This is a genomic window from Pseudomonas sp. LBUM1649, from assembly GCF_059716155.1.
In genome coordinates this window covers 5,826,223-5,937,765 of sequence record NZ_CP166807.1, presented here as the reverse complement: position 1 = coordinate 5,937,765, position 111,543 = coordinate 5,826,223, and the positions used below count along the sequence as shown (strand labels likewise).

The following is a 111,543-nucleotide window of genomic DNA, read 5'->3' as shown; positions in this document are numbered from 1 at the left end:
CTGCCGCGCCCGCCGGTTTGTGCCACTTGCACCCCCGGTACACGGCGCAGCAGATCAGTGACGCTGTTCGATTGCAGACGGTCGATGTCTTCACGGGTGAATACCGTGTTGGCAGCGCTGCTGTCGTTGCGCGCCTCGACCTGGCGGTTGGCGCTGATCAGCACGTCCGGCAGCTTCAGGGCCTGGTCGCGTTCGAAGGTGTCGGCCAGCAGTGGGCCGGCTGGCAGGAGGGTCAGCGTCAGGGCGAGGGGGGAGAGTTTCATCGGCAGTCCGTTGGTGCGTTGGAGCGAACAAAATTTGAAGATCACAAAAAACCAATGTGGGAGCGAGCCTTTGTGGTGAGGGGATTTAGCGAAACGTCGCACCGCCCCGTTGGGTCGCGCAGCGGCCCCAAAACCTGCAACAGCGGAGTATCGATACACCGCTTGCACTGGCTTTGCGACTGCTTCGCAGCCGAACGGGGATAAATCCCCTCACCACAAAGGCTCGCTCCCACAGGGGGTGGCGTTTAAATGTTGAGCAGTTGCAAACGCTCGCGGATCGAAGCCTCGATCCCGGCCTCATCCAACCCACACTCAGCCAGCATTTGCGCAGGCTTGGCATGTTCGACATAGATGTCCGGCAAGCCCAGATGCAAGATCGACTTGAGGATGTTCTCCCGAGCGAGAAACTCGCTGACCGCGCCGCCGGCACCGCCCATGATGGCGTTTTCTTCGACGGTCACCAGCAGGTCGTGGCTGGCGGCGACTTCTCGAACGAGCGCTTCATCCAGCGGTTTGACGAAGCGCATGTCGACCACGGTCGCGTCCAGCGTCTCGGCGACTTTCAGTGCCTCGGCCAGTTGCACGCCGAACACCAGCAGGGCGACCTTGCTGCCCTGGCGGCGAATGACGCCCTTGCCGATTTCGATAGGTTCGAGGTTTTTCTCGATGGTCGAGTTCGGGCCGCTGCCGCGCGGATAGCGCACTGCCGCCGGGCCGTTGTACAGATGGCCGGTGGTGAGCATCTTGCGCAATTCGTTTTCGTCGCTCGGGGTCATCACCAGCATGCCGGGGATGCAACGCAGGAACGACAGGTCGAAGCTGCCGGCATGGGTCGGACCGTCTTCGCCTACCAGACCGGCACGATCGATCGCGAACAGCACGTCGAGGTTTTGTACCGCGACGTCATGCACCAACTGGTCGTAACCGCGCTGCAGGAAGGTCGAGTAGATCGCCACCACCGGCTTCGCGCCTTCGCAGGCCATGCCGGCCGCCAGGGTCACGGCGTGTTGCTCAGCAATCGCCACGTCGAAGTAGCGCAGCGGGAAGCGCTCGCTGAAGGCCACCAGGTCCGAGCCTTCCTTCATCGCCGGGGTGATTCCGACCAGGCGCGGGTCGGCAGCCGCCATGTCGCACAGCCATTCGCCGAACACGCCGGAGTACTTCGGCCCGCTGGCTTTTTTCGGTGCAGCGGCCGGGGCGTCCAAGGGTTCGAGCTTGGTGATGGCGTGGTAACCGATCGGGTCGACTTCCGCCGGGGCGAAGCCTTTGCCTTTCTTGGTGACGACGTGCAGGAACTGCGGGCCTTTGAGATCGCGCATGTTGCGCAGGGTGGCGATCAGGGTTGGCAGGTCGTGGCCATCGATCGGGCCGATATAGTTCCAGCCCAGCTCTTCGAACAGCGTGCCGGGTACCAGCATGCCTTTTGCGTATTCTTCGGTGCGACGGGCGATTTCCCAGGCACCGGGCAGGCGCGACAGCACTTTTTTGCTGCCCTCGCGCATGCTCGCGTAGGTGCGGCTGGAAAGGATCTTCGCCAGGTAGTTCGACAAGCCGCCGACGTTGCGCGAGATCGACATGTCATTGTCGTTGAGGATCACCAGCATGTTGGCGTCCACTTCCGGGGCGTGGTTCAGCGCTTCGAACGCCATGCCGGCCGTTAGTGCGCCGTCGCCGATCACGGCAATCGCCTTGCGCTCGCTGTTCTGCAGGCGGGCGGCGATCGCCATGCCCAGGGCTGCGCTGATCGAGGTGCTGGAGTGGCCGACGCCAAAGGTGTCGTACTCGCTCTCGGAACGGCGCGGGAAGGCGGCAATGCCGTCCTTCTGGCGCAGGGTGTCCATGCGCTCGCGACGACCGGTGAGGATCTTGTGTGGATAAGCCTGGTGACCCACGTCCCACACCAGCCGGTCGTCCGGGGTGTCGAAAACGTAATGCAACGCGATGGTCAGCTCGATGACGCCCAGACCTGCACCGAAATGCCCACCGGTCTGACCGACCGTGTAGAGCAATTCCAGGCGCAACTCATCGGCCAGGGTTTCCAGCTCGGCTTCGCCTAACCGGCGCAGGCCGTCCGGCGTGTTCGCGCGGTCGAGCAGGGGCGTGGTCGGGCGCTTGCGGGGAATCTCATGAAACGTCGTGGGCATCAGGCGAATCGTTATAGGTATAAAAGATGCGGCAGTTTACCTGATGCATCGGCCCCTGCCCACGCGTTGGTCTTTTTTGGCGGATACGCCGTCAGCTGCGTCGATCGACGATGTAACGGGCCAGGTCGCGCAGTGGCTCGGCAGCCGCGTCAAACGGTCGCAGCGCATGCAGCGCCTGATCGCGCAGTTCCAGGGCGTAGGCCTTGGCGGCGTCGAGGCCGAGCAGTGCCGGGTAGGTTGGCTTGTCGCGGGCAATGTCGGCGCCTTGGCGTTTGCCGAGGGTTTCGGTATCGCTTTCGACGTCGAGAATGTCGTCCTGGACCTGGAATGCCAGGCCGATGGCCTGTGCATAAGTCTGCAGGGATTTGAGTTCGTCCTTCTCGGCGCGACCACTGGCCAGGGCGCCGAGCTTGACGCTGACTTCAATCAGCGCGCCGGTCTTGTGCCGGTGCATGTATTCGAGTGCCTGCTGATCGAGTTTCAGGCCGACCGAGCCAAGGTCGATGGCCTGGCCGCCGACCATACCCGCCGGACCTGCCGCCAATGCCAGCGCACTGACCATTTGCAGGCGGATCTCTGCGTCGGCATTGCTCAGGCGTGGGTCGAGCAGGGCGCTGAACGCCAGGCTCTGCAAGCCATCACCGGCGAGGATCGCGCAGGCTTCATCGAATTTCTTGTGCGTAGTCGGCTGGCCGCGACGCAGATCGTCGTCGTCCATGGCCGGCAAATCGTCGTGCACCAGCGAATAGGCGTGGATCAATTCAACCGCGCAGGCTGCGCCGTTGGCTTGCTCGGCCTTGCCGCCCAGCGCTTCGCACGCGGCGTAGGCCAGCAGCGGGCGCACCCGTTTGCCGCCGTTCATCACGCTGTAGCGCATGGCCTCGTACAAGCGCGCCAGCTCAGGGCCTGGCGCGATGAACAGGGTTTCCATGGCGGCGTCGACGCGGGCCTGGCTGGTCGCCGAATACGCTGCAATCATTCTGGTTGATCCGCGTCGAAGGGTTCCTCGGCCAACTCGCCGTCACGCTCGAGCAGCACCTGAACCTTTTGCTCGGCCTGGGCCAGCGCCGCCTGGCAATCGCGGGTCAGGCCGATGCCTTGCTCGAAAGCGGTCAGCGAGTCTTCCAGCGATAATTCGCCATTCTCCAGACGCTCTACCAGCGTTTGCAGGTCAGCGAGGGATTGTTCGAAATCCAGTGCAGCTTTTTTGCGGGCCATGGCGGCGATTTCCGGTTGACGTTAAACCGGCGCGACACTAGCAGATAGGGGGTTTATGGGCAAATGAGCGGGGCGTTTGAAACCTTGGATTCGGGGCTCAGGTTGGCACGTCATCGGGGTGCTGGATCCGGTACCGAGTGCTGCGCCCACCACCGGGCAGGCGCTGCAGGCATCCCTTGTCCAGCAGTTCAGCCAGATGGCGGGTCGCGGTCGCCTTGGATACTTTCGCCACAGTTTGATATTGCGCGGCGCTGATCCCGTCCTCGAATCCTCGCTCTCCGCCATCCAGCAAGCGATTCAGCACCTTGGTCTGCTCGGTCGACAGTTCGGATTGCCGGTGCGCCTGCCAAAAGCGGGCCTTGCCCAGCACCGACTCGATCCGCGTCATGGCTTGCTGCAAGCTGCGCAACAAGGTCTGTAGAAACCACTCCAGCCAATCGGTGATGTCCAGGGTGGCTTTCTGACTGTTTTCCAACACGCGGTAATAGCCAGAGCGATCTTCCAGGATGCTCGCCGACATGGCGTAGAAGCGAATCGCCTGAGCCTCGCCCTGAGCCAGGGCAAGGTCGGTGATGGTTCGAGTCAGACGGCCATTGCCGTCATCAAAAGGGTGAAGCGTGACGAACCAGAAGTGCGCGATCCCGGCCCGCAGTAACGGATCGAGTCCCGTCTGATTCCGGCTGCTTTCAAACCAGTCGAGGAACCTATCGACCTGGCGCTCAAGGCCATGGCGTGGTGGCGCTTCGAAGTGAACGGTCGGCCTGTCGAGTCGACCGGACACCACTTGCATCGGATCATCGCCGCGCAATGCGCCGACACGCATGCTCCGGGCGGCGAGGTCGGTGTTTGGTTCAGGAAACAACCATGCATGCCAATCCAGCAATCGTTCCAGTGTGAGTGGTTCGGCGAAATGCTGTGTGGCATCGAGCATCAACTGCGCCAGGCCTTCGCTGCGCTGGCTGACATGGTTGCCATCAAGCTGCTCCAGCCCCAGCCGTCTCGCCAGTGAAGAGCGCACCGAACCGACATTCAGCTGCTCACCTTCAATGGCGGACGAGGTGACGATGTTTTGCAGCAATGCATCCAGTTCGCTTTGCGCACTGAGCGAACGGCCCACGGAACTGGCCATGCCCATCAATCGACCTTGTGCCTGGACACACTGGCGCAGCAACGGCGCCAAGCGTTCGGCATTCCAGGTGAAATTCGGCCAATCGGGCTGCTGCCAGATCCAGAAAGGTGCCATGAACTCGCTACTCTTTGAAGGTGTAAGCCGATTAGAAAGACTATTCGGCTCATATAGTGAGCCGAATATGATCTTTATTCGGCTCACCGTCCAGCCACCCGTGTGATTCCCACCGCATTTTCAGACGGATCTGATTGTTACGCGCGGACTGAGCGTCTAACCTTCGCGCCATCTACGACCCGACAGTCATGGGGCTTTCAGACGAAACGCAGTATCCGCATCTGTAACGCGCCGAGGATCAGGCGCAAGGTTTCGTCATGCATGGCAGGAGGCGTCACATGCGCTCATTTCTTTTGCTGCTGATCGGGTGGGCCTGTGCACCCGCCCTGGCCGCGCCGAGTGCCGAACTGTCGGATCCGGTGGGCGGCTGGCGCTTCAACGGTTTGTTGGACCGTACGGAAAATCCGCAAGTCGCCTATCCCACGCCACCCATCGACCGCGGTGTGCAGCGCAATCGCACGATGATCCAAGGCCAGCTCAAGACTATCGGCACGCAACGTGGGCCCCACACTTTGGCGGTCAGCGGGGCGCTTATGAAAGCAAGGTCGATGAGCACGCGTTCCCGGTGGTCGAGAAACAACAAGGTAACAACCGCCAATGGCAGCGTCAGGTCAGCTCCAGTTTCGGTCCGTATGCGGCCCAAACTGCTGGACAAGGCCCTTGACTTTCTTCCAGACATTAAAAAGCCGGCTTGTGGCCGGCTTCTCGGGGACTGGATTGGTTCATTTTTGGTAAACCGCGCCAGCCTTCAAAACGTACACCCGGATCTTGCGTCCGGCTGTGGGACTCGGCGAGAAAGTCATCTGCCTTGTCGGTGCGATCAGGGCCGCTTGGCGGGTCGATGCGCAAATATGGGGCGCAGCATACTGATTTTTTTGCAGAATTCCCAGCTTGGTGTGCGAGTTGGCATGTCCGGGGGCTACAGGAACGGCAGCGGTGGCCGTCGTTTGTTCAGCGTCGACCACCAGAACACCCAGCCCAGTACCCTGATGTTCTGCTCTTCGATTTGTGCGGGTCTGAAGATTTCATCCGGGTAATCCGCGCGGTTATGGCTGCGCAATCGCAGGGAATTGCCGGGCATTCGGTGCAGGTATTTGATGCGCAGCATGCCGTCATGTTCGATCGCGTAGATCTCGCCATCGATAATCTGGGTCAGCCCGCGATCGATCGCCAGGGTGGAGCCGTCATCGATTTTCTCCGCCATGCTGTTGCCGATCATGGCGGCGCCGATGGCGTCGGTGTGATTGATTTCCAGGGAGTCGAGGTGGCTGCGGGGCAGGCGCAGGCATTGTTCGCGGTCTTCGATGACGTGGGTTTTGTTGGAGCCTGGGGCCTTGATCACTTCCTTGTAGAAGGGCAATTCGATGTCGGTGGGCTCAACCACCGTGTATACACCACGGATCGCCTGGGCATCGAAGGTGTAGCCGGTGTCGTCGACCAGGCGCAGGTGCCTGGCGTCTTTCGAGCCTTCGCCAGTTTTCAGCCAGTCGCTGTTGACCGAGAGTTTTCTGGCGACTTCTTCCATGCAATGGGCGGGGACACCGCGGGTGTACCAGTTGTGTACATTTTGCGGAGCCGTATCCAGGAATTCGGCAAATCCTGTTGTCGTGATGTTCGCTGCTTCAAGGAGCGCTTTAAACCGTGGGCCGCTAGTGTTCTTTTTCATGAGCGGGAGTCTACTGGCGCCGCTCAGGGGTTTGAATAAACGGCCCGTTCAAATTTCGAGGGAAATTTACGACTGGATGTGAGACGCGTTGGGTAAAAAATAAACAGGAAAACCCGGAAATACCGCGCGTTAAACGAATTGTTTAAAGCGGCTTTACAGGCGCCCAAAAAAAACCCCGGATCAACCGGGGTTCTTCTCGAAGCTTACGGCTCAAAGCCGGCAGCTGCTCTTAGCCTTTATAGGCAGCAACCGATTTCATGATCGCATCACGGGCGGCGTCTGCGCCGTCCCAGCCTTCGATCTTCACCCATTTGCCTTTTTCGAGATCTTTGTAGTTCGCGAAGAAGTGCTCGATCTGCTGGATCAGCAGCGCTGGCAGGTCGGTGTATTCCTTCACGTCGACGTACAGCTGGGACAGCTTGTCGTGTGGAACCGCGATCACTTTGGCATCGCCGCCGCCATCGTCGGTCATGTTCAGGATGCCGACCGGACGAGCGCGGATCACCGAACCTGGAGCAACCGGATAAGGGGTAACGACCAACACGTCGAGGGGGTCACCGTCGTCTGCCAGGGTGTTCGGGATGTAACCGTAGTTGGCCGGGTAGAACATTGGGGTGGCCATGAAACGGTCAACGAACAGGCAATCGCTGTCTTTGTCGATTTCGTATTTGATCGGCGCGTGGTTGGCCGGAATCTCGATCGCGACGTAGATGTCGTTCGGCAGGTCTTTGCCAGCCGGAATCTTGCTGTAGCTCATTGGGCGTTGCCCCCGTTAGTTGACCAGAAACACTTGGCCGGATTGACCAAAAAGTGGCGGCGATTATAGGCATATTCCTACGTCGACGCCACGTACCAGAGGTCGTGTAGACCTTAGTCGTGTGCCTGATAGACCGGGTTTTCGGCCAGAAGTTGCCGCAGTCTCGCCAGTGGGTCCTGGCGATAGAACAGCTTCAGTTGCTCATAGACCTGTGGATAAGCCTCGTGCAGCAAATCCGGGGCACTGAAGAAGTATTCGCTGGTGACGGCGAAAAACTCGGCAGGGTTTTCTGCGGCATACGGATCAATGGCGGTCTCGGCGTCTGGATTGCAGTCCAGTTGGCGGTCGAGATCGTCGTAGGCTTCTTGCATGACCCTGGCCCAGTCGCTGACCCGCATGTCCGCGTGCAGCGGTGGCAGGCCGTTGGCGTCGCCGTTGAGCATGTCGAGCTTGTGTGCCAATTCGTGGATCACCAGGTTGTAGCCTTCCCAGCCGCCGCTGGCCATGACGCCGGGCCAGGCCAGGATGATCGGCCCTTGCTGCCAAGCTTCGCCGCTGTGCTCGCCATCCCATTCGTGTTCGACGCCACTGGCGTCACGATGGCGCTGGGGGCTGAGGAAATCGTCGGGGTAGAGAACGATTTCGTGAAAGCCCTGATACCAGTTCAGGTCACCCAGATGCAGTAACGGCAATTGCGCCTGGGCGGCGAGCAGCAGGCGTTGTTCCTGATGCAGCTCGACTCCGGGCAGGGCGGTCAGGTGTTTGTCTTGCAGAAACAGTACGCAGGCTTCGCGCAGCCACTGGTCTTCGGCGGCGCTGATGCCATCCAGAAAACTCAGGTGATGGCGCACCCGCAGCCACATCTCGTCGGCTATCGGGTACTTGGCCAAGGTGCGCCGACGTCGCCAGGCGCCAAGGGACCACATCGTTCAGCGCGATGCGGTTTTGGAGTTCGAACCGCCAAAACGGCTGCGCACAATGCCAATGATCATCGGCACCAGCGACAGCAGGATGATGCCGACCACCAGCAGCGACAGGTTCGATTTGATGAAGGGTACATTGCCGAAGAAGTAACCCAGGGTGACCAGGCCACCGACCCAGAGAATCGTGCCCAGCACGCTGAAGGCGAAGAAACGCGGGTACGGCATTTTCGCGACGCCGGCGACGAAGGGGGCAAAGGTGCGGATGATTGGCAGGAAACGCGCCAGGGTAACGGTTTTGCCGCCGTGTTTGTCATAGAAGTCGTGGGTTTGCTGCAGGTAGTCGCGCCGGAAGATCTTCGAGTTCGGGTTGCTGAACAATCGCTCGCCGGCCGTGCGTCCGATGATGTAGTTGGTGCTGTCACCGAGGATCGCCGCGAGCATCAGCAAACCGCCCAGCAACACCGGGTCCATGCCGCCACCGGCCGCGACGGCGCCAGCGATGAACAGCAGTGAATCGCCCGGCAGGAAGGGCATGACCACCAGGCCGGTTTCACAGAAGATCACCAGAAACAGAATGGCGTAGATCCATGGCCCATAGTTGGTGACCAGCAAATCGAGGTAGACATCGAGATGCAGGACGAGATCGAGCGGGTTGAAATCCATGGACGGCACCTGTGGTAACGGCCCGACACGGCAGGCCTGCGGATGACTTCGCGTAAGACTACAGACAGGAGGTAGTTTTTCTTACAAGCCGGAAAGAAGGGAATTATACGGGCTGGGAGGTGAAAAGCGCGTGGGGTTTGTAGCAGGGAATTTCGGAGTGTATTGAGCACAAGATCACAGCCTTCGGCCGAAAGCTGCGATCTTTTTTGACCTTACAACTCGTCGCTGATCGGCAACACGTAGTTCTTGAACTCGGTGTCTTCCTTGAATCCAATGGATTCGTAGGTTTTCTGCGCCACTTCGTTGTTGCTGCTGGTGGACACGCGCATGCGCACGGCGTTGGTTTCCTTGGCCATTTTCTTCGCAGTGCGGATCAGGTTGTCGGCCACCAGTTGGCGGCGGGCGTCTTCGGCGACGTAGATGTCGTTGAGAATCCACACGCGTTTAAGCGAAAGCGAAGAAAAGCTGGGGTAGAGCTGACAGAAACCCATCAATTTGTTGTTGCCGTCCTCGGACAGGGCCAGGTAGATCACCGATTCCTTTCGACGCAGGCGTTTCTCGAGGAACGCCCGGGACGAGTCCGGATACGCCAGGGAGCCATAAAACTCGCGATATTTGACGAACAACGGGGTGAGCAGGTCCAGGTGTTCGAGGGTCGCTTGAATAATCCGCATGGTAGGTCTCGTCTTCAAGTGGCTGTCTTCACGTGCTTTGGCGGCAAAGGGTACTCACTGGCAGCCGTTCGTCGATCCTGCCTGAAAAAGGTGAGAAAGTGCAATGCGGAAGCGGTTCAGGCTTGCGGTGAATCAAGTAGGAAATTTCCTTTTATGTCCGCTCCTGCGTCCGACTCCAGCGTTTGCACCTGCGCTTCGTCCTTCAGGTTGACTCCGGATAACTGTCGCCGGCATGCCTCGCGCATCAAATACAGCAAACGGTGTGCCGCCATGCCGTAAGTCAGGCCTTCGAGGCGCACATTCGAGATGCAGTTGCGATAGGCATCGGTCAGGCCGACCTTTGGATTGTAGGTGAAATATAATCCCAGGCTGTCTGGAGAGCTCAGGCCAGGGCGTTCGCCGATCAGGATCACGGTCATTTTTGCGCCCAGCAGTTCGCCGATCTCATCGGCTACCGCGACCCGGCCCTGTTCCACCAGCATCACAGGTGCCATTGACCATCCGTCGGCTGAACTCTGCTCTGCAAAGCGCGCCAGGAACGGCAGTGTATGGCGATGAACAGCCAATGCCGACAAACCATCAGCTACCACTATGGCCAGATCGACTTTGGCAGGATTGGCCGCGGCGTATTGGCGCAGTTTTTTTGCCGACTCCGCGCTCAATTTGCGCCCCAGATCGGGGCGCTGCAGGTAGCTGTTGCGATCAGGCGCGGCGCTATGCAGCAACAGGCTGTCACGTCCGCATTCGGCCAGTTGCTCGCTGAGGGAGGCGTGATCAAACGGCAGGTGCACCGCGTCTCGTGCCTGGGCGTGGGCAAACTGAAAGTCCAGCTGGGCGCGGGTGGGCAGGCTGGTGCCGGTGCGGCCCAGGGCAATTCGTGCGGGGGTCAGGCGTCGCAGTTCCAGCCACGGGTTGTGCGGATCAAAGGGTGGTTTTTCCATATCGACACTCATCCCAATTGCGCCAAGGCCTGGCGGAAGGCCGGCGGCAGGCTGTTACCGAAGAGGACCTTGCCGTCCGGCTGAGTGAAGATGCCCATTTTCGCCAGCCATTGCTCGAACTCCGGCGCAGGCTTGAGCCCCAGCGTCTGTCGGGCGTAAAGCGCATCGTGGAACGACGTGGTCTGGTAGTTGAGCATGATGTCGTCGGAACCGGGGATGCCCATGATGAAATTGATCCCGGCGACCCCGAGCAGGGTCAACAGGGTGTCCATGTCATCCTGGTCGGCCTCGGCATGGTTGGTGTAACAGATATCGCAGCCCATCGGTACACCCAGCAGCTTGCCGCAGAAGTGGTCTTCGAGGCCGGCGCGGATGATCTGTTTGCCGTTGTAGAGGTATTCGGGGCCGATGAATCCTACAACGGTGTTCACCAGGAACGGATTGAAATGGCGGGCCACGGCGTAGGCTCTGGTTTCGCAGGTCTGTTGGTCGACGCCGTGGTGGGCATTGGCCGAGAGCGCGCTGCCCTGGCCGGTTTCGAAATACATCAGGTTCTTGCCGAGCGTGCCGCGATTGAGGCTCAACCCGGCGTCGTAACCTTCCTTGAGCACATTCAGATTGATCCCGAAGCTGGCGTTGGCCGCCTCGGTGCCTGCAATCGACTGGAACACCAGGTCCAGTGGTACGCCGCGATTGACCGCTTCGATTGACGTGGTGACATGGGTCAACACACAGGCCTGGGTCGGAATTTCGTAGCGCTGGATGATCGCATCGAGCATTTCCAGCATGGCGCAGATCGAGGCGATGCTGTCGGTGGCCGGGTTGATGCCGATCATGGCATCGCCGTTACCATGCAGCAGGCCATCAAGAATGCTCGCGGCAATGCCGGCCGGTTCGTCAGTGGGGTGGTTGGGTTGCAGGCGTGTGGACAGGCGGCCGCGCAGACCGAGGGTGCCGCGAAACTGCGTGACGACGCGGATTTTCTGCGCCACCAGAACCAGGTCCTGTACGCGCATGATCTTCGAGACGGCAGCCACCATTTCCGGGGTCAGGCCGGGGGCGAGGGCACGCAGGACCTGTTCGTCGGCGGCGTCGCTAAGCAGCCAGTCGCGAAAACCGCCGACGGTGAGATGGCTGACCACCGAAAAAGCCTGTTTGTCGTGGGTGTCGATGATCAGGCGGGTGACTTCATCGGCCTCGTAGGGAATCAGTACTTCCTGCAGGAAGTGGCTCAGCGGGATGTCGGCCAACGCCATCTGCGCAGCGACGCGTTCGCCGTCATTGAGGGCGGCGACGCCGGCCAGATAGTCCCCGGAGCGAGCCGGGGTGGCCTTGGCCATCACTTCCCTGAGGTTCTCGAAGCGGTAGGTCTGGGCGCCGACGGAATGGGCATATATGGCCATGGGCGGTGTCCTCCTGGTTGAATTTTGAACCCTGGGGCGGGTTTTCGACCCCAAATAGGGCAGGCGCCAGGTTTGAGGCCCGGCGCCAGTGCAACTCAAGCTCCTTCGAGCATAGCGTCCGCCGGTGCTTCGGAGCGTTGCCGCGCGGTCAGTTGGAAATACAGGTAACCGGCGGCCATGAAGCCGAGGAAGACCAAGCCGATCAAGGTGTTGAACCACGCCATCGCGACCAGGCACACCACCGCCAGAAACAGCGCAATCCCCGGTACGACCGGATAGCCCGGTGCGCGGAAGGTGCGCTCGAGGTTCGGCTCGGTTTTACGCAGTTTGAACAGGCTCAGCATACTGATGATGTACATCACGATGGCACCAAATACCGACATGGTGATCATTGCCGCCGTCAGCGACATGCCTTGCAGGTTGATCAGGCCATCGCTGTAGATGGCCGCAATGCCGATCACACCTCCGGCCAGGATCGCCCGATGCGGTGTCTGGAAGCGCGACAGCTTGGCCAGGCTACGAGGCAGGTAACCGGCGCGGGCCAGGGCGAAGAACTGCCGCGAGTAGCCGAGAATGATCCCGTGGAAACTCGCTACCAGGCCGAACAGGCCGATCCAGACCAGCATGTGCATCCAGGTTGAGTTGCTGCCGACCACTGCTTTCATGGCCTGAGGCAGCGGGTCGTTGATGTTTGACAGCTGGCGCCAGTCGCCGACGCCACCGGCCATCACCATCACGCCGATGGCCAGGAACACCAGGGTCAGAATGCCGCTGACGTAGGCCCTGGGAATCGTGCGTTTCGGGTCCTTGGCTTCCTCGGCGGCCATGGCTGCGCCTTCGATGGCGAGAAAGAACCAGATTGCAAAGGGAATGGCCGCGAAAATGCCGGGAATCGAGCCCATCGTGAATTCGTTGGCGCCTGACCAGCCATTGAGCACGAAGTTACTGAAGCTGAAGCCTGGCGCGACCACGCCCATGAATACCAGCAGTTCAGCGACGGCCAGCACGGTCACCACCAATTCGAAGGTGGCGGCGATGCTGACGCCGAGAATATTGAGGGTCATGAACACGAAGTAGGCGCCAACCGCGGCGATTTTCGGGTCCAGTTCCGGGTATTGCACATTGAGATAGGCGCCGATGGCCATCGCGATGGCCGGCGGCGCGAAAACAAATTCGATCAGGGTGGCGATGCCGGCGATCAGCCCGCCTTTTTCACCGAAGGCCCGCCGACTATAGGCAAATGGACCGCCGGCATGGGGAATCGCCGTGGTCAATTCGGTGAAACTGAAGATGAAGCAGGTGTACATCGTTGCCACCATCAGTGCGGTGACGAGGAACCCCAAGGTCCCGGCCGTGCCCCAGCCGTAACTCCACCCGAAGTACTCGCCGGAGATCACCAGGCCAACGGCAATGCCCCATAGATGCAGGGTGCCAAGTGTGGGTTTGAGCTGTGTGGAAGAAGTCATAAGTCCTCGCTGTATTTTTTTGATCTGTTGGACTTTCGGGAGCTGCATTTGCGTGTACTGCGGGCACGCAAAGCCCGTGCCAGATCGGCCAGGGCAGTTGTGCGGTGTCATTAAGGACGCCTTCGCGAGCAGGCTCGCTCCTACAGGAGAGCGCGGTGCAAATGTGGGAGCTAGCCTGCTAGCGATAGCGGTAGAAAGGGCGACACAGACCTGTCTGCATCGCCCCGGTTTTTAGAAGAAGCCCAGCGGATTGATGTCGTAGCTCACCAGCAGGTTTTTGGTCTGCTGATAGTGGTCGAGCATCATCTTGTGGGTTTCACGGCCGACGCCGGACTTCTTATAGCCACCGAACGCGGCGTGCGCCGGGTACAGGTGGTAGCAGTTGGTCCAGACACGACCGGCCTTGATCGCGCGGCCCATGCGGTAGGCGCGGTTGATGTCGCGGGTCCAGAGGCCGGCGCCCAGGCCGAACTCGGTGTCGTTGGCGATGGCCAGGGCTTCGGCTTCGTCCTTGAAGGTGGTGATGCTCACCACCGGGCCGAAGATTTCTTCCTGGAACACGCGCATTTTGTTGGTGCCCTTGAGCAGGGTCGGCTGGATGTAATAACCCGTCGCCAGGCTGCCCTCGAGTTTTTCTATCTTGCCGCCGGTCAGCAGCTCGGCGCCTTCGCCCTTGGCGATTTCCAGGTACGAAAGGATTTTGTCGAATTGCTGCTCGGACGCCTGGGCGCCGACCATGGTGTCGGTGTCCAGCGGGTCGCCACGTTTGATTTGCAGGACCTTCTTCATCACCACTTGCATGAATTCGTCGTAGATCGACTCTTGCACCAGGGCACGGGAAGGGCAGGTGCAGACTTCGCCCTGGTTGAAGAACGCCAGCACCAGGCCTTCAGCGGCTTTTTCGATGAAGGACGGTTCGGCCTGCATGATGTCTTCGAAGAAGATGTTCGGCGACTTGCCACCCAGCTCCACGGTGGACGGAATGATGTTCTCGGCCGCGCATTTCATGATGTGCGAACCGACCGGAGTCGAGCCGGTGAAGGCGATCTTGGCGATGCGCTTGCTGGTGGCCAGGGCTTCGCCGGCTTCTTTGCCGTAGCCTTGTACGATGTTCAGCACACCGGGTGGCAGCAGGTCGCCGATCAGTTCGAGCAGTACGGTGATGCCCAGCGGGGTTTGCTCGGCCGGCTTGAGCACCACACAGTTACCGGCGGCCAGGGCCGGGGCGAGTTTCCACGCGGCCATCAGGATCGGGAAGTTCCACGGGATGATCTGCCCGACCACGCCCAGGGGTTCATGGATGTGATAGGCCACGGTGTTGCCGTCGATTTCGGCAGCGCTGCCTTCCTGGGCGCGGATGCAGCCGGCGAAGTAGCGGAAATGGTCGGCGGCCAGCGGGATGTCGGCGTTGAGGGTTTCGCGCACGGCTTTGCCGTTGTCCCAGGACTCGGTGATTGCCAGCAGTTCCAGGTTCTGTTCGATGCGGTCGGCGATTTTCAGCAGCACCAGCGAGCGCGCCTGGGCGGACGTGGCGCCCCAGGCGTCGGCGGCCGCGTGGGCAGCGTCCAGGGCTTTGTCGATGTCTTCAGCCGTGGAGCGCGGGAATTCGGCAATCGGTTGGCCATTTACTGGCGAGGTATTGGTGAAGTACTGACCTTTGACAGGCGCGACGAACTCGCCGCCGATGTAATTTCCATATTTGCTCTTGAACGAAACGATTGCGCCTTCAGTACCGGGGTGAGCGTAACGCATGATGGTTTCTCCTTGGGTTCTTGTGCTTATAAGGAAGACGCGCGTGTGCGCTTGCTTTAAGCGTAGAGCAAAGGTCGGGCCACTGCCTTGCAGGTCAGGTAAATCAAGGTCTTGCGCGGTTTTTGTCGGACGGGCGGGTGGCGTCTGTGACGCTTTCGGTACAGTCCCCGTGACACTTTGTACCGGTTCTGGCACAGCCTGTGACTGACCGGTCTTGCCAGCATTGCAATGCTGGCCAGGCTGGAGGATGCTCGGCATCACCGCATGCACGGGTCGCCGAGCCCCGGGGAGAATAATAAGAAATGCACGACAACCATTTAAGTCGCCATGCCCAGCAGGTAATGACCGTCACCCAGGGTAAAGCCCACCTGCACGGCCCGGGCAGCGACCCGTCCATCGCCCGTTCGTGGCTGCGCTGTCTAGAGGACTATCACCTCGACCCGGCCCTGAACATGGCGCCGACGGTGCTGGAACATGGCCGTGTCCTGGAAAGCCGCGAACGGTTGCAGCAGGTGCTGCACATCGCCGGCAATGAAATGACCAGTCTTCATCAGCAGCTCTCCGGTGCCGGCCACGCCGTGCTGTTGACCGATGCTCGCGGCGTGATCCTCAATTGCGTGACGGCACCGGCCGAACGCAAGATTTTCGAGCGTGCCGGCCTCTGGCTGGGTGCCGACTGGAGTGAGGCCTGTGAAGGCACCAACGGCATCGGCACCTGCCTGGTGGAGCGCCAGTCGCTGACCATTCATCAGGACGAACATTTCCGTGGCCGACACACCGGTCTGACCTGCTCGGCCAGCCCGGTATTCGATCCGCACGGTGAGCTGCTGGCGGTACTCGACGTGTCCTCTGCCCGGCACGAGGTATCGCGCCAAAGTCAGTTTCACACCATGGCCTTGGTCAATCTGTCGGCGAAGCTGATCGAGAGCTGCTATTTCCTGCGTTGTTTCGATAATCAATGGCTGCTGCGTTTTCATCTGCAGGCCGAGTCCGTCGGTTTGTTCAGCGAAGGGCTGCTGGCGTTCGACGGCGAAGGGCGGATCTGCGCGGTCAATCAGAGTGCGCTGAACCTGCTGGGGCATATCCGTGGCGGCTTGCTGGGCAAACCGGTGGAGGCGTTCTTTGACTGCTCGCTGGACGAACTGCTCGGCCGCGCGAGCGTCAATGCCAGCGCCAGCTGGCCACTGCGTACCCGGGACGGACGTAACCTGTTCGCCGTGTTACGCGGGCAATCGCGAAAAGTGCCGGTGCCGCTGGTGCCAGGGCCGGTGGTTCAAGAGCGCCCGCGCTTGTCGGACATCTGCCTGGGCGATCCGACGTTGCAGGCGAATTTCCGCAAGGCCCTGCGTGTGTACGAACGGGATGTGCCATTGCTGCTCAACGGCGAAACCGGTTCGGGCAAAGAAGCCTTCGCCAAGGCCGTGCACCATGCCAGCCAGCGCGCGGAAAAAGCCTTCGTCGCCCTCAACTGTGCGGCCATCCCCGAAAGCCTGATCGAGAGTGAGCTGTTCGGCTATCGCGGCGGCAGCTTCACCGGCGCGCGCAAGGAGGGCATGCGCGGCAAGCTGCAGCAGGCCGATGGCGGGACCTTGTTCCTCGACGAAATCGGCGATATGCCCCTGCCCTTGCAGACCCGTTTGCTGCGCGTGCTGGAAGATCGGCAAGTGGTGCCAATCGGTGGCGAGCCGCAGGCGATCAACGTGCGAATCATCAGTGCCACGCACCGCAATCTGCTGGGGCGGGTGCAGGACGGCAGTTTCCGCGAGGACCTGTATTACCGGCTCAATGGATTGGAAATCGCATTGCCGGCGTTGCGCGAGCGCGGTGACAAATCACAGTTGCTCGACTTCTTGCTGGCCGAAGAGGCGCGCGGGGAAACGGTGGTGATCGATGGAACGGCCCGGGAGGCTTTGTTGGCGTTTGCCTGGCCGGGCAACGTGCGGCAGATGCGCAATGTGTTGCGTACGTTAGTGGCGTTGTGTGACGGCGGTCGGATCGGGCTGGAGGATCTGCCAGCGATGATACGTCAGGCTCGACCGGCGGCATTGCCGGTCGAGGACATCTGCGAGCGTCCATTGGAGGATGCCGAGCGGCTGGCCTTGCTCAATGCACTGGAGCATACGCGCTGGCATATGACGCATACGGCTGAACAGCTTGGCGTCAGCCGCAACACCCTCTACAGGAAGCTGCGCAAGCACGGGATTTCCCGTTAGGGAACATGTGGTTGAGTAAAACTGAACGACGGTGGCTCAGCGAAAAAATGTATCCGGGAAATCATCGAACAGACCGTCATCCAGTTCCATGGCCTTCTCATATTGCCGTATTTCCTTGAGCCATGATTTCAGGGTTTTAGGATCCTTGAGCTCCTCACACAGAGCGATAAGCTCTTCGATGTCAATGTTCAGTATGTCGAGTTGGTGTTGATAGATGTCCGGCAGGTTCTGAATGGATAACTCATCGAACGGCTCGAGATTGAATTGCTGCCTGAAAGACATCTCCAGGTTGAGCACTTCCAGTTCCAACTCATGCAGTTGCTCGGTCAGGACCTGGTTGTAGTGCTTGAGTCGATCAGCGGAAAGTGTTTCAAGAGTGCCCGCATCAATGTGCTCGATTTCCAACTGCAGTTGCAGCAGGTCAAGCAAGTTCCGTTCGCTATAAGCTCGGTTGACGCGCTGCATCAGTGATGTCTTTCGTTTGCGCTCGTCCGGATCGGTTTCCCGGTCGGGGTGCAGGGCACTGGCCAGTTTGCGGTAAACCTCGCGCAAAGATTGGCTGACTTGAGCGGCATCCGCTTCCAGGCGTTGCTGGCGTACGTTTTTTTTACCCGGTTTTTGCTGCTGTGCGGTTTGTTCGGCTTGCTGCTGTTCGAGGATTTTTTGCGCAATGTCTTCAGGGGACTGCATATCGACATCGTCCAACTCAACACCGAATATGTCTTTTAGGCCGAGTTTGAGCAACTCGTCTCCTTCAAGCTCATCTGCGTCGAAGTCACCACCGCTACGCTTGTTGTAGAGCGCTTTCAAAGCGGCTTCCTGCTCCTCGTTACAGCCGCTATCGATCAACGAGTAAGCTTGGTCCAAGATCTCCTGAATCAGGGTCTGGCGATCGATTTTCGAAAGTTTGATCCGTTCGCTGAGATGATCCAGGACATGCACAAGCTCAATTTTGCATTGATGATATTGGTCGAGTTGGGGGGCGAACTCGAGATGCCAGCGTTCGAAGTACAGGGGGGTAGCGTTTTGCCATTCCTGAAGCACCAAGCGTTGTTTTTCGATCTTCTTGATAAGCCCGTTGAATTTTCGCTGTCCGGCGGAACGTTTTTTCGTGCCTGAGGCAGGTGCGATGTTGATCTGGGAAGTGTTGTTCTTCACGAACATGCTCCATGTGAACGTTCAAGGGACAAGTGGCATTATCAAGGCAAATCGAGCCTGCAACAGCGCATTCTGATGCCAGGTGATTCTGGATGTTGCGATCGCGCATGGGAAAGCATCATAGGTCAGCTTAAACACAAGGTGCGATTTCCCCCTCCCTACGCTAACCTTCGGCCATGTTTTACGAGGTCGACTATGCACATTCATATTCTGGGTATCTGCGGCACTTTCATGGGTTCGATGGCGGTTCTGGCCAAAGAGCTCGGCCATCACGTGACCGGCTCCGATGCCAACGTCTACCCGCCGATGAGCACTCAGCTCGAGGCGCAGGGCATCGAGTTGACCCAGGGCTACGACCCGGCGCAACTGGAGCCGGCCCCTGATCTGGTGGTCATTGGCAACGCCATGTCGCGAGGCAACCCGGCGGTCGAGTACGTGCTGAACAAAGGCCTGCCTTATGTCTCCGGCCCGCAATGGCTGGCCGACCACGTGCTGCAAGGCCGCTGGGTCCTGGCGGTCGCCGGTACGCATGGCAAGACCACCACCAGCAGCATGCTCGCCTGGGTGCTGGAGCACGCGGGCATGAGCCCGGGCTTCCTGATCGGCGGTGTACCGCAGAACTTCTCGGTGTCGGCGCGCCTGGGCGACACGCCGTTTTTCGTGATCGAGGCCGATGAGTACGACAGCGCGTTCTTCGACAAGCGCTCCAAGTTCGTTCACTACCGTCCGCGCACGGCAATCCTGAACAACCTCGAGTTCGACCACGCCGATATCTTCCCGGATCTGCCGGCAATCGAGCGGCAGTTCCACCATCTGGTACGGACCATCCCGAGCGAAGGTCTGGTGATTCATCCGACCACCGAACCGGCCTTGCTGCGCGTCATCGAGATGGGTTGCTGGACCCCGGTGCAAACCACCGGTGCGGGCGGACAGTGGCAGGTCAAGCTGCTCAGCGACGATGGCTCGAAGTTCGAAGTGATGTTCGAAGGCGTCGCTCAAGGCGTGGTCGAGTGGGATATGACCGGCCAGCATAACGTGGCCAACGCATTGGCCACCTTGGCCGCGGCGCGCCATGTTGGCGTGGTGCCGGCCATGGGCATCGCTGCATTGAGCGCCTTCAAAAGCGTGAAACGACGGATGGAAAAAGTCGCGGAGGTGCGTGGCATTACCATCTATGACGACTTCGCACACCATCCGACGGCCATTGCCACCACGCTCGACGGCCTGCGCAAACGTATCGGCGATGCGCCGTTGATTGCGATCATCGAACCGCGCTCCAACTCCATGAAGCTTGGCGCGCACCGTGACGGCTTGCCGGAGAGCGTCGTCGATGCCGATCAGGTGATCTGGTATGCACCGGCCAATCTCGGCTGGGATCTGGCAGGCACCGCTGCGCTCTGCACCGTACCGTCGATAGTCAGCGACTCGCTGGAAGGCATCATCGAGCGGGTCAAGAGCCAGGCCCAGCCGGGTACCCACGTGGTGATCATGAGCAACGGCGGCTTCGGCGGCCTGCACGGCAAGCTGGCCGAGGCGCTTAAATGAGTAACGGCCCGGATCGCATCACGCTGGCGATGACTGGCGCTTCCGGCGCCCAGTACGGTTTGCGCCTGCTCGATTGCCTGGTGCGCGAAGACCGCGAAGTGCACTTCCTGATTTCCAAGGCCGCGCAACTGGTGATGGCCACCGAAACCGACGTCACGCTGCCGGCCAAGCCACAGGCGATGCAAGCCTTCCTCACTGAGTACACCGGTGCCGCCGCCGGGCAGATTCGGGTCTACGGCAAGGAAGACTGGATGTCGCCGGTGGCCTCGGGCTCCGGCGCGCCGGCAGCGATGGTGGTGGTGCCGTGCTCTACCGGGACCCTGTCGGCCATCGCGACGGGTGCTTGTAACAACCTGATCGAACGTGCCGCCGATGTCACGCTCAAGGAGCGCCGCCAGCTGATTCTGGTGCCCCGTGAAGCGCCATACTCGAGCATTCACCTGGAGCACATGCTCAAGTTGTCGAACATGGGCGTGACGATTTTGCCGGCATCGCCGGGTTTCTATCATCAGCCACAAACCATCGACGACCTGATCGATTTCGTTGTGGCGCGGATCCTCAATCTGCTGAACATTCCTCAGGACATGCTGCCGCGTTGGGGCGAATACCATCAGACCTGCGATGAATAAGTTGTTGGTGGTCATGTTGGCGTTACAGCTGGCGGGGTGTGCCACGGCGCGGACGCTGGATGCGGCCAAGCCGGGAGCGCCAGTGGTGTACTCCGGGACGCGGCTGGATTTGTATGCGTTGAATGGCGGTTGTTGCGCAATGGACCGTTTCGGCGCCGAGGCACCGAGCTATCCGGGTGTTGATTTGCCGGCCAGTGCATTGCTCGACACGCTGCTGTTGCCGTTGTCGTTGCTGACGGTGATCGGCGTGAGTTTTCAGGCGACAGGTGGGTTGTAAAGACAAAGGATCGCAGCCTGCGGCAGCTCCTACATTGGGAAGGTGTACACCCTGTAGGAGCTGCTGCAGGCTGCGATCTTTTGATTTATTTGCCTAACTTGCGCAACTCATCCGACTCGACAATCCGCACGCCATCCTGCTCCTCCAGAGCGAGGCGCCACATCGCGCGGGCCAATTGGCAGGCTTCTATGCCTCGGTATTTGCCGGGAATCAATTTCGACAAGGGCCCGGCGAACTGCTCGCCCAGGCGTGGCTCGGTGCGTTCGCCCAGCAGCAACGACGGACGGCAGATGGTCAGCTGCGGCCAGTCCTGCGCGCGCAAGGCATGTTCCATCTCGCCTTTGACCCGGTTGTAGAAAATCGAGGATCTGCGATCGGCCCCCAGGGCGCTGATCACGATCAGGTGCCGTGCGCCCATCTCCCTGGCACGTTTGGCAAACGCCACCACCATGTCCAGGTCCACCGCGCGAAACGCCTGCTCCGAGCCGGCCTGTTTAATGGTGGTGCCCAGGCAGCAGTAGGCGATGTCGACCCGGCCGTTCAATTGCGGCAGAAACTCAGTAGGGTTACCCACCGGGTTTTCCAGGTGGGGATGCTCGGCCAATGGCCGGCGCGAGGGGGCCAATACTCGCGATATCGTTGGCTCGTTGAGCAAGCGATCAAGTAAGTGTTCACCGGTCAAACCGGTGGCTCCGGCAAGCAATACGTGCTGAGGCGTCAAGTACATAGTGTTTCTCCCTTGATACTGTTCAGCTTAGTTGTTCTTTGCATCCTTGCTGTCAATGGAGACACTTTGCAGGGCTTTTCGTGCCTGCTGCCTACGTAACAGTTGCCAGTGGGAGAGCACGGTTTTAGGCGCCCAGATCTGCGGTTCGGAGGCTTCGAAATTGTCCGCCAGCTCGCGCTCGGCGACGGTGGCCTTGGCCAGCTTGAAGGCTTGCTCCAGATCATCGGTCTGGTTCAGCGCCCGGGCGAACAGGGCATCGCCGAAGTAGGTGAAGTTGGCTTCTTCGGAACAGCCAAAAGACACGCGGTCAGCTCGCGAGGCGGTCATGATCAGGGTGCGGTCGTCCTTCAGGGCGGGGATGAAACCGCCGGAGTAGCAGGACGAAATCACGATGATCTTGTCGCGGTTTTTCAGTGGGGCAAGGACGACGGCAAGCTCGTCGGCCGGCAGATCGGCCAGTTCCATGCGCGGCTGGTCGAGCACCAGTTCGTGCTCGCTGGTGCCGTGGCTGGTCAGGTAGATGAAAATCAGGTCTTCCGGGCCACTGCGTTCGGCCAGCGTCAGGGCGGCTCGCCGCAGGTTTTCCCGGGTGGCCATCGGTCGGTCGCCGAGGTGGTCGCGATGGTTCACCAGGCGGATCTGGCCATAGGCGCCGAAGCGGCTGGTGAGCATGTTCGCAACATAGTCGGATTCGCGCAGGAACACGCTCTGCTTGCCGTCGCCGCCAAGGGTCAGGGTGTACAGCTCCACCGCCGGGGTCGAGGCTGGAACGTTGGTGAGCGCCTCTTCGAGCAAGCGTCCCTGGGCCAGCAAGCCAAGTTCGAGGGAGTCGGGCAGCAATTTGCCCTCGGCGTCGCGCACGCGCTGGCCGTTGATCCAGGTGCCACTGAGCACAGCGCCGTCGGTGAGCACCAGGGTGCCGCGCCCGGAGTAACTGTCGTTGTCGAACTGGCCAGTGTAGAAACTGCCGTCGGCCAAGTTCAAGCGGCCTTGGCCGGTGAAGCGCCAATCGCTGAAGTGGCCGATGTAATGGCTGCCGTCGGCGCCGATCAATTCGCCCTTGCCGTTGAGCGAGCCGTCCTTGAATTGACCCAGCCATACGTCGCCGTCGGCGTTTTCATAACGACCCTTGCCGTGCAATTGGTTGTTTTTGAACCCGCCGACATAGATGTCACCTTCGGCGCTATTGAAGGTTCCATTACCTTCCAGCTGACCGTCGACGAAGTGTCCGGTGAATTGATTGCCGCTGCCGTCGCTGCGTTGGCCTTCGCCGTGGGGCTTGCCGTGGGCGAACTGGCCCTGATAGGCACTGCCATCTTCGAGCTCCAGGCGGCCGAGCCCTGAGTATTGATCGGCCTTGAATTCGCCGCGGTAGATCATGCCGTGTTCTTTGAGGGTGCCTTCGCCGTCGCGTCGGCCAAGCTTGAAGCCGCCGTTGTAGCTGCCGCCGCTGGTGGTCAGGGTTCCCTGGCCATCGAACAGGCCTTGCTTGAACTGGCCCCGATAGACCTCGCCATTACTGCCATGCCACTCACCCTGGCCATGCCATTGGCCCTGGTCGAACTCGCCGGCGTACCAGCTGCCGTTCGGGTAGTCGATGCGGCCCTGGCCCTGCAGCAATCCGTTGACCAGGTCACCGCGATAGCGTCCACCGTCCGGCAGGCGGGCGTCCGCGGGCAATAGCGATTCGCCGTCGCTGCAAGCGGTGAGCATCAGGGTCAAGGCGAGGAGTGCAAGTGGGCGCATAGCGGGTTCCGGGCAATTAGGCGATCGAGTATGCCGCAGCTATGTGTCCATAAACAGCCGGTAGAAAAGCAGCAGGAGCGAAACAGCGTGTGCTGCTTCGCATCCGGGAGGGCTTACACGAAGCAGAGCGACAGGGATTCGGCGACGTACGCCGGTTTGTCCATGCCTTCGATTTCCAGTGTGGCGATGGCCTTGAGCAGCCATTGGCCGGGTTTTTTCTCGGTGACCTCGGACAGTTCGACCTTGAGGCGCACTTTCGAATTGACCTTGACCGGCTGAATGAAACGCACGCTGTCCAGGCCGTAATTGACCACCATCTTCAAGCCTTGCGGCATGACGAGGATGTCTTCCATCAATTTTGGAATCAACGACAGCGACAGGAAACCGTGGGCAATGGTGCTGCCGAAGGGCGTTTGCGCGGCTTTGACCGGATCTACGTGAATGAACTGATGGTCCCCTGTGGCTTCGGCGAACAGGTTGATGCGCTCCTGATCGATAGTGAGCCATTTGGAACGTCCGAGTTCCTTACCGACATAATCATTGAGCTCTGCAACTGGAACATAGGGCATTGAGACTCTCCTTGGGTTCATCGATTTTATAGTTTTAAGGTGGGGGGATTTGACCTCCCGGATTACCACTTTAGATCAACATGGCAAAACGCCGCAGTCAACTGAACATGCTTATGGCGAATGCCGATCCATTGCGCAAGCGTGCTTATAATGCGTGGGCCTATGCGGGTGACGGATTTGCGGGAGATCTTTGATGTTGTTACGTGGCCTGACCTGGCTGGTGCTGTTCCAATTGCTCGGCACCGCGATCAACCATTTGTTTTTACCCTTCCTGCCGGGGCCGATTATCGGTCTGCTGCTGTTGCTGATATTTCTGATCGGTCGTGGCCAGGTCGGCGAGCCGCTGAACCTTGCAGCCAGCAGCCTGCTGCGCTACCTGCCGTTGCTGCTGGTGCCACCGGCCGTGGGGGTGATGGTGTACGCCGCGGATATCGCTGCCGATTTCTGGGCCATTGTCGGCGCGCTGGTGTTGTCATTGTTGCTGTCGATGGCGTTCGCCGGAGTCCTCATGCAGCGCATGGCCAAGCGCCATATTCACCCTGAGGACGGCAAATGATCCTTGACTGGCACGGCGCCTGGACGTCGGTGATTCATCATCCATTGTTCGGCATCGGCATCACGCTCGGCGCCTATCAGCTGGTGCTGGCGGCGTTCGAGAAAACCCGCTGGATCTTTTTGCAGCCGGTGCTGGTCTCCATGTTGCTGGTGATCGGTGTGCTGGTGGGCTGCGGCCTGACCTACGCCGAGTACCGCAAGAGCACTGAGATCCTCAGCATTCTGCTCGGCCCCGCGACGGTCGCGCTGGCCGTGCCGCTTTACCTCAATCTGCGGCGGATTCGACAGTTGTTCTGGCCGATATTTACTACGCTGGTGATAGGCGGTGTGGTCGCCACGTGCATGGGGGTGCTGTTGGGCTGGTGGTTCGGGGCCGAACATATGATCCTGATGACCATGGCGCCGAAATCGGTGACATCGCCTATCGCCATGCTGGTGGCCGAGCAGATTGGCGGCGTCGCCGCGCTGGCGGCGGTGTTCGTGCTGATCACCGGGGTGATCGGGGCGATCTTCGGCCCGAGTCTGTTGACCCGGCTCGGTGTCCACAGCCCCGAGGCCCGCGGCATGGCACTGGGCATGACCGCCCACGCGGTAGGCACTGCGGTGGCGATGCAGGAAAGTGACGAATGTGGCGCCTTCGCGGCGCTGGCGATGAGTTTGATGGGCGTGGCCACGGCGGTATTCCTGCCGTTGGCGGTGTCGATGGTGGTGTAAGGAATATGTCTATGAGTCTGCCGCTTTTTCCGCTGAACACGGTGCTGTTTCCTGGTTGCATCCTCGACCTGCAGATATTCGAGGCACGTTACCTGGACATGATCGGTCGCTGCATGAAACAGGGCGGCGGCTTCGGCGTGGTGTGCATCCTTGAGGGGAGCGAAGTCGGTATCGCGCCCCAGGGCTTTGCCCTGGTCGGTTGTGAAGCGCGTATCACCGATTTTCAGCAGCAGGACAATGGCCTGCTGGGGATTCGGGTTGAGGGCGGGCGACGGTTCAGCGTGTTGACGACCGAAGTCCAGCGCGACCAGCTGATCCTTGCCGAGGTCGAATGGCTGGAGGACGAGCCCGAGCAACCGCTGCAGGACGAAGACGCCGATCTGGTGGCCTTGCTCAAGGCCCTGGCCGAGCACCCGATGGTCGAAGCGTTGAACATGGGCACCGAAGCGAACGGGCAGCAATCACTGGCCAACCAGTTGGCGTACCTGTTGCCCTTCGCTGAAGTGGACAAGATCGACCTGTTGCAACTTGATGATCCGCAGCAGCGGCTGGATGCGATTCAGGCGTTGCTCGATGAGTTGCAGGGTGAGTTGTTTGCCTGAAGTCCACTCAGGTCACTTGGCTTGCCAGCGATGACGGCCTTATAGCCGACCTGGCTTTGACGGATGTACTCGAATCAACTGTGGGAGCGGGCTTGCTCCGGGTGGCGTTCCGACGAAGGCGGCCTGACAGCCGACCTATTGTTTGTTGACTGAGTACATATCCATTCCTGCGGTAACGGCCACCTACGGTTTCGCCCTTACGGCGAGTCACTTGGAAGCACGGAACGCCGCCCGGCCCCAAGTAACCAAGGGCTCTTGCCCCTGACGTTCGGTGCTTCGCTCCGGTCCTGCTCCGTGGGCCCGCCGCGATGGGCCATCCTTGGCTCAGCGCGGCTAACCCGGCATCCATGCCGGGTTGCCCACTGCGCAGAACCTCCACTCGGCCTCTCGATATAGGTTGTCCGTTCCTTTCCTCTTCCATACTTCGGTGTCTGGAAGTCAGTTTTAATCAAGGGAAGGAGCATGCACCTGTGGGCTACGAATATGCCTCTCAAGCACGCGATGATTACCTCCTCACCTTCGAGCCCACAGGTGCGCTTGCGCCCTCTAACGAATACTCAGGGAAAGCCCGACACGGCTCTCTATATCGCTTTCGCTGGACGTAAGCATGCATGTTCCTGCATGTACTTTAGCGCCTGTGGAGGTTGTTGATGCAAACGCTCCTGTCTCAGAAATTCACTGCTTATGTCGGAATAGATTGGGCAGATACCAAGCATGACGTGTGTTTGCAGGTCGCGGGGGAAACCCGGCGGCACTTCTCTGTCATCGACCACACACCCCAATCGATTGATCGTTGGGCGAAATCGTTGTTTGAGCGCTACGGCGCTCCGATCGCGATTGCTCTTGAGCTCAACAAGGGCCCGTTGGTGGCGGCCCTGCAAAAGTACGAGTTCTTTTGCCTGTTTCCAATCAATCCGAGCACCTTGGCCAAACACCGTAAAACCTTTGTCCGCAGCGGTGCCAAGGATGATCCGACCGATGCTCAATGGGCGCTTGAGTTGTTGCTCACCTATCCCCAACGGTTTGCGCAGCTGATGCCGCAAAGCCCGGCCATGCGTATTTTGGCCAGCCTGACAGAACATCGACGTGCACTGGTTGATGAGCGAGTGAAGGTCAGCAACCGCTTGATCTGTACGCTCAAACAGTATTATCCATTGGCCCTGGAGCTGTTTAGCAGTCATGACACCGTGGTGTTCTGTGACTTTCTGATGCGCTGGCCCACGCTTGAGCACATCAAGCGTTCTCGCCAGAGTACTTTTCTCAAGTTCTTTAATGAGCACAACGCTCGTCACGCTCAACTCAATCAAACGCGCTGGGAAATCATCACCCAAGCGATGCCTTTGACACAGGACCCGGGGGTAATACGTCCTTCGCAGTTGTACGCAACAGCCTTGGCGTCGCAACTCAAAGGGCTCCTTTCCACCATCAAGGATTTTGATCGCGAGATCGAAGAAACGGCCAGCACCTTGGCCGATTACCCGATCTTTAAGGCACTCCCTGGCGCCGGCCAACATCTTGCGCCGCGCCTGATGGTGGCTTTTGGTGAACAGCGTGATCGATTTAGCGACGCCAATGCGATGCAGCGATATGCCGGAATCGCACCCGTTACCGAGCGTAGCGGAAAGAAGAAAGTCGTGTATTGGCGCTACCAATGCTCAACCTTCTTGCGTCAGACCTTTGTCGAATGGGCCGCTCACAGCATCACTCAATCAACGTGGGCCGAGGCTTATTATCGGCAGCAGCGGGCTAAAGGCTGCTCATACCAGGCGACCCTGAGAGCACTTGCTTTCAAGTGGATCAGAATCGTCTATCGCTGCTGGAAAAACGGCACCGTCTATGACGAAATGGCTTACTTGCAGGCTTTAACGCGGCGCGGATCAACGTTGGTAGAGGCGCCGATGGAGGTAGTCACAGGTTGACGGACAGGCTCAGGGCGTGAGGGGGCAAGAAAATCAAAAGCCAAAGCAACGGCAAAAGCGAGGCGGCCTGAAAGCCGACCTGATTACAGGTCTGTCCGCGATCCCATTGTAGGGGCGAGCCTGCTCGCGATGAACATCCAGACAACGCGTTCATCCAGACAGGGCGCGTTATCGTTGACGTCCATCGCGAGCAAACTCGCTCCCACAGGGGATTGGGGGTATCTACAAAAGTTAGGTCGGCTGTCAGGCCGCCTCGCTTTGGCTTTAGATCTGGGCGCCCCGTTAAACCACGATGGCCGAACGCAGGCATTGCGCAGTGGGTAAACCGGCAGGACGCCGGTTTAGCCGCGCTGGGCCATGGATGGCCCATCGCGGCGACCCACGGAGCAATGCCGGAGTGAGGGCATGCCGAGCCACAGCGAGGCACCGAGTGGTGGGGCAAGAGCCTTTTGCTTACTTTTCGGCGTTTGGAAAAGTGAGTCGCCGTAAGGGCGAAACCATAGGTGGCCGTTACCGCAGCAATGGATATGTACTCAGACAACAATCTCCCAGAGGCTTCGACGCGGCATGGATCAACTTTGGTAGAGGCGCCGATGGCGGTCGTCACAGGTTGACGGATAGGCTCAGGGCGTGAGGGGGCAAGAAAATCAAAAGCCAAAGCCAAAGCCAAAGCCAAAGCCAAAGCCAAAGCCAAAGCCAAAGCAAGAGCGAGGCGGCCGACCGGCCGGCCTGATCTCGGGTGAACACATGTCCCGTATTTGACTAATACGCATACCGCAACATCGTATGCGGCAAATGCCTTAATACGAAGAACCCGAACAATGCCACCAGCGACGGCAGCACCAGCCACCAGATTTTTGGCGGCATGGCGTTGAGCGAGGTCTGGCGCTGGCTGAGCCACAGGCTTGCCGCGCAGACGCACGATGCCAGCATCGCGCCCGCCAGCACGTCCGTCGGCCAGTGTGCACCTAGGTATACCCGGGACAGGGAAATCGCCAGCGCTGGCAGGCATGCCACCAACAGCCAGGTCAGGCGCATGCGCGGGGGTTGTCCGCGGCCGGCCAGTACGGCGAGGGTCAGGAACAGCGCAAACGACCCGGATGCGTGGCCACTGGGCATGCTGTAGCTGGTCAGCGGGTCGCTCAAGACCTCCGGGCGCACGCGGGCAAAGAAGTGTTTGGTCAGGGTGTTGCCCAGCGCGGTGCAGAGCAGGGTGGCGGTGGCGAAGATCAGTTGCCGCCATTGCCGTGTAATCAGCAGCAGTACCACCAGCAGGGCGCTGAAGATCAGCATGTTGCGGAATTCGCCAATGAGGGTGAAGACCACCGCCGCTTCATCGAGCATCGGGCTGCGGTGTTCCTGCACCAGGGTCATCAGCCCCTGGTCGAGGGCGTTCAGGTGCGGATAGCCGATAAACAGGCCTGCCAGAATCAGGAAGCTCATGCCGGCAATGAGCACCGTGGCCTTGCGATGGCGGCGCAGGCTGCTGGTTGCGCTCAGCCCGACCATGAGCGCAATGCTGCCGGCGACGATTCCGGCCTCAGGCCAGAAGCCTTCGGGCAGTGGCAAGCGAATCGCCGCGCCCGTGGCCCAGCCCGGTAGCAGGTACGCCACCGACCAACCCGCGCCGGCCAGCAGGCTGACCGCGAAGAATCGCGGGAATGGCATGTCGAACATCCCGGCGACCATCGGCAGCATGGGGCGCAAGGGCCCGATGAAGCGTCCTACCAGCAGGCTGGCGATACCATAGCGCTGGAAATACGCCTCGGCGCCGGCGATCCATTCCGGGTGATGACGCAAGCCTGGCAGGCGCCGGATGTTCTGATGGAAATGCCGGCCGAGGAAATACGAAACCACGTCGCCAAGCACTCCGGCGAGAAACCCCAGCAGCAGCGTTTCACTCAACGACAGTGCGCCGCTGCCGGCCAGTACCGCCACGGCGAACAGCAACACCGTGCCAGGCACGATCAGACCGGCAATCGCCAGGCATTCCACAAAGGCCACGATGAATACCGCTGCCGCCAGCCATTGCGGGTTGGCTGTTAACCAACCGGTCACGCTATCGAGCCATGGGCCCATAAAAACAACTCCATTGAATGTTCAAGTGCCCCTTGTGGGAGCGAGTCTGTGTGGCGAGGGGATTTATCCCCGTTCGGCTGCGAAGCAGTCGCAAAGCCAGTCAACTCGGTTTACCTGAAGGAGTTCTGGGGCCGCTTCGCGGCCCAACGGGGATAAATCCCCTCGCCACAGGCTCGCTCCCACAGGGATTTTCATTGTTCAGGACAGCACAAAATAATCGCGACCTTCGACCTGGCCCCGTCGCAGCGGGTTCCGCGTGCAATAGGCGGCATAGGCCGCGTCGACGAAGCGGTACATCAGGTGTTCGTCGCGCCCATGGGGAATACCCAGGCGCGCGGCCTGGATAACATGGGAGGGCGTCTGGCCGACGTCTTCCACCAGTAGCACCTCATGGTCGAAGCGCTTGGCGTCCCAGACCGGTACCTTCAAGCCCAGGGACTTGCACAGCAGAGTTTGCCCCGCGCAGAGCTTTTGCGACGGGCGAGGGCGGCCCTGGGCGTCGGGGTTGTTCAGCAGCATCTGCGCCAGACTCGAAGGCCCGCTCAGTTCGTCGACCCAAGGGTAGGCCGACTTGATCAGCACCGCGTTACCCGGACCATGGGCGCTGAAGTTCAGCGAGTCGCCGCCGCGGGCGTAATACATATAGATGTGCCCGCCGTCCAGAAACAAAGCCTTACGCTTTTCTGTATAGCCGAGGGAGGCGTGGCTGCCTTTTTCTGCGCAATAGTAGGCTTCTGTCTCGATGATCCGGGCGCTGAGCCACAGATCGCCGACACGATGACGGATGACTTTGCCCAGCAATTCCCGGGCAAGGATTTGCGCATCGCGGTCGAAAAACGCGTCTGGGAGGCCCTTGGGCAGGCTCGCGGAGGACGCACGAACAGTCAGGTTGTACATGAGGGGCAGCGTTTATCAAGGCTGAGTGAGTCGTGATGATAACAATTTGCAGCTTAATCCCGGCTGAACGTCGGCAAATTGCCCTCGATTTCGACCATCCGCCCGTCACCGCTGTTAGTCGGCGGACGCGACAGCTATAATCTGCCGCTTTACTCTTTACCAAGACCTTATCAAAGACCACTCTAGACCATGACTGAGTCCGTTCTTGACTACATGACCCGTTTGGGTCGCGCTGCCCGCGAGGCTTCCCGCGTCATCGGCCGTGCCAGCACCGCGCAGAAAAACCGCGCGTTGCAGGCGGCTGCCAATGCGCTGGATGCTGCCCGCGGCGAATTGACCGCTGCCAATGAGCTGGACCTGGCGGCTGGTCGCGCCAATGGTCTGGAGCCGGCCCTGCTCGAGCGTCTGGCGCTGACCCCGGCGCGTATCGACGGCATGATCGTTGGTCTGCGGCAGGTTGCGGCGCTGCCCGACCCGGTCGGCGCGATCCGCGACATGAGTTATCGTCCGTCGGGTATCCAGGTGGGCAAGATGCGCGTGCCGCTGGGCGTGATCGGGATCATCTACGAGTCGCGACCGAATGTGACCATCGATGCGGCCAGCCTGTGCCTGAAGTCCGGCAACGCTACCATCCTGCGCGGCGGCTCCGAAGCCATTCATTCCAATCGTGCCATCGCCGCCTGCATCCAGCGCGGCCTGGCCGAGGCCGATCTGCCGGCCGCCGTGGTGCAAGTGGTCGAAACCACCGATCGCGCTGCCGTCGGCGCACTGATCAGCATGCCTGAATACGTCGACGTCATCGTGCCCCGTGGTGGCCGTGGCCTGATCGAGCGGGTCAGTCGTGACGCCCGGGTGCCGGTGATCAAACATCTGGACGGTATCTGCCACGTTTACGTGAGCGAGCACGCCGACCTGGCGAAAGCCCAGCGCATCGCGTTCAACGCCAAGACCTACCGCTATGGCATCTGCGGTGCGATGGAAACGCTGCTGGTCGATCAAACCGTTGCGAAAGATTTCCTGGCGCCGATGGCTGCCCAGTTCCGCGAAAAAGGCGTCGAACTGCGCGGCTGCGAACGCACCCGGGCAATCATCGATGCCGTGCCGGCCACGCAAGAGGACTGGAGCACCGAGTATCTGGCGCCAATCCTGTCGATCCGCGTGGTCGACGGGCTCGACCAGGCCATCGAGCACATCAACCATTACGGCTCCCATCACACCGATTCGATTGTCAGCGAACACCAGGGCGACACCCGGCGTTTCGTGGCTGAAGTCGATTCTTCGTCGGTGATGATCAACACCCCGACCTGCTTCGCCGATGGCTTCGAATACGGATTGGGTGCCGAGATCGGCATTTCTACTGATAAGCTGCACGCCCGTGGCCCGGTCGGTCTCGAAGGTCTGACCTGCGAGAAGTACGTGGTGGTCGGTGATGGCCAGTTGCGCGGACAGGAGCCGGTCTGACTTGGGCGACTTCGACCCGCCAGCCCCGGTAACCGCCAGCGTGCCTCGACCCAAGCGCATCGGCGTACTGGGCGGGACCTTCGACCCGGTGCACGTCGGCCATCTGCGTGGTGCGCTGGAAGTTGCCGAATCGCTGGCGCTCGATGAACTGCGCCTGACGCCCAGTGCCAGGCCGCCCCATCGGGGTACGCCGCAGGTGTCGGCCAAGGACCGGCTGGCGATGGTCGAATGCGCGGTGGCCGGAGTGGCACCGTTGGTGGTGGACGCCCGTGAATTGCAGCGGGACAAACCGTCCTACACCATTGATACCCTGGAACTGATGCGCGCCGAACTGGCCGCGGATGACCAGGTTTTTCTGCTTTTGGGCTGGGACGCATTTTGCGGCCTGCCCACTTGGCACCGCTGGGAAGAGTTGCTCCAGCATTGCCATATCCTGGTGTTGCAACGCCCGGATGCCGACAGCGAACCGCCGGATGCCTTGCGCAACCTGCTGGCAGCGCGCTCGGTGAGCGACCCGCTGGCCCTCAAAGGGTCGAGCGGACAGATTGCATTCGTCTGGCAGACGCCGCTCGCGGTATCCGCCACCCAGATCCGTCAACTGCTGGCCAGCGGTAAGTCGGTACGTTTCCTGGTGCCCGACGCGGTCCTGGCCTACATCGATGCGCACGGACTCTACCGTGCGTCGAACTGAATAGGAGTGCCTCAAGGCACGTGGCAACAACGTGTATTGAAGCGCCCGAACAAACGAGCAAAACGAGTTTTATATGACGAACAACGAAGTAAACAAAGTTAAGCGCAAAGGCACATTCAAGAGTGCCCCGCTGCCTGAGAAGGTCCTGGCTGCCGAGGCACCTAAAGGCGACGAGCTGGTCAAGATCGCCGTCGCTGCCCTGGAAGACGTCAAGGCCCAGGATGTGCTGGTGATCGATGTCCGTGACAAGCAGAGCATCACCGACTACATGATCATCGCCACGGGTACCTCCAACCGCCAGATCGGCGCGATGCTGGACAAGGTCCGCGAAGCGGTCAAGGCCCTGGGCGTCAAGCCGTTGGGCGAAGAAGGCAAGGGCGACAGCGACTGGGTACTGTTGGACATGGACGACGTGATCGTCCACATGATGACCTCCAATGCCCGCCAGTTCTACGATCTGGAGCGCTTGTGGAAAGGTGCCGAGCAGAGCCGTGCCGCTGATGGCAAACACCACAGCCCTGAAGTCGGTCATGAGCATTTCACCAAGCTCAACAAAGACCAGGAATAAGGAACGGCTGTGCGACTGCGACTGATCGCCGTCGGTTCACGCATGCCCAAATGGGTGGAAGAAGGCTGGCATGAATATGCCAAGCGTCTTCCGTCCGAATTGGCGCTGGAACTGGTGGAAATACCGCTCAATACCCGTGGCAAGAACGCCGACGTGGCGCGCTTCATCCGTCAGGAAGGCGAAGCCATGCTGGCCAAGGTCGGGCCGAACGAGCGCGTTGTCACCCTCGAAGTCCACGGCAAGCCCTGGAGTACCGAGCAACTGGCGGTCGAGCTCGATCGCTGGCGGCTGGACTCGCGCACGGTGAATTTCATGGTCGGCGGCCCCGAAGGGCTGGCGCCGGAAGTCTGCGCCCGTGCCGATCAGCGCTGGTCGCTATCACCGCTGACGTTGCCGCACCCGCTGGTGCGAATCCTCATCGGCGAGCAGCTGTATCGTGCCTGGACAGTCTTGTCCGGCCACCCTTACCACAAGTAGTTCTGCCCTCATGTCCCAACCGATCCGCATCAAGGACCACGAAAAAGACGCCCGTCTGGTGCGTGGCCGCGTCGTGTTCGGGGCCATTGCAGTGGTGCTGCTGATTGGTGTGCTGATCGCGCGCCTGTATTTCCTGCAGGTCATCCAGTACGAATACCACTCGACCCTGTCGGAAAACAACCGCGTTCATGTGCAGCCGATTCCGCCGACTCGCGGATTGATTTTCGACCGCAACGGCGTGGTGATTGCCGACAACCGGCCCAGCTTCAGCCTGAGCATGACCCGCGAGCGCTCTGGCGATTGGCAGCAAGCGCTCGATGTGATCGTCGAGGTGCTGGAGTTGACGCCCGAGGACCGGGTAATTTTCGAGAAACGCATGCGCCAGGGGCGACGGCCGTTCGAGCCGGTGCCGATCCTGTTTGAATTGACCGAAGAGCAGATCGCCCGGATTGCCGTGAACCAGTTCCGCCTGCCCGGGGTGGAAGTGGTCGCGCAACTGGTGCGTCACTATCCGCAGGGCGCGCACTTTGCGCACTCGGTGGGTTACATGGGGCGGATCAATGAGAAAGAGCTCAAGTCTCTGGATCCGGTGAGTTACAGCGGCACCCATCAAATTGGCAAAACCGGCATCGAGCGCTTCTACGAGTCGGAGCTGCACGGTCAGGTGGGTTACGAGGAAGTCGAGACCAACGCTCGGGGACGTGTATTGCGGGTACTCAAGCGTACTGAACCGATTTCCGGCAAGGACATCGTCCTGAGCCTGGATATCAAATTGCAGGAAGCTGCTGAAGCCGCGCTCGGTGGTCGTCGTGGTGCGGTGGTGGCCCTGGACCCGAAAACCGGCGAGGTCCTGGCGATGGTCAGTCAGCCGAGCTTCGATCCGAACCTGTTCGTCACCGGGATCAGCTCAAAGGCCTATTCCGAACTGCGCGACTCCATTGACCGGCCTCTGTTCAACCGCGTGCTGCGCGGTCTGTACCCGCCAGGCTCGACCATCAAGCCGGCGGTGGCGATTGCCGGTCTGGATGCGGGCGTGGTGACTGCCTCGTCCCGGGTGTTCGACCCCGGCTACTACATGCTGCCCAACTACGATCACAAGTACCGTAACTGGAACCGTACCGGTGACGGCTTCGTCGATCTCGACACGGCGATCATGCGCTCCAACGACACCTATTTTTATGACCTGGCCCACAAGCTGGGGATCGATCGGTTGTCGGCGTACATGACCAAGTTCGGCATTGGCCAGAAGGTCTCCCTGGACATGTTCGAAGAGTCGCCGGGGCTGATGCCGACCCGGGAATGGAAGCGTGCGACCCGCCGACAGGCGTGGTACCCGGGTGAAACGCTGATTCTGGGGATCGGCCAGGGCTACATGCAGTCGACGCCATTGCAACTGGCCCAGGCCACGGCACTGGTGGCCAACAAAGGCGTCTGGAACCGTCCACACCTGGCCAAGACCATCGAAGGCGAGAAGCCGGTGGATGAGAACCCGATGCCGGACATCATCCTGCGCGATCCGTCGGACTGGACGCGGGTCAACCATGGCATGCAGCAGGTCATGCACGGCGCCCGGGGCACCGCGCGCAAAGCCTCGATCGGCGCGCAATACCGGATTGCCGGCAAAAGTGGTACGGCCCAGGTGGTTGCGATCAAGCAAGGCGAGAAGTACGACCGTTCCAAGGTCCAGGAGCGTCATCGCGACCACGCCCTGTTCGTTGGCTTCGCGCCGGCCGACGATCCGAAGATCGTGGTGTCGGTAATGGTCGAGAACGGTGAGTCCGGCTCCGGCGTGGCCGCGCCGGTGGTGCGTCAAATCATGGACGCCTGGCTGCTGGATCAGAGTGGTCATCTCAAAGCCGAATACGCCAGCCCTAACACCGCAGAGGCTACCGCCCGTGATGAATAATTTCGATCGCATGCTCTCCAGCGAGGATGTGATGCGCCGCCGTGCCACGCTGTTGCAGCGCCTGCACATCGATGGACCGTTGCTGATCCTGTTGCTGACACTCGCCGCCGGCAGCCTGTTCGTTTTGTATTCGGCCAGTGGCAAAAGCTGGGATCTGCTGGCCAAGCAAGCGACTTCGTTCGGTATCGGCCTGGTGTCGATGATCGTCATCGCCCAGTTCGAGCCGCGTTTCATGGCGCGCTGGGTGCCGCTGGGTTATGTGGTCGGGGTGATGCTGCTGCTGGTGGTGGACATCATGGGGCATAACGCCATGGGTGCCACACGCTGGATCAACATTCCCGGGGTCGTCCGCTTCCAGCCTTCGGAGTTCATGAAGATCCTCATGCCGGCGACCATCGCCTGGTACCTGTCAAAGCGCACGCTGCCGCCGCAGCTCAAGCACGTGGGCGTGAGCCTGATGCTGATTGGCGTGCCGTTCATTCTGATCGTGCGTCAGCCCGATCTCGGCACGTCGCTGCTGATTCTGGCGGGCGGTGCCTTCGTATTGTTCATGGGTGGACTGCGCTGGCGCTGGATTCTCAGTGTGCTGGCGGCCGCCGTGCCCGTGGCTGTCGCCATGTGGTTCTTCGTCATGCACGACTACCAGAAGCAGCGAATCCTGACGTTCCTCGATCCCGAGAGCGATCCACTGGGTACCGGCTGGAACATCATTCAGTCCAAGGCCGCGATCGGTTCCGGTGGCGTGTTCGGCAAGGGCTGGTTGCTGGGCACCCAGTCACACCTGGATTTCCTGCCGGAAAGCCACACCGACTTCATTATCGCGGTTATGGGGGAAGAGTTCGGCCTGGTGGGCATTTGCGCGCTGCTGCTGATCTACCTGCTGTTGATCGGTCGTGGGCTGGTGATTACCGCCCAGGCGCAGACATTGTTCGGCAAGCTGCTGGCGGGCGCCTTGACCATGACGTTTTTTGTGTATGTTTTCGTCAACATCGGTATGGTCAGCGGCCTGTTGCCGGTGGTGGGGGTGCCGTTGCCGTTCATTAGCTACGGAGGAACTTCGCTGGTGACACTGCTGTCAGCGTTTGGGGTTTTGATGTCGATCCATACCCATCGCAAGTGGATCGCGCAGGTTTGAATAAGGTGAAGAGTTCAATGCAAGTAATGCGTGGCTGGGCGGCTCGATACGCTCCATGGTTCAGCCTGGTAAGCATCCTTGGTACTGCGCAGCAAGCGTTGGCCGGCGATTACGAAGGCTCGCCCCAAGTGGCCGAGTTCGTCGGTGAGATGACCCGCGACTATGGCTTCGCCGGTGAGCAGTTGATGGGCGTGTTCCGCGAGGCGCAGCGCAAGCAATCGATCCTGGACGCCATTTCGAAACCCGCCGAGCGGGTCAAGCAGTGGAACGAATACCGGCCGATGTTCATCACCGATGCGCGAATTGCCCGTGGCGTCGACTTCTGGCGTCAGCATGAGGCCGTGCTGGCCCGTGCCGAGCAGGAATACGGCGTACCGGCGCAGGTGATTGTCTCGATTATCGGCGTTGAAACCTTTTTTGGGCGTAATACCGGTAATTTCCGGGTAATTGACGCCTTGTCGACTCTCGGTTTCGACTATCCTCCCCGTGCCGAATTTTTCCGCAAGGAATTGCGAGAGTTCCTGTTGCTGGCGAGGGAAGAGCAGGTCGATCCGCTGACCCTCAAGGGCTCTTACGCCGGCGCCATGGGCTTGCCGCAGTTCATGCCCAGCAGCTTTCGCGCCTACGCGGTGGACTTCGACGGTGACGGCCACATCAATATCTGGAACAACCCCGACGATGCCATCGGCAGCGTCGCCAGTTATTTCAAGCGACACGGCTGGGTCGCCGGCGAACCGGTGGTCAGCCGCGCCGAAGTGCGCGGCGAACAAGTGGACGCAGGTTTGACCACCGGTATCGAGCCGACTAAAACCGTTGGAGAGTTGCGGGCCTTGGGCTGGTCAAGTCATGATGCGCTGCGCGATGATATGCCGGTTACCGCATTTCGCCTGGAAGGCGACAAAGGCCCTGAATACTGGATGGGTCTGAAAAATTTCTACGCGATCACGCGTTATAACCGCAGCGTGATGTACGCCATGGCCGTACATCAACTGTCTGAACAGCTGGTCAAAGCACGGGGCGTCAAGTAATGCGGGCATTGCCTATGAATAAACCCCTGAAGCTGATGGCATTTGCCGCGTTGGCAGTGCTGCTCGCCAGTTGTTCGACCAGCCGCGCGCCAGCGCAGAAGTCTTCCACCGCCGTGCGCACGACGCCGGGGCTGGACATCAACCGCGCACACAAGGATGGCGCGCCGTGGTGGGATGTCGATGTGACGCGCATCCCGGATGCCACGCCGACCCTGCACACCGGCCCGTACAAGGCCGCCCCTTACTCGGTATTGGGCAAAACCTATTTTCCGTTGCAAGAGTCCAAGACCTACGTGCAGTCCGGTACAGCGTCCTGGTACGGCACCAAGTTCCATGGCCAGAACACCGCCAACGGTGAAGTCTATGACTTGTATGGTATGAGTGCTGCGCACAAGACCTTGCCGCTGCCGAGTTACGTCCGGGTGACCAACCTGGACAACAACAAGACTGTGATCCTGCGGGTCAATGACCGCGGTCCGTTCTATTCGGACCGGATCATCGACCTGTCCTACGCGGCCGCCAAGAAGCTCGGCTACGCCGAAACCGGCACCGCGCGGGTCAAGGTCGAAGGCATCGACCCGCAGCAATGGTGGGCCGCCAAAGGCCGTCCGGCGCCATTGATGCTCAATGAGCCGAAAGTCGCGCAGAATAGCGCCCCGGTGATCACGGCCTCGGCCGGCACCGTCGAGCAATGGACGCCACCGCCGCAGCAACATGCCGCCCCCGTTATCCCGGTACAACTGGATGCAAAAAAAAACGCTTCTGCAACAGCGTCTGGCCAGTATCTGCAGGTGGGCGCGTTCGCCAACCCGGACGCTGCCGAACTGCTGAGGTCCAAGCTCAGCGGGATGGTGAGCGCTCCGGTGTTCATCAGCTCGATCGTGCGTAATCAACAGACACTGCACCGGGTGCGCATGGGGCCGATCGGTTCGCCGGGTGAAATCCAGAAAGTGCAGAACAGTGTGCGCCTGGCTAATCTCGGTTCTCCGAGCGTCGTGACTGAGTAATACGTAGACCTTGATTGACGGTTCATCTGCGGTTTTGGGGGGTGAACCAGGTTGTTGGCTCGTTGAAGAACAAAAGCCCGGCAAGGGTTACTGAGTGAGCAGCTGAACACGCGATGACTCGTTAGAAAGTCATCTGATTAGTTTTGCCTTCGGGCAGTTTCCATTAGCGATTTCGAGAGACGGATGAACATCACCACCTTTGCCAAACGCCTGTGCCTTCTAGTCCCGCTGCTCCTCTCGCCTGCCGCATTCGCGGTCGAGATGATGCCGTCGCCACCGCAATTGGCCGCCAAGGCCTACGTGCTCATGGACGCCAGCAGCGGCAACGTGCTGGTCGAGAACAATGGTGACCAGCGTCTGCCGCCAGCCAGCCTGACCAAGCTGATGACCGCGTACATCGCGACCCTCGAAATCCGTCGCGGCCAGATCGGTGAAAACGATCCGGTGACCGTCAGCGAAAACGCCTGGCGTACCGGCGGTTCGCGGATGTTCATCAAGGTCGGCTCGCAAGTGACCGTCAGCGACCTGCTGCACGGCATCATCATCCAGTCGGGTAACGACGCCAGCGTGGCACTGTCCGAGCACATCGCCGGCAGCGAAGACGCGTTCGCCGACATGATGAACAAGACCGTGGCCGACCTGGGCATGACCAATAGCCACTTCATGAACCCGACCGGCCTGCCGAACCCTGAGCACTATTCGTCGGCTCACGACATGGCTGTGCTGGCCCGCGCGATCATCCACGAAGACCCGGCTCACTACGCGATCTACTCGCAGAAAGAGTTCTTTTGGAACGGCATCAAGCAACCGAACCGCAACCTGCTGCTGTGGCGCGACAAGACCGTCGATGGCCTGAAAACCGGCCACACCGACGAAGCCGGCTACTGCATGGTATCTTCGGCCGTACGTGACGGCATGCGCCTGATCGCCGTGGTGTTCGGCACCAACAGCGAAGTGGCTCGCGCTGCCGAGACCCAGAAACTGCTGACCTACGGTTTCCGTTTCTTCGAAACCCAGACCTTCTACCAGAAAGGTGCCGAGCTCGCTCAGGCGCCTGTCTGGAAAGGCTCCACCAATCAAGTCAAGGCCGGCCTGGCTGAAGACCTGACCATGACCCTGCCAAAAGGCCAGCTGAAAAAGCTCGCCGCCAGCATGACCATGAACCCGCAACTGGTTGCGCCAATCGCCAAGGGCGACGTGATCGGTAAAGTCGAAGTCAAGCTGGAAGACAAGGTGGTGCACAGCGCCGACCTGATCGCTCTGGATGGCGTCGAAGAGGGTGGTATCTTCCGTCGCATGTGGGATAGCATCCGTCTATTCTTCTACGGCTTGTTCAACTGATAGTGTGCTCCTGCAAGGCCCCGCGCTGATCCGGCGCGGGGCCTCGCCGTCGCCACGGCTTACGCTTACGAGGCCGTTACGCCATGACCGATACCGAAGTAAAGGCGCCAAAGATCGAATTCCCTGCCAATGATTATCCGGTTAAGGTGATCAGCGACACCGGCGTGGGCAACAAGGACAAGATCATCGACATCGTCCGCAAGCACGCCACGATCAACGATGAGCGTGTTGACGAGCGCCAGAGCAGCAACGGCAAATACACCACCATTCAGTTGCACATCGTCGCGACCGACCAGGACCAGCTGTACAACATCAACAGCGAACTGCGGGCCACCGGTTTCGTGCACATGGTGCTGTGATGTCCGGCACGCTGGGCTTTCGCGAGCTCGGCCAGATGGCTTACGAGCCGGTCTGGCATGCCATGCAACGCTTCACCAACGAACGCGGCAGCGATGCCGCCGACGAAATTTGGCTGGTCGAGCACCCGCCGGTGTTCACCCAGGGCCAGGCCGGCAAGGCCGAGCACTTGCTACTGCCGGGAGATATCCCGGTGGTGCAGGTCGATCGCGGTGGCCAGGTGACGTATCACGGCCCCGGGCAACTGGTGGCCTACCTGTTGCTGGACGTGCGCAAGCTGGGTTTCGGCGTACGAGACCTGGTGAGTCGCATGGAGTCATGCCTGATCGAGCTGCTCGCCAGTTACGGTGTGACCGCTGCGGCCAAGCCGGATGCTCCGGGTGTGTACGTCGATGGAGCGAAAATCGCCTCCCTGGGTCTGCGGATCCGCCACGGTTGTTCCTTTCATGGCCTGGCCCTGAACGTGGACATGAACCTGGAACCGTTTCGACGGATTAATCCCTGCGGCTACGCCGGGCTGGCGATGACCCAGCTGAGCGATCACGCAGGATCGATTGAATTTGCCGAGGTAAGTGCCCGGCTGCGCGCGCAGCTCGTCAAACACCTCGACTATGCTGAGCAGACGACCCTGACGGGCGGAATCGACTGATATGACTACTGATGCAGTGCAAACCATGATCCCGACGCTCGATGTCACCGAGCGCCCGGCCCCGCGTCCCAAGGTTGAAGCCGGCGTCAAGCTGCGCGGCGCCGAGAAGGTTGCACGCATCCCGGTAAAGATCATTCCGACCACCGAGCTGCCAAAGAAGCCTGACTGGATTCGTGTGCGTATTCCGGTCTCTCCGGAAGTCGACCGCATCAAGGCCCTGTTGCGCAAGCACAAGCTGCACAGCGTGTGCGAAGAAGCTTCCTGCCCGAACCTGGGCGAGTGCTTCTCCGGCGGCACCGCGACCTTCATGATCATGGGTGACATCTGCACCCGTCGCTGCCCGTTCTGCGACGTCGGCCATGGCCGTCCGAAGCCACTGGACGTCAACGAGCCGGAAAGCCTGGCCATCGCCATCGCCGACCTGCGCCTGAAGTACGTGGTGATCACTTCGGTGGACCGTGACGATCTGCGTGATGGCGGTGCCCAGCACTTTGCCGACTGCATCCGTGAAATCCGCAAGCTGTCGCCGAACGTGCAGCTTGAAACCCTGGTTCCGGACTACCGTGGCCGCATGGACATCGCCCTGGAAATCACCGCTGCCGAGCCGCCGGATGTGTTCAACCACAACCTGGAAACCGTGCCGCGCCTGTACAAGGCCGCGCGCCCGGGTTCGGACTACCAGTGGTCGCTGACCCTGCTGCAACGCTTTAAGCAGATGATGCCGCACATCCCGACCAAGTCCGGCCTGATGCTCGGCCTGGGCGAGACCGACGACGAAGTCATCGAAGTCATGAAGCGCATGCGCGAACACGACATCGACATGCTGACCCTGGGCCAATACCTGCAACCGTCGCGCAGCCACTTGCCGGTGCAGCGCTTCGTGCACCCGGACACCTTCGCCTGGTTCGCCGAGGAAGGTTACAAGATGGGCTTCAAGAACGTTGCTTCCGGCCCGCTGGTACGCTCTTCGTACCACGCCGATGAGCAGGCCAAGCTGGTCAAGGCCGAGTTGATGTCGTCCTGATTCGACTATGAAAAAACAGCCCGCAACGTTCAATCGGCTTTGCGGGCTTTTTTTGCCTATCCCACAAGGACATCAGTCTTTTCCTGCGACTGCGCAATGCTTGATCCGCTTCTGTTTGTCTGCGTTCCTGACTAATGTGTGTTTGATGCTTTCACGCAGGGAGATCCATGGATGAACGCAAGACCTGACCCGACGCTCATTCCTCACACGCCTGTTCCGGCTTTGCCGATGCAAGGGCTGATCGCTGTTATCGCGCCTGCGGGTCCGGCCGCGCTGGACACCAAAAAAGCCATCGCCTGGATGCGTGCCCGTGGTTATTCTCTGCGGATATTTCCCGGGGTGTTCGAGAAGGACGGCTACCTGGCCGGCAGCGACGATGTGCGACTCAATGACCTGCACGCCGCGTTCACCGACCCTGAGGTCGATGCGATCATTTGCCTGCGCGGCGGATACGGTACGCCGCGGTTGCTTGATCGTATCGATTTCCAGCTGCTGCGCCACAATGCCAAGCCATTCATCGGCTATAGCGACATCACCGCGCTGCATTTGGCGATCAGCCGCTACGCGGGTTTCGTAACCTTCCATGGCCCGCTGCTCAACGCCGATCTGCTGGGGGAGCGGTTGCCACCGACCGAGTCCTCGTTCTTCAACATGCTCAGAGGGCAGTGCAGGGCCGGTATGGTGCTTACCCATCCCGTTGGCCGCCCCTTGACGACAATCGTGCCGGGTGTCGCTCATGGGCGCCTTCTAGGCGGCAACCTGTCGATGATTGCCGCGACCATGGGCACGCCTTTCGAGATTGATTCCGCGGGTGTCATTCTGTTTATCGAAGACATCAACGAGCCGCTGTATCGCATCGACCGGCTGCTGACCCATCTGCGTCTGGCGGGCGTGTTGCACAAGCTGCGTGGGGTTCTGGTGGGCGATATAGCGGGGGTAGAGGCTCAGGCCCTGGACCGATTGCTCAAGCAGACCCTGGAACCCTTGTGCATTCCGGTGCTGTCCGGGTGGCGCAGTGGGCACTGCAATCCGAACCTGACGCTGCCGATGGGGGCGTTGGTGACGCTGGATGCGGGGAGCCAGCAACTGGTGTTGGAACAAAATGTCGTAAGGCGGTAGGAGCGAGCATGCTCGCGATGGTCGTCAACGATGACGCGGGCTGTCTGAATGCCCGCGGCGCCCTGGCGTTTTTCGCGAGCATGCTCGCTCCTACAAGGGAAGCTTTAGCGGTTGCGCAATCCTTCCAGCAACTTGTGCGTCGGATAACCATCCGCCGGCCAGCCAAACGACTGCTGGGCGCTGCGGATCGCCTTGCGGGTGTTGGCACCGATGATCCCGTCGGCAGTGCCCGCGTCGTAGTTCTGCGCACTCAGCAGGTTTTGCAGTTCGATCCGCTCGGTGCGGCTCAGGGGTAGATCATCCTTGGGCCACGTCCCGCTGATCAGCCCTGCGCCATTGAAGCGCTCGGACAGCAGACTCACCGCCAAGGCGTAGGACGACGAGTTGTTGTACTTGAGGATCGCGCGGAAGTTGTCAAGCACCAGGAAGGCCGGGCCGCGGTAGCCTGCCGGCAACAGCAGCGCCGCGGACAGTTGCTCGGAGCCTGCCGGGAACTGGCCGCCGTTGGGCAGCACCACGCCCAGTTGCCGCCATTCGGCGACGCTCTTGCGAACCGAGCCATCGGCGAGGATGTAGTTGAAGCTGCTCGGCAGCTGCACTTCAAAGCCCCACGGCTGGCCTTTTTGCCAGCCGGAGCTTTGCAGGTAGTGGGCGGTCGACGCCAGGGCGTCGGTGGCGCTACCCCAGATATCGCGGCGCCCGTCGCCATCGAAGTCCACGGCGTGGGTGTTGTAGGTCGTCGGGATGAACTGGGTCTGGCCCATGGCGCCCGCCCAGGAACCAAGCATTTTGTCGGGTTCGATATCGCCTTGCTGGAGGATTTGCAGGGCGGCGATCAATTGCGCATGAGCGAAGCCGGGGCGGCGGCCTTCGTAGGCCAGGGTTGCCAGTGAGTTGATCACCGACTTGCTGCCCTGGAACTGGCCGAAGTTGCTTTCCATGCCCCACACCGCGACCAGTGCCTGGCGGTCGACGCCGTAGCGCTGTTCGATGCTTTGCAGGATGCCAGCGTACTGGTCGACCAATGCCTGGCCTTTACGAACCCGTAGCGGCGACAGGGCGCCGTCGAGGTACTCCCACACCGGTTTTGCGAATTCCGGTTGGCTGCGGTCGGCGCGGATCACGCTCGGGTCGAGGCTGACATTGGCGAAGGCGCGGTCGAACAGGTCGGCACGGATACCGGCGGCCAGGGCGTCCTTGCGAAAACCCGCCTGCCATTCGGCGAAGGTCTGGGTTGGCTGGATGTCGAGGTTTTCGCCGGTCGGAACCACGGGCGCGATGACCGCGGGGGCGGTGGCGACAGGGAGGGTCTGAATCGGCTGGGCGTCGGCGGCGGTGGGTTTTTCCGCGCAGGCGACTAGCAAAATGAGGCTGGAGGCAGCAATCAGTTGGCGAAACTGCCAACGACGGGAAAGACAAAGGGGCATGCACGGGGTCCAGGGAAAACGAATCAGGTACAGACCTTAACATGTTGAGCGGATGCTTGCCTTTCAGGCCGCCAGAAAGTAAGAAGCCTCCCAGTTGTCAGACTGGAAGGCTTCGCGGCGGTAGCTGCCTTTGCCTTTGCCGGCTCGTTCCTGGCGGCTACGGAACAATGGCTGGGCGACGATGGATTTGGCCTTGTTGGGGCCATGTTTAGATGGCTTTTTGCTCATGATGGGCTCTCGCAAGTGAATGGTTTTTTGCGGGGCAGATCATCGGCCAGAATTAGGGGACTGTCTAGCCCCTACAATATGTAGGACCTTTCGGACGCCTTCCCTGTAGGAGCGAGCATGCTCGCGAAGGACGTTAACGATGACGCGGGCATCCTGAAAGCCAGCAGTGTCCTTGAGTTCTTCGCGAGCATGCTCGCTCCTACAGGGAGCGAACGCGCCACGTCCGAAAGCCTTACTCGGCGGGCAACGACAATCTCTGCCCGGCCATCAACAACGTCAACCGACTCAGGCTCATCCACGGCGAACCCGCCGCCTGGCCCTTGATCTGTGCGTCGATGCGCTGGGCTTCGAGCAACAATTGCGCCCAGCGTTGCGCCGAATAGCGTTGCAGGGCTTTGCTCATCAGCGGTTTACGCTTGTCCCAAACCGGCGGCCTGGCCTGGCTGAAGGCCTTGTCCAGTGGCGTGCCCTGGCTGTACTGCAACGAAATGTTGGCCAGCTGGCGCAGTTCCCGGGCCAGGGCCCAGAGAATCACCGGGGGCTCGACACCTTCACCGCGAAGCCCTTCGAGCATGCGCAGTGCATGGGCGGCTTCGCCATTGAGAATGGCGTCGGTCAAGCCGAAAACGTCGAAGCGCGCACTGTCGGCCACCGCGGCCTGTACGGTTTCGATGGTGATCTGGCCGCCTTCGGCCATCAGCTTGAGTTTTTCGATTTCCTGGGCGGCGGCCAGCAAGTTGCCCTCGACCCGGGCGGCGATCAGCTCGACGGCGTCCTGGCTGGCGGATAGCCCGGCCTGGGACAGGCGCTGACGGATCCAGCTGGGCAACTGGTTGGCATCCACCGGCCAGATCTGTACGAACTGGGTCTGTTGGCCTTCGGCCAGCGCCTTGCCCCATTTGGCTTTCTGCGCGCTGCCATCGAGCTTCGGCAAGCTGATCAACAGCACCGTGTCTTCGGCCGGTCGCGAGCAGTACTCAATGAGCGCGGCGGCACCTTTATCGCCGGGTTTGCCGGAAGGCAGGCGCAATTCCAGCAGGCGTTTTTCGGCGAACAGCGACATGCTGGCGCCGGCTTGCAGCAACGTACCCCAGTCGAAACTGGCGTCGGCGGCGAACACCTGGCGTTCGTCGAAGCCTTGTTGGCGTGCGGCCGCGCGAATGGCGTCGGCGGCTTCCTGACACAGCAAGGGATCATCGCCACTGATGACGTAGACCGGCGCGAGGGCGCCTTGCAGGTGTTTGGCGAGATGGGCGGGAGCGAGTTTCATAAGAGAGGGCAAACGGGGCGCCAGAGCGCCCCGTAAGTCTTACTGCCGAGGCAGTTCGATTGGCGACTGACGCGGCGTTTGCGCCTCAGCCTTCTGCGCCGCTTCCAGCGCCGCGGCTTCCGCCTTGGCCTTGGCTTCGGCAGTCTGCTGCAACTGGTCCAGCTGGGTCGGGGTGAATTGCTGCAGGCGCAACATCATCCGTTGAACCAGCTCGCGACGCATTTCCTTGCGGGCATCGCTAGCCTCCTGGTCGGAACCTACCAGGTTGTTGCCGTCATGGATGAACACCTTCTGCACTTCGAGTTTGTCGCTCAGCAGGGGCAGGTTGCCCTGGCCGCGAATGTCATAGCTGAGCACCGTGCTCAGTTGATATTCGCCAGTGCGACCGGCGCCTGCATAGCTGAGGATGCGCTGGGATTCCTGCTGGTCGGTCAGGATGAGTTTGTAAGGGGCGCCGTTGTAGACCTTGACGCCGCTGCTTGTCAGCATCTGGCGCAGTTGAGTCACGGTTTCGCCGTAAGCGTCGCGGGCGCTCAGGTCGAGTTCCTTGATCGCCAGTTCGGTGGTGCCGGTACCACGCAGCTGGAAGCCGCAGGCGCTCAACAGGACCGCGAGGCCTATCACCAGCAAGTTGCGTTTGATCATTGTGTTGCTCCCCTTGAAACCATGTGGGCCAATCAAGCGGCCCGAAAGGTTTTGTTCGGCGCCCGGCAGGGCCAGGCGCCTGATCCAATTAGCTGGCGACGATGTTGACCAGTTTTCCGGGCACCACGATCACTTTGCGAATGGTCAGACCATCGACGAAGCGCAGCACGTTCTCGTTGGCCCGTGCGGCGGCTTCGACTTCTTCGCGAGTGGCGCTGGCCGGCATATCGATCTGGCCGCGCAGCTTGCCGTTGACCTGGATGACCAGTGTCAGGCTGTCCTGCACCAGCGCGCTCTCGTCCAGCACCGGCCAGCCGGCGTCGATCACCGGATCGGCGTGACCCAGGCGATGCCACAGCTCGTGGCTGATGTGCGGGGTGATAGGCGCCAGCAGCAGTGTCACGGTTTCCAGGCCTTCCTGAACCAGTGCGCGATCCTGTTCGGTGCCTTGCGCGGCTTTTTCCAGCACGTTCATCAGCGTCATCACCTGGGCGATGGCGGTGTTGAATTTGTGGTTCTGGCCGACGTCGTGGCTGGCCTGCTTGATGGCCTGGTGGATCGAACGGCGAATGACTTTCTGCTCGTCGTTCAGGCTGGCAACGTCCAGTTTCCCCGGCAAGCCTTGGGTCACGTGGGCCTGAGCCAGACGCCAGACGCGCTTGAGGAAGCGGTGCGAACCTTCTACGCCAGAGTCGGACCATTCCGCGCTCATGTCAGGAGGCGAGGCGAACATCATGAACAGGCGGCAGGTGTCGGCGCCGAACTGGTCGATCATCGATTGTGGGTCAACGCCGTTGTTCTTTGACTTGGCCATCTTCTCGGTGCCACCGATTTCCACCGGCAGGCCGTCTGCGATCAGCTTGGCGCTGATGACCTTGGCCTTGCTGTCGCGTTCGAGTTCGACGTCCGCCGGGTTGAACCAGGTGTAGGCACCGTTGGCTTCACGACGATAGTAAGTCTCGGCGATCACCATGCCCTGGGTCAGCAGGTTCTTGAACGGCTCGTTGGAGCTCACCAGGCCTTCGTCGCGCATCAGCTTGTGGAAGAAGCGCGCGTAGAGCAAGTGCAGGATCGCGTGTTCGATGCCACCGATGTACTGATCCACTGGCAACCAGTGGTCGGCCGCGGATTTTTCTACCAGGCCACCCTCAAAGTGCGGCGAGGCGTAGCGGGCGTAGTACCACGAGGACTCGACGAAGGTGTCCATGGTGTCGGTTTCACGCTTGGCAGGCTGGCCGCATTTCGGGCAGCTGCACTCGTAGAACTCGGGCATGCGCGCCAGTGGCGAACCGGCGCCATCGGGCACGACGTCTTCCGGCAGTACGACTGGTAGTTGATCTTCCGGCACCGGCACGTCACCGCAGGTTGTGCAGTGGATGATCGGGATCGGGCAGCCCCAGTAGCGCTGACGGCTGATGCCCCAGTCGCGCAGGCGGAACTGGGTGCGCGAGGCGCCGAGTTCTTTCTTGATCAGCGCCACTTCGATGGCATCGAAGGCGCCGGCGAAATCGAGGCCGTCGAAATCGCCGGAATTGATCAGCGTGCCGTACTCGCCGTAGGCGTCTTGCCATGGCGCCGGGTTGTTGTCACCTGCGCTTGTGCGTACCACCGATTTGACCGGCAGGTGGTACTTGTGGGCGAACTCGAAATCGCGTTCATCGTGGGCCGGAACAGCCATGACCGCGCCGTCGCCGTAGTGCATCAGCACGTAGTTGGCGACCCATACCGGCAGTTTTTCGCCGGTCAGCGGGTGCTCGACGAACAGGCCGGTTGGCAGGCCTTTTTTCTCTTGAGTCGCAACGTCGGCTTCAGCGACGCTACCGCCCTTGCATTCAGCGATGAACGCTTGCAGCTCTGGATTGTTCTGCGCGGCCAGGGTGGCCAGGTGGTGCTCGGCGGCCACGGCGACGTAGGTCGCGCCCATCAGGGTGTCCGGACGGGTGGTGAAGACTTTCAGTGCACCGGCTTCGCCGATGGAGTCGACGTTGTACGGGAACTGCACTTCCATGCCGCGGGATTTACCGATCCAGTTGCGCTGCATGGTCTTGACCTGCTCAGGCCAGCCAGTCAGTTCGTCGAGGCTCTCCAGCAGCTCATCCGCGTAGGCGGTGATCTTGAAGTAGTACATCGGGATTTCGCGCTTTTCGATCAGCGCGCCGGAACGCCAGCCGCGCCCGTCGATCACCTGCTCGTTGGCCAGGACGGTCTGGTCGACCGGGTCCCAGTTCACGGTGCCGCTTTTCTTGTAGATCACACCTTTTTCGAACAGGCGAGTGAACAGCCATTGTTCCCAGCGGTAGTAATCGGGCTTGCAGGTGGTCACTTCGCGCGACCAGTCCACCGCCAGGCCCAGGCTGCGCAACTGGCTTTTCATGTAGGCGATGTTTTCGTAGGTCCACTTGGCGGGCGCTACGTTGTTCTTCATCGCGGCGTTTTCCGCTGGCATGCCGAAGGCGTCCCAACCCATGGGTTGCAGAACGTTCTTGCCTTGCATGCGCTGGTAGCGGGAGATCACGTCGCCGATGGTGTAGTTGCGCACGTGCCCCATGTGTAGCTTGCCGCTGGGGTAAGGGAACATCGACAGGCAGTAGAAAGTCTCCTTGCCTGGCTGTTCACTGACTTCAAAGGACTTTTGCTCGTCCCAGAACGACTGGGCGGCGGCTTCGATTTCACGGGGCTGATATTGTTCGTGCATGGCTACTTTTGAACTGAATAGGGGTGGCCTAATCCTCTTCAATGCGACGCTGGACGGTGAACAAGCCAATTCGGCGTTTCGGTGCCCAGAGGAGCTGGAAGTGGAGTTACAGGAAGCGCCGTAGCATACATGACCGCACTCTATCGAGGGAAACCCTGATTACTGCCGCGCGTCTCGTGAAAACGGCTGCGAGGGCCGTTTGTCGCGGCGTCCAGCCGGTTTGTCGATGGAAGCTAAGCTCTAACTGGGGAGTAGGTCTTATCTTCCAATGAGGTGAGGGATGGTTGAGTCACGGCAAAAAGTTACAAAACCGGAGTTGTACGAAAGACTGATTGATCGTCTTGGAATGGCCTTGGATGCGGCGAAAACCGCTGACCGGTTGCGTGATGAACGTCCACTGGAGCTGGAGTTGCGAGGTCTGAGCCCCGCAGAGTTTGCACTGGTCAAGGCGTACCTCGATCGCAGTGAGCGTGAGACACACGGATGCTTGTCTGAGGCAGTGAAGCAACTCGACGCACCACGCTCAGCCAAAATTATCTGGCTCAAGGACAAAGTAGCTGGCAGAGATGCGGTAAAGGTCCGGTCCCTGCAGTGCAAATAACGCATAGAGCCATGCTTTACGGTTTTTTGTAGCATAGTCCTTCCGTATTTATTGTCGCATTGCGTCAACCCACTTAGGCTTCGGGCATCTTCATGGAGATGCCCGATGCCTTTTCGCTATTTCGTGAAACACCTTCTGATGCCGCCCGGCGTCCTTATCCTGTTGCTGGTGCTCGCCTGGTGGTGGCGCCGCTCAAGACCGCGGCTTGCCGGTTGGTGCTTTGCGCTGGGTGTGGGTGGCTTCTGGTTGATGAGCCTTCCGGTGATGGTGCAGTGGGGCGCCGGGCTTCTTGAGCGTGAAGCGCCGTTGGCTCGCGACGAATGGGCAACGTTGGCCCGGCGCGCCGATGCGATCGTGGTGCTGGGGGCCGGGCGCGAGCGGGGTGATCTGGCGTGGGGCAGTGATCAGCCCACCGGGGTGGCTCTGGAACGAGAGCGATATGCCGCTCGACTGGCAAAGGCCTCGGGCTTGCCGATCCTGACCAGTGGCGGTTTGCATTACGGCACGCCGCCAACCGAGGCCAAACTGATGGCTGACTCATTGCGCGATGATTTTGGCGTGGCGGTGCGTTGGCAGGAAGGGCAAAGTCGAACCACCTGGGAGAACGCGACATTCAGCGCCGAGGTCTTGTTGCCTGAAGGCATCAAACGCGTGGTGGTGGTCACCCAGGCCTGGCACATGCCGCGAGCGGTCTGGAGCTTTCAGAAGGCTGGCTTTGAAGTGGTGCCGGCGCCAGTGGGATTCTTGAGCGTGGACAACGCCGAGCCACTGGGCGGCTGGATGCCGGAGTTCAAGGCGATCTGGCGTAGCGGGCAGTTGTTGAATGAGGCGGCGGGGCAGATCGGGTATTCGTTTTTCTACCGCTGAAAATCATAAGATCGCAGCCTGCCGCAGGCTGCGATCTTTTGCAGGCTCCGCGATTAAACGGTCTTGGCCATCCGGCTGGCAATCAATGCCCAGCCAAACAACAGCACACAAACAATGAGCAATGGCCACGACCGCCATTGCAGGTACGGTGTGAGGTTGTGCATCGGCACCACTTCGCCGTACAGGATGCCGCGCTCGAACTGCGGGATCTGCGTGGTGATCTGGCCGAACGGGTTGATCAGGCCGGTCACGCCATTGTTGGTGGCGCGGATCATCCAGCGGCCGGCCTCGAGCGCGCGCATCTGCGCCATCTGCAAGTGCTGCAGCGGGCCGATGGACGTGCCGAACCAGGTGTCATTGCTGATGGTCAGCAGCAGGTCGCTCTGGGCGGCAAGGCCGGCGGCGAAATCCGGATACACCACTTCGTAGCAGATGAACGGCGCAATCTGGTACCCCTTGGCTTGCAACATGGCCTGATCGGAAGGGCCGCGGGCAAAGTCCGACATGGGCAGGTCGAAGAACGCAATCAGGCCACGCAGCACATCCTGCAACGGCACGTATTCGCCAAACGGCACCAGCTTCTGTTTGAGGTAGGTGCCATCGCCTTCACCGATCACGGTAATACCGTTGTAGAAGCGTTTCTGCTGGTGGACGACTTCGCGGATCGGCACGCCGGTAATCATGGCCGAATCCCGCTCGGCTGCGAATTTCCCCATCATGTCCAGGTAGCCCTGGGCAGACTCCTTGAGCACCGGGACCGCGGTTTCCGGCCAGATCAGCAAGTCGACCCGTTTCGAACTGAAGCTCATGTCGCGGTACAGCTCCAATTGCGCGTTGAGCTGCGCCGGGTCCCACTTCATGCTTTGTTCGACGTTGCCCTGGATTGCCGCGACGCTCAACGGCGCACCGGAGGGGCTGGTCCAGGCGTGTTGCTTGAGCGCCATGCCGGCCACCCACGGGCCTGCCAACAGCAAGACGCCCACGGCGATGAAGCCTTTGCGTCCCGTGCGCACCAGGCGCATGGCGTTGTAGATCAATGCGGCAGTCAGGGCCAGGGTGAAGGATATCAGCCACATCCCGCCGACAGGCGCGAGGCCAGCCAGGGGGCCATCAAGCTGGCTGTAGCCGGAGTAGAGCCATGGGAAACCGGTCAGGAACCAGCCGCGAAACGCTTCCTGGCCGACCCACAGCGCCGCAAATGCCAGAGTGTCCGCCAGCGGTGCTTCGTTGCGCCTTAGCCAACGCGCCCAAATCCAGGCGGGCAGGGCGAAGAACCAGGCAATCGCCGCCGTGAAGAGCAGCATCAGGAAGCCGGCCAGCAGCACCGACGCACCACCGAAGTGATGAATGCTGTAGTAGATCCAGCTGGTGCCGGCGCCAAACAGGCCGAAGCCGAAACACCAGCCACGCCCCAAGGCCTGGCGTGGATTCAGTTCACGCAAGCCGGCATAGAAAAGCCCGACCGCCAGCAGTGCCAGCGGCCAGATGTCGAACGGCGCCAGGGCCAGGGTGGTGATTGCACCGGCCGCCACGGCCAGCAGGTTACCGGGCCAGCCGGGGCGGGTTGTCCAGCGCATTTCAGTCCTTAGATTTTTACCGGGCGATAGGTGTCAGTCGCAGCAAATGAATCCGACGACTGTCGGCGTTCAGGATGCGGAAGCGATAGGCGCCGATTTCAGTGATTTCGTTGCGTTTTGGCAAGTGCCCGAACGCGCTCATCACCAGGCCGCCCACGGTGTCGAACTCGTCATCGGAAAACTCGCTGTCGAAGAACTCGTTGAAGTTATCGATCGGCGTCAGGGCCTTGATCAGGAAGTCGCCGCTGGGCAGTGGCTTGATGTAGCTGTCTTCTTCGACGTCGTGCTCGTCTTCGATGTCGCCGACGATCTGTTCCAGCACGTCTTCGATGGTCACCAGGCCCGCCACGCCGCCGTATTCGTCAATGACGATGGCCATGTGGTTGTGGTTGGCGCGGAACTCACGCAACAACACGTTCAGGCGCTTGGACTCCGGCACGAAGGTGGCCGGGCGCAGCAGGTCCTTGATGTTGAAGCTGTCGCCGTTCTCCCTGAGGATCAACGGCAGCAAGTCCTTGGCCAGCAACACACCCATCACGTCATCGTGGCTTTCGCCGATCACCGGGTAGCGGGAGTGGGCCGAATCGACCACGGCAGGCAGGAACTCGCGAGGTGTCTGGGTCGCCTTGATGCTGATCATCTGCGAGCGCGGGACCATGATGTCCCGTACTTGCAGGTCGGCAACCTGGATAGCGCCTTCGACGATGGCCAGCGCTTCGCTGTCCAGCAGTTTGTTCTGGTGTGCGTCGCGCAGCAGCTCCAGCAGCTCCTGGCGGTTCTTCGGCTCGTGGGCAAAAGCCTGGGTGAGCTTACCCAGCCAAGACTTCTGCCCGTTGCTCGATCGATCTTCGCTCATAGCGATTACTCTGAATCCTTTGTTGTTTCGGTAGGGGGGACTTCGATTTCGTCGTCCGCGTACGGATCGGGATAGCCCAGTTCTGCAAGCAACGTTCGTTCCAGTGCTTCCATCTCTTCGGCTTCGTCATCATCTATATGGTCGTAACCCAGCAGATGCAAGCAGCCGTGAATCACCAGATGCGCCCAATGGGCCTTGAGTTCCTTGCCCTGCTCGGCAGCTTCACGCTCGACCACCGCCACGCAGATCACCAGGTCGCCCAGCAGCGGGATGTCGAGAAACTCGTCTGGCACATCGGCAGGAAACGACAAGACGTTGGTGGCGTAATCCTTTTGCCGCCAGGTGTTATTCAGTTCGCGGCCCTCGGCTTCGTCGACCAGGCGAATGGTCATCTCGGAGTCGGCGGTGCGCTGGCGCAGGGCCAGTTCGCACCATAGGCGGAACTCGGCTTCGCTGGGGGCAGGCGCTTGGGTCGCGATTTGCAGATCAAGCTCAAGCATCGCGTCGGCTGTCCTTTGGCGCTTCATCGGTGGCACGATTTTCGAAGCGCTCGTAGGCTTCGACAATGCGCTGCACCAGCGGGTGACGCACGACGTCCTTGGGCATGAAATGGGTAAAGCTGATACCTGGAACATCTTTCAGCACTTCGATCACGTGATGCAGCCCGGACTTGGTGCCTTTCGGCAGGTCGACCTGGGTAATGTCACCGGTGATGACGGCCGTGGAGCCGAAGCCGATCCGGGTCAGGAACATTTTCATCTGTTCGACCGTGGTGTTCTGGCTTTCGTCGAGGATGATGAAGCTGTTGTTCAGCGTGCGGCCGCGCATGTAGGCCAGTGGCGCCACTTCGATCACCTGGCGCTCGATCAGCTTGGCGACGTGTTCGAAACCGAGCATTTCGTAGAGCGCGTCATAGAGCGGGCGCAAATACGGGTCGATTTTCTGCGACAGGTCACCGGGCAGGAAGCCGAGTTTTTCACCGGCTTCGACCGCCGGACGCACCAGCAGGATACGCCGGATCTGTTCGCGTTCCAGGGCGTCTACTGCGCAGGCAACGGCCAGATAGGTCTTGCCGGTACCGGCTGGGCCGATACCGAAGTTGATGTCGTTGCCGAGGACTTCCTTCACGTAGCGCAGCTGATTCAAGCCGCGAGGGCGAATCATGCCTTTCTTGGTGCGCAGGGCGACGCTGGCTTCGGCGGGCGAGTGGTTGTCCAGCTCTTCGACGGCGGATTCCTGCAGGAACAGGTGAACCATATCCGGCGATAGCTCGGTACCCTTGGTTTCCCGGTACAGGCGGCGCAGGAGGCTTTCCGCGGAGGTGGTGTGTTTGGGCTCGCCGATCAGCTCGAACTGGTTTCCGCGGTTGCGGATCTCGATGGTCAGGCGTTGTTCGATCAAGCGCAGGTGCTCGTCGAATTGCCCGCACAGATTGGCGAAGCGGCGAGCCTCAAAAGGCTCGAGGATAAAACGATGTGGTTCGATGGGTGCGTTCAAGGTCGTATTTAGCCGCCCTGGGGCAATTGGGATGATTCAAGGATAGCGCCAGTGGCGCGGGTGCGAAAGCTCTTAAATCGGGTGCAGAAATTTTGCTTTTGAACCGTGGGGAGGGGATTTATCCCCGTTGGGCTGCGAAGCGGCCCCCAAGAATGGGACTGCTGCGCAGTCCAACGGGGATAAATCCCCTCGCCACAAAAGCCCGCTCCCGCAGGGGGATCGGGGTTATTGGATCAATGAGCCCCGCAGCGAGTGTGGCTGCGCGGCGTCGATGTGCACATCCGCGAACTGACCGATCAGGGTCGGATTGTCGCAGCGGAAGTTGACGATACGGTTATTCTCGGTCCGGCCTTGCAGCTCGCCAGGGTCTTTCTTGGAGTAATCAGTTACAAGAATCCGCTGAATTGAACCCACCATTTGTCGGCTGATCTCGAAACCTTGCTGGTTCAGGCGATGTTGCAGGGCGTTCAGACGCTGTTTCTTAAGCTCTTCCGGCGTGTCATCGGCCAGGTCGGCGGCGGGTGTACCCGGGCGCTGGCTGTAGACGAACGAATAGGAGAAGTCGAAACCGACATCCTGGATCAGTTTCATGGTTTGTTCGAAGTCTTTCTCTGTCTCGCCGGGGAAGCCGACGATGAAGTCCGAACTGATACAGATGCCCGGCACGGCAGCGCGCAGCTTGCGCAGTTTGGATTTGTATTCCAGCGCCGTGTGGTTGCGTTTCATCGCCGCGAGGATGCGGTCCGAGCCCGATTGCACCGGCAGGTGCAGGTGTTTCACCAGCTCCGGCACGTCGGCGTGGGCCTGGATCAGGCTGTCGGAGAATTCCAGGGGGTGCGAGGTGGTGTAGCGGATGCGGTCGATGCCATCGACCGCGGCGACCACGCGAATCAGTTCGGCCAGATCCGCCAGGCGACCATCGTGGGTCGTACCGCGATAGCCGTTGACGTTCTGCCCGAGCAGCGTCACTTCGCGCACGCCGTGTTCGGCCAGGTGAATGATTTCGGCAATCACGTCGTCGAACGGGCGGCTGACTTCTTCACCGCGGGTGTAGGGCACCACGCAGAACGTGCAGTATTTGCTGCAACCTTCCATCACCGATACGTAGGCGCTCGGGCCATCGATACGCGGCTCGGGCAAGTGGTCGAATTTTTCGATTTCGGGGAACGAGACGTCGACTTGCGGCAGCTTGCTGATGCGCGCGGCGTCGATCATTTCCGGCAGGCGGTGCAAGGTCTGCGGGCCGAATACCACGTCGACATAGGGTGCGCGATCGCGAATGGCGGCGCCTTCCTGGCTGGCCACGCAGCCGCCGACCGCGATCACCATGTCCGGGTTGGCCAGTTTCAGTTCGCGCCAGCGGCCCAGCTGGGAATAGACACGGTCCTGGGCGCGCTCGCGGATCGAGCAGGTGTTGAGCAGGATCACGTCGGCGTCTTCAGCGCGCGCGGTGACTTCCAGGGCCTGATGTTCGCCCAGCAGATCGACCATGCGCGAGCTGTCGTACTCGTTCATCTGGCAACCGTGGGTTTCGATGTAAAGCTTCTTGGCCATGGACAGAGTCATCACGTGATTCAAAGAACCGCGCATTATAGGGAACATGTACTCAGGTTCCTACCGCTGCGCGTCCGGCGGCTATGCTATAGTTCGCGCCCTCATTTTTATCCCCCGATGTGTTGCTCGCCCACCATGACCAAACGTGAAGCTCCAATCTACAAGGTGATTTTCCTCAATCAGGGCCAGGTGTTCGAAATGTACGCCAAGCAGATCTATCAGAGCGATCTGTGGGGCTTCCTGGAAGTGGAAGAGTTCGTCTTTGGCGAGCGCACACAGGTAGTCGTAGACCCGAGCGAGGAGAAGCTCAAGGCCCAATTCGAAGGGGTCGTGCGCAGTTTCGTGCCAATGCATTCGATCGTGCGCATCGACGAGGTCGAGCGCCTGGGCACACCGAAAATCAGCGAAGCCCGCGGTGCGGTTGGCAATGTGATGCCGTTTCCGATGCCGATGCCTGAGAAGTAAGCAGGCGAGGAGATTTAGTGGGGCAAAGGGATTTATTGTGGCAAAGGGATTTATTGTGGCGAGGGGATTTATCCCCGTTGGACTGCGCAGCAGTCCCATCTTTGGGGGCCGCTTCGCAGCCCAGCGGGGATAAATCCCCTCGCCACAAAAGCCCCTCACCACAAGGGCTAGCATTCAATTCAGGGCAGTGGCGCGAACGGCGTACGCCCATCGGCGCTCTGCAATTCCATCAGGTATTTACGGAAGATTTGCCCCAGCACCTGAGTGGCGACTTCCAGTTCCTGGCGGGGCATTTTCTCGGCGACTTCGTCGGCGGAGTCCAGCGCTTCTTCCGCGCCGTTGACCGCCGCCATTTTCAGCACGATATACGCCTGGATATTATTGGCCGGTACGCCTTCGCCATGAAAGAACATGGTGCCGAGTTTGAATTGGGCCTGGGCGTGACCTTGCAGCGAGGCCTTTTCGAAGTAGTTCAGGGCTTTATTGAGATCGCGTGGCGCGTTTTTACCCTCGTAGTAGAACTCACCCAACTCGTATTGCGCTTGAGCATCCCCTTCATCCGACGCTTTCTGGCAGGCAGCCAGTGCCTGGGCCAGGTCTTGCGGCTGGGTATTGAGGGTGCAGCGACCCATCGCTGGGATTAACAACGAGTTACCGCCTGCTTGTGCTAGCGCGAGCAGGGGCTGAAGGAGCAACAGGCAGCCCAGTGAAAGGGCGCGGCCGGTGCGGTTCATGGGAATCGACTTACCTCTGAGGGGCGCGCGGACCCATCGAGGGGATCCAATAAGCGCGCATTATGAAATAAGCAGGGCCAACCTTACAAAGTCTTTACTCGTTTTTCTGCTGCGCGGGAAATATATCGCCCACTTTGCGCAGGATTATTAGCAGATGAGTAGGAAAAAGGGCAGGAGTGTAAAGCTGACGCCGGCAATGGCCAGCGTCAGCGGGTACGGCGTTACTTCAGTGCAGCAAATGCGCGCTCAGCGGCATCCAGGGTCAGTTTCAGCTCGGCTTCGCCGTGGGCGATCGAGGTGAAGCCGGCTTCGAAAGCGCTTGGCGCCAGGTACACACCACCTTCCAGCATCAGGTGGAAGAAGCGGCCGAACAAGGCTGCGTCGCTGGCCATCACGTCATCGAAGGTCACGATGTCGTCGGCGCCGCTGAAGTACAGGCCGAACATGCCACCGGCCTGGGTGGTCACGAACGGAATACCTGCCGCATCGGCACGCACTTGCAAACCGTCGAGCAGGCGAGTGGTGTAGTCGGTCAGCTCGTCGTGGAAGCCCGGACGGCTGATCAGGCGCAGGGTGGTCAGGCCCGCCGCCATCGCCAGCGGGTTACCCGACAATGTACCGGCCTGGTAAACCGGACCCAGCGGGGCGATACGCAACATGATTTCGCGCTTGCCGCCGAAGCAACCCACCGGCATGCCGCCGCCAATGATTTTGCCGAAGGTGGTCAGGTCCGGTGTCACGCCGTAGTGAGCCTGGGCGCCGCCGAGGGCAACACGGAAGCCGGTCATCACTTCGTCGAAAATCAGCACCACGCCGTGCTTGTCGCACAGGGTCCGCAGGCCTTCGAGGAACCCTGGGGCCGGCGGCACGCAGTTCATGTTGCCGGCGACCGGTTCGACGATGATGCACGCCACGTCCTGACCGACTTCGGCGAGCATGGCCTCGACCGCATCGATGTCGTTGAACGGCAGGGTCAGCGTGTGTTTGGCGAACGCCGCGGGCACACCCGCCGAGCTCGGCACGCCTTGGGTCAGGGCGCCGGAGCCAGCCTTGACCAGCAGGCTGTCGGAGTGGCCGTGGTAGCAGCCTTCGAACTTGATGATGCTGTCGCGACCGGTGAAGCCACGGGCCAGGCGGATCGCGCTCATGGTCGCTTCGGTGCCGGAGCTGACCATGCGCACCATTTCCATCGAGGGTACGAGCGAGCAGACCAGATCCGCCATCTGGGTTTCCATCTCGGTCGGCGCGCCGTAGGACAAGCCGTGTTCAAGCTGCTTGCGCACGGCGTCCAGGACGTCCGGATGGCTGTGGCCGAGGATCATCGGGCCCCAGGAACCGACGTAATCCACGTATCGCTTGTTGTCTTCATCGGTGACGTAGGCGCCTTCGGCGTGCTTGAAGAACAACGGCGTGCCGCCAACGCTCTTGAACGCGCGAACCGGCGAGTTCACGCCACCGGGAATGTGTTTCTGGGCATTGGCAAACAGGGTTTCGGAACGAGACATGATCGGACTCTCAAATCAGACTTTAAGCTACTTGAATGGAAAGCAATTCGTTGAATGCGCGGGCGCGGCGGGTCACTTCAGCCGTGCTCTGGGCGCCAAACAGGCCATGCACCACGGCGAGCAGATCGACTCCATGAGCCACCAGCGGGGCAGCGTTGTCCAGGGTGATGCCGCCGATCGCGCAGATCGGCAAGTGCAATTTGCTGCGGGCCTGATCGAGCAACTCCAGGCTGCAAGTCGGTGCGCCGGGCTTGGTGTTGGAGTTGAAGAAACGGCCGAACGCGACATAACTGGCGCCTTCCCTGGCGGCTTGCTCGGCCAGTTCAAGTTGCGCGTGGCAGGTCGAGCCGATAATTGCTTTGGAACCGAGCAGGGCGCGGGTCGGCGACAGCGGGCCATCGGTCTGGCCCAGATGCAGGCCCACGTTCAGGCGTGCCGCCAGCTCGGCGTCGTCGTTGATGATCAGCTGGGTCTTGTAGCGTTCGCACAGATCGCGCAGGGCTTCGGCCTCGCGCAGTCGACGGGCCTCATCGCTGCTCTTGTCGCGGTATTGCAGCAGGGTGACGCCGCCTTCCAGCGCCGCCTCCACGTACGAAAGAAATTTACCGGCCAGCAACTGGCTGTCGGTAATGGCGTACAGGCCACGTAGTTTCATCGGACAAGCCTCACCACAGTGCTAATAGATAGTTACGAACAGAAGTCCAGTGGCAGGCGGCGTGGCACGAATTGGCCTTTGCCCAACTGCTCCGCATCGCGCAGGGTGCGCCACGTGTAGTTAAGTGCAGTCTGTACGGCGCTGGCGAGGTTTTCACCTTGGGCCAGACGGCCGGCAAGTGCACTGGCCAGAGTGCAGCCCGAGCCATGATAGCTGCCGGGCAGGCGTTGACAGGTGTAGGTTTCGCGCAAGCCGTCGCGGCTGTACAGGCGGTTGTGGATTTCGGTTTCGTCGCCATGGCCGCCGGTGATCAGCAGGTGTTTGACGAACGGCAGGAGTTTTTCAGCGCACTCGTCCGCGGTGCCTTCAGGCAGTTCGGCGAGGATACGGGCTTCGGGAAGGTTGGGGGTGGCGATGATCGAGAGCGGCAGCAGGCGTTCGCGCATGGCATAGCCGACTTCGTCCTTGCCCAGGCGACCACCACCACCGGCGCGCAGCACCGGGTCACAGACCACCGGCAAGTGCGGGTGCGCCGAAAGCAGTTCGACCACGGTGTCGACCATTTCCAGGGAGCCGAGCATGCCGAGTTTGACGGCCGCGACTTCGGAATCGTTGAGCACGGCATGGGCCTGGGCCAACACCCACTCACGGTCGAGGACGCGGAAGTCAGTGACATTGACGGTGTCTTGCACGGTCAGGGCGGTGACGGCCGGAGCCGCATGGCAACCCTGGGCGAGCAGGGCTTCAATATCTGCCTGCAAGCCGGCGCCACCACTTGGGTCGTGGCCGGAGAGACAGAGGACAACGGGGCGAGAGCTGTAGATATTCATGGTGCGCGAGCTTACCACCAAACATCTTTTTTCGGGCGTCGGCCAATAAACGTTGATGCGGGAAATTACGCTTGGGTTCGAGCGCTTGTCGCGCTCTGTTCGGCAGAACAGCTCTATCTTAATATTCTTCGCTGTAACGCCCGTTCTAGAGCCTTTGTGCGAAAAATTTCTGTAGTGCTCATTAGCCATCACCGGCTATGCTAGAGTGGATCCAACCAATAACAGGTATCACCGGTTTTACGTCTACTCAAAAGGAATGGGGGGCTTCCTGACAAAACCGGACGGGCCACGCTGGGGCATAAATGCGCTATTTGTTGATGTTTATGTTGTGTTTGCCCCTCTTGGCGAACGCCGTTGAGTTCAATGAACTCACCCAAAGCCTTCCCCTCGGGCGAACCCTGCAAGTGTTTGAAGACGTGGGTGGTCAGGCGACTGTCGCGGATGTCCGTGCGCAGGCGGCGGCCGGCAACTTCAAGGCGCATGATAAAGCCACCCTCAACGCCGGTTATTCGCGTTCGGTGTTCTGGCTGAAAATCGATCTGCATTACCGCCCTTCAAATCCGGCTGCGCAACGGACATGGCTGCTGGAATTGGCTTACCCACCGCTCGATCACCTTGATCTGTATCTGCCTGATGCGAGCGGCAACTATCAATTGGCCAGGCAAACCGGTGATGCCTTGCCGTTCGCCAGTCGCGAAATCCTCCAGAACAACTACCTGTTCACGCTGGACTTTACCCCTGACCAAGCGCAAACCCTGTACTTGCGCCTGCAAAGCCAGGGGTCGATCCAGGCGCCGGTCACGTTGTGGTCCAGTACTTCGTACCTCGAAGACCAGCCGGTGCGCCTCTATGTGTTGGGGCTGATCTACGGTGTATTGCTGGGGATGCTGGTCTACAACCTGTTCATCTACCTCAGCGTGCGCGATACCAGCTATCTCTATTACATCTTCTACATCGCCTCGTTCGGCTTGTATCAGCTGTCGGTGAACGGCGCCGCCGTGCAGTACTTCTGGCCAGACAATCCCTGGTGGGCCAACGCCTCGACGCCCTTTTTCATCGGTTGTGCCGGACTGTTCGGCAGCCAGTTCGCCCGCAGCTTCCTGCAGACCGCCACCCTTAGCCGCTGGATGGACCGCTTGCTGCTGGCGTTGGTGGCATTCGGCGCGGTGGTGGTCGGGTTGTCCCTGATGACCAGCTATGCCCTGGCCTTGCGCCTGGCCACGACCCTGGCACTGACCTTCACGGTGGTGATCTTTGCCGCGGGGATTTTTGCCTGGCTGCGTGGCTTGCGGGTCGCGCGTTATTTCATCATTGCCTGGTCGGCGTTCCTGCTCGGCGGCATCATCAATACATTGATGGTGCTGGGTTACCTGCCGAATGTGTTCCTGACCATGTACTCCAGCCAGATTGGCTCGGCCATCGAAGTGGCGCTGCTGTCCATGGCCCTGGCCGACCGCATCAACGCCATGCGCGAGCAGCAGGCACAAACCCTGCTCGACGCGGGACAAAAGCTTGAGGCGCTCAACCAGCAACTGGCACACAGCAACAAGCTCAAGGACGAATTCCTCGCCACCCTGACTCACGAATTGCGCACGCCCATGAATGGCGTGATCGGATCGCTGGAGCTGATGCAGACCGTCGAGATGGACCCTGAGCTGGAGCAATATCAGCAAACGGCCGCGGGATCGGCGCGGGACATGATGCGCATGGTCAATGGCATTCTCACCCTGACCGAGCTGCAGGCGGGCAATCTCAAGGCGACCCCGGCCACCTTCAGTTTGCGCGCCGTGGTGGAGGCCTTGCGCGCCCAGTTCTACGGCAATGCCTCGAGCAAGTCGCTGGACTTCAAGGTCGACGTGGCACCGGGTGTGCCGGATCGCCTGCACGGCGACAGCGCCAAGTTGGCGCAATGCCTGGAGTGCCTGCTGGATAACGCCATCAAGTTCACCCGAGTCGGTGGGCTGGCGCTGCGGGTCACGGGGAAACCGGTCAACCCCGAGCGACTGGCGTTGTCCTTTGCGGTGATCGACACCGGTATCGGCTTTACCGACCTTGGGGAGGCGACGATGTATCAGCGCTTCTTTCAGCTTGACGGTTCGATGACGCGTGAGTACGGCGGCCTGGGTGTCGGCCTGGCCATATGCCGGCAACTGGTGGAGCTGCTCGGCGGACACCTGACACACCGCTCCGAGCCTGGGCGTGGCAGCCGTTTCCAGCTTGACGTCGAGTTTGACATGCCGGCACCGCAGCGCCTTGCCACGCCGCTCGCGACGCGACAGTTGTCACAACGGCGCCTGCCTCAGGATTGCAGCGTATTGCTGGTGGATGACAACAACGTCAATCAGTTGGTGATGCGCGGTATGTTGCTCAAGCTCGGGTTTCGCGTGCGCACGGCCGACAGCAGCCTCGCCGCGCTCGATCTGCTGCAGTGCGAAACCTTCGATGCGGTGCTGGTCGATTGTCAGTCGCAGGCCCTGGACGGCGTTTCCGTATGCTGCCAGATCCGGGCGTTGCCCGGTTGCGCGCAAGTGCCGGTGTTCATGATCGCCCTGGGTACTGACCGGGAGCGCTGCCCGAGCGGCGCGATGATTGACCATTTGAGCAAGCCGGTGAAATTCGAGGACTTGCAGGTCGCACTTTTTCGTCGAGTGCTCTGTTCTGAGCAGGGCGAAAGCGCCGACAGTTAGGCAGATATGACACTTTGATCGGCCAGGGGGCGGTGCTTAACTGAAGTCCCTTGGCTGACCAAAGGAGCCCCGTCATGAACCTGCATCAGTTCGCCGAAACCCACGAAGTCACCAACCAGCCACCCTCGCTGGACGGCGCCAACCTGTATCGCATCGACTTGCCCCTGCAGGAGTGGGCGCGGCGTTTCGGGGGCGCTTGGGCCGAATCGCGGATCGATGCATACGGCGCTCTCGCCGGCGGACCGCTGATGGCGGCGGGATTCCTGGCCAATCAAAACAAGCCGATTTTCAGCAGTCATGACCGCTATGGTCATCGCATCGACCTGGTGGAATTTCACCCGGCCTATCACGAACTGATGCGCACGGCGATCGAGCACGGCCTGACCTCGTTGCCCTGGGCGCACCCGCAGTCCGGTGCGCATGTCGCCCGCGCCGCCATGACCTACCTGCATAGCCAGGCCGAAGCCGGCAGCGGTTGCCCGTTGACCATGACCTTCGCCAGCGTCCCGGCATTGCGCATGCAACCGGACCTGGCGGACCAATGGCTGCCGAAGATTCTGTCCACCGAGTACGACCCGCGCAATGTCGGCATGGCCCACAAGGCCGGCGTCACCATCGGCATGGCCATGACCGAGAAGCAGGGCGGCACCGATGTCCGCGCCAACACCACCAAAGCTTATCCGGTGGGAGCCAGCGGTCCGGGCCAGGCGTACGAACTGGTGGGGCACAAGTGGTTCTGTTCGGCGCCTATGTGCGATGCCTTCCTGACGCTGGCGCAGACGGACAAGGGCCTGACCTGTTTCCTGCTGCCGCGGCATCGTCCGGACGACACGCGCAATCAGTTCTACATCCAGCGCCTGAAGAACAAGCTCGGCAACTGCTCCAACGCCTCCAGCGAAGTGGAGTTTCGCGGTGCCTTGGCGTGGATGGTCGGTGAGGAGGGGCGCGGCGTGCCGACGATCATCGAGATGGTCGCCATGACCCGTTTCGATTGCATGGTCGGCTCAAGTTCGTTGATGCGCCAGGCACTGACCCAGGCCAGTCATCACTGCGCCCACCGCAGGGTTGGCGGCAAGTTGCTCAGCGAACAGCCCCTGATGCAGAACGTGCTGGCGGACCTGGCGCTGGAAAGCGAAGCCGCCCTGGCCTTGAGCCTGCGCATGGGCCGGGCGCTCGATCATCTGGACGACGCACAGGAAGCCAAGTTCGCCCGGCTGGTGACGGCGGTGGGCAAGTACTGGATCTGCAAACGCGCACCGGCCATGATCAACGAAGCCGCCGAATGCATGGGCGGGGCGGGATACGTCGAAGACAGTATCTTGCCGCGGTTGTACCGTGAGGCGCCGGTGAATTCTACGTGGGAAGGCTCTGGCAACGTGCAATGCCTCGATGTGCTGCGCGCCCTGTCCAAGGAACCGGGCGTGCTCGATGCGCTGTTCAGCGAGTTGGGCGATGGTCATGGCGACAAACGCCTGGCCGCGCACATCAGCCAGCTGCAGAGCGCTTTCAAGGACACCAGCGACATTCAGTACCGCGCCCGGCAACTGACCGAAGACATCGCCCTTGGGTTACAGGCCAAGCTGTTGCTGGAGGCGGGGAATGCGGCGGTGAGTGACGGGTTTATCGCCAGTCGCCTGAATGGTGGCGGTCGTGTGTATGGCGCGCTGCCGCGTGGGCTGGATGTGGAGGCTATTGTCGCCCGGTCCACCCCGCAAGGTTTCTGAACGACACCGTCCCCTGTGGGAGCGAGCCTGCTCGCGAAAGCGGTCTGTCAGCCACATCGATATTGGATGTGCCATCGCCTTCGCGAGCAGGCTCGCTCCCACAGTAGAGCTGCGGTGCATCCTGCATTTGTGTCACCACTGTTCCCGTGAAGCGTCGATACAGGCAAGATGAAGCTCTGCAAGTCAGAACACAGGATGCTGATCGTGACCGAAGCTTTTATTGTCGTTCAAACCGCCGAGCAAGCTGTAGACCGGCTTGCGCTCTTGCACAATCGTGCAACCACCGCGCTGAGCCAGGCGCTCAAGCAATATCTCAAGGATCGTGTCGAGCCGGACGCCGAACAACGGGCGATGTTTCGTTATCCCGAACTGCGTCTGACCTACCACTGCCAGGGCGAAGTCCCGCAGACCACGCGCGCCTACGCCAAGGTCCAGTTGCCAGGCACCTACAGCGTCACCGTCACCCATCCCGCCGCCTTCCGTAAATACCTGCTGGAGCAACTCGTGCCGTTGATGCACGATTTCACCGTGACCGTAGAGGTCGGTGTCAGCCAGCAGAACATTCCTTATCCATACGTGGTCGAGCAGGGCGATGAGTTGGCCGGTTCCGGTGTCACCGCCGCCGTGCTGGCGCGGGTGTTCCCGAGTACCGACCTGTCCGCCGCTACCGATGGCATCGCCGACGGCCTGTACGATTGGGAAAACACCGATCCGCTGCCCTTGGCGCTGTTCGATGCCGCCCGGGTTGATTTTTCCCTGCGCCGACTGGTGCATTACACCGGCAGCGACTGGCGGCATGTGCAGCCATGGATTCTGCTGACCAACTATCACCGTTACGTCGACCAGTTCATCGTCCATGGCCTGGAACAATTGCGCAAAGACCCGCGCTTCGTGCGCATGGTGCTGCCGGGAAATGTGATCATCGAAAAGAGCATGGATCACGGCGAAGCCTCGGCGATTGCCGCGGGTGTGGTCTGGCACCGCTACCAGATGCCGGCCTACCACCTGATCGCCACTGATGGTCACGGCGTGACCCTGGTCAATATCGGCGTCGGGCCGTCCAACGCCAAGAACATCACTGACCACCTGGCGGTGCTGCGTCCGCATTGCTGGCTGATGATCGGCCACTGTGGTGGCCTGCGCCAGTCGCAGACCATTGGCGACTACGTGCTGGCCCACGCCTATATGCGCCGTGACGGCATTCTCGACCGGGTCGTGCCGCCGAACATTCCGATTCCGGCCTTGGCTGAAGTGCAGATGGCCTTGCAGCAAGCGGCGGCCAAGATCACCGGCGAGAAGGGCGACGAGCTGAAGAAGCGCCTGCGCACCGGCACCGTACTGACTTATGACGACCGTAACTGGGAGCTGCGCTGGGCCCAGGAGCGGCCGCTGATCAACCTGTCCCGCGCCGTGGCGGTGGACATGGAAAGCGGCACGATCGCGGCCCAGGGTTATCGCTTGCGGGTGCCTTACGGCACGCTGCTCTGCGTGTCGGACAAACCCCTGCACAGCGAGATCAAATTGCCCGGTTCGGCCAACGCCTTTTATGAGCGCGCGGTCAGCCAGCACTTGAAAATCGGAATCGAAGCCGTGGATCTGCTGCGCACCGAGCTCAACTCGTTGCACTCGCGCAAACTGCGCAGCTTCGACGAGCCGCCGTTCCGCTGATTTGGCGATGGTCATTTAACGGTCGGGCTACTAGCATTAGCAGTCCTGACCGTTAGATGTTTCTTCGCCATGTCCCGTCCGCAACGTCCTGTTTCCCGCCGCCCTGGCGCAAAGCCATCCCCTGCAGCCCCGCGCCGTGTCGCCAAGGCACCACCGGCCGCGCCCAAGCTGATCCTGTTCAACAAACCCTTCGATGTGCTGACGCAATTCAGCGACGCAGAAGGGCGCGCGACCCTCAAGGACTACATCGATGTTCCTGGGATCTACCCCGCAGGACGGCTGGACCGCGACAGCGAAGGGTTGCTGCTGCTGACCAACGACGGCCAGCTTCAGGCGCGTATTGCCGACCCGAAACATAAGCTGGCCAAGACCTACTGGGTACAGGTCGAAGGCGAACCGAGCGCCGAGCAGTTGCAGCGTTTGCGTGACGGTGTCGAATTGAACGATGGCATGACATTGCCCGCTCAAGCGCGGCAACTGGATGAACCGCAGTTGTGGCCACGCAACCCGCCGGTACGCTTTCGTAAAAGCGTGCCGACCAGTTGGTTGGAGCTGGTGATTCGCGAAGGCCGCAATCGGCAGGTGCGCCGCATGACGGCGGCGGTCGGGCTGCCGACGTTGCGTCTGGTGCGGGTCAGGATCGGTGACTGGACGATCGAGGGGCTCGAGCAGGGCCAGTGGAAAGAGGTGCCGGCGCGCTTATAAAGTGCCGGATTCGATCATGCCGATCACCACGCTCTTGATGACGAACGCCGCCACGCCAAGCCCCAGCACGAAAAACAGAATGAACGAGCCAAACCGCCCGGCCTTGGACTTCTTCGCCAGATCCCAGACGATGAAACCCATGAAAATGATCAGGATGCTGACCAGGCCGGTCATCATCCACTCTTCGAAAACTGCAGGATCCATTGAACATCTCCGGCGCGGGCGAGGCTAAAAGGGCGCGGGGAGTATACGCCTCGCTGGCTGCGTGCAGCATGGGCCTGCGGCGGTGTGTCGCAGCTATTCGTCGCCTGTGCCGGCCCTATCGCGGGCAAGCCTTGCTCCTACAGGTTCTGTGTCGAGCCGAAATCCTGCGAGCGACGCTAAACCTGTAGGAGCAAGGCTTGCCCGCGATGGCGTCCTTAACTACGCAGATGAGTCAACGGCAGTTCAGTGCTGTTCAAAACCTGATTGAGCACAAAACTCGATCGCACACTGGTCACCCCCTCAATCCGCGTCAGATGCCCCAGCAGCAATTTCTGATAATGGTCCATGTCCGGCACCACGACCTTGAGTTGATAATCGGCATCCATCCCGGTCACCAGGCTGCATTCCAGTACCTGTGGCAAGGTACGGATGGCGGCTTCGAAGTTTTCGAATCGCTCCGGCGTGTGCCGGTCCATACCGATCAGTACGTACGCCGTCAGGCTCAGGCCGAGCATTTTGCGGTCGAGCAGGGCGACCTGGCGGGAAATGTAGCCATCGTCTTCCAGTTGCTTGACCCGTCGTGAGCAGGGTGAGGGCGACAGGCCGATGCGTTCGGCCAGCTCCTGATTGGAGATGCGCGCGTCGCGCTGCAATTCAGCCAAAATGCTCAGGTCATATCGGTCAAGTTTGCTCATCAAGCGGTCCCTTGTCATAACTATTGCGACAGATTATCTATCCGGGGTTAAAAATTGCGCAAGTGATGTTTATTTGAGCAATCTTCGCAATCCTCTGCCGACGCTCCGAGCCTATTCTTATCACCAGAATCACTGCTCGGACAAACAGTCCAATGCGGCCCGCCGAATCAGGCCCGCCGCGGTCGCCACCCCCACAGGGGATGTGCTGGCCCCCGAGCTGCACACTGTCCAAAAGACGGCGTGAGGTGAGCCGACGTCAAAAGCGTCGAGCACGGACGAAGTTCTCAAGGGGAGGCCGACGGGTCTCCCCTTTTTCTTTGTGCCGGTAGGAGCGTGCGGTGCGGCGATCCGACTTGCCAGCGAAGTCAGCGGTAAGCCTTCATCTTGTAGCTTAAAACTTGGAGCTTGAAGCTGCTTTTACAGGATCGGCGTGAACCAGCACTTCGGCCCGCGGGTAGGCGGCATGAATCGCGTCGGCGGCCTGATCGCTGATGCCGTGGGCGACTGACAGGGTCAGCTCCCCCGGCAATTCCAGGTGCAACTGCACAAACCACTGGTTGCCGGAAATCCGCGTCCGCAAATCATGGGCGCCCAACACCCCCGGCACACTGCAGGCCAGTTCCAGCATGTGCTGGCTGACATCCGGCGGCAGTTCCTCATCCATCAATACCGCAAAACTTTCCCGGGCGATCGTAACCGCGCTCCAAAAGATGTAGGCGGCAATCCCCAGGCCGAACCAGGCGTCGACCTGATGCCAGCCAAACCCGGCGAGCACCAGCGCCACCAGGATGCTGCCATTGAGCAGCATGTCCGAACGGTAATGCAGGGCGTCGGCGCGCACGGCGTTGGAGCCGGTGGCCTTGACCACTCGATGCTGCAACATCAGCAGCGCCAGGGTCAGGCCCAGCGAGAACACGATCACCCCGATGCTGATCCACGGTGCGCCCACCGGTTCCGGATGCTTGAGCCGGTCCAGTGCCTGTAGGCCAATCAACACCGCACTGCCGCTGATAAACAGCGCCTGGGCCATGCCGGCCAGTGACTCGGCCTTGCCATGCCCGTAGCGATGATCGTCGTCGGCCGGGCGCAAGGCGTAGTGCACCGCCAGCAGGTTGAGCAGCGAAGTCACGCCGTCGAGTGCCGAGTCGGTCAACCCGGCGAGCATGCTCACCGAACCGCTCAGCCACCAGGCGATGGCTTTGGCGATGATCAGCGTGCAGGCCACCGCCACCGAGGCACGGGTCGCCAGCCGCAGCAGGCGGGCGTGTTCGACGCTTGAGATCATGGGTGCGAATTTTCCTTGTCGTGCCCGATTACGCGGCGGGTTGCAAGCCGAACATAGCCAGTTGCTGGGCGCTGCCCTTGTGCTGGATCAGGCGTGGATCGTCCAGCGGCAAGCTGCGGCCCAATTCACGCTGCAGAATAGTTTGCAACTTGAGGTTATCGACCTTGCCGTCCTCGCCGATGGCTTCCTTGAGTTTTTCCGGATCGACCTGGGCGGTTTTGCCCGGTTCGAAGTAGATCGCACCCGTGGCGAAGTCCACGGCGAACGCGATCAGGCCGGGGATGATGTAGAACAGCAGGCCCACGGCGTCGAGCACGGCGATGGCCGGGTCGATCTTGCCGTCGATCTGGCCACGGCGATCGGGGTAGAAAATCGAACCGCACGCGGTGACCTGAGTCAACAGGGTCGCGACCAAAACACCGCCGATCAGGCGAAAGGGAACACGCATATGAAATCTCCTGGGTAATTTCAAAACGAAGCGTCGTCGATATGAATTAGGACCGCAACGAACGCCGGGCAGTTCGCCGTTATACTCGCGGCTCTGTTTGGGAGCCAGCATGATTTCTTTGCCGATTGATGAAGTTTTACCCGTCCTGCGTGAAGCCTTGGCGACACGCCACGAAGCCGTGCTCGAAGCACCGCCCGGCGCCGGTAAGACCACCCGTGTGCCCTTGGCCTTGCTTAACGAGCCGTGGCTGGCCGGGCAGACCATCCTGATGCTCGAACCGCGCCGCTTGGCCGCGCGCGCGGCAGCGGAGCGCCTGGCCAGTGAGCTGGGCGAGAAGGTCGGCGAAACCGTGGGTTATCGCATTCGGCTCGACAGCAAGGTCGGCCCCAACACCCGTATCGAAGTGGTCACCGAAGGCATTCTCACCCGGCGTTTGCAGGACGATCCGGCGCTTGAAGGCGTGGGCTTGTTGATCTTCGACGAGTTCCACGAACGCAGCCTCGACGCCGATCTGGCGCTAGCCTTGAGTCTCAATGGCCGGGAACTGTTCCGTGATGATCAGCCGCTGAAAATCCTCCTGATGTCGGCCACCCTGGAAGGCGAACGGCTGGCCGGGTTGCTGGACGACGCGCCGATATTGCGCAGCGAAGGGCGCATGTACCCGGTGGCGATGCGCTGGGGCCGGCCATTCCAGGTAGGCGAATTCATCGAGCCACGGCTGGTGCAGACCATCCTCGAAGCCTTGAACGAGGAAACCGGCAGCGTGCTGGTGTTCCTGCCGGGGCAGGCCGAGATCCGTCGCGTGCATCAACAACTGGCCGATGCGCTGGGCGATAACCCTCAGGTCTTGCTCTGCCCGTTGCACGGTGAACTGGACCTCGCCGCGCAACGTGCGGCGATTGATCCGGCGCCGCCGGGCAAACGCAAAGTGGTGCTGGCCACCAACATCGCCGAGACCAGCCTGACCATCAACGGCGTACGCGTGGTGATCGATGCCGGGTTGGCGCGGGTGCCGCGTTTCGATCCCGGCAGCGGCATGACCCGCCTTGACACCCAGCGTATTTCCAAGGCCAGCGCTACCCAGCGTGCGGGCCGGGCGGGGCGACTGGAACCGGGTGTGTGCTATCGCCTGTGGTCGCAGGATCAGCACGAACAATTGGCGGCGTATGGCAGTGCGGAAATTCTTTCGGCGGATCTCGCCGGGTTGGCGCTGCAGCTGGGTCGTTGGGGCGTGACACCGGGCCAGTTGGTTTGGCTTGATGTACCTCCCGCAGCCGCTTATGCACAGGCTCAGGACTTATTGGTTCGTCTTGGCGCGCTGGAGGGAGAAACGCTGACCCGTCACGGTCAGGCCATGGCCGAACTGCCGGCGCATCCACGTATTGCGCACTTGTTGTTACGAGGACAGGCGCTCGGCTTGGCCGACATGGCTTGTGATGTCGCGGCATTGCTCGGCGAGCGCGATATCCTGCGTGGCGCTGGCGCCGATTTGCACAGCCGACTGGCGCTGTTGTCCGGCGAAGCACGCGGCGCTCGCGGTGCCCAGGGCGGAGTACAACGAGCCCGGCAACTGGCGCGGCAATATCGCGGCTATTTGCGCGGCAAGGCGTCGGAGCCGGTCAGCGATCCCGACCATCCACGCTGGCTCGGTGCGCTGCTGGCCTTGGCCTATCCCGACCGCGTCGCCCAGCAGCGCCGTGCCGGTGGCGCCGAGTATCGCTTGGCCAACGGTCGCGCCGCGCTGTTTGCCGAAGCCGACAGCCTGATGAAACAGCCGTGGCTGGTGATCGCCGATCTCGGCAGCCGTCAGGGCCAGCGTGAAGAGCGGATTTATCTGGCGGCGGATTTCGATCCGGCGTTGTTCGACTCGGTACTGGCCGAACAGGTGCGATGCGTCGATCAACTGGATTGGGATGAGCGCGAAGGTGTGCTGCGGGCCGAGCGCCAACGCAAGGTTGGCGAGCTGATCCTCAGCCGCGAGCCGCTGACCGGCCTCGATGAAAGCGCCCGCAGCCAGGCATTGGTGAATCTGGTGCGGCGCAAAGGCCTGGAGCTGTTGCCGTGGACCCCGGAGTTGCGCCAGTGGCAGGCACGGGTGGCGTTGTTGCGCCAGCTGGACCTGGGCAGCAAGGGCGAAAGCGATTGGCCGGATGTCAGCGATGCTGCGCTGCTGAACAACCTTGAGCACTGGCTGATGCCGTATCTGGGCAAAGTCTCGCGGCTCAGTCATTTCGCCAATCTCGACCTCTCGAGCATCGTTCACAACCTGTTGCCATGGCCTCTGCCACAACGCTTGGACGAGTTGGCGCCCCATCACTTGAGCGTGCCATCGGGTTCATCGATTCGTCTGGATTACAGCGAACAGCCGCCGATTCTGGCAGTGCGCTTGCAGGAGCTGTTCGGCCTGGCTGAAACCCCACGTATCGCCGGTGGCCGGCAAGTGGTCAAGCTGCATTTGCTGTCCCCGGCGCGGCGGCCCGTGCAGGTGACCCAGGACCTGGCGAATTTCTGGCGCAGCACCTACGCCGAGGTGAAAAAAGACCTGAAGGGACGCTACCCGAAACATTACTGGCCGGACGACCCGCTGGTGGCCGAAGCCACGGCACGAATCAAGCCGCGCAAGCAATGACGCCGCGATCTACGGCGCGGCGGGCAGCAGAAACCGCGCAATCACCGGCAGGTGATCAGAGATGCGCAGGGTATCGTCCTGTCGGACCGTCGCCTCGACCCGTTTGATCCGCGGGCTGTAGAACAGATAGTCGACGGTCCGGTCCGGGCCGTTCAATCCGGTATCGTTCGGGTAATGGGTCAGCCAGCGCGCGCGATCGATGCCGCTGGATTCGTTGTTGGTGGGGATCATCGGGTACTTGTCCCACAACACATGCAGGGCGCTGTCGGCGGAGTAGGGGGTGCGCTGTTCGCTGGGCAGGCGCTGGTATTGCCCCAGCGGCAGCAGGTTGAAGTCGCCCCCGATCAGCCAGGGCGTGCCGCGGCTTTCGAACTTGTCGAGGGCCTTGGCCACTGCCGCGACCTGGGCTTGCAACGTCTCGTCAGGTTGGGTCACTCGGTCCAGATGGGTGTTGAGGACAGCGAGCTGGGCACCGTCGCTCAATGGCAGGTATGTCACCAGCAAGGCGTTTTTCGGTTGGAACTGGCGACTGATCGGGTTGGCCGATGCGATCGGCAATTGCACACGCTCGGCGTGCTCGATCTGATAGCGGCTCAGGGTCGCCAGTTGCCGGCCGACGCTGCCGAAAATGTGCGGATCCGGCACGAAGTCAGCCTTCCAGTCGAAGGCATGGGCACTGCACGGATACAGGTCGGCGAGCCGCTCCTGTAGCAGTTTGAGCTGGTTCTGGTAGTCGCTGGCCTTGGCGCCGTCATCGAGTTCCTGCAGCAGCACGACGTCCGGTTGCTCGTCGCGGATGACCCGCGCCACTTCGTCGAGGCTGAAGGCCATGTCTTCCGGCGTGGGGGAATCGTCGGCGCCTGCGGCCAGGTCGTTCCAGAACACGTAGCGCTTGCCCGCCAGGTACTGAACGTTCCAGGTCATGACCTTCAGTGCCTGGCCGGGTGCCAGGCTTGGGGCTTGAGTACTGCACCCGACCGGCGCTGTTTCCCTGGCCTCGGGGCGCCAGGTCAGGCTGTAGGTCATCACACAGGTCAAGCCGATGACGATCAACAATCCCAGCAAGGTGTAGCGCAGCAGTCGGGTCATGGCTCGGCTTATCGCGTTACGGAAATTGACCCCGAGCATACCCGACTGACGGGCGGTCGCCCACGGTCAACGTGGTCCATCGATTTTTTCCGGCACTTCGCTGATCAGCATGAACAGGCGGAACAGCACCACGCTGGTGAATAGCTGCAAGAAGCTGTGGGCACTGTCGATCAGCAGCGAGATCGCCGGGTTCTGCGGCTCCGGGTACGCCGCCAACGTTGCGCCCTTGAGCAACCACAACGGCCCCATCACACACAGGATGCACACCAGGATGCGCATGAAGTGGCCACGGGTCAGGCGCAGGCTTTCTTTCATGGCCTGCAACGGCGCCAGGCCTCGCAGCACCAGGAGGTATTCGCCGAAGGCCAGGGTCACCATCAGCCAGATGCCCGGCAGGAAGTACAGCGACAAGCCCAGCAGGATCAGCAGGGTGTTCAGGGCGGTCAGCAAGGCGAAACGCGGCCACAGATAGGCGGACCGCGACAGCAGCTCGCGGTTACTTGGCGATTCGCCACGGCTGCGGGCATCGAGGAACAGGATCAGGGCGGCGGTGTACAGCGGATAGACCAGCAAGCCGACGATCACACTGATACCGGGGAAGCTGTCCGGCTTGGTGGAATGGTCGACCACTTGTTGCAACAGGGCCTCGATGATCACCAGTGGCAAGCACAGCTGCACGATCTGGCGCAGATTGCGTTTGAAGAAATACAAGGAGTCACGCAGTACATCTAACGGATTCATCAGTTGGTATCGCAGGTTGAAAGCAGTGGCCCACTTTAACCGATGATGCGCGGGAGGACGCAAACGTAAACGTTCGGTAAAGGTCATTGAAACAACTTGTTTCAGCCTCCATTAAGGTCGAGCACCTTATCCTTTGTGGATAAAGGCAACGATATTCCCGGCAATCTACGAGGTCGCCATGAACAGCGAAGAACAAACCCTGATCGATGGACTGTTTTCCCGGCTGCAACAGGCCGAGACGGACTCAGCCCCGCGCGACGCCCAGGCCGAGGCGCGGATCAAGGAACACCTGACACGCCAACCGGCGGCAGGTTATTTCATGACCCAGGCGATTCTGGTGCAAGAGGCGGCGCTCAAGAGCCTCGACGGGCAGAACAAGCAACTGACTGCGCAAATCCAGCAATTGCAGGCCGAACTGCAGCAGGCCAAGGCGCAAACGGCAACTGCGGCGCCGAGCAGCGGTGGCTTTTTGTCGAGCATCTTTGGTGGTGGCAGTCGTGATCCGCAGCCTGCGCCCGCGCAAAGTGCGCCAGTGTCGAGCGGTGGCGGCTGGCGTGAGCCGGCGCGTCCGTCGTTCAACGCGCAGCCGCCGCAGCAGAACTTCGGTGCTTCTCCACAGCAGGGCTATGCACCCCAGCAACAGGCCCCGGCGGCGGGCAGCGGATTTCTCGGTGGTGCGCTGAAAACCGCGGCCGGTGTGGCGGGTGGCGTGATGTTGGCACAAGGCATCAGCAGTCTGTTCCAGCACAATCAGCCGGCGCAGGAAATCGTCGAAGTCATCAAGGAAGAACCGGCCCAGGTCAACGACCAGAGCAACAATGGCTTGGGCGATGACCAGCGCGTGGCCGGCAATGATGCCAATGCCAACGATCAGGGCGGTTTTGCCGACGCCGACTACAGCGATGACAGCTCATCGTTCTTTGGCGGCGACGACGACTCCTTCATCTGATACGCCATTCGTCCGGGGCGCTGCGGCGCTTCGGGCCGATTATTCGCGAAACACTCCTATTGGCTGGCATACTGGGCGACTTTTCGGGCCTGGTGCCTGATCCTGCCTGCGCTTTATCGAGGTGTCCGGTGAAAAAAATCGCAGTGTTCGCCGATGTCCAGAACCTCTACTACACCGTGCGCCAGGCTTATGGTTGCCACTTCAACTATGCCGCGTTGTGGGCTGATATCAGCAAGCAAGGCGAGATTGTCGAGGCCTACGCCTACGCGATCGATCGTGGCGACAGCAAACAGCAGCAGTTCCAGCAGATCCTGCGCAATCTCGGTTTCACCGTGAAGCTCAAGCCCTATATCCAGCGCAGCGACGGCTCGGCCAAGGGCGACTGGGACGTGGGCATCACCCTCGACATCATGGACGCGGCCGACCATGTCGATGAAGTGGTGCTGGCCTCTGGCGACGGTGATTTCGACATGCTGCTGGAACGCATCATCAGCAAGCACGGCGTGCAAGCGGTGGCCTACGGGGTACCCGGCCTGACGGCTAACTCGCTGATCCGCGCCGCCAGCCGCTACGTGCCGATCGAAGGCGCGTTGCTGCTCAAGAATTGATTTTTACGGAGTTGAAACAGGTTTGGAACGCATAGCAGTCATCGACTTTGAAACCACCGGGATCTCGCCGAGCAGCAGCTGCCGGGCCACGGAAATTGCCGTGGTGATCCTTGAACAAGGGCGCATCGTCGAGCGTTACCAGAGCCTGATGAACGCCGGCGTGCGCGTCCCGGGCTTCATCGAACAACTGACCGGAATCAGCAACGCCATGCTGCGCACCGCGCCTTCGGCCGAGCAGGTGATGAACGAGGTCAACGAGTTCGTCGGCACCACGCCATTGCTGGCCCACAACGCCGCGTTCGACCAGAAGTTCTGGGACTTCGAACTGGGGCGGATCAAACGCACGCGCCTGCAGAACTTTGCCTGTTCGCTGCTGCTGGCCCGGCGCTTGATGCCCGCGGCACCGAACCACAAGCTCGGCACCCTCACTACCTTCGCCAACCTGCCCCACACCGGCAAGGCTCACCGGGCCATGGCGGATGCGGAGATGGCGGCTAACCTGACGGCGCACCTGGCCGAAGAGTTACGGCAGAAGCACGGGTTGCGCGAGTTGTCCCATGATCTGTTGTGCAAGTTGCAGAAAGTGCCGGCGGCTAAGGTCAATGAGCATTTGAAGCGTTATCTATGATCGTTCCCACGCTCTGCGTGGGAATGCCTCAAGGGACGCTCCGCGTTCCAGCTCTGTAAAGGGACGCGGAGCGTCCCGGGCTGCATTCCCACGCAGAGCGTGGGAACGATCATCGATCGAGCAGAAGATCTATTTGCCATTCCCTTCGAGTTGCCCCAACGGCACCCGCTTCTCTATCGCACTCGACAACACAATCGACGTCTTGCTGAAGCCAAACGTGGCAATCCGGTTGATCAAATCTTCCAGCTCCGGCATCGAACCCACCGCCGCTTGCATGATCACGCACGGGTCACCGGTCACGCGGTGACATTCGGTCAGTTGCGGGATTTTGATCAGGTCGTCGTAGGTTTTCTGGTTGCCGTGCTGGTTCAAGCGCAGTTCGATGACACACTGGATCGGCAAGCCAAGCTTGGCCATGTCGACTTTCGCCTGGTAACCGGTAATCACGCCGCTGGATTCGAGTTTGGCCACGCGTTCGGCCACGGCCGGGGCGGAAAGGTTGACCTTGCGCGCCAGGTCGGCGTAGGTCGCGCGACCGTTTTCCAGCAGGGCGCTGAGCAGCATGCGGTCGTACTTATCCATCGAGGCAACTCCTGAAAATGGCGAACTTTCGAAAACATGGTTTATAGCGCTGAACTCCGTGTTTTGAAAAGTGTACCTGCGCTTTAAACAGGTTTTGTAACTTATTTTCCGGCGTCAGCCTTTCTAGAATAGCCGTTCACTTGTCTTGCCTGTGAGCTGCCCAACATGTCTGGTCTACGTCGCTTTCCCTTACCGTTAATCGCTGCCTTTTTCGCGCTGTACGTGATTTGGGGTTCGACCTACCTGGTGATTCGCATCGGTGTGGAGTACTGGCCGCCGTTGCTGCTTGCGGGGATTCGCTTCGTGATCGCCGGGACCCTGATGTATGCCTTCCTGCGCTGGCGCGGGGCGCCGGCCCCGACCTGGGTGCAATGGAAAGCCGCCGGGATCATCGGCGTCTTGCTGTTGGCCTGCGGTAACGGTGCGGTCAGCGTGGCTGAACACACGGGCGTGGCCTCCGGTGTCGCCGCGCTGGCAGTGGCGACGGTGCCGCTGTTTACCTTGCTCTGTGGATACTTCTGGGGCGCGCGGAATACCCGTCTCGAATGGGCCGGGATTGGGCTCGGCATAATTGGCATTGCCATGCTCAACCTCGGCTCCAACCTGCAATCGAGTCCGCTGGGTGCGGCGTTGCTGATCTTTGCCGCGGCAACCTGGGCATTCGGCTCGGTGTGGAGCAAACACTTGCCGTTGCCTCAAGGCGCAATGGCCAGTGCCGTAGAAATGTTGGTCGGCGGCGTGGTGTTGCTGATCGGTAGCGCGGTGAGCGGTGAACACCTGGAGAAGGTCCCACCCATCGAGGGCTGGGCGGCGCTGGCGTACTTGACCGTGTTCGGTTCGATCATTGCCTTCAACGCCTACATGTATCTGCTCAAGCATGTGCGTCCGGCGGCGGCCACCAGTTATGCCTACGTCAACCCGGCGGTGGCCGTGTTGCTGGGGATCGTGTTTGTCGGTGAGACCATTGGCATCGAGGAAGCGCTGGCCATGTTGGTGATCATCAGTGCCGTGGTACTGATTGGCTTGCCGCAATGGCGCCGCACACCGCAGCGGCCAGTGGTGAAGGCAGTGCCGACAGAATCCCGTGTGAATTAGGGTAAACTGCGCGCCATTGCACTCTTGTTTCGCACAATCGCGCTGAATTTTCCTACGGTACTCCCATGACTTTCGCCACCCTTGGCCTGATCGAACCCTTGCTGCGCTCCCTTGAGACGCTCGGCTACCAGACTCCGACGCCGGTTCAGGCACAAGCCATTCCGGCGGTTCTGGCCGGTCGCGACCTGATGGCCGCCGCCCAGACCGGCACCGGCAAGACCGCCGGTTTCGCCCTGCCGCTGCTGCAACTGCTGGCCATGGAAGGGCCGAAAGTTACCGCCAACTCGGTGCGTGCGCTGATTCTGGTGCCGACCCGAGAGCTGGCCGAGCAGGTTCACGAAGCGGTGCGCCAATATGCCGAGAACCTGCCGCTGCGTACTTACGCAGTGTACGGCGGCGTCAGCATCAACCCGCAAATGATGAAGCTGCGCAGCGGCGTCGATCTGTTGGTGGCGACCCCGGGCCGTTTGCTCGACCTGTTCCGCCAGAACGCACTGAAGTTCAATCAGCTGCAAACCCTGGTGCTGGACGAGGCCGATCGCATGCTCGACCTGGGTTTCTCCGAGGAGCTGGCGAATATCTACAAGGCGCTGCCAAAGAAGCGCCAGACGCTGCTGTTCTCCGCCACCTTCTCCGACGACATCCGCCTGCTGGCCGGGCAAATGCTCAATGACCCGCTGAGTATCGAAGTCAGCCCGCGCAACGTCGCCGCCAATACGGTCAAGCAATGGATCGTGACGGTGGACAAGAAGCGCAAGCCGGAGCTGTTCGTGCACTTGATGCGCAAGGGCAAGTGGAAGCAGGTGCTGGTGTTCGCCAAGACCCGCAACGGCGTGGACGCGCTGGTGGAAAAACTCCAGGGCCTGGGCATCAACGCCGATGGTATCCACGGCGACAAGCCCCAGGCGACCCGTCAGCGCGCGCTGGACCGCTTCAAGCTCAGTGAAGTGCAGATCCTGGTCGCCACTGACGTCGCGGCCCGAGGCCTGGATATCGAAGACCTGCCATTGGTGGTCAATTTCGATTTGCCGATCGTGGCCGAGGATTACATCCACCGCATCGGTCGTACCGGGCGCGCCGGGGCGACCGGCGAGGCGATTTCCCTGGTGTGCGCCGATGAAGTGAATCTGCTGTCGGCCATCGAGATGTTGACCCGTCAGACGCTCAAGCGTCAGAACGAGCCGGACTTCGAGCCAGAGCATCGCGTGCCGGACACCGATGCCAGTGGCCAGGTGATCAAGAAGCCGAAGAAACCGAAGAAGCCCAAAGCGTCGGGTGGTGGCGGTAAACGCAATCTCGGCAAGTGGGTGGATAGCGGGGAAGCTGCGCCAGCGGAGCCTTCAATCAAGCCTGTGCGCAAGGTGCCGGTGTTCAACACTGGGCCGCGTAAACGTAAGCCTTAATAGCTGCAGCGCCAGCTAGACCGCTATCGCGAGCAGGCTCGCTCCCACATTGGATCTGTGTCGTTCACAAATCCCCTGTGGGAGCGAGCCTGCTCGCGAAGGGGGCGCCTCGGTTTTCAGCCCTTGCGCTGCAACCACTCCACCATCCCCAACCCAGCCGCTCGCCCACTGGCGAAACATGCAGTCAGCAGATAGCCGCCCGTTGGCGCTTCCCAATCCAGCATCTCGCCCGCGCAAAACACGCCGGGCATTTGCTTGAGCATCAATCGCTCATCCATCGCGTCGAACAGCACACCACCAGCACTGCTGATGGCTTCGTCCAGCGGTCGGGTTTTCACCAGTGTAATTGGCAACACCTTGATCGCTTTGGTCAGCAATGCCAGGTCGGTAAAGGTTTCGGCAGAAGTCAGCTCTCGCAACAACGCCGCTTTTACCCCATCGATGCCCAACTGACTGTGCAGATGTTTAGCCATCGAGCGTGAGCCGCGTGGCTTGCTCAATGCAGCCTGGACTTTATCCACAGGTCGGCCTGGCAGAAGGTCCAGATGAATGGTCGCCGAGCCGTGCTGGTTGATTGCTTCACGGATCGGTGCCGACAAGGCGTAGATCAAGCTCCCTTCAATCCCGGTCGCAGTGATCACGCATTCACCAAGCCGCGGCACGTCGTCGTTGAGGCCGATGGCGATGTTTTTCAGCGGCGCGCCGGCGAATTTGCTGACCATCAAATCACTCCAGGCCTGCACCTCGAAGCCGCAATTACTCGGTTGCAACGGCGCGAGTCCTACAGCCTTTTGCTCCAGTGGCAGCATCCACGCGCCGTCTGAACCCAGGCGTGCCCAACTGCCTCCGCCAAGGGCGAGCAAGGTTGCGTCAGGCGTTAAGGTTTTCTCACCTTCGGGGCTCGACATCTTCAGGCTGCCATCGGCATTCCAGCCGAGCCAGCGGTGGCGGGTGTGGATAACTACGCCACTGTCGCGCAGGCGCTTGAGCCAAGCGCGCAAAAGCGGCGCGGCTTTCATGTCTGTGGGAAATACCCGGCCGGAACTGCCGACAAAGGTGTCGATGCCCAGCTCATGAATCCACTGGCACAACGAATCGGCGCCAAAGCTGCGTAGCAACGGCGCAATCTGTGGTGCGCGTTCGGCATAGCGCGAGAGGAACGCCGGGTAGGCTTCGGAGTGGGTGATGTTCATGCCGCCGACGCCAGCCAGGAGGAATTTTCGCCCCACTGAAGGCATGCCGTCGTACAGGTCGACCTTGATCCCGGCCTGACTCAACACTTCAGCCGCCATAAGACCGGCGGGGCCGCCGCCGATGATGGCGACATTGGAAGGGGAGGAGGTTGAGTGCTGGGTCATGGCGTGGGCTGCGGTTTGCGGAATGAAGCCGGGCATTCTATCAGCCCAAATCCCTGTTGGAGCGGTGTAATCAAGAGTTGATCAAAAAACAGCCACCGCTCTGTAGCCTGCGTACCATATGGCCTGCAGTCCCTTTCCCGCAGGTTATCCACAGGCGGTTCCACAGGCATTGTGGGTAAAGCATCCACAACTCAGTGACAGCCTGATGACTGCCAGACCCGCTGGGCGCTGTGATGGAGGATGCCATGGCGGCGGGCGAGGGCCTTTCGGTCCTTGCTGTAGCCGCCACCAATTACTCCGACCACCGGGATATCGCGGCCCAGGCAATGGCGCATGACGGCTTCATCGCGAGCGGCGACGCCTTGGTCTGTAAGCTTCAGGTAACCGAGCGCGTCGTCCTTATGCACATCGACACCGGCGTCATACAGCACCAGGTCCGGCTGATAGAGGGGCAAGAGGTAGTTGAGCGCATCGTCCACCACTTTCAGGTAGTCGGCATCGCCCATGCCGTTGGGTAGTGGGATGTCCCAGTCACTTTCGGCTTTGCGTGCAGGAAAGTTCTTCTCGCAGTGCAGGGAAACGGTCACCGCATCCGCAGTGTTGTGCAGAATTCGTGCAGTCCCGTCGCCCTGATGCACATCGCAGTCGAAGATCAGCACCCGATTCACCCGACCACTCTCCAGCAGGAAACGGCTGATCACCGCCAGGTCATTGAAGATGCAGAACCCGGCGGGGTAATCGTAATGCGCATGGTGTGTGCCGCCAGCCAGGTGGCAGGCCAGACCATGCTCCAGCGCCTGCTCCGCCGCCAGCAGCGAGCCGCCTACCGCGCGCACCGTACGCCGGGCCAGGGCTTCGCTCCAGGGCAGGCCGAGGCGTCGCTGGTCCTCACGGGATAAATCGCCACTCATGTAGCGCTCGATATACGAAGGGTCATGGGCGAGGGCGAGAATCTGCGGTGGGCACAACTGGGGACGCAGCAGGTCGGCGTCGCGAGTCAGGCCGCTGTCCACCAGGTGATCGCGCAGCAGGCGAAACTTGTCCATGGGGAAGCGGTGATCCGCCGGGAACTCGGGACTGTAGTCTTCGTGGTAGATCAGCGGCAGCGGCATGATGATTTCTTTGCGCAATGAGTGAAGGATCCTACCAGCGTTGTAGACTGGCGGCATGGAATTGGGGGAGGGGGACGATGGAGCCGATACTGGAACTGGCGAGCGCGCGATTGCTGTTGCGGCAGTGGCGTGATGAGGACTTGCCGGAATTTGCCGCGATGTGCGCCGATCCACAGGTCATGCGCTATTTTCCCGCACCCTTGAGCCGATCGGAAAGTGCATCGTTGATTGGCAGGGTTCGCGAGCACTTTGCCGAGCATGGCTTCGGCCTCTGGGCGCTGGAGCGCAAAGACACCGGCCAGTTCATCGGTTTTACCGGTCTCGGCGTGGTCGGTTTCGACGCGCCTTTCACTCCGGCCATTGAAATCGGCTGGCGCCTGGCGCGCGAGCACTGGGGCCTGGGTTATGCCAGCGAAGCGGCATGGACTGCTCTGCGTTGCGGGTTTGATCGCTTGGTGCGGAATGAAGTCGTGTCCTTTACCGCCGTCAGCAACCTGCCGTCGCAGAAAGTCATGCAGGCGATCGGCATGCATCACGATCCTGCCGATGACTTCGAGCATCCCAGGCTTGCCCTCGATCATCCCCTGCGTCACCACGTGCTGTATCGAATCAGCCGTGAACAATGGCTGCAAACCTTGCATGGATAACCGGGCACGGACGTTTACAATGGCTCCTAAGTTGGCACGGGCCAGAAACTGAATCGACCGACGCAGCCAGGACTGCGCGGCATTGCGATGTGTGAGGAGAGTCTGAATGAGCCAAGTGTTGGATGATCTGGTCGACCTGCTGAGCCTGGAACCGATCGAAGAAAACCTGTTCCGTGGCCGCAGCCAGGACCTGGGGTTTCGTCAGCTGTTCGGCGGCCAGGTGCTCGGCCAGTCGCTGTCGGCGGCCAGTCAGACCGTTGAAGAGGCGCGCCATGTGCATTCGATGCATGGCTATTTTTTGCGCCCGGGCGATGCCAAGTTGCCAGTGGTTTATTCCGTTGACCGCGTGCGCGACGGCGGCAGTTTCAGCACACGCCGGGTGACGGCGATCCAGAAAGGCCAGCCGATCTTCACCTGCAGCGCCTCGTTCCAGTACGACGAAGAAGGTTTCCAGCACCAGACCGAAATGCCGCAAGTGGTCGGACCGGAAAACCTGCCATCGGAACTGGAGCTGACCCAGCAACGCGCTCACCTGATCCCTGAGCACATGCGTGAAAAACTGCTGTGCCCGAAACCGATCGAATTCCGACCCGTCACCGAGGAAGATCCTTACAACCCGAAAGCCAGCGATCCGATCAAATACGTCTGGTTTCGCGCCGACGGCGCCTTGGCCGACTCCCCAGCATTGCACAAGTATCTGCTGGCCTACGCTTCGGACTTCGGTCTGCTGACCACCTCGATGCAGCCCCACGGCAAATCGGTCTGGCACAAGGACATGCAGGTCGCCAGCCTCGACCACGCGTTGTGGTTCCACGCTGACCTGCGCGCCGATGACTGGTTGTTGTACGCGATGGACAGCCCATGGGCCGGCAATTCCCGCGGGTTCTCCCGTGGCAGCGTGTTCAACCGCGCCGGGCAACTGGTGGCCTCGGTCACCCAGGAAGGCCTGATTCGCCATCGCAAGGATTGGGCATGAGCCTGGCCGACGTACGCCACTGGGTGTTCGACATGGACGGCACCCTGACGGTGGCTGTGCATGATTTCGCGGCGATTCGCGTAGCGTTGGCGATCCCGGCTGAAGCCGACATCCTGACGCATCTGGCGACACTGCCGGTCGATGAAGCCAGCGCCAAACACGCCTGGTTGCTCGAGCACGAGCGCGATCTGGCGCTAGGCTCGAAACCGGCACCGGGGGCTGTGGAGCTGGTGCGTGAATTGGCCGGCCGCGGTTATCGCCTGGGCATTCTCACGCGCAATGCCCGGGAACTTGCGCATGTCACGCTGGGGGCTATCGGCCTGGCCGACTGCTTTGCGGTAGAAGATGTGCTGGGTCGCGATGAGGCGCCACCGAAGCCGCACCCGGGTGGATTGCTGAAACTGGCCGAAGCCTGGAATGTGTCGGCCAGCGAGATGGTGATGGTCGGTGATTACCGTTTTGACCTGGATTGCGGTCGTGCGGCGGGAGCGCGGACGGTGTTGGTCAACCTGCCGGATAATCCGTGGCCGGAGTTGACCGATTGGCATGCGGCGGATTGTGTTGAGTTGCGGCAGATGCTGTCGGCGTGATTTCAAGGGCAATAGATCGCAGCGGTTACTGAAACAGCGCCTGCTGCCCCTGCGGCGACGTAAACATCCCATTCCCGTCATGCCCGACCCCGGGCACTTCAATCAGTTGCTGCTTCAACCCTTGCGGTTGCAGCCGCTTCAGGTAATTGAAGTAGTAGCGCCCCCGGGCCAATCGATAGGGACCCTGGGCCTTTGCCTCACAGGTTTTATCCAGCGCCGAATGGTTCGGATCGACGTCCTGCTGCCCCAGCAGATAAACGATGTCGCGCTTGAGGTATTTTTCCTGCAGCAGCGCGGCAGTTTGTCCTTCTGCGTAGGCAGGCAAATCTGTCAGCCCGTACTTCCAGCGGTTGAATTGCGGACAACCCGCATGACTGAAGGCCACTGGCCGACGCTCATCGAAGTAGGTGTAGGAAGAGGGGTTGGCGATCACATAGCGCAACTGCACGCCGGCGGCTTCCAAGGCCGCCTGATCGTGGCCCAGCAAGGCGTAGCGCTGAACCACTTGAGCGCCCCCCGAGTGACCGGCAATGACGATTTGCTTCACATCCGGAAACTGCTGGCGATCGCCCACGCGGGCGATGATTTCGTCCAGCGCGTCGTAGGAACTCAGACGAAAGGGTGCGGTGGATTCACCGCCATCCATCCACTCATTGCCCTGCCAGCGCAAAACGGTTTCCGCCACCGTGTGCTGCGCAACGTCGGTTTCATTGAGAAATTGCGGGGCGATCACCAGGGTCGTAGCACTTTGCCCGGCGAGTTCGGCCGCGTGTTTGCCGGTTTGGAGATAGGTTTGAGCATTGCGCAAGCGACCATGGACGATGATCAATACGCGCTCGATTTTTGCTGGGGCCGCGCTGATGCCCACCGCGATCTCACCGGATTTCAACAGCAGGCGTCCGGGGCTGATTTCCTTGACCCCGTGCTCGGCCGCCTGGGACGTTGCGCAGGTGAACAGTACGACTAACCACCACTTCTTCATTTACAGATTTTTCGCCGCAAAGGTATCGCACTGACCAACCTGGCCCTGGGCGAATCCGGTTTTGAACCAGCGCACCCGTTGCGCTGACGTACCATGGGTAAACGAGTCCGGCACCACACGGCCCTGACCTTGTTGCTGCAAGCGATCGTCGCCAATGGCGTTCGCAGCGTTCAACGCTTCTTCAATATCGCCCGGCTCCAGCCAGTTCAGACGCTTCTGCGCATTGTTGGCCCAGACCCCGGCCAGGCAGTCGGCTTGCAGTTCCTGGCGCACCAGCAAGCCGCTATCGCCTTCCATCTGCCGGCCTTGCTGGCGGGCGACTTGAATTTTCGCCGAAACACCGAGCAAGGTTTGTACATGGTGTCCGACTTCGTGAGCGATCACGTAGGCCTGGGCGAAATCGCCTGCGGCAGCAAAGCGTTGGGACATCTCCTGGAAGAAGGCCATGTCCAGATAAACCTTCTGGTCTGCGGGGCAATAGAAGGGGCCGGTCGCCGATGTTGCCAGTCCGCAGGCCGAATGGACCCGGTTGCTGAACAACACCAGGGTCGGATCCTTATATTGCCGGTCCGCCTGCTGGAAAATCTGGCGCCAGGTATCCTCGGTATCGCCGAGAACCGAGCGGACGAACTCAGCCCCTTCATCATTGGCCGGTGGCGCCTTGCGCGTCTGGGACGTGGTCGGCGCCGATTGTTCGCCCATCTGCCCGGTCAGTTGTCCGAGAATCTGCATCGGGTCCTGGCCGGTGATCCAGCCGATGCCTACGATCAGCAGGATCGCGGTCAGGCTCAGACCCTTGCCGCCACCAAAACGCATCCCGCCGCCACCGCCGCCGACATCATCGCCACGGGCATCGACCACGTTGTCGCTGCGTCGGCCTTTTTTCCATAGCATGTGGGAATCCTCTGATGTTGCGGGTAAAGAACCGTGCGATGAGTGTTGCTGCTGAGTAGGAGCGGCGCCAGTCCGGTCGTCAGACCGCCATGAGCGGCAGCGGTTCTATCCAGGCGGTGACATTAGAGGCTTCATGACGGGCGGGTATCACAGGGCATCAGCGGTGAAGGTGTCACAGGCCTCCGGCAGGCCTGTGGCAAATCCGGTCTTGAACCAGTTCACGCGCTGTCGGGAAGTGCCGTGGCTGAATGTCTCAGGCCGAATCTGGGCATTACGCGAACCTTGCAGATGGTCGTCACCGAACGCTGCCGCGGCATGCAAGGCGGCTTCAATATCACCCGGCTCCAGCCAGTCCAGGCGCTGTTGCGCATGGTGCGCCCAGACACCGGCCAGGCAATCGGCCTGCAACTCCGCGCGCACTTCCAGTCCGCCATCGCCGCTGACGGGTTGTTGCTCGAGCAAGGCTTTTTCGAAGGGTTCGGAAAGGCCCAGTTCAAGCTGCACGTGGTGCCCGATTTCGTGGGCGATGATGTAGGCCCGTGCGAAATCACCGACCACGGAAAACTGCGCCTCCAGCTTGCTGAAAAACTCGAGGTCGAGATACACCTGCTGATTGCTCGGGCAATAGAATGGGCCACTGCTGGAACTGGCGAAACCACAGCCCGAGACCACGCCGTTGTTGAACAGTGTCAGGGTGGGCTGCGGATAGTGCCGGCCCATTTGTGCAAACAGTTGGTCCCAGGTGTCTTCGGTATCGCCCAGCACCGACTGGACAAACATCAGCTGCAGATCTTCTTCAGGCTCGATCGATGGTTGAGGGAGGGGGCGATTCAGGGTGTAGGAGGGCGCGAGCGCAGGAACGTCCGGTGACGTGTCCAGTGTCGAATAAAGTCCTGCGCTGGCCAGTGCGACGGCGGCCAGTCCGGCAGCCAGTGTTGTCCCTGTAAGCATGCGGGCATCCTTGCCCTCGCGTGTGTCGTTCACGTTTTTGCTGCGTCTTGCCTTGTTCCATAGCATGTTGGCGGTCTCTCATAGATTGAAGGGGCGTATAGCGCCGGGTCTATGAATAACCGCACTGGCAAAGGCGTGTGGGTGAAATGTGTAAGGTTTGGTAAGGCCACAGTCAGTGCGATGGCTGTCGCACCTCGAAAGTGGCTCTTTCGCGGTTATCGATCGAACGCGTCCCACACGGGCGCGTAGTCCGGACTGACTTGGCGATGTTCACCAGCGTCTGACCGACAGCGTCCTCATTGTTGTAGGCCGCAGCGGTATCGATGTGTCGATAACCTAGCGCCAGGGCCTGTTCCACGGCTCGGGTGCACTCTTCACCGAGCATCGGCCAGGTGCCGAGGCCGAGCTTGGGCATGTTCAAATCCTGAGCATTAACGATGTGCGTCATGGTCGATGTCCTTTTCATAAGCAGTGATGCCGGCGATATGGCGCGCGGCGATGTAGCCGAAAGTCAGCGCCGGCCCCAGGTTGATGCCGCCAGCAGGGTAGTGGCCGCCCATGATGCTGGCCATGTCGCCTCCCGCCGCATACAGGCCGGTGATGGCCTGGCCCGAGTCGTCGAGGACCTGGGCGTGTTGATTGACCTTGAGCCCGGCAAAGGTGCCGAAACAGCCCGGTTCGACTTTCACGGCATAGAACGGTCCTTGTTCGATCGGCGCGACGCAGGGGTTGGGCTGCTGCAGCGCATCACCCTGTTTGCGGTTGTAGGGCGTTGAGCCGCGGCCGAACTGCAGGTCCTGGCCGTTGCGCGCATGGCGGTTGTAGTCCGACACGGTGGTGCACAAGCCGACCGGGTCGATGCCGCAGGCCTGTGCCAATTCCTCCAGGGTCTTGCCGCTTTTCAGATAACCGCTGCGGATAAAGGATGACAGCGGTACCGGAAACGGCCGAGAAATACCCAGACCATAACGTCGCTGAAAGCCATGGCTGCAGATCAGCCAGGAGGCCACTTCTTCGCCGGGCGGGGCGCAGGCGACCATGGCCGTCACATAGTCGTAGTAGCCGTTGGCTTCGTTGACGAAGCGCTGACCGTTGCTCAGCACCCCGATAATCCCCGGTTTGCCGCGCTCGATGATGTGCGGGAAGTGGCCGCTGCTGCCATCGCGGTGTGGCACTCGTGAAACCGGTGCCCAGGCCACAGGCGATACCTGGTGGGTGTCGACTCGGGCGCCGGCGCTCTCGCCCAGCCGCAGTCCATCGCCAGACACGCCGAGGGGCGGCAGTGCCAAGTGTTCGTGTCCGGTCGGCGTGCGGGGGAACAGGGCCTTGCGCCGTTCGATGTCATTGGCGAAACCGCCGGCCGCGAGCACCACCGCCTTGCGTGCCTTGATGCGAATCGAACCTTTGGCGGTGCGAACCACCGCACCTTGTACGTGGTTATGCTCGAGCAACAACTGAGTAACCGGTGCCGACTCCCACAGCAACACGCCAAGATCGTCGGCGGATTTCGCCAGGCGCGCTACCAGCGCAACGCCGTTGACCAGTTGCATCGCCCGGCCATGCACGACGAGGTCGAGCAAATGGCGAGTGAAACGCCGTGTAACGTGCCAGGCTGCCGACAACGAGCGGGTCAGGTTGAGAAACGCGGTAAGGTCTGCGCCCGCCATGATCGGCATGCCCTTGAAGGCTGTTTCGCGCATGGTTTTGCGCAGACGCTTGAGCAGCTTGCCGACGTTGCGCGCGTCATAGGGCGCGGCGATTACCGAACGCCCACCGGTTCCGGCGCCCGGCGTGTCGCCATGAATGTCGGCAATCGCGTTGCCATCGGCGAATTGCAGCGAGGTGTGTTGTTCGAAGAACGCCACCATGCGCGGAGCGGCTTCAAGGAAGGCATCGATCGTCAAAGGGTCATACCGATCACCCAGTTCGTGTTTCAAGTAAGTGCGCGGTTGTTCAACGTCTTCGACGATGCCTGCCCGTCGGGCCAGTGGATTGCACGGTACCCACGCCCAACCACCGGACCAGGCGGTGGCGCCGCCCAAAACCGGATCTTTTTCCACCACTATCACTTTCAGTCCATGCCATGCCGCCGTTACGGCCGTTGCCAGGCCGGCCGCACCGGAGCCGACGATCAGCACATCGCAGTCGATGTCGGGAGGGCAGTACGGTTGGGCAGGCATGGTTTGAACTCCGGGGTTTATTATTTTGGAATCTGATTCCAGAAAATATATGAGGCCGGAAGAAGGCCGGCAAGTCGATGCTGCGTAAAGCGGGCGGTTATCGGACAGCAGTTCCAGATTTCGCATTCCTGATGTTGTCTTTTAGAATCGAGCAAATTTTGCGTGGATACCCCCATGGCCGGCAGTCAGATCGAACGTGTTTTCAGTGTGCTTGAAAGCCTCACCAGCGACCCTCGTGGCCTGCCGATGCAGGTGCTGGCGGAGCAACTGGGCATCCCCAAAAGTGCCACCCACCGGTTACTTGCGGAGCTGATCCGGCTCGGCTATGTGCGGCAGAATCCGGAGAACTTGCGTTATCACTTGTCGACCAGGCTGGTGGCGATGGGTTTCCGTTATCTGTCGAGCAGCGGTGCCGATATCGTGCAACCGGTGCTCGACCGGCTGGCTCAGGAAACCGGCGAACTGGTGCGCCTGGGAGTCATCGAAGGCGAGCGCCAGACCTGGATCGCCAAGTCCCAGGGGGCTCGTTCCGGCCTGCGCTATGACCCGGACATGGGCCGAGATGCGCCGCTGTTCTACACCGCCTCCGGTCATGCCTGGCTGGCGAGCATGAGCGATGCCGAAGCCTTGTCGCTGGTGGAACGCCAGGCGGCGGACCGGCCATTGGAGCTGGGCCCAAATGCCCCGAAGTCCAACATTGAATTGCTTGAACGCTTGCGTCTGGCACGGGAGCAGGGCTACGCCTGGGTCGAGGAAAGTTCGGCGGTGGGCACTTCGGCGATTGCCGCGGTGGTGCGCCATCCCGGCGATGGCCGGGTGATCGGCGTGCTCAGCATCGCTGGACCGAGTGCGCGGATGCCGGGGGCGCGGCTGCATGAATTGGCGCCGTTGTTGTTGGCGTTTACCGATGAGTTGTCGGTGGCGAGTCTGGCGTCCGAGTTGTTTTCCTAAGGCCTACATAAACCCCTTGTGGGAGCGAGCTTGCTCCGGGCGGCGTTCCGACGATGACGGCCCCACATTCAACATTTGTGTTGACTGGAAGTCCGCTATCGCGAGCAAGCTCGCTCCCACATTAGATGTTCGTGTGCCAATGAAAGCTGTGCGCTGTTCGAACACTTTCAATGCACGCTTGTGTAAGAATCTGGAACCAGGTTCTAAATTGTTGAAGTTCATCTTCCAACAATAACCACAAGAGGACCGCTACATGAGTTCGCCCCTTCGAATAGCCCTTATCGGTACTGGCAACATGGGCCAGCAGCATTACCAGCATCTGAAAACCCTGACTGAAGCGACCTTGTGCGCAGTAGCCGACCCTGGCCCGCAAGCGCCGGGTCTCGCGATGGAATGGGGTGTGGGGTATTTCGCCGATCATCGTCAGATGCTGGAGCAGGCAAAGCCTGCGGCCGTCATTATCGCCAACCCGAATACGCTGCACGTCAACACCGCGCTCGATTGCCTTGCTGCCGGCGTACCGGTGTTGCTGGAAAAGCCGGTGGGTGTGCACCTGGATGAAGTCCGCGAGCTGGTGGCAGCCTCGAAGGCCACGGGTGTGCCCGTATTGGTGGGCCATCACCGTCGCCACAATCCGTTGATCGCTCGTGCCCATGAACTCGTCCACAGTGGTGCCTTGGGTCGACTGACCACGGTTACAGCGCTCTGGCAATTGCGCAAGCCCGACAGCTACTTCGAAATACCCTGGCGCCGCGAGGCCGGAGCGGGGATGTTGTTGACCAACCTGATTCACGACCTCGATCTGCTGCGGCACCTGTGCGGCGAAGTGCGGCAGGTTCAGGCCATCACCAGCAACGCGATACGCGGGTTTGCCAATGAAGATTGCGCAGCGGTGTTGCTGCAATTCGACAACGGCGCGCTGGGCAGCCTGACTGGTTCCGATGCGGTGGCGGCGCCCTGGAGTTGGGAGCTCGATTCCGGGGAAAACCCGGTGTACCCGCGTCAGGCCGACCAGCCATGCTACTTGCTGGCCGGGACCGGCGGGGCGTTGAGCATTCCGCAACTCAAGCGCTGGCATTACACAGAGGCCGACGGTGGATGGCATGAATCGTTGGTGCAGACTGAGGAAAGTTTCAGTGCCGATGAAGCCTTGCGTTTGCAGTTGCAGCACTTCCTGCGCGTCGCACGAAGGGAAGTCGAGCCGTTGGTGAATGTTGCCGATGCCGCTCGTACCCTGGCTTTGATCGAAGCCATCCGCGAGGCCGCCGAAACCGGCCGCGCCTGCGCACCATCCTTGATCGAGGGTTGACCATGAGTGAACGAATCTTTTCCCTGGCCACTCTGACAGTGCTGGAGTTGTCACCGCCGGACATGGTCGAGGTCGCGGCGCGGGCCGGTTACAGTCATGTCGGCTTGCGCCTGGTGCCAGCGACGCCGCAGGAGCACCATTTCGCTCTGGTGACGGAAGACGATCTGCGGCGCCAGACCCTGGCACGTCTGCGCGATACCGGCATTCGTGTATTGGATGTTGAAATCCTGCGGCTTAAGCCAGACACCGTTGTTGTCGATTTCGAGCGGGTGCTGGCAGTGGGTGCCGAATTCGGTGCCAGTGAGTTGCTGGTGGCGGGTAACGATCCTGACGAGCAGCGGCTGACAGAAAATTTTGCCCGGCTATGTGATCTGGCGGCGCCTTACGGGCTGCATCCGCACCTGGAGTTCATGCCCTGGACCGACGCGCGCGATCTGCAGCAAGCCGTGCGCATCGTTGAAAAGGCCGAGCGTGAAAACGCGGCGGTGCTGGTCGACGCGTTTCACTTCGATCGCTCTGGGTCGCGGCTGGAAGATCTGGCCAGGGTTGCCCCCTCACGGTTACGGTATGCGCAGTTGTGTGACGTGGCGGGGCCCAGGCCGAAAGACATGGCCGAGATCTTGCGACAGGCGCGTAATGAACGGCGTTTTCCCGGCGATGGCGATTGTGATCTGCCGGGGCTGTTGCGGTGTTTGCCGGCTAACATTCCATTGAGCCTGGAGATTCCCACCGTGCAACTGCTGGAGCAGGGCGTGAGTGGGTTGGACCGGGCGCAGATGGCATTGAGTAAAACCCGGGAATTGCTCGCGCGGCTGACATAGGTCCCGCGAAGCTTTTGATTTTGAACAAGGAACCCCAATGACCGTCAGCACCCCGCTTTCCGGCGTCAATCAGCCCTTCAAAGGGATCCTGCTGATCGTTGTCGCAACCTTCCTGTTTTCCAGCCATGACGCCCTGTCGAAGTACCTTTCCGGGTTCTACCCGATTGTCATGGTGGTCTGGGCGCGTTATGTGGTGCATACCTTGCTGATGGCCGGGATATTCCTGCCGCAATCCGGGCTGCGCGTGCTGCGTACCAAGCGGCCGCTGCTGCAACTGATTCGCGCGTTGTGCCTGCTGGGCACCAGCCTGTTTTTCACCACGGGGTTGATGTACATCCCGCTGGCCGAGGCAACGTCGGTCAACTTCCTCGCACCGGTGCTGGTGACCGCGCTGTCGGTGCCGTTGCTGGGGGAAAAAGTCACCCGTGGCCAATGGCTGGCGGTGATTTGCGGTTTTATCGGGGTTCTGATCATCGTTCACCCCGGTGGTGATTTGTTCACCCCGGCGGTGTTGCTGCCGTTGTGCTCGGCGTTGTTTTTCTGCTTTTATCAGCTGCTGACTCGCAAGCTCAGTGAGATCGACAGCCCGACCACAAGCAACTTCTTTGCCGGGCTGTGCAACACCCTGGTAATGAGTGCGCTGGTGCCGTTCTTTTGGCAGGTGCCGACCTTGCTGCACGGCGCAATGATGCTGGCGCTGGGCGCCTGCGGGATGACGGCGCACCTGTTCTTGACCCAAGCCTTCCGCCATGCGGCGCCGGCCTTGCTGGCGCCTTTCAGCTATTGCCAGATCGTGTTCGCCGGCCTGCTGGGCTGGTTGCTGTTTTCCCACACGCCGACCCTGACCACCATCGTCGGGATCGCCGTGATCTGCTGCAGTGGCCTGGCGGCGGCATGGCAACAAAGCCGCCGCTGAGTGAACATTCATGAATTCATAAAAAGCAGGCACAAAAAAAGCGCAGGCCCGAAACCGGGCCTGCGCCGAGGGAACATTAGTCTTCTACTTTCGGAATCTTGCGTGGTGCCATGAAGTACATCCAGATCAGCGCGATGAAGTACATCGCCGGGATCAGGGTGAACAGCACGGTGTAGTTGTTGTTGGTGACGGTCAGGATGTGGCCGACCAACTGGGTCATGAACATCCCGCCAATCGCCGCACACATGCCGCCGAAGCCGAATACCGTACTCATCATGTGCTTGGGCGTGTAGTCCATCACCAGGCTCCAGATGTTCGCGGTCCAGGCCTGGTGCGCACCGATGGCCAGGGAAATGGCGAACACCGCGACCCACAGGTTGCTTGAACCGGCGGCCATGATCACGCCGATGATGCAGCAGGCGAACAGCAACATGGACATCAGGCGCGCTTTGATCGGGTTGACGCCGCGACCGATCAGGAACGAGGACAGGATCCCGCCACCGACACTGCCGAAGTCGGCGGTGAGGTAGATGATGATCAGCGGAATGCCCATCTGGGTCACGTTGATGCCCAGGTTGTATTGCTGATTGAGGAACGGTGGCAGCCAGTACAGGTAGAACCAGAACACTGGTGCTGTGATCGAGTAGGCGAGGGCGAAGGCCCAGGTGCCGCGCATGCGCAGGATTTTCGAGAACGGTACGCGGGTTTGTTCCGGTTCCACTTCGTCCTGGATGTAGTCCAGTTCCGACTGTTTGACGCTTGGGTGATCTTCCGGGTTGAAGTACTTCAGACCCCAGAACAGCAGCCAGATTCCGCCCAGTGCCGACATGCACATGAACGCCGCCTGCCAGCCCCAGACGTGGAGGATCAGCGGCAACAGCATCGGGGTGAACATCGCACCGACGTTGGTACCGGCGTTGAAAATACCGGTGGCCACGGCGCGCTCGCCGGCCGGGAACCACAGGCGCGTGGTTTTCACACAGGCCGGGTAGTTGGCGGCTTCGGTCAGGCCGAGAATGAAGCGGCAGACCATGAAGCCGACCGCTGAAGTAGCCAGGCCATGGGCGCCGGTCGCCAGGCTCCAGAGCAGCACGGCGCAGAAGAACACGCGTTTGACGCCGACCCGGTCGATCAAGCGGCCTTGTATCACGAAACCGATGGCGTAGCCGACCTGGAACCAGAAGTTGATGTTGGCATAGTCCATCGCCGTCCAGCTCATTTCCTTGGCCAGGATGGGCTGCATGACGCCGAGAGCGGCGCGGTCGATGTAGTTCAGGGTGGTGGCGAAAAACACCAGCGCCAGCATGCCCCAACGGGTTTTGCCGACAGCCATGGCGCCGCGGATTTTGTCGCCGATGCCGCCAGAGGCAGCGCTCATGGCCGGAGCCATGCGTGAGCTAGGTGTAGGATTCATGTGTGCCATCCGTTCAATGACTGACAAGCGAAGCTCGTCGGGACTTCAAGGGCGCGTGATCAATCGATGGCGACGGGCGCAGGACTGATCGGCTGGTTTCGTCGTCTGACGGTTTATTCAGCGAGCGGCACGGGGATGCCGGCGGTGCGCGAGGTTCGGATGGACGCCAGGCAGGGCGTAATGACGGTGGTTCGAGTGAGCAAGGCGTTGAATGAGCGCATGAGCGTATACCCGGTTTTTGAAATTTTTATGTGGTGTTCAGGGTCTTTGGTAACTGAGGCCGTCGGTTGATAACCGGACTCAATGTGGTGTCGATGTTGCGCATTGAGCAAAAAATCGTCAATTCGCCAAAGTCCATTGTGTTCGATAATCGCACGCAAAACTAACTGGGTAGTACACTTTAAATTGCTGTGTGGGGTCGCGCAGCCAATAATTCATCCCAGATAAACGCGATCTTTGTAGGAGCACGGCTTGCCGGCGATGGCGGCCTCGAGATCGCCATCGCCGGCAAGCCGTGCTCCTACACCAGCGTGCAATGCCCTAACAAGATTGTCTCCACCACCGGGAGTCGAAATATGCAGCGTTCCATTGCCACCGTGTCCTTGAGCGGTACCCTGCCGGAAAAACTCGAAGCCATTGCCGCCGCCGGTTTCGACGGCGTAGAGATCTTCGAGAACGACCTTCTCTACTACGACGGCAGCCCGCGAGAAATTAAACAGATGTGCGCCGATCTGGGGATCGCCATCACCCTGTTTCAACCGTTCCGGGACTTCGAAGGCTGCCGCCGTGACCGTCTGTCACGCAACCTGGAGCGGGCCGAGCGCAAGTTCGACCTGATGCAGGAATTGGGCACTGACCTGGTGCTGGTGTGCAGCAACGCCTCGGCCGATTCCATCGGTGATGAACAGATTTTAGTCGACGACTTGCGCCTGCTGGCCGAACACGCTGGCGCGCGAGGCCTGCGTATCGGTTACGAAGCGCTGGCCTGGGGGCGTCACGTAAATACGTATCAACAGGTGTGGAACATCGTCCGTCAGGCCGATCATCCGAGCCTTGGCGTGTTGCTCGACAGCTTCCATACGCTGTCGCTCAAGGGCGACCCGAGCGCTATCGCCGAAATTCCTGGCGACAAGATTTTCTTCGTGCAAATGGCCGATGCACCGATTCTGGCCATGGATGTGCTCGAGTGGAGCCGGCATTTCCGTTGCTTCCCGGGCCAGGGCGAATTCGATTTGCCTGGCTTCCTCGCGCCGATCATCAAGAGTGGCTACACCGGGCCGCTGTCGCTGGAGATCTTCAACGACGGTTTCCGCGCCGCGCCGCCACGGGCCAACGCTGCTGACGGTTTGCGCTCGTTGCTGTACCTGGAAGAAAAAACCCGCGAGCGCCTGGCCCAGGATGCCAAGCCAACCGCCAACCCCGAGATTCTGTTCCAGACACCGAAGGCCAGCGAATACAACGGCATCGAGTTTCTCGAATTTGCCGTGGACGAAAGCCTCGGCGCCAAGCTCTCCCATTGGCTGGAGCGTCTGGGTTTCGTCAAGGCTGGGCAGCATCGCTCCAAGAGCGTCAGCCTGCTGCGCCAGGGCGATATCAACCTGATCCTCAACTCCGAACCGTACTCGTTCGGCCACAGTTTCTTCGAGGCGCATGGTCCATCGCTGTGCGCCGCTGCCGTGCGAGTCAAGGACAGTGCCAGCGCGCTGGCCCGGGCGGTGGCCTACAAAGGCCAGCCATATCGCGGATTGGTCGGCCCCAATGAACTGGAGCTGGCCGCCGTGCGCGCGCCGGATGGCAGCCTGATTTACCTCGTGGATCAAGACGCTGATGTCTATGGTACCGACTTCAACCTGCAGCCGGCCGCGGTGACCAGCGGCGGCCTCATGCGCATCGACCACATGGCCATGGCGCTGCCCGCCGACAGCCTCGACAGTTGGGTGCTGTTCTACAAGAGCCTGCTGGATTTCGAGGCCGATGACGAAGTGGTGCTGCCTGATCCCTATGGTCTGGTGAAGAGCCGCGCGCTGCGCAGCCGTGACAGTTCGATCCGTCTGCCGCTGAATATTTCCGAAAACCGCAATACCGCCATCTCACACGCGTTGTCGAGTTATCGCGGCTCCGGCGTGCATCACATCGCCTTTGATTGCGACGACATCTTTGCCGAAGTCAGTCGCGCCAAGGAGGCGGGCGTCCCGCTGCTGGATATTCCGCTCAACTACTACGATGACCTGGCGGCACGCTTCGATTTCGACGACGAGTTTCTCAGCGAACTGGCCTATTACAATGTGCTGTACGACCGTGATGCCCAGGGCGGTGAGCTGTTCCATGTGTACACAGAGCCGTTCGAAGGGCGGTTCTTCTTCGAGATCATCCAGCGCAAGAACGGCTATGCCGGTTACGGCGCGGCCAACGTCGCGGTACGCCTGGCGGCCATGGCCAAATCCCGAAGTGGTGCCGTACGTCAGACAAAGTTGTAGGAAAATCGTAATCACGTAGAGAAACCGCTGCCGCACGGCTTCCTTCACTGTGCGGCGCGGCTCATAATCGCCAGCCTGTGCAGTGATGGCCGTGAGCGCGCAATGACAATGACTTCAGAACTCTCCGCAGCACCGGATCAACCGATTGCCGAGCCGCGCAAGAGTCGCAAGAACAATCCGGAAAAAACCCGCGAGAACATCCTGCAAGAAGCGATTGTCGAGTTTGTTCAGCAAGGCCTTTCCGGGGCTCGCGTCGATGCCATCGCCGAGCGCATCCACACGTCCAAGCGCATGATCTATTACTACTTCGGCAGTAAGGAGCAGCTCTACGTCGAGGTGCTGGAAAAGCTCTACAGCGATATCCGCAACACCGAAAACCGTCTGCACCTGGCGGAGCTGGCGCCGGTGGAGGCGATTCGGCGGCTGGTGGAGTTCACCTTCGATCACCATGACCGCAACGTCGATTTTGTGCGCATCGTCAGCATCGAGAACATTCACAACGCCGAATTTGTGAAACGCTCCGATGCGATCAAGGCAATGAACAACACCATCCTCGATTCACTGGGCGAGATCCTGCGTCGCGGTGCCGAACAAGGACTGTTCCGCACCGGTCTTGACCCGTTGGACGTGCACTTGCTGATCAGTTCGTTCTGTTTCTATCGCGTGTCGAACCGCCACACCTTCGGCGAGATCTTTCAGATCGACTTGCCGGACGAAAGCATCAAGCAGCGTCATCGGGAGATGATTTGCGAGTCGGTTTTGCGATACCTGCAGGCCTGACCTGTGGCGAGGGGATTTAGCGAAACGTCGCACCGCCCCGTTGGGCTGCGAAGCAGGCCCCCCTCCTTTTCAACCTATCCATTCATGCTCTGAAAGTGCGCCAGCATCCTCTGCGCATCCGGCACCACGCCGCTGAACAATTCGAACGCCTTCACCGCCTGGAACACCGCCATGTTGCCACCATCGAGCGTCCGGCAGCCTAGCGCGCGGGCATTGCGCAGCAGTTCGGTTTCCAGCGGGAAATAAACGATCTCCGCCACCCACATCTCAGCCCGCAGCAACTCGACCGGCACCGGCATGCCTGGCAGTTTTTTCATGCCCATGGGCGTGGTATTGACCAGGCCATCAGCCTCGGCCAGGGTCAGTGCCAAATCATGACCGGCCACCGCGCGGTTACTGCCGAAATGTTGATTGAGATTGTCCGCCAGGCTCTGCGCGCGGCTGATTTCCACATCGAAAATGCTCAGTTGCCGTACGCCTTCGCTCAATAACGCGTGAGCCACCGCCGCACCAGCGCCACCGGCGCCCATTTGTACGACGCGCTCAACGGCAACGCCCTGCAAGCCACGACGAAAACCCTCGGCAAAGCCCAGGCAGTCGGTGTTGTGCCCGATGCGTTTGCCGTCCTTCAGCACCACGGTGTTCACCGCGCCAATACCCCGGGCTTCTGGCGACAATTCGTCGAGCAGCGGGATGATCGCCTGCTTGCACGGAAAGGTGATGTTCAGGCCGGTGAAGTTCATGCGCTCGGCGGCCAGCAGCAGCTCGGGCAGGGCGTTGCTGTCGAGTTGCAGTTGATCGAGATCGATCAGGCGATAGAGATAACGCAAATCCTGGGCATCGCCTTCATGCTCGTGCAGGGCAGGGGTGCGGGAAGCCTGGATGCCGGCGCCGATCAGGCCGGCCAGTACCGTTTGGTTCTTGTTCATGATGCTCACCCCTTCAGACGTTGGCTGAAATGCTCCAGTGCCAGGCGATAGCCATGGCTGCCGAAGCCGGCCATTACCGCAGTGGCAATGGCCGAGACGAAGGAGTGGTGCCGAAACGGCTCACGGGCGTGCACGTTGGACAGGTGCACTTCGATCACTGGCAGTTCGCTGGCGACCAGCGCGTCGCGGATCGCCACCGAGGTGTGCGTCCAGGCAGCCGGGTTGATCACGATCCCGGCGCAACGGCCGCGGGCGGCATGAATCCAGTCGAGCAGTTCGCCTTCATGGTTGGTCTGGCGAAACTCCACCGCCAGGCCGAACTCTTCGGCGGCACGACCGCACATGGCAGAAATATCAGCCAGGGTTTCGTGGCCGTAAGTCGCCGGTTCACGGGTGCCAAGCAGGTTCAGATTCGGGCCGTTGAGCACCAGAATGATGGGGGACATCGGGTTTCTCCACCTATTATTTTTGGCATGGCCGAGGACTCAGCCTGTGGAGATAAAATGTACCAGATGGTTAATATGGTCAATCAGGCAGCCCGCTCACGGTCTTTTAGTGTGCGGTGATCGGACGGTATCGCTTCAGCGTGGCAGCTGCTCCACCAGGAAATCGATAAACGCGCGCAATCGCAGGGGCATGTGGCGACTTTGCGGATAAAGCAGAGTAAACGGCCGCGAACGCCCCCCGTAAGCTTTGAGCACTTCCACCAGCGAGCCATCGGCCAGTTCCTTCTCGACGATAAATCGATAGGTCTGAAACAACCCCGCACCATGTTTCGCCAAGGTCACGCCACCCAATACATCGTCGGAACAACTGAAGTTACCCTCGGCCAGAATCTCCCGTTGCACGCCATTGTCATTGAACAACCAGGCAATGCGCCGGCCACTGCTGGGCAGTTCGTACTGAATGCATTCGTGCTGTTGCAGGTCGTCGAGGGTTTGCGGCGTGCCGGCCCGCTTGAGGTATTCGGGGCTGGCAATCATCACCAGCGTGGCGTCTTCCAGCTGCCGGGCGATCAGGCCGGAATCTGGAATCGCGCGTACACGAATCGCCATGTCATAGCCTTCGCCGACGAAATCGATGTTGCGGTTACTGATGTGCGACTCGACCTTCACCGCCGGAAAACGCGCGCGAAAGGCCGGCAGCAACGGCAGGATGCGGTGGTGGGCATAGGTGGTCGGGATACTGATGCGCAGGGTGCCTGAAGGTACCTGTTGCTGGCCCATGACTTCACGCTGGGCTTCAACCAGTTGCGCCAACGCCTGGCGGCACTCTTCGTAATAGCGGCGACCACTGTCGGTCAGTTTGACGCTGCGGGTGGTCCGCGCAAACAGCCGCACGCCGAGGCGTTCTTCCATGCGCGACACCGAGCGGCTCACCGCGGCCGGCGTGACCCCCGCCACCAGCGCTGCGGCAGTGAAGCTGCCGGCTTCGGCGGCCAGGCAAAACAGCTCGATGCTGCCCAGTTGAAGATCGTCGAATTGTCGCTGCATGATTGATTACACCAAGAATCAAATGAAGTCTGTGAATCAGTATTTATCAAATGCCCGCACGCAGATACAGTCAGCCTTACTCAATGAGCGAGCAGGAGAAGCAGCATGCCTTTCGTCAGCGTACGCATCACCAGAGACGGCGTAACCCGGGAGCAGAAAGCCCAGGTTATCGCCGAAATCACCGAGACCTTGCAGCGCGTGCTCGGCAAGCCGCCGGAGCTGACCCACATCGTGATCGAGGAAGTCGATACCGATAACTGGGGATATAAGGGCATCAGCACGACCGAATACAGGAAGCAGCCGGGGTGAGGCAGGACCTCACAAGACAGCCGTCCTTGCGACGGCTTTTTTGTGGGTGTAGCGAAAGCAATGCTTACGATTTTACCGGGGCCGCTATCGGTACAGGGCTCTGCTGAGCGCTAGTCTCAGAGTCGTGTTGACGATTGAGTGCGTAGCACCGGTCGTCAGGTTTTCCCAGGAATGTCGAATTATTCGATTCAATAACCTAACGGATGGGTTAGCATGAAAGTATGCAGCTACAGAGGGCTCTCGGTGGTGATCATGTTGCGTGACGAGCATTGTCCTCCTCACGCCCATGTGGAAGCGGGTACGTGGAGTGCGCGATTCAGATTCAGCTTTTGGCACAACGGTGTCGAACTCTGGGATGTGGTTCCACTCTCGCGTCGGCCACCGATTGCGGTACTTGAGGGATTGCGCCAATCGCTCAAGCTACCTGCTCATTTGCTGCGCGCTCGTCGCATCTGGTGGCGAAAATTGCAAACGGCCTGTCTTGATAATCAATTATGGGATTGGCAAACCAGTGAGGTCGTTGTGGTGAACAGGATTGTCAGTACCACCAACATGATTGGTTCGGCTTGCTATGAGCCTGATACGAACAAGACGCGGCTGTCCCTGATAGGTGCACAGGAATGTGTGGAGATCGAGTTATGAAAACGATAAAAGCCAAGGTCCAGGTAGAAAGGCCGGTGACAGAAGCCCGACTTGATCGGGCTATTGAACGAGGCAAGTCACGCCGAAGCAGCGGGTTACAGGCGACGGCGGTAACCTTTCAGGCTCCGTGTCTGGCGGTCAGCTTCGAAGATGGCAGCGGAATATTGCTGCCAGTTAGTAACTACCCTGAGTTCGATGGATTCGAGATTGAAGATTTTGCCAGTTTCGAGGTAGGTTTCACCGGCACTGCGCTTTGCCACGAAGAAAAGGACCTGCAGATTTCTATCGCCGGAATGATCTCGGCCAGCGAGCCGTTGATGGCGATGGCGGCTTCGGTGATTGCTTCGCGCAACGGTCGGCAGAGCAGCGCTGCCAAGGCCGAGGCTGCGAGGGCCAACGGCAGGAAAGGTGGACGTCCACGCAAGGTCGATGTTGTCCTTTGAGCAGGCACAAAAAAGCCGTCTTGTTGACGGCTGATTTGTGTGTGGCCTCTGCAATCACCGCCGGGTCAACAACACCCCGGATTCCATGTGATGCGTCCACGGGAACTGGTCGAACATCGCGCATTGGGTGATGCGGTGAGTGTCGTGCAACTGGGCGATGTTGGCCGCCAGGGTTTCCGGGTTGCAGGAAATGTAAAGGATGTTGTCGAAGCGTCGGGTCAGCTCGCAGGTGTCCGGGTCCATGCCGGCGCGGGGTGGGTCGACGAAGACACTGCCGAACTCGTAGCTCTTGAGGTCGATGCCGTGCAGGCGGCGGAACGGTCGCACTTCGTTCAGCGCTTCGGTCAGTTCTTCGGCGGACAGGCGCACCAGGGTGACGTTATCCACAGCGTTTTCACTGAGGTTGCTCAGCGCTGCATTGACCGAGGTCTTGCTGATTTCGGTCGCCAGCACTTTGCGCACGCGGGTGGCGAGTGGCAGGGTGAAGTTGCCGTTACCGCAATACAACTCCAGCAAGTCGTCAGTGCGATCGCCGAGGGCGTCGTACGCCCAGTTGAGCATCTTCTGGTTCACGGTGCCGTTTGGCTGAGTGAAGGCACCTTCGGGCTGGCGATAGCTGAAGGTGCGGCCGCCGACTTCAAGTTTCTCGACTACGTAATCGTGACCAATGACTTCGCGCTTGCCCTTCGAGCGGCCAATCACGCTGACGTTAAGGTCGGCAGCCAGTTTCGAGGCCGCTGTGTGCCAGTGCTCGTCCAGCGGGCGGTGGTAGCACAGGGTGATCATCGCATCGCCGGCCAGGGTGGTCAGGAACTCCACCTGAAACAACTTGTGGCTCAGGGCTGCACTGGCTTGCCACGCTGCTTTGAGCTGCGGCATCAACTGATTGATGCGTTGGCTGGCGATCGGGAACTCTTCGATCAGGATCGGCGTGCGCTTGTCTTCCTGGGAAAACATCGCGTAGTGGCGCTCGCCGGCTTCGCGCCACAGGCGGAATTCGGCACGCAGGCGGAAGTTCTGCAGCGGCGAGTCGAAGACGACCGGCTCGGGTGCGTCGAACGGAGCCAGCAGGTCACGCAGGCGCGTGACCTTGTCTTCGAGCTGGACGGTGTAAGCCTTGGAATCAAAAGTCATGCGTTGAACCAACCGAGCTTGATCACGAACAGAATCGACAGGATCACCAGCGCCGGGTTCAACTCACGGCCACGACCGGACATCAGCTTGATGGCGGTCCAGGCAATGAAACCGAAGGCGATGCCATTGGCAATGGAATAAGTAAACGGCATGGCCAGCGCGGTGATTACGACCGGTGCGGCGACGGTGATGTCGTCCCAGTCTATTTCGGCCAGGCCGGATGTCATCAGCACGGCGACGAACAGCAGTGCCGGTGCCGTGGCGAACGCGGGAACGCTGGCGGCCAGCGGCGAGAAGAACAGCGCCAGCAGGAACAGGATCGCCACGACGACAGCGGTCAGGCCGGTGCGGCCGCCGGCACTCACGCCAGCGGCAGATTCGATGTAGCTGGTAGTGGTCGAGGTGCCGAGCAGGGAGCCGGCCATCGCGGCGGTACTGTCGGCGATCAGTGCGCGGCCCATTTTCGGCATGTGGCCGTCCTTGCCCATCAGCCCGGCGCGCTTGGCGACGCCGATCAGGGTGCCGGAGTTGTCGAACAAGTCGACGAACAGGAAGGCGAAGATCACGCTGACCAGACCGATGTCCAGTGCGCCCTTGATGTCCAGTTGCAGGAAGGTCGGGGCCAGCGACGGCGGCATCGACATCACGCCGCCGAACGGAGTGAACCCCATCACGATAGAAATAATGGTCACTACCAGAATACCGATCAGCACCGCACCACGCACGGCGAGGGCTTCAAGGGCAACAATCAGGGCGAAGCCGAGGGTCGCGAGGATCGGTGCCGGTTGTTTCAGGTCGCCGAGGCCAACCATGGTCGCCGGGTTGCTGACCACGATGCCGGCGTTGTGCAGGGCGATCAGCGCCAGGAACAGGCCGATACCGGCGGCAATGGCCGAGCGCAACGGCAGCGGGATACTGTTGATGATCCATTCACGGATGCGGAAGATCGACAGCAGGAAGAAGCACACGGCCGAGATGAACACTGCACCCAGCGCCACTTGCCAGGTATGGCCCATGTGCAGGACCACGGTGTAGGTAAAGAAGGCGTTCAGGCCCATGCCCGGTGCGAGTGCGATCGGGTAGTTGGCGATCAGGCCCATGGTTGTGGAGCCGATGGCTGCCGCCAGGCAGGTGGCGACGAACACGGCGCCCTTGTCCATGCCAGTCTCGCCGAGGATGCTCGGGTTGACGAACAGAATGTAGGCCATGGCCAGGAAGGTGGTGACGCCCGCCAGAATCTCGGTTCGCACGTTGGTGTTGTGTGCCTTGAGTTGAAACAGCCTTTCCAGCATGTCTGCTCCCCGTGGCGCGCCCGGCGCCGTGAATGTATCGACCTCAACAGCAAAGCACAGACCGCTGAACGCGCCTGGGAATTACTGTGGGCCGGAAAAAGCCGCGCATCATACCAGCAGCGTGGGGTTATGGCTGCTTATGGCGGTGATCGTCGTCGATGTTTTGCGTTTAATCCAAACCCGCCATACTGCGCGCTGGTTTTTTGCGGTGTTAACTGATGAAAAAGCGTCTGACGATCATGTCCGGTGTCTTGATGGTGTTATCGCTGGTGGCACAATCCGCCTCGGCGGCATCGGCGCCGCCGTTGACCCAGGTAAAAGTGCTCAAGGTCGAGTCGCCAGGCTGTGGTTTTGAGACGATTGACGAAGGGCAGGCACAGACCCGCTGCAACCACGCGGGCCCGAACATCAGGATCTACGTGCTGGAAGTGGGCTACGGTCGCAGCCAGCCCCATGTCGCGCTGGATGGCTTCGAAGTGGATGGCACCCGCACGCCGGTTTGTGCCTATGACAACGGCAACCTGACCGACTGCTCGCAAAGGACCAAGGTCGTCGGCAACCTCTACATTTTCAATCTGGCGGGTAAGCAGGAAGGTACGTTCACCTTCAGCAACACCTCGATCAACGCGCCGGGCAACACGCTGTCGACCCAGCTTTACATCAAGTAACCACAGGGGCCCGAACAAGCGTCAGGAAAGCTGACTACGCTTTAAGAACCATCCCTTGGATCGTTCCCATGACCTATCGAGCCTTGATTACCCTCGCCGAGGGCGCCGATGACCTGCAGACAGTGACCTTGATCGATGTATTGCGCCGCGCCAAGGTCGAGGTGGTGGTGGCCAGCATCGAGGGGCGGCGCATGCTCACCTGTGCCCGAGGCACGCGTTTGACGTGCGATGCGATGCTGGTGGATTTGCTGGCCCAGCCGTTCGATCTGATTGTCCTGCCTGGCGGTGCCGTAGGGGCGCAACATCTGACCGGCCACCAACCCCTGCAACAACTGATCAAGGACCAGGCCGCGGCGGGACGCCTGTTCGCCGGCATTGCCGAGGCGCCCGCGGTAGCACTGCAAACCTTCGGCGTGCTGCGCCAGCGGCGCATGACTTGCCTGCCCTCGGCCAGCCATCAACTGTCGGGCTGCAACTTCGTCGATCAACCGGTGGTGATCGACGGCAATTGCATCACCGCCCAAGGCTCGGGTGGTGCTTTGGCATTTGCGCTGACGCTGGTGGAACAGCTATGTGGCAAAGCCACGCGGGCGATGGTGGCGGGGGAGTTGGTGGTTTAGTCGGCGTCAGGCGTGAGCGGCGATGGGTTTGATGGGCGGTTGCTCACGCTGCTCCGCTTGCCACAGATCATAGTCGGTCTGGACCCCTAGCCACATGCGGGCCTTGCCGATTCCAGCGCGTTCCAGACGCACTGCCAAATCCGGACTGACTGGCGCATGTCCATGCAGTACCCGCGACAGATGCGGGCGCGCAAACCCAAGGTGCCGGGCGAGTTCCGCGACGCTGATGCCCAGTTCAGGCAATACATCCATCAACAGTGTTTCGCCAGGGTGCGGCGGGTTGTGCATGGGCATGTCCTGCCTCCTGTCAGTGGTAGTCCAGATAGTCGACCAGTTCGATATCCGACCCGATAAAACGAAAAATAACTCGCCAGTTTCCGGAAACCTGGGGAGGGAAAGGGCGAGACTATCACCAGCCTGTAACAGGAAGTTGCCGCGGCAGAAAATTTCGTTAGCCAAGCATCGATTTCACTGACTGTTTGCCCACTGCCCCCCGGGAATTCATTTCAACCTGTGACTGCAACGGTGAGGCAACTTGTCACGCGGCAAAAGACCACGCGGGTCATCCCTGCAAATGGGACTACTCTTTCATCGTTGCTTGATCCAGATCAAAACCCACAAAAGGAATTGATCCGGCGGCCGGTTGGCCAGACTCCCTGCGTTGTGATGCGTGCAAAAAAAAGAACAAATAGAGATCCGCCACACTCCATACCCGTGGGGGCCGTGGGTGCAGGCTTCGAGCCCGCAGCCGTACTACCTGACAGAGGAAGACTTATGTTCGGTTTAGAGGCACTTGATCTCGCCCGAATTCAGTTCGCGTTCACTATCTCATTCCACATCCTGTTTCCAGCCATCACCATCGGCCTGGCCAGTTACCTGGCGGTACTCGAAGGCTTGTGGCTGAAAACCCATAACGACACCTACCGAGACCTCTACCATTTCTGGTCGAAGATCTTTGCCGTCAACTTCGGCATGGGAGTGGTCTCCGGACTGGTCATGGCCTATCAGTTCGGCACCAACTGGAGCCGCTTCTCGGACTTCGCCGGCTCGGTGACCGGTCCGTTACTGACCTATGAAGTGCTCACGGCATTCTTCCTCGAAGCCGGTTTCCTCGGCGTCATGTTGTTCGGCTGGAACAAGGTTGGACGCGGCCTGCACTTTTTCGCCACGGTCATGGTAGCCATTGGCACGCTTATCTCGACTTTCTGGATTCTCGCCTCCAACAGTTGGATGCAAACGCCGCAGGGGTTCGAAATCATCAACGGCCAGGTCATTCCCACCGACTGGCTGGCGGTGATCTTCAACCCGTCGTTCCCATACCGCCTGATGCACATGGCGACGGCGGCGTTTGTCGCCACGGCGTTCTTCGTTGGCTCCTCGGCGGCCTGGCATCTGTTGCGCGGCAAGGACAACCCGGCGATCCGCAAAATGCTGTCGATGGCGATGTGGATGGCCCTGATCGTCGCGCCAATCCAGGCGGTCATCGGGGACTTCCATGGCCTCAATACGCTGGAACATCAACCGGCCAAAATCGCCGCGATCGAGGGGCACTGGGAAAACAAAGGCAACGAGGCGACCCCGCTGATCCTGTTCGGCTGGCCGGACATGAAAGAAGAGAGAACCAAGTTTGCCGTCGAGATTCCGTACCTGGGCAGCCTGATCCTGACTCACTCGCTGGACAAGCAAGTGCCGGCGCTCAAGGAATTCCCACCCGAGGACCGACCGAATTCGACCATTGTGTTCTGGTCGTTCCGGATCATGGTCGGCCTTGGCTTGCTGATGATCTTCACCGGTTTGTGGAGCCTGTGGCTGCGCAAGCGCGACAAACTGTACACCTCGCGGCCGTTCCTCTACCTGGCATTGTGGATGGGGCCGTCCGGCCTGATCGCGATCCTCGCTGGCTGGTTCACCACGGAAATCGGTCGTCAGCCGTGGGTGGTCTACGGCCTGATGCGCACGGCGGATGCGTCCTCCAACCATAGTTTCATGCAGATGAGCATCACCTTGATCCTGTTCGTGGTGGTGTATTTCGCCCTGTTCGGTGCCGGCCTCGGTTACATGATGCGTCTGGTGCGCAAGGGGCCGAAGATCGACGAAGGCAAGGAAACCAACGACGGTGGTCCCGGGCAGAAACGTACGCCGGCACGTCCGCTGTCCGCAGCTGACGACGATCATGCCGATGCCGACCACATCGTGACCAAGGAGATTTGAATCATGGGTATTGATCTTCCGCTGATCTGGGCCGTGATCATCATCTTCGGCATCATGATGTACGTAGTCATGGATGGGTTTGACCTGGGCATTGGCATTCTCTTCCCGTTCATTCCCGGCAAGACCGACCGCGACGTAATGATGAACACCGTCGCCCCGGTCTGGGACGGCAACGAAACCTGGCTGGTACTGGGCGGTGCGGCGTTGTTCGGAGCTTTCCCGCTGGCCTATTCGGTGGTGCTCTCGGCGTTGTATCTACCGCTGATTTTCATGCTGATCGGGCTGATTTTCCGCGGCGTGGCGTTCGAGTTCCGCTTCAAGGCCAAGGATGACAAGCGTCACTTGTGGGACAAGGCGTTCATCGGTGGCTCCATTGCCGCAACGTTCTTCCAGGGCGTGGCGCTGGGGGCATTCATTGATGGCCTGCCGGTGGTCGATCGGCAGTTTGCCGGCGGCTCGCTGGACTGGCTGACACCCTTCACCCTGTTCTGCGGCGCGGCGCTGGTGGTGGCGTATGCGCTACTCGGTTGCACCTGGCTGATCATGAAGACCGAAGGCAAGTTGCAGGAACAGATGCACAACCTGGCGCGACCCTTGGCGTTCGTGTTGTTGGCAGTGATCGGTATTGTCAGCATCTGGACCCCTCTGGCCCACGCCGAGATCGCAGCCCGCTGGTTCACCTTGCCGAACCTGTTCTGGTTCCTGCCGGTGCCGATCCTGGTATTGGTGACGCTCTATGGCCTGATTCGTGCCGTGGCTCGCAACGCGCACTACACGCCATTTTTGCTGACACTGGTGCTGATCTTCCTCGGTTACAGCGGCCTGGGGATCAGCCTGTGGCCGAACATCGTGCCGCCGTCGATCTCGATCTGGGACGCTGCTGCACCACCGCAAAGCCAAGGCTTCATGCTGGTGGGCACGCTGTTCATCATTCCGTTCATCCTGGGTTACACCTTCTGGAGCTATTACGTGTTCCGCGGCAAGGTCACCCATGAAGACGGTTACCACTAGGGGGGAGCGAGCCGGCTCCGGGCGGCGTTCCGACGATGGCGCCATCACAGGCGCCATCCAACCTATATTGGAGAAATGTGTCATGACCGGTAAACACTCCCTGCACGACATTGAAGAAGCCGAAAAAAAACCGCTGTGGCAGCGGCTCGGCTGGTTGGCCATGATCTGGGCTGGCAGCGTCGGTGCGCTGTTCATTGTGGCCAGCCTGATGCGCATGTTCATGAACGCCGCAGGCCTGAGCACTCACTGAAAGAAACGACATCCCGTCCCGCAGCCCTCAGGCGCGGATTTACAACCCTCCTGAGCTGGAGGGTTTTTTTTGTGGTGCGCCAGGCATGGCGCGTTGCGCGCAAGCGCAACCAGTTTGGCTGTGGTGGCCACGCTGGTGACTTGGAGGTGAAAGTCCTCTACACACACGGCAAGGGGAAGTGTTAGCCGAAGGCAAGGGTGTCGCAGGCGACTGCGAATCTGAAGGAAGCCCGGGGCAAAATGCTGGCCTGACGAACAGGAAGCGGATTAGGCGGTGCAGCGGGGTAAGGTAGCCATAATTGCCAAAGCCCAATACTTGCACGGAACGCTGTGACGTAGATCCGACAGGCATAAGCAGGAAGGTCGCGCGAATTACCCTGGGAGATCTGCACGTTTGCCACTGTGCTACCGAGCGTCGAGAGGCGACGGGATGAACGTGCAGAAGTCAGCCGAGGCCGTAGTAAGTGGCAAATAACCCTGCCACCAAGGGCCGAACAGGTTATGCCGCCAGTAGGCGTCAGAGTCTCGTCGAATGTCGAAAAGCAGAAATTTCTCCGAGGGAGAACTGTGACCCCTAGTTCCGGACAGAATCCGCGGGCGACGGCTGGCAGTGCGCAGGCATCGGCGACGTCTGTGATGTGGACGAACGCGGAGCCGGACACGCTGATGGCGCGGGTGCTTGCATCGGCCAACCTCAAGCGTGCGTATCACCGCGTGGTCAGCAACGAGGGGGCGCCGGGTGCCGATGGCATGACGGTCGACGAATTGGCGGGCTACGTGGAACAGTATTGGCCAACCCTCAAGGCCAGGTTGCTGGCCGGTGAGTATCACCCGCAAGGTGTACGCGCCGTCGAAATCCCCAAACCCAAAGGCGGGACAAGACAGCTGGGTATCCCCAGCGTCGTGGATCGCCTGATCCAACAGGCACTGCTGCAACAGCTCACGCCGATCTTTGACCCGCTGTTCTCGGACTATAGCTACGGCTTCCGTCCGGGCAGAAGCGCCCACCAAGCCATCGAAACAGCCCGTGCCCATGTGGCGGCGGGCCACCGCTGGTGTGTGGAACTCGATCTGGAGAAGTTCTTCGATCGGGTCAACCACGATGTATTGATGGCCCATGTGCAGCGTCAGGTTGAAGACAAGCGGGTGCTCAGGCTGATCCGTCGTTATCTAGAGGCCGGCGTGATGTCGGGCGGGATCGCCAGCCGACGGCAGGAAGGGACGCCGCAAGGCGGCCCGCTCTCGCCGTTGCTGTCGAACATCCTGCTCAACGAACTCGACCAAGAGCTGACACGGCGGGGCCATCGCTTCGTGCGCTATGCCGACGATGCGAACATTTATGTGCGCAGTCCTCGTGCTGGCGCGCGAGTGATGGCTGGTGTTGAGCGTTTCCTGAATCAGCGTCTGAAACTGACGCTGAATCGGGAAAAGAGCCGAGTAGCCGGGTCGTGGATGTGTGATTACTTGGGCTACGGGATGAGCTGGCATCAACAACCGAGGTTAAGAGTAGCGACGATGAGTCTGGGTCGCTTACGCGACCGACTCAGAAACCTGCTGCGCGGCGCACGGGGCCACAAGATGGCGAACGTCATCGAGCGGATTAACCCCGTACTGCGCGGTTGGGCGGGCTACTTCAAGCTCAGTCAGAGCAAGCGCCCCCTTGAGGAGCTGGACGGGTGGGTGCGGCATAAACTTCGCTGCGTCATCTGGCGCCAATGGAAGCAGCCCTCTACGAGGGCGCGCAACTTGATGCGCTTGGGGCTTAGCGAAGCGCGCGCCTGCAAATCAGCCTTCAATGGTCGCGGACCATGGTGGAACTCGGGGGCGTCACATATGAATCAGGCGTTACCGAAGAAGCTGTGGGATCAGCTAGGGCTGGTCTCGATACTGGATACGATAAACCGGCTTAGCCGCATAACTTGAGCCGCCGTATACGGAACCGTACGTACGGTGGCGTGAGAGGACGGCGGTTGTGAAACCGCCTCCTACTCGATCGTTACTTGCGCGCCTTGAGGATCACGAATTTCGGGGTGGCCGCCACTTGCTCGACCCCGCGGAACAACCGCGCCAACTTGCTGTGATAGCCCAAATGACGGTTGCCGACGATGTACAGCGCACCGCCCACCACCAGC

Annotated in this window: 107 protein-coding genes and 4 pseudogenes (2 of these 111 cut by a window edge); 54 read left to right on the top strand and 57 right to left on the bottom strand. The window is 60.6% G+C overall.

Going from position 1 to position 111,543, the window contains the following annotated elements; translation table 11 throughout:
* The 5 genes from ACA058_RS27510 to ACA058_RS27490 all read right to left on the bottom strand — a co-directional run.
* Positions 1–263: the beginning of a TonB-dependent receptor domain-containing protein gene (locus tag ACA058_RS27510; RefSeq protein WP_497636752.1), read on the bottom strand. It extends 1,621 nt beyond the left edge of the window; only the first 263 of its 1,884 coding nucleotides appear in the window; the start codon lies at positions 261–263; the stop codon falls past the left edge of the window.
* 245 nt (positions 264–508) lie between these two features.
* Positions 509–2,407 carry a 1-deoxy-D-xylulose-5-phosphate synthase gene (gene dxs / locus ACA058_RS27505; protein WP_497636751.1) on the bottom strand — a complete coding sequence of 633 codons (1,899 nt, stop codon included), beginning with the start codon at positions 2,405–2,407 and terminating at the stop codon, positions 509–511.
* A 91-nt stretch (positions 2,408–2,498) separates the two neighbouring features.
* On the bottom strand, positions 2,499–3,386 hold the full coding sequence (ispA, locus tag ACA058_RS27500) for a (2E,6E)-farnesyl diphosphate synthase (protein WP_497636750.1): 888 nt from the start codon (positions 3,384–3,386) through the stop codon (positions 2,499–2,501).
* Complete coding sequence (locus tag ACA058_RS27495; protein WP_007894317.1) at positions 3,383–3,625, bottom strand: exodeoxyribonuclease VII small subunit; 243 nt, start codon at positions 3,623–3,625, stop codon at positions 3,383–3,385. Before ACA058_RS27495 ends, ispA begins: the two co-directional genes overlap by 4 nt.
* A 97-nt stretch (positions 3,626–3,722) precedes the next feature.
* Positions 3,723–4,868 carry a Fic family protein gene (locus tag ACA058_RS27490; RefSeq protein WP_497636749.1) on the bottom strand — a complete coding sequence of 382 codons (1,146 nt, stop codon included), beginning with the start codon at positions 4,866–4,868 and terminating at the stop codon, positions 3,723–3,725.
* Positions 4,869–5,146: 278 nt separating this feature from the next.
* On the opposite strand from ACA058_RS27490, the pseudogene ACA058_RS27485 reads away from it, so the two are divergent.
* Positions 5,147–5,395 (top strand): annotated as a pseudogene (locus ACA058_RS27485) (hypothetical protein); the annotation flags it as partial.
* Positions 5,380–5,517, top strand: a pseudogene (locus ACA058_RS27480) (DUF2138 family protein); the annotation flags it as partial. The pseudogenes ACA058_RS27485 and ACA058_RS27480, both read left to right, overlap by 16 nt.
* 270 nt (positions 5,518–5,787) lie before the next feature.
* Here ACA058_RS27480 and ACA058_RS27475 read toward each other — a convergent pair.
* The 9 genes from ACA058_RS27475 to exaC form a co-directional block, all read right to left on the bottom strand.
* Positions 5,788–6,534: a S24 family peptidase gene (locus tag ACA058_RS27475; RefSeq protein ID WP_497636748.1), complete on the bottom strand. Its 747-nt coding sequence runs from the start codon at positions 6,532–6,534 to the stop codon at positions 5,788–5,790.
* Positions 6,535–6,763: 229 nt separating this feature from the next.
* The gene (gene ppa / locus ACA058_RS27470) at positions 6,764–7,291 is read right to left on the bottom strand and encodes an inorganic diphosphatase (protein ID WP_497636747.1); all 528 of its coding nucleotides are present in this window, start codon (positions 7,289–7,291) and stop codon (positions 6,764–6,766) included.
* A 113-nt stretch (positions 7,292–7,404) separates the two neighbouring features.
* Complete coding sequence (locus ACA058_RS27465; protein WP_497636746.1) at positions 7,405–8,217, bottom strand: M90 family metallopeptidase; 813 nt, start codon at positions 8,215–8,217, stop codon at positions 7,405–7,407.
* A gap of 3 nt (positions 8,218–8,220) precedes the next feature.
* On the bottom strand, positions 8,221–8,877 hold the full coding sequence (locus ACA058_RS27460) for a DedA family protein (RefSeq protein WP_497636745.1): 657 nt from the start codon (positions 8,875–8,877) through the stop codon (positions 8,221–8,223).
* A gap of 212 nt (positions 8,878–9,089) precedes the next feature.
* A complete protein-coding gene (locus ACA058_RS27455; protein ID WP_497636744.1) occupies positions 9,090–9,551 on the bottom strand; it encodes a GNAT family N-acetyltransferase in 462 nt (153 codons plus the stop codon).
* 116 nt (positions 9,552–9,667) lie between these two features.
* Complete coding sequence (eutC, locus tag ACA058_RS27450) at positions 9,668–10,504, bottom strand: ethanolamine ammonia-lyase subunit EutC (protein ID WP_497636743.1); 837 nt, start codon at positions 10,502–10,504, stop codon at positions 9,668–9,670.
* On the bottom strand, positions 10,501–11,895 hold the full coding sequence (locus ACA058_RS27445) for an ethanolamine ammonia-lyase subunit EutB (protein ID WP_497636742.1): 1,395 nt from the start codon (positions 11,893–11,895) through the stop codon (positions 10,501–10,503). Before ACA058_RS27445 ends, eutC begins: the two co-directional genes overlap by 4 nt.
* Positions 11,896–11,990: 95 nt before the next feature.
* Positions 11,991–13,361: an ethanolamine permease gene (gene eat, locus ACA058_RS27440; RefSeq protein ID WP_497636741.1), complete on the bottom strand. Its 1,371-nt coding sequence runs from the start codon at positions 13,359–13,361 to the stop codon at positions 11,991–11,993.
* Positions 13,362–13,592: 231 nt separating this feature from the next.
* Entirely contained in the window at positions 13,593–15,113 is a 1,521-nt protein-coding gene (gene exaC, locus ACA058_RS27435; protein WP_497636740.1) for an acetaldehyde dehydrogenase ExaC, read from the bottom strand.
* Between the two features lie 302 nt (positions 15,114–15,415).
* Between exaC and ACA058_RS27430 the strand changes: the two genes are divergently transcribed.
* Complete coding sequence (locus ACA058_RS27430) at positions 15,416–17,326, top strand: sigma-54-dependent Fis family transcriptional regulator (RefSeq protein WP_497636739.1); 1,911 nt, start codon at positions 15,416–15,418, stop codon at positions 17,324–17,326.
* Positions 17,327–17,362: 36 nt separating this feature from the next.
* Here ACA058_RS27430 and ACA058_RS27425 read toward each other — a convergent pair whose 3' ends face one another.
* Positions 17,363–18,484: a J domain-containing protein gene (locus ACA058_RS27425; protein ID WP_497636738.1), complete on the bottom strand. Its 1,122-nt coding sequence runs from the start codon at positions 18,482–18,484 to the stop codon at positions 17,363–17,365.
* A 195-nt stretch (positions 18,485–18,679) separates the two neighbouring features.
* Between ACA058_RS27425 and mpl the strand changes: the two genes are divergently transcribed.
* The 3 genes from mpl to ACA058_RS27410 are packed head-to-tail and all read left to right on the top strand — an operon-like array spanning position 18,680 to position 20,935.
* On the top strand, positions 18,680–20,029 hold the full coding sequence (mpl, locus tag ACA058_RS27420; protein ID WP_497636737.1) for a UDP-N-acetylmuramate:L-alanyl-gamma-D-glutamyl-meso-diaminopimelate ligase: 1,350 nt from the start codon (positions 18,680–18,682) through the stop codon (positions 20,027–20,029).
* Positions 20,026–20,658: a flavin prenyltransferase UbiX gene (gene ubiX / locus ACA058_RS27415; protein WP_497636736.1), complete on the top strand. Its 633-nt coding sequence runs from the start codon at positions 20,026–20,028 to the stop codon at positions 20,656–20,658. The genes mpl and ubiX overlap by 4 nt, the downstream gene beginning before the upstream one ends.
* Positions 20,651–20,935 carry a YceK/YidQ family lipoprotein gene (locus tag ACA058_RS27410; RefSeq protein WP_497636735.1) on the top strand — a complete coding sequence of 95 codons (285 nt, stop codon included), beginning with the start codon at positions 20,651–20,653 and terminating at the stop codon, positions 20,933–20,935. The genes ubiX and ACA058_RS27410 overlap by 8 nt, the downstream gene beginning before the upstream one ends.
* A gap of 85 nt (positions 20,936–21,020) precedes the next feature.
* Here the strand turns inward: ACA058_RS27410 and ACA058_RS27405 are convergent, their stop codons facing one another.
* The 3 genes from ACA058_RS27405 to ACA058_RS27395 all read right to left on the bottom strand — a co-directional run bounded on the left by ACA058_RS27405 (position 21,021) and on the right by ACA058_RS27395 (position 23,977).
* Entirely contained in the window at positions 21,021–21,662 is a 642-nt protein-coding gene (locus ACA058_RS27405) for an oxidoreductase (protein ID WP_497636734.1), read from the bottom strand.
* 27 nt (positions 21,663–21,689) lie between these two features.
* Entirely contained in the window at positions 21,690–23,408 is a 1,719-nt protein-coding gene (locus ACA058_RS27400) for a C13 family peptidase (RefSeq protein WP_497636733.1), read from the bottom strand.
* A gap of 113 nt (positions 23,409–23,521) precedes the next feature.
* A complete protein-coding gene (locus ACA058_RS27395; protein WP_497636732.1) occupies positions 23,522–23,977 on the bottom strand; it encodes a MaoC family dehydratase in 456 nt (151 codons plus the stop codon).
* A 193-nt stretch (positions 23,978–24,170) separates the two neighbouring features.
* Here ACA058_RS27395 and ACA058_RS27390 point away from each other — a divergent pair, with 193 nt between their 5' ends.
* From ACA058_RS27390 to ACA058_RS27375, 4 genes are all read left to right on the top strand, one after another.
* Positions 24,171–24,533: a CidA/LrgA family protein gene (locus ACA058_RS27390; protein ID WP_497636731.1), complete on the top strand. Its 363-nt coding sequence runs from the start codon at positions 24,171–24,173 to the stop codon at positions 24,531–24,533.
* Positions 24,530–25,246 (top strand): LrgB family protein, encoded by a 717-nt coding sequence (locus ACA058_RS27385; RefSeq protein WP_008065952.1) that lies wholly within the window; start codon positions 24,530–24,532, stop codon positions 25,244–25,246. Before ACA058_RS27390 ends, ACA058_RS27385 begins: the two co-directional genes overlap by 4 nt.
* Before the next feature lie 11 nt (positions 25,247–25,257).
* Positions 25,258–25,848: an LON peptidase substrate-binding domain-containing protein gene (locus ACA058_RS27380; RefSeq protein ID WP_497636730.1), complete on the top strand. Its 591-nt coding sequence runs from the start codon at positions 25,258–25,260 to the stop codon at positions 25,846–25,848.
* 650 nt (positions 25,849–26,498) lie between these two features.
* Positions 26,499–27,767 (top strand): IS110 family RNA-guided transposase, encoded by a 1,269-nt coding sequence (locus ACA058_RS27375; RefSeq protein WP_497635127.1) that lies wholly within the window; start codon positions 26,499–26,501, stop codon positions 27,765–27,767.
* A gap of 762 nt (positions 27,768–28,529) precedes the next feature.
* On the opposite strand, the gene ACA058_RS27370 is transcribed toward ACA058_RS27375, so the two are convergent.
* Positions 28,530–29,846 carry a bifunctional DedA family/phosphatase PAP2 family protein gene (locus ACA058_RS27370; protein WP_497636729.1) on the bottom strand — a complete coding sequence of 439 codons (1,317 nt, stop codon included), beginning with the start codon at positions 29,844–29,846 and terminating at the stop codon, positions 28,530–28,532.
* Positions 29,847–30,044: 198 nt separating this feature from the next.
* On the bottom strand, positions 30,045–30,743 hold the full coding sequence (locus tag ACA058_RS27365; RefSeq protein ID WP_497636728.1) for a DNA-3-methyladenine glycosylase: 699 nt from the start codon (positions 30,741–30,743) through the stop codon (positions 30,045–30,047).
* A 189-nt stretch (positions 30,744–30,932) separates the two neighbouring features.
* On the opposite strand from ACA058_RS27365, the gene ACA058_RS27360 reads away from it, so the two are divergent.
* The 13 genes from ACA058_RS27360 (at position 30,933) to ACA058_RS27300 (ending at position 43,506) form a co-directional block, all read left to right on the top strand.
* Positions 30,933–32,204, top strand: a complete 1,272-nt coding sequence (locus ACA058_RS27360; protein ID WP_497636727.1) for a glutamate-5-semialdehyde dehydrogenase — start codon at positions 30,933–30,935, stop codon at positions 32,202–32,204.
* Complete coding sequence (gene nadD, locus ACA058_RS27355; protein WP_497636726.1) at positions 32,173–32,895, top strand: nicotinate-nucleotide adenylyltransferase; 723 nt, start codon at positions 32,173–32,175, stop codon at positions 32,893–32,895. Before ACA058_RS27360 ends, nadD begins: the two co-directional genes overlap by 32 nt.
* Positions 32,896–32,968: 73 nt before the next feature.
* The gene (rsfS, locus tag ACA058_RS27350) at positions 32,969–33,463 is read left to right on the top strand and encodes a ribosome silencing factor (RefSeq protein WP_497636725.1); all 495 of its coding nucleotides are present in this window, start codon (positions 32,969–32,971) and stop codon (positions 33,461–33,463) included.
* 9 nt (positions 33,464–33,472) lie between these two features.
* Complete coding sequence (gene rlmH / locus ACA058_RS27345; RefSeq protein WP_007937439.1) at positions 33,473–33,940, top strand: 23S rRNA (pseudouridine(1915)-N(3))-methyltransferase RlmH; 468 nt, start codon at positions 33,473–33,475, stop codon at positions 33,938–33,940.
* A gap of 10 nt (positions 33,941–33,950) precedes the next feature.
* Positions 33,951–35,846 carry a penicillin-binding protein 2 gene (gene mrdA / locus ACA058_RS27340; RefSeq protein WP_497636724.1) on the top strand — a complete coding sequence of 632 codons (1,896 nt, stop codon included), beginning with the start codon at positions 33,951–33,953 and terminating at the stop codon, positions 35,844–35,846.
* A gap of 31 nt (positions 35,847–35,877) precedes the next feature.
* A complete protein-coding gene (gene rodA / locus ACA058_RS27335) occupies positions 35,878–36,981 on the top strand; it encodes a rod shape-determining protein RodA (protein ID WP_497640015.1) in 1,104 nt (367 codons plus the stop codon).
* A 17-nt stretch (positions 36,982–36,998) separates the two neighbouring features.
* Positions 36,999–38,009 (top strand): lytic murein transglycosylase B, encoded by a 1,011-nt coding sequence (gene mltB / locus ACA058_RS27330; RefSeq protein WP_497636723.1) that lies wholly within the window; start codon positions 36,999–37,001, stop codon positions 38,007–38,009.
* Positions 38,009–39,016 (top strand): septal ring lytic transglycosylase RlpA family protein, encoded by a 1,008-nt coding sequence (locus ACA058_RS27325; RefSeq protein WP_497636722.1) that lies wholly within the window; start codon positions 38,009–38,011, stop codon positions 39,014–39,016. Before mltB ends, ACA058_RS27325 begins: the two co-directional genes overlap by 1 nt.
* A gap of 183 nt (positions 39,017–39,199) precedes the next feature.
* Complete coding sequence (locus tag ACA058_RS27320; protein WP_008065981.1) at positions 39,200–40,357, top strand: D-alanyl-D-alanine carboxypeptidase family protein; 1,158 nt, start codon at positions 39,200–39,202, stop codon at positions 40,355–40,357.
* Positions 40,358–40,440: 83 nt separating this feature from the next.
* Positions 40,441–40,716 (top strand): DUF493 domain-containing protein, encoded by a 276-nt coding sequence (locus ACA058_RS27315; protein ID WP_497636721.1) that lies wholly within the window; start codon positions 40,441–40,443, stop codon positions 40,714–40,716.
* Positions 40,716–41,363 carry a lipoyl(octanoyl) transferase LipB gene (lipB, locus tag ACA058_RS27310; protein ID WP_034148130.1) on the top strand — a complete coding sequence of 216 codons (648 nt, stop codon included), beginning with the start codon at positions 40,716–40,718 and terminating at the stop codon, positions 41,361–41,363. The genes ACA058_RS27315 and lipB overlap by 1 nt, the downstream gene beginning before the upstream one ends.
* 25 nt (positions 41,364–41,388) lie before the next feature.
* Positions 41,389–42,387, top strand: a complete 999-nt coding sequence (gene lipA / locus ACA058_RS27305) for a lipoyl synthase (protein ID WP_497640014.1) — start codon at positions 41,389–41,391, stop codon at positions 42,385–42,387.
* A gap of 171 nt (positions 42,388–42,558) precedes the next feature.
* Entirely contained in the window at positions 42,559–43,506 is a 948-nt protein-coding gene (locus ACA058_RS27300; protein ID WP_497636720.1) for a S66 peptidase family protein, read from the top strand.
* A 104-nt stretch (positions 43,507–43,610) separates the two neighbouring features.
* On the opposite strand, the gene ACA058_RS27295 is transcribed toward ACA058_RS27300, so the two are convergent.
* From ACA058_RS27295 to leuS, 5 genes are all read right to left on the bottom strand, one after another.
* The gene (locus tag ACA058_RS27295; RefSeq protein WP_497636719.1) at positions 43,611–44,933 is read right to left on the bottom strand and encodes a lytic murein transglycosylase; all 1,323 of its coding nucleotides are present in this window, start codon (positions 44,931–44,933) and stop codon (positions 43,611–43,613) included.
* A gap of 63 nt (positions 44,934–44,996) precedes the next feature.
* Positions 44,997–45,161: an alternative ribosome rescue factor ArfA gene (gene arfA / locus ACA058_RS27290; protein WP_008065994.1), complete on the bottom strand. Its 165-nt coding sequence runs from the start codon at positions 45,159–45,161 to the stop codon at positions 44,997–44,999.
* A 232-nt stretch (positions 45,162–45,393) separates the two neighbouring features.
* Positions 45,394–46,431, bottom strand: coding sequence for a DNA polymerase III subunit delta (gene holA, locus ACA058_RS27285; protein ID WP_497636718.1), 1,038 nt, complete (start codon positions 46,429–46,431; stop codon positions 45,394–45,396).
* 39 nt (positions 46,432–46,470) lie between these two features.
* Entirely contained in the window at positions 46,471–47,076 is a 606-nt protein-coding gene (locus ACA058_RS27280; RefSeq protein ID WP_497636717.1) for an LPS-assembly lipoprotein LptE, read from the bottom strand.
* 88 nt (positions 47,077–47,164) lie between these two features.
* A complete protein-coding gene (leuS, locus tag ACA058_RS27275) occupies positions 47,165–49,771 on the bottom strand; it encodes a leucine--tRNA ligase (RefSeq protein WP_497636716.1) in 2,607 nt (868 codons plus the stop codon).
* 280 nt (positions 49,772–50,051) lie between these two features.
* On the opposite strand from leuS, the gene ACA058_RS27270 reads away from it, so the two are divergent.
* Together ACA058_RS27270 and ACA058_RS27265 are read left to right on the top strand one after the other, a co-directional pair.
* Positions 50,052–50,372 carry a hypothetical protein gene (locus ACA058_RS27270; protein WP_497636715.1) on the top strand — a complete coding sequence of 107 codons (321 nt, stop codon included), beginning with the start codon at positions 50,052–50,054 and terminating at the stop codon, positions 50,370–50,372.
* Positions 50,373–50,477: 105 nt separating this feature from the next.
* Positions 50,478–51,239: a YdcF family protein gene (locus ACA058_RS27265; RefSeq protein WP_497636714.1), complete on the top strand. Its 762-nt coding sequence runs from the start codon at positions 50,478–50,480 to the stop codon at positions 51,237–51,239.
* A 53-nt stretch (positions 51,240–51,292) separates the two neighbouring features.
* On the opposite strand, the gene lnt is transcribed toward ACA058_RS27265, so the two are convergent.
* The 5 genes from lnt to miaB form a co-directional block, all read right to left on the bottom strand.
* Positions 51,293–52,816, bottom strand: a complete 1,524-nt coding sequence (gene lnt, locus ACA058_RS27260; protein WP_497636713.1) for an apolipoprotein N-acyltransferase — start codon at positions 52,814–52,816, stop codon at positions 51,293–51,295.
* A 16-nt stretch (positions 52,817–52,832) separates the two neighbouring features.
* On the bottom strand, positions 52,833–53,672 hold the full coding sequence (locus ACA058_RS27255; RefSeq protein WP_497636712.1) for a CorC family transporter: 840 nt from the start codon (positions 53,670–53,672) through the stop codon (positions 52,833–52,835).
* A 5-nt stretch (positions 53,673–53,677) separates the two neighbouring features.
* Positions 53,678–54,172: an rRNA maturation RNase YbeY gene (ybeY, locus tag ACA058_RS27250; protein WP_497636711.1), complete on the bottom strand. Its 495-nt coding sequence runs from the start codon at positions 54,170–54,172 to the stop codon at positions 53,678–53,680.
* A complete protein-coding gene (locus tag ACA058_RS27245; RefSeq protein ID WP_497636710.1) occupies positions 54,165–55,169 on the bottom strand; it encodes a PhoH family protein in 1,005 nt (334 codons plus the stop codon). Before ACA058_RS27245 ends, ybeY begins: the two co-directional genes overlap by 8 nt.
* Before the next feature lie 225 nt (positions 55,170–55,394).
* On the bottom strand, positions 55,395–56,723 hold the full coding sequence (gene miaB, locus ACA058_RS27240) for a tRNA (N6-isopentenyl adenosine(37)-C2)-methylthiotransferase MiaB (RefSeq protein ID WP_497636709.1): 1,329 nt from the start codon (positions 56,721–56,723) through the stop codon (positions 55,395–55,397).
* 135 nt (positions 56,724–56,858) lie between these two features.
* Here miaB and ACA058_RS27235 point away from each other — a divergent pair, with 135 nt between their 5' ends.
* Complete coding sequence (locus ACA058_RS27235) at positions 56,859–57,188, top strand: DUF1820 family protein (RefSeq protein ID WP_003185742.1); 330 nt, start codon at positions 56,859–56,861, stop codon at positions 57,186–57,188.
* A 179-nt stretch (positions 57,189–57,367) separates the two neighbouring features.
* On the opposite strand, the gene ACA058_RS27230 is transcribed toward ACA058_RS27235, so the two are convergent.
* The 4 genes from ACA058_RS27230 to ACA058_RS27215 form a co-directional block, all read right to left on the bottom strand.
* On the bottom strand, positions 57,368–57,922 hold the full coding sequence (locus tag ACA058_RS27230; protein WP_497636708.1) for a tetratricopeptide repeat protein: 555 nt from the start codon (positions 57,920–57,922) through the stop codon (positions 57,368–57,370).
* Between the two features lie 221 nt (positions 57,923–58,143).
* Positions 58,144–59,427, bottom strand: a complete 1,284-nt coding sequence (gene hemL, locus ACA058_RS27225; RefSeq protein ID WP_497636707.1) for a glutamate-1-semialdehyde 2,1-aminomutase — start codon at positions 59,425–59,427, stop codon at positions 58,144–58,146.
* Between the two features lie 22 nt (positions 59,428–59,449).
* Complete coding sequence (gene thiE / locus ACA058_RS27220; RefSeq protein ID WP_497636706.1) at positions 59,450–60,082, bottom strand: thiamine phosphate synthase; 633 nt, start codon at positions 60,080–60,082, stop codon at positions 59,450–59,452.
* A 32-nt stretch (positions 60,083–60,114) separates the two neighbouring features.
* On the bottom strand, positions 60,115–60,912 hold the full coding sequence (locus ACA058_RS27215) for a hydroxymethylpyrimidine/phosphomethylpyrimidine kinase (protein WP_497636705.1): 798 nt from the start codon (positions 60,910–60,912) through the stop codon (positions 60,115–60,117).
* A 302-nt stretch (positions 60,913–61,214) separates the two neighbouring features.
* Here ACA058_RS27215 and ACA058_RS27210 point away from each other — a divergent pair, with 302 nt between their 5' ends.
* From ACA058_RS27210 to ACA058_RS27195, 4 genes are all read left to right on the top strand, one after another.
* A complete protein-coding gene (locus ACA058_RS27210; protein ID WP_497636704.1) occupies positions 61,215–63,599 on the top strand; it encodes a 7TM diverse intracellular signaling domain-containing protein in 2,385 nt (794 codons plus the stop codon).
* A 74-nt stretch (positions 63,600–63,673) separates the two neighbouring features.
* Positions 63,674–65,323 carry an acyl-CoA dehydrogenase family protein gene (locus ACA058_RS27205; RefSeq protein WP_497636703.1) on the top strand — a complete coding sequence of 550 codons (1,650 nt, stop codon included), beginning with the start codon at positions 63,674–63,676 and terminating at the stop codon, positions 65,321–65,323.
* A 168-nt stretch (positions 65,324–65,491) separates the two neighbouring features.
* Entirely contained in the window at positions 65,492–66,991 is a 1,500-nt protein-coding gene (amn, locus tag ACA058_RS27200) for an AMP nucleosidase (protein WP_497636702.1), read from the top strand.
* 69 nt (positions 66,992–67,060) lie between these two features.
* Positions 67,061–67,696 carry a pseudouridine synthase gene (locus ACA058_RS27195; protein WP_497636701.1) on the top strand — a complete coding sequence of 212 codons (636 nt, stop codon included), beginning with the start codon at positions 67,061–67,063 and terminating at the stop codon, positions 67,694–67,696.
* Here ACA058_RS27195 and ACA058_RS27190 read toward each other — a convergent pair.
* The 4 genes from ACA058_RS27190 to pmcY all read right to left on the bottom strand — a co-directional run bounded on the left by ACA058_RS27190 (position 67,691) and on the right by pmcY (position 70,328).
* Positions 67,691–67,900, bottom strand: coding sequence for a DUF2788 domain-containing protein (locus ACA058_RS27190; RefSeq protein ID WP_056855782.1), 210 nt, complete (start codon positions 67,898–67,900; stop codon positions 67,691–67,693). The two genes, ACA058_RS27195 and ACA058_RS27190, sit on opposite strands and share 6 nt — an antisense overlap.
* Before the next feature lie 215 nt (positions 67,901–68,115).
* Entirely contained in the window at positions 68,116–68,595 is a 480-nt protein-coding gene (locus tag ACA058_RS27185; protein ID WP_007937367.1) for an Lrp/AsnC family transcriptional regulator, read from the bottom strand.
* A gap of 391 nt (positions 68,596–68,986) precedes the next feature.
* On the bottom strand, positions 68,987–69,880 hold the full coding sequence (locus ACA058_RS27180; RefSeq protein WP_497636700.1) for a cation diffusion facilitator family transporter: 894 nt from the start codon (positions 69,878–69,880) through the stop codon (positions 68,987–68,989).
* Between the two features lie 28 nt (positions 69,881–69,908).
* Positions 69,909–70,328, bottom strand: a complete 420-nt coding sequence (gene pmcY, locus ACA058_RS27175) for a periplasmic Zn2+ metallochaperone PmcY (protein ID WP_497636699.1) — start codon at positions 70,326–70,328, stop codon at positions 69,909–69,911.
* Positions 70,329–70,437: 109 nt separating this feature from the next.
* Between pmcY and hrpB the strand changes: the two genes are divergently transcribed.
* Positions 70,438–72,957, top strand: a complete 2,520-nt coding sequence (hrpB, locus tag ACA058_RS27170; protein ID WP_497636698.1) for an ATP-dependent helicase HrpB — start codon at positions 70,438–70,440, stop codon at positions 72,955–72,957.
* A 9-nt stretch (positions 72,958–72,966) separates the two neighbouring features.
* Here the strand turns inward: hrpB and ACA058_RS27165 are convergent, their stop codons facing one another.
* A complete protein-coding gene (locus ACA058_RS27165) occupies positions 72,967–74,046 on the bottom strand; it encodes an endonuclease/exonuclease/phosphatase family protein (RefSeq protein WP_497636697.1) in 1,080 nt (359 codons plus the stop codon).
* 66 nt (positions 74,047–74,112) lie between these two features.
* Positions 74,113–74,787 carry a YciC family protein gene (locus ACA058_RS27160; RefSeq protein ID WP_497636696.1) on the bottom strand — a complete coding sequence of 225 codons (675 nt, stop codon included), beginning with the start codon at positions 74,785–74,787 and terminating at the stop codon, positions 74,113–74,115.
* 178 nt (positions 74,788–74,965) lie between these two features.
* Between ACA058_RS27160 and ACA058_RS27155 the strand changes: the two genes are divergently transcribed.
* The 3 genes from ACA058_RS27155 (at position 74,966) to ACA058_RS27145 (ending at position 76,972) form a co-directional block, all read left to right on the top strand.
* A complete protein-coding gene (locus ACA058_RS27155) occupies positions 74,966–75,736 on the top strand; it encodes a DUF2076 domain-containing protein (protein ID WP_497636695.1) in 771 nt (256 codons plus the stop codon).
* Between the two features lie 128 nt (positions 75,737–75,864).
* Positions 75,865–76,344, top strand: coding sequence for a LabA-like NYN domain-containing protein (locus tag ACA058_RS27150; RefSeq protein ID WP_007946629.1), 480 nt, complete (start codon positions 75,865–75,867; stop codon positions 76,342–76,344).
* Positions 76,345–76,366: 22 nt separating this feature from the next.
* A complete protein-coding gene (locus ACA058_RS27145; protein ID WP_497636694.1) occupies positions 76,367–76,972 on the top strand; it encodes a 3'-5' exonuclease in 606 nt (201 codons plus the stop codon).
* Between the two features lie 129 nt (positions 76,973–77,101).
* Here the strand turns inward: ACA058_RS27145 and ACA058_RS27140 are convergent, their stop codons facing one another.
* Positions 77,102–77,554, bottom strand: a complete 453-nt coding sequence (locus ACA058_RS27140) for an Lrp/AsnC family transcriptional regulator (RefSeq protein WP_497636693.1) — start codon at positions 77,552–77,554, stop codon at positions 77,102–77,104.
* A 165-nt stretch (positions 77,555–77,719) separates the two neighbouring features.
* On the opposite strand from ACA058_RS27140, the gene yedA reads away from it, so the two are divergent.
* Both yedA and rhlE1 read left to right on the top strand, forming a co-directional pair.
* Entirely contained in the window at positions 77,720–78,649 is a 930-nt protein-coding gene (yedA, locus tag ACA058_RS27135; protein ID WP_497636692.1) for a drug/metabolite exporter YedA, read from the top strand.
* Positions 78,650–78,714: 65 nt separating this feature from the next.
* Entirely contained in the window at positions 78,715–80,052 is a 1,338-nt protein-coding gene (gene rhlE1, locus ACA058_RS27130) for an RNA helicase RhlE1 (protein ID WP_497636691.1), read from the top strand.
* 116 nt (positions 80,053–80,168) lie between these two features.
* Here the strand turns inward: rhlE1 and ACA058_RS27125 are convergent, their stop codons facing one another.
* Both ACA058_RS27125 and ACA058_RS27120 read right to left on the bottom strand, forming a co-directional pair.
* Positions 80,169–81,410, bottom strand: a complete 1,242-nt coding sequence (locus tag ACA058_RS27125; RefSeq protein ID WP_497640013.1) for a TIGR03862 family flavoprotein — start codon at positions 81,408–81,410, stop codon at positions 80,169–80,171.
* A gap of 191 nt (positions 81,411–81,601) precedes the next feature.
* Positions 81,602–82,522 (bottom strand): histone deacetylase family protein, encoded by a 921-nt coding sequence (locus ACA058_RS27120; protein WP_497636690.1) that lies wholly within the window; start codon positions 82,520–82,522, stop codon positions 81,602–81,604.
* A gap of 77 nt (positions 82,523–82,599) precedes the next feature.
* Between ACA058_RS27120 and ACA058_RS27115 the strand changes: the two genes are divergently transcribed.
* The 3 genes from ACA058_RS27115 (at position 82,600) to ACA058_RS27105 (ending at position 84,735) form a co-directional block, all read left to right on the top strand.
* Complete coding sequence (locus ACA058_RS27115) at positions 82,600–83,169, top strand: GNAT family N-acetyltransferase (protein WP_497636689.1); 570 nt, start codon at positions 82,600–82,602, stop codon at positions 83,167–83,169.
* 106 nt (positions 83,170–83,275) lie between these two features.
* Positions 83,276–84,145, top strand: a complete 870-nt coding sequence (gene tesB / locus ACA058_RS27110; RefSeq protein WP_497636688.1) for an acyl-CoA thioesterase II — start codon at positions 83,276–83,278, stop codon at positions 84,143–84,145.
* Positions 84,142–84,735, top strand: a complete 594-nt coding sequence (locus ACA058_RS27105) for an HAD family hydrolase (protein ID WP_497636687.1) — start codon at positions 84,142–84,144, stop codon at positions 84,733–84,735. Before tesB ends, ACA058_RS27105 begins: the two co-directional genes overlap by 4 nt.
* Positions 84,736–84,760: 25 nt before the next feature.
* Here ACA058_RS27105 and ACA058_RS27100 read toward each other — a convergent pair whose 3' ends face one another.
* The 5 genes and pseudogenes from ACA058_RS27100 to ACA058_RS27080 form a co-directional block, all read right to left on the bottom strand.
* A complete protein-coding gene (locus tag ACA058_RS27100) occupies positions 84,761–85,717 on the bottom strand; it encodes an alpha/beta hydrolase (protein ID WP_497636686.1) in 957 nt (318 codons plus the stop codon).
* On the bottom strand, positions 85,718–86,611 hold the full coding sequence (gene ypfJ, locus ACA058_RS27095; protein ID WP_497636685.1) for a KPN_02809 family neutral zinc metallopeptidase: 894 nt from the start codon (positions 86,609–86,611) through the stop codon (positions 85,718–85,720).
* A gap of 147 nt (positions 86,612–86,758) precedes the next feature.
* The gene (gene ypfJ, locus ACA058_RS27090) at positions 86,759–87,628 is read right to left on the bottom strand and encodes a KPN_02809 family neutral zinc metallopeptidase (RefSeq protein ID WP_497636684.1); all 870 of its coding nucleotides are present in this window, start codon (positions 87,626–87,628) and stop codon (positions 86,759–86,761) included.
* Between the two features lie 202 nt (positions 87,629–87,830).
* Positions 87,831–88,010, bottom strand: a pseudogene (locus ACA058_RS27085) (aldo/keto reductase); the annotation flags it as partial.
* Positions 87,994–89,742: an FAD-dependent oxidoreductase gene (locus tag ACA058_RS27080; protein WP_497636683.1), complete on the bottom strand. Its 1,749-nt coding sequence runs from the start codon at positions 89,740–89,742 to the stop codon at positions 87,994–87,996. The gene ACA058_RS27080 and the pseudogene ACA058_RS27085, both read right to left, overlap by 17 nt.
* 174 nt (positions 89,743–89,916) lie before the next feature.
* On the opposite strand from ACA058_RS27080, the gene ACA058_RS27075 reads away from it, so the two are divergent.
* From ACA058_RS27075 to ACA058_RS27060, 4 genes are all read left to right on the top strand, one after another.
* The gene (locus ACA058_RS27075) at positions 89,917–90,693 is read left to right on the top strand and encodes an IclR family transcriptional regulator (protein ID WP_497636682.1); all 777 of its coding nucleotides are present in this window, start codon (positions 89,917–89,919) and stop codon (positions 90,691–90,693) included.
* Positions 90,694–90,946: 253 nt separating this feature from the next.
* Complete coding sequence (locus tag ACA058_RS27070; RefSeq protein ID WP_497636681.1) at positions 90,947–92,002, top strand: Gfo/Idh/MocA family protein; 1,056 nt, start codon at positions 90,947–90,949, stop codon at positions 92,000–92,002.
* Between the two features lie 2 nt (positions 92,003–92,004).
* Positions 92,005–92,823, top strand: coding sequence for a sugar phosphate isomerase/epimerase family protein (locus ACA058_RS27065; protein WP_497636680.1), 819 nt, complete (start codon positions 92,005–92,007; stop codon positions 92,821–92,823).
* Between the two features lie 37 nt (positions 92,824–92,860).
* A complete protein-coding gene (locus ACA058_RS27060; RefSeq protein WP_497636679.1) occupies positions 92,861–93,739 on the top strand; it encodes a DMT family transporter in 879 nt (292 codons plus the stop codon).
* A gap of 76 nt (positions 93,740–93,815) precedes the next feature.
* On the opposite strand, the gene ACA058_RS27055 is transcribed toward ACA058_RS27060, so the two are convergent.
* A complete protein-coding gene (locus ACA058_RS27055) occupies positions 93,816–95,153 on the bottom strand; it encodes an MFS transporter (protein WP_497636678.1) in 1,338 nt (445 codons plus the stop codon).
* Positions 95,154–95,728: 575 nt separating this feature from the next.
* On the opposite strand from ACA058_RS27055, the gene quiC reads away from it, so the two are divergent.
* Both quiC and ACA058_RS27045 read left to right on the top strand, forming a co-directional pair.
* Positions 95,729–97,630: a 3-dehydroshikimate dehydratase QuiC gene (gene quiC, locus ACA058_RS27050; protein ID WP_497636677.1), complete on the top strand. Its 1,902-nt coding sequence runs from the start codon at positions 95,729–95,731 to the stop codon at positions 97,628–97,630.
* Between the two features lie 102 nt (positions 97,631–97,732).
* Positions 97,733–98,410: a TetR/AcrR family transcriptional regulator gene (locus ACA058_RS27045; RefSeq protein WP_497636676.1), complete on the top strand. Its 678-nt coding sequence runs from the start codon at positions 97,733–97,735 to the stop codon at positions 98,408–98,410.
* A 74-nt stretch (positions 98,411–98,484) separates the two neighbouring features.
* On the opposite strand, the gene ACA058_RS27040 is transcribed toward ACA058_RS27045, so the two are convergent.
* The 3 genes from ACA058_RS27040 to ACA058_RS27030 all read right to left on the bottom strand — a co-directional run bounded on the left by ACA058_RS27040 (position 98,485) and on the right by ACA058_RS27030 (position 100,832).
* On the bottom strand, positions 98,485–99,339 hold the full coding sequence (locus ACA058_RS27040) for a shikimate dehydrogenase (RefSeq protein WP_497636675.1): 855 nt from the start codon (positions 99,337–99,339) through the stop codon (positions 98,485–98,487).
* 5 nt (positions 99,340–99,344) lie between these two features.
* Positions 99,345–99,785 carry a type II 3-dehydroquinate dehydratase gene (aroQ, locus tag ACA058_RS27035; RefSeq protein ID WP_497636674.1) on the bottom strand — a complete coding sequence of 147 codons (441 nt, stop codon included), beginning with the start codon at positions 99,783–99,785 and terminating at the stop codon, positions 99,345–99,347.
* 135 nt (positions 99,786–99,920) lie between these two features.
* Positions 99,921–100,832: a LysR family transcriptional regulator gene (locus tag ACA058_RS27030; protein ID WP_497636673.1), complete on the bottom strand. Its 912-nt coding sequence runs from the start codon at positions 100,830–100,832 to the stop codon at positions 99,921–99,923.
* A gap of 105 nt (positions 100,833–100,937) precedes the next feature.
* Between ACA058_RS27030 and ACA058_RS27025 the strand changes: the two genes are divergently transcribed.
* The 3 genes from ACA058_RS27025 (at position 100,938) to ACA058_RS27015 (ending at position 102,226) form a co-directional block, all read left to right on the top strand.
* On the top strand, positions 100,938–101,141 hold the full coding sequence (locus ACA058_RS27025) for a tautomerase family protein (protein WP_497636672.1): 204 nt from the start codon (positions 100,938–100,940) through the stop codon (positions 101,139–101,141).
* Positions 101,142–101,354: 213 nt separating this feature from the next.
* On the top strand, positions 101,355–101,783 hold the full coding sequence (locus tag ACA058_RS27020) for a DUF4160 domain-containing protein (protein WP_497636671.1): 429 nt from the start codon (positions 101,355–101,357) through the stop codon (positions 101,781–101,783).
* Complete coding sequence (locus tag ACA058_RS27015) at positions 101,780–102,226, top strand: DUF2442 domain-containing protein (RefSeq protein ID WP_497636670.1); 447 nt, start codon at positions 101,780–101,782, stop codon at positions 102,224–102,226. The genes ACA058_RS27020 and ACA058_RS27015 overlap by 4 nt, the downstream gene beginning before the upstream one ends.
* A gap of 54 nt (positions 102,227–102,280) precedes the next feature.
* On the opposite strand, the gene trmA is transcribed toward ACA058_RS27015, so the two are convergent.
* Positions 102,281–103,360, bottom strand: a complete 1,080-nt coding sequence (trmA, locus tag ACA058_RS27010) for a tRNA (uridine(54)-C5)-methyltransferase TrmA (protein WP_497636669.1) — start codon at positions 103,358–103,360, stop codon at positions 102,281–102,283.
* On the bottom strand, positions 103,357–104,652 hold the full coding sequence (locus ACA058_RS27005; protein WP_497636668.1) for an NCS2 family permease: 1,296 nt from the start codon (positions 104,650–104,652) through the stop codon (positions 103,357–103,359). Before ACA058_RS27005 ends, trmA begins: the two co-directional genes overlap by 4 nt.
* Before the next feature lie 218 nt (positions 104,653–104,870).
* Between ACA058_RS27005 and ACA058_RS27000 the strand changes: the two genes are divergently transcribed.
* Both ACA058_RS27000 and ACA058_RS26995 read left to right on the top strand, forming a co-directional pair.
* On the top strand, positions 104,871–105,320 hold the full coding sequence (locus ACA058_RS27000; RefSeq protein WP_497636667.1) for a DUF4879 domain-containing protein: 450 nt from the start codon (positions 104,871–104,873) through the stop codon (positions 105,318–105,320).
* 68 nt (positions 105,321–105,388) lie between these two features.
* Entirely contained in the window at positions 105,389–105,940 is a 552-nt protein-coding gene (locus tag ACA058_RS26995; RefSeq protein WP_497636666.1) for a DJ-1 family glyoxalase III, read from the top strand.
* A 6-nt stretch (positions 105,941–105,946) separates the two neighbouring features.
* Here the strand turns inward: ACA058_RS26995 and ACA058_RS26990 are convergent, their stop codons facing one another.
* Entirely contained in the window at positions 105,947–106,234 is a 288-nt protein-coding gene (locus ACA058_RS26990) for a HigA family addiction module antitoxin (RefSeq protein ID WP_180204523.1), read from the bottom strand.
* A 13-nt stretch (positions 106,235–106,247) separates the two neighbouring features.
* A pseudogene (locus tag ACA058_RS26985) lies at positions 106,248–106,325 on the bottom strand (type II toxin-antitoxin system RelE/ParE family toxin); the annotation flags it as partial.
* A gap of 389 nt (positions 106,326–106,714) precedes the next feature.
* Between ACA058_RS26985 and ACA058_RS26980 the strand changes: the two are divergent.
* The 4 genes from ACA058_RS26980 (at position 106,715) to ltrA (ending at position 111,334) form a co-directional block, all read left to right on the top strand.
* On the top strand, positions 106,715–108,151 hold the full coding sequence (locus tag ACA058_RS26980) for a cytochrome ubiquinol oxidase subunit I (RefSeq protein ID WP_497636665.1): 1,437 nt from the start codon (positions 106,715–106,717) through the stop codon (positions 108,149–108,151).
* Between the two features lie 3 nt (positions 108,152–108,154).
* Positions 108,155–109,162 (top strand): cytochrome d ubiquinol oxidase subunit II, encoded by a 1,008-nt coding sequence (gene cydB, locus ACA058_RS26975; RefSeq protein ID WP_497636664.1) that lies wholly within the window; start codon positions 108,155–108,157, stop codon positions 109,160–109,162.
* A gap of 82 nt (positions 109,163–109,244) precedes the next feature.
* Entirely contained in the window at positions 109,245–109,412 is a 168-nt protein-coding gene (locus ACA058_RS26970; protein WP_497636663.1) for a DUF2474 domain-containing protein, read from the top strand.
* A gap of 500 nt (positions 109,413–109,912) precedes the next feature.
* The gene (ltrA, locus tag ACA058_RS26965) at positions 109,913–111,334 is read left to right on the top strand and encodes a group II intron reverse transcriptase/maturase (RefSeq protein WP_497635123.1); all 1,422 of its coding nucleotides are present in this window, start codon (positions 109,913–109,915) and stop codon (positions 111,332–111,334) included.
* 73 nt (positions 111,335–111,407) lie between these two features.
* Here ltrA and ACA058_RS26960 read toward each other — a convergent pair whose 3' ends face one another.
* Positions 111,408–111,543: the 3' portion of a methyltransferase gene (locus ACA058_RS26960; protein ID WP_497636662.1), read on the bottom strand. Its footprint extends 989 nt past the window's final position; the window shows 136 of its 1,125 coding nt (coding positions 990–1,125); its start codon lies off the right edge, out of view; it ends in the stop codon at positions 111,408–111,410.

Excerpts from the sequence above, each read along its gene's own strand:
- dxs (WP_497636751.1), bottom strand. The coding sequence starts at position 2,407 with ATGCCCACGACGTTTCATGAGATTCCCCGCAAGCGCCCGACCACGCCC.
- ispA (WP_497636750.1), bottom strand. The coding sequence starts at position 3,386 with ATGATTGCAGCGTATTCGGCGACCAGCCAGGCCCGCGTCGACGCCGCC.
- ACA058_RS27495 (WP_007894317.1), bottom strand. The coding sequence starts at position 3,625 with ATGGCCCGCAAAAAAGCTGCACTGGATTTCGAACAATCCCTCGCTGAC.
- ACA058_RS27490 (WP_497636749.1), bottom strand. The coding sequence starts at position 4,868 with ATGGCACCTTTCTGGATCTGGCAGCAGCCCGATTGGCCGAATTTCACC.
- ACA058_RS27475 (WP_497636748.1), bottom strand. The coding sequence starts at position 6,534 with ATGAAAAAGAACACTAGCGGCCCACGGTTTAAAGCGCTCCTTGAAGCA.
- ppa (WP_497636747.1), bottom strand. The coding sequence starts at position 7,291 with ATGAGCTACAGCAAGATTCCGGCTGGCAAAGACCTGCCGAACGACATC.
- ACA058_RS27465 (WP_497636746.1), bottom strand. The coding sequence starts at position 8,217 with ATGTGGTCCCTTGGCGCCTGGCGACGTCGGCGCACCTTGGCCAAGTAC.
- ACA058_RS27460 (WP_497636745.1), bottom strand. The coding sequence starts at position 8,877 with ATGGATTTCAACCCGCTCGATCTCGTCCTGCATCTCGATGTCTACCTC.
- ACA058_RS27455 (WP_497636744.1), bottom strand. The coding sequence starts at position 9,551 with ATGCGGATTATTCAAGCGACCCTCGAACACCTGGACCTGCTCACCCCG.
- eutC (WP_497636743.1), bottom strand. The coding sequence starts at position 10,504 with ATGAGTGTCGATATGGAAAAACCACCCTTTGATCCGCACAACCCGTGG.
- ACA058_RS27445 (WP_497636742.1), bottom strand. The coding sequence starts at position 11,895 with ATGGCCATATATGCCCATTCCGTCGGCGCCCAGACCTACCGCTTCGAG.
- eat (WP_497636741.1), bottom strand. The coding sequence starts at position 13,361 with ATGACTTCTTCCACACAGCTCAAACCCACACTTGGCACCCTGCATCTA.
- exaC (WP_497636740.1), bottom strand. The coding sequence starts at position 15,113 with ATGCGTTACGCTCACCCCGGTACTGAAGGCGCAATCGTTTCGTTCAAG.
- ACA058_RS27430 (WP_497636739.1), top strand. The coding sequence starts at position 15,416 with ATGCACGACAACCATTTAAGTCGCCATGCCCAGCAGGTAATGACCGTC.
- mpl (WP_497636737.1), top strand. The coding sequence starts at position 18,680 with ATGCACATTCATATTCTGGGTATCTGCGGCACTTTCATGGGTTCGATG.
- ubiX (WP_497636736.1), top strand. The coding sequence starts at position 20,026 with ATGAGTAACGGCCCGGATCGCATCACGCTGGCGATGACTGGCGCTTCC.
- ACA058_RS27410 (WP_497636735.1), top strand. The coding sequence starts at position 20,651 with ATGAATAAGTTGTTGGTGGTCATGTTGGCGTTACAGCTGGCGGGGTGT.
- ACA058_RS27405 (WP_497636734.1), bottom strand. The coding sequence starts at position 21,662 with ATGTACTTGACGCCTCAGCACGTATTGCTTGCCGGAGCCACCGGTTTG.
- ACA058_RS27400 (WP_497636733.1), bottom strand. The coding sequence starts at position 23,408 with ATGCGCCCACTTGCACTCCTCGCCTTGACCCTGATGCTCACCGCTTGC.
- ACA058_RS27395 (WP_497636732.1), bottom strand. The coding sequence starts at position 23,977 with ATGCCCTATGTTCCAGTTGCAGAGCTCAATGATTATGTCGGTAAGGAA.
- ACA058_RS27390 (WP_497636731.1), top strand. The coding sequence starts at position 24,171 with ATGTTGTTACGTGGCCTGACCTGGCTGGTGCTGTTCCAATTGCTCGGC.
- ACA058_RS27385 (WP_008065952.1), top strand. The coding sequence starts at position 24,530 with ATGATCCTTGACTGGCACGGCGCCTGGACGTCGGTGATTCATCATCCA.
- ACA058_RS27380 (WP_497636730.1), top strand. The coding sequence starts at position 25,258 with ATGAGTCTGCCGCTTTTTCCGCTGAACACGGTGCTGTTTCCTGGTTGC.
- ACA058_RS27375 (WP_497635127.1), top strand. The coding sequence starts at position 26,499 with ATGCAAACGCTCCTGTCTCAGAAATTCACTGCTTATGTCGGAATAGAT.
- ACA058_RS27370 (WP_497636729.1), bottom strand. The coding sequence starts at position 29,846 with ATGGGCCCATGGCTCGATAGCGTGACCGGTTGGTTAACAGCCAACCCG.
- ACA058_RS27365 (WP_497636728.1), bottom strand. The coding sequence starts at position 30,743 with ATGTACAACCTGACTGTTCGTGCGTCCTCCGCGAGCCTGCCCAAGGGC.
- ACA058_RS27360 (WP_497636727.1), top strand. The coding sequence starts at position 30,933 with ATGACTGAGTCCGTTCTTGACTACATGACCCGTTTGGGTCGCGCTGCC.
- nadD (WP_497636726.1), top strand. The coding sequence starts at position 32,173 with ATGGCCAGTTGCGCGGACAGGAGCCGGTCTGACTTGGGCGACTTCGAC.
- rsfS (WP_497636725.1), top strand. The coding sequence starts at position 32,969 with ATGACGAACAACGAAGTAAACAAAGTTAAGCGCAAAGGCACATTCAAG.
- mrdA (WP_497636724.1), top strand. The coding sequence starts at position 33,951 with ATGTCCCAACCGATCCGCATCAAGGACCACGAAAAAGACGCCCGTCTG.
- rodA (WP_497640015.1), top strand. The coding sequence starts at position 35,878 with ATGCGCCGCCGTGCCACGCTGTTGCAGCGCCTGCACATCGATGGACCG.
- mltB (WP_497636723.1), top strand. The coding sequence starts at position 36,999 with ATGCAAGTAATGCGTGGCTGGGCGGCTCGATACGCTCCATGGTTCAGC.
- ACA058_RS27325 (WP_497636722.1), top strand. The coding sequence starts at position 38,009 with ATGCGGGCATTGCCTATGAATAAACCCCTGAAGCTGATGGCATTTGCC.
- ACA058_RS27320 (WP_008065981.1), top strand. The coding sequence starts at position 39,200 with ATGAACATCACCACCTTTGCCAAACGCCTGTGCCTTCTAGTCCCGCTG.
- ACA058_RS27315 (WP_497636721.1), top strand. The coding sequence starts at position 40,441 with ATGACCGATACCGAAGTAAAGGCGCCAAAGATCGAATTCCCTGCCAAT.
- lipB (WP_034148130.1), top strand. The coding sequence starts at position 40,716 with ATGTCCGGCACGCTGGGCTTTCGCGAGCTCGGCCAGATGGCTTACGAG.
- lipA (WP_497640014.1), top strand. The coding sequence starts at position 41,389 with ATGATCCCGACGCTCGATGTCACCGAGCGCCCGGCCCCGCGTCCCAAG.
- ACA058_RS27300 (WP_497636720.1), top strand. The coding sequence starts at position 42,559 with ATGAACGCAAGACCTGACCCGACGCTCATTCCTCACACGCCTGTTCCG.
- ACA058_RS27295 (WP_497636719.1), bottom strand. The coding sequence starts at position 44,933 with ATGCCCCTTTGTCTTTCCCGTCGTTGGCAGTTTCGCCAACTGATTGCT.
- arfA (WP_008065994.1), bottom strand. The coding sequence starts at position 45,161 with ATGAGCAAAAAGCCATCTAAACATGGCCCCAACAAGGCCAAATCCATC.
- holA (WP_497636718.1), bottom strand. The coding sequence starts at position 46,431 with ATGAAACTCGCTCCCGCCCATCTCGCCAAACACCTGCAAGGCGCCCTC.
- ACA058_RS27280 (WP_497636717.1), bottom strand. The coding sequence starts at position 47,076 with ATGATCAAACGCAACTTGCTGGTGATAGGCCTCGCGGTCCTGTTGAGC.
- leuS (WP_497636716.1), bottom strand. The coding sequence starts at position 49,771 with ATGCACGAACAATATCAGCCCCGTGAAATCGAAGCCGCCGCCCAGTCG.
- ACA058_RS27270 (WP_497636715.1), top strand. The coding sequence starts at position 50,052 with ATGGTTGAGTCACGGCAAAAAGTTACAAAACCGGAGTTGTACGAAAGA.
- ACA058_RS27265 (WP_497636714.1), top strand. The coding sequence starts at position 50,478 with ATGCCTTTTCGCTATTTCGTGAAACACCTTCTGATGCCGCCCGGCGTC.
- lnt (WP_497636713.1), bottom strand. The coding sequence starts at position 52,816 with ATGCGCTGGACAACCCGCCCCGGCTGGCCCGGTAACCTGCTGGCCGTG.
- ACA058_RS27255 (WP_497636712.1), bottom strand. The coding sequence starts at position 53,672 with ATGAGCGAAGATCGATCGAGCAACGGGCAGAAGTCTTGGCTGGGTAAG.
- ybeY (WP_497636711.1), bottom strand. The coding sequence starts at position 54,172 with ATGCTTGAGCTTGATCTGCAAATCGCGACCCAAGCGCCTGCCCCCAGC.
- miaB (WP_497636709.1), bottom strand. The coding sequence starts at position 56,723 with ATGGCCAAGAAGCTTTACATCGAAACCCACGGTTGCCAGATGAACGAG.
- ACA058_RS27235 (WP_003185742.1), top strand. The coding sequence starts at position 56,859 with ATGACCAAACGTGAAGCTCCAATCTACAAGGTGATTTTCCTCAATCAG.
- ACA058_RS27230 (WP_497636708.1), bottom strand. The coding sequence starts at position 57,922 with ATGAACCGCACCGGCCGCGCCCTTTCACTGGGCTGCCTGTTGCTCCTT.
- hemL (WP_497636707.1), bottom strand. The coding sequence starts at position 59,427 with ATGTCTCGTTCCGAAACCCTGTTTGCCAATGCCCAGAAACACATTCCC.
- thiE (WP_497636706.1), bottom strand. The coding sequence starts at position 60,082 with ATGAAACTACGTGGCCTGTACGCCATTACCGACAGCCAGTTGCTGGCC.
- ACA058_RS27215 (WP_497636705.1), bottom strand. The coding sequence starts at position 60,912 with ATGAATATCTACAGCTCTCGCCCCGTTGTCCTCTGTCTCTCCGGCCAC.
- ACA058_RS27210 (WP_497636704.1), top strand. The coding sequence starts at position 61,215 with ATGCGCTATTTGTTGATGTTTATGTTGTGTTTGCCCCTCTTGGCGAAC.
- ACA058_RS27205 (WP_497636703.1), top strand. The coding sequence starts at position 63,674 with ATGAACCTGCATCAGTTCGCCGAAACCCACGAAGTCACCAACCAGCCA.
- amn (WP_497636702.1), top strand. The coding sequence starts at position 65,492 with ATGAAGCTCTGCAAGTCAGAACACAGGATGCTGATCGTGACCGAAGCT.
- ACA058_RS27195 (WP_497636701.1), top strand. The coding sequence starts at position 67,061 with ATGTCCCGTCCGCAACGTCCTGTTTCCCGCCGCCCTGGCGCAAAGCCA.
- ACA058_RS27190 (WP_056855782.1), bottom strand. The coding sequence starts at position 67,900 with ATGGATCCTGCAGTTTTCGAAGAGTGGATGATGACCGGCCTGGTCAGC.
- ACA058_RS27185 (WP_007937367.1), bottom strand. The coding sequence starts at position 68,595 with ATGAGCAAACTTGACCGATATGACCTGAGCATTTTGGCTGAATTGCAG.
- ACA058_RS27180 (WP_497636700.1), bottom strand. The coding sequence starts at position 69,880 with ATGATCTCAAGCGTCGAACACGCCCGCCTGCTGCGGCTGGCGACCCGT.
- pmcY (WP_497636699.1), bottom strand. The coding sequence starts at position 70,328 with ATGCGTGTTCCCTTTCGCCTGATCGGCGGTGTTTTGGTCGCGACCCTG.
- hrpB (WP_497636698.1), top strand. The coding sequence starts at position 70,438 with ATGATTTCTTTGCCGATTGATGAAGTTTTACCCGTCCTGCGTGAAGCC.
- ACA058_RS27165 (WP_497636697.1), bottom strand. The coding sequence starts at position 74,046 with ATGACCCGACTGCTGCGCTACACCTTGCTGGGATTGTTGATCGTCATC.
- ACA058_RS27160 (WP_497636696.1), bottom strand. The coding sequence starts at position 74,787 with ATGAATCCGTTAGATGTACTGCGTGACTCCTTGTATTTCTTCAAACGC.
- ACA058_RS27155 (WP_497636695.1), top strand. The coding sequence starts at position 74,966 with ATGAACAGCGAAGAACAAACCCTGATCGATGGACTGTTTTCCCGGCTG.
- ACA058_RS27140 (WP_497636693.1), bottom strand. The coding sequence starts at position 77,554 with ATGGATAAGTACGACCGCATGCTGCTCAGCGCCCTGCTGGAAAACGGT.
- yedA (WP_497636692.1), top strand. The coding sequence starts at position 77,720 with ATGTCTGGTCTACGTCGCTTTCCCTTACCGTTAATCGCTGCCTTTTTC.
- rhlE1 (WP_497636691.1), top strand. The coding sequence starts at position 78,715 with ATGACTTTCGCCACCCTTGGCCTGATCGAACCCTTGCTGCGCTCCCTT.
- ACA058_RS27125 (WP_497640013.1), bottom strand. The coding sequence starts at position 81,410 with ATGACCCAGCACTCAACCTCCTCCCCTTCCAATGTCGCCATCATCGGC.
- ACA058_RS27120 (WP_497636690.1), bottom strand. The coding sequence starts at position 82,522 with ATGCCGCTGCCGCTGATCTACCACGAAGACTACAGTCCCGAGTTCCCG.
- ACA058_RS27115 (WP_497636689.1), top strand. The coding sequence starts at position 82,600 with ATGGAGCCGATACTGGAACTGGCGAGCGCGCGATTGCTGTTGCGGCAG.
- tesB (WP_497636688.1), top strand. The coding sequence starts at position 83,276 with ATGAGCCAAGTGTTGGATGATCTGGTCGACCTGCTGAGCCTGGAACCG.
- ACA058_RS27105 (WP_497636687.1), top strand. The coding sequence starts at position 84,142 with ATGAGCCTGGCCGACGTACGCCACTGGGTGTTCGACATGGACGGCACC.
- ACA058_RS27100 (WP_497636686.1), bottom strand. The coding sequence starts at position 85,717 with ATGAAGAAGTGGTGGTTAGTCGTACTGTTCACCTGCGCAACGTCCCAG.
- ypfJ (WP_497636685.1), bottom strand. The coding sequence starts at position 86,611 with ATGCTATGGAAAAAAGGCCGACGCAGCGACAACGTGGTCGATGCCCGT.
- ypfJ (WP_497636684.1), bottom strand. The coding sequence starts at position 87,628 with ATGCTATGGAACAAGGCAAGACGCAGCAAAAACGTGAACGACACACGC.
- ACA058_RS27080 (WP_497636683.1), bottom strand. The coding sequence starts at position 89,742 with ATGCCTGCCCAACCGTACTGCCCTCCCGACATCGACTGCGATGTGCTG.
- ACA058_RS27075 (WP_497636682.1), top strand. The coding sequence starts at position 89,917 with ATGGCCGGCAGTCAGATCGAACGTGTTTTCAGTGTGCTTGAAAGCCTC.
- ACA058_RS27070 (WP_497636681.1), top strand. The coding sequence starts at position 90,947 with ATGAGTTCGCCCCTTCGAATAGCCCTTATCGGTACTGGCAACATGGGC.
- ACA058_RS27065 (WP_497636680.1), top strand. The coding sequence starts at position 92,005 with ATGAGTGAACGAATCTTTTCCCTGGCCACTCTGACAGTGCTGGAGTTG.
- ACA058_RS27060 (WP_497636679.1), top strand. The coding sequence starts at position 92,861 with ATGACCGTCAGCACCCCGCTTTCCGGCGTCAATCAGCCCTTCAAAGGG.
- ACA058_RS27055 (WP_497636678.1), bottom strand. The coding sequence starts at position 95,153 with ATGAATCCTACACCTAGCTCACGCATGGCTCCGGCCATGAGCGCTGCC.
- quiC (WP_497636677.1), top strand. The coding sequence starts at position 95,729 with ATGCAGCGTTCCATTGCCACCGTGTCCTTGAGCGGTACCCTGCCGGAA.
- ACA058_RS27045 (WP_497636676.1), top strand. The coding sequence starts at position 97,733 with ATGACAATGACTTCAGAACTCTCCGCAGCACCGGATCAACCGATTGCC.
- ACA058_RS27040 (WP_497636675.1), bottom strand. The coding sequence starts at position 99,339 with ATGAACAAGAACCAAACGGTACTGGCCGGCCTGATCGGCGCCGGCATC.
- aroQ (WP_497636674.1), bottom strand. The coding sequence starts at position 99,785 with ATGTCCCCCATCATTCTGGTGCTCAACGGCCCGAATCTGAACCTGCTT.
- ACA058_RS27030 (WP_497636673.1), bottom strand. The coding sequence starts at position 100,832 with ATGCAGCGACAATTCGACGATCTTCAACTGGGCAGCATCGAGCTGTTT.
- ACA058_RS27025 (WP_497636672.1), top strand. The coding sequence starts at position 100,938 with ATGCCTTTCGTCAGCGTACGCATCACCAGAGACGGCGTAACCCGGGAG.
- ACA058_RS27020 (WP_497636671.1), top strand. The coding sequence starts at position 101,355 with ATGAAAGTATGCAGCTACAGAGGGCTCTCGGTGGTGATCATGTTGCGT.
- ACA058_RS27015 (WP_497636670.1), top strand. The coding sequence starts at position 101,780 with ATGAAAACGATAAAAGCCAAGGTCCAGGTAGAAAGGCCGGTGACAGAA.
- trmA (WP_497636669.1), bottom strand. The coding sequence starts at position 103,360 with ATGACTTTTGATTCCAAGGCTTACACCGTCCAGCTCGAAGACAAGGTC.
- ACA058_RS27005 (WP_497636668.1), bottom strand. The coding sequence starts at position 104,652 with ATGCTGGAAAGGCTGTTTCAACTCAAGGCACACAACACCAACGTGCGA.
- ACA058_RS27000 (WP_497636667.1), top strand. The coding sequence starts at position 104,871 with ATGAAAAAGCGTCTGACGATCATGTCCGGTGTCTTGATGGTGTTATCG.
- ACA058_RS26995 (WP_497636666.1), top strand. The coding sequence starts at position 105,389 with ATGACCTATCGAGCCTTGATTACCCTCGCCGAGGGCGCCGATGACCTG.
- ACA058_RS26990 (WP_180204523.1), bottom strand. The coding sequence starts at position 106,234 with ATGCCCATGCACAACCCGCCGCACCCTGGCGAAACACTGTTGATGGAT.
- ACA058_RS26980 (WP_497636665.1), top strand. The coding sequence starts at position 106,715 with ATGTTCGGTTTAGAGGCACTTGATCTCGCCCGAATTCAGTTCGCGTTC.
- cydB (WP_497636664.1), top strand. The coding sequence starts at position 108,155 with ATGGGTATTGATCTTCCGCTGATCTGGGCCGTGATCATCATCTTCGGC.
- ACA058_RS26970 (WP_497636663.1), top strand. The coding sequence starts at position 109,245 with ATGACCGGTAAACACTCCCTGCACGACATTGAAGAAGCCGAAAAAAAA.
- ltrA (WP_497635123.1), top strand. The coding sequence starts at position 109,913 with ATGCCGCCAGTAGGCGTCAGAGTCTCGTCGAATGTCGAAAAGCAGAAA.